This is a genomic window from Fibrobacter sp. UWB13 (genome assembly GCF_900177805.1).
Classification (GTDB): domain Bacteria; phylum Fibrobacterota; class Fibrobacteria; order Fibrobacterales; family Fibrobacteraceae; genus Fibrobacter.
In genome coordinates this window covers 346,029-461,371 of record NZ_FXAX01000002.1, presented here as the reverse complement: position 1 = coordinate 461,371, position 115,343 = coordinate 346,029, and the positions used below count along the sequence as shown (strand labels likewise).

The window sequence follows — 115,343 nt, the reverse complement described above, 5'->3', positions numbered from 1 at the left end:
TAGCGAGCATTGCTGCTGCTGCAAAGATCAATTTGAAATTCATTTTTTGCTCCTAGGAATGTTTTTGCCTTGAAACTAAATAATTATTTAGAAAAAAGGTATTTACAATTCAGAAAATGATGCTTTTTCGCCTATTTATGATGTTTTATTTAACTGCCGGAACAAAGATGAACTTCTTTTCACCCTTTTTCACGGGGACACTGCCAAAATTGAATACCTTGACCGTGCCAGCATCGCCTTCAGCAGCGACACTGACTTCATGGGAACCCGGTTCGACGGGGATACGTGTCATCTGGAACGAGTTCGGCAAGAAGAGGGCGATGCGGAGGTCCGCTTTTTCCATCTGGTCCTGCGCGATGTCCGTGCCGATGCTTGTGAAAATATTGAGGAGTGCGTTGTCCGACTTCATAGCTTTTTTGGCGGCTTGCGAGGCGATAGTGCGGAGCACGACTCGGATGGCGGTACGCGTCATGGTGGAGGCGAAGTCATCCTTGAGGTTCATTTCGAGTTCCTTGTCGAGCGCCATGACTTTTTCGGGGCGGATGCCGGACTTGCCATCGACGGAAACGTTAAAGCGTTGGACTTGGCTCCTGAAGGAGTGCGCTTCGGGGAGTGCAAAAGCGATGTGGAATGTTTCTCCGTTGCTTGCCCCTGCGACTGGGGGTGCTCCGACGGTGGTGCTTGTCACCTTGCCGGTCTTGCTGTCTTTGTAGGTGAGGTTCAGCAGCCCCCCGTTCACGTAAGTACCAGACATCCTGAGTTCGGTGAGGATGGGACCGTGACCGGCGTAACCGACGACGATGATTTCTTGGCCGAGATCGTAAGCGGCTTTAGCCTTAGGTGTTTCGAGGGCGTTGTCGAGCTTGAGCGTTTTGAGGTCGTCTTCGCGGTCAGAGCGTCTTAAATTTTCAATGATGAATTCGCGGGCTTCTTTCGGGAGGTTCAGGATGTTTTCGTCGTAAGCCTTGACCGTCTTATAGTAAGCGATGGCGGCTTCGTCCCGTTCACCTGCCATTTCGTAGACAATTGCGGTAAGGTAGCGCAAAAAGCCGTTGTCGTTCGTCTTGTCGTTGTCTTTCTGGTAAAGTTCTGTCATCGCCTTTAGAGCGCGGTTCACTTCAACCATGGCGCCATCGAGATCCTTTTGGGCGAGGTAGTTCATGATTTGCATTTCATGGAGCACGAGTACTTCGAAGGGGCGTGCCCTGTACGGGCGGATGTTGTCGTTCGTGACAATGGCGGCGGCTTCGTTTGTTACAGATCGCGTGTAGAGGTCGTCGTAAATTTTTTCGGCCTTGGCAAAGTTGTCTGCACTTTCCTTGTAGTTTCCGTTGTAGTGGTAAAGGACTCCCAAGTCAAAGTAATAGAGAAATTCGGTCTTTTCTCCGTAGAGGTCTTCTTGCTGTTTCTTGACTTCGTTAATGGCGGCTTCGAATCCATTGTGCTCAAATACGGGGGCGAGAGCCTCGTAACGCGTCATGGACTTGTTCGCACAAGCCGTAAAGAATAAAGTTGTCGCGAGGAGTAATATAATTTGTTTCATATAAGTAAATGTATATAAAAAATGCTCGCGGGTGCGAGCTTTCTTAGTTATTAGAACTTAGAGCTTAGAATACGTCATCCTGAACGAAGTGAAGACAACTCAGAAGGCGAGTGTTGCGTCCATGCTTGCATGGGCATAACCGAGCCAAGGAGTTGGGGCTTTAGCCCCATCCAGTGAAGTCTTAACTAGAAATGACTGGATTCTTCGTCTTGGCAGACTCAGAATGACGTTGTCTGATTAAGTCTAAAACTTCACGCTGCTCTTGGATACGTATTTCTTGATCTTCTTGTCACCAAGCCAAAGCTTGCGGTGGCTCTGGATATCCGTGAGCTCCATGTCAATCTGGTAGAAGACCACCTGTTCGCCGCCTTCCTGGTCGAGGACGGAGTTGATGGTTCCGGTAAGCATGAGGTCTGCACCGATTTCCATGCCGGCATCCTTGGTGGTTTCTTCGGTGGTATTGCCCTGCTGGTCGGCGAGTTCGTTGCGGAGGTCTTCGCGTTCGTTGGAGTTAGCGACGAATTCAGCCTTGCCGGAGTTGATGAGGGCGCGTTCGATATCCTTGATGAACGTTTCGACGCGGATGTGTTCGTGGCTCTTGTTGCGGACCTTGCCAATCACGATGGTCGGGACGGAACCTTTCTGAGAGGAGTACTGGCTGTACCACGGACGGCCAAGGCAGTCATTAATCATTTCTTCAGCTACGAGACGGGAGTCTGTATCGTTCCAGCTGCCTGAAAGGTCTGTTACGGAATTGGCATCGAGACGGGTGACTTTCTTGCCGCCATCGCTTGCGCAGCCGGTAAAGAGGGCAAAACTTACGCAAAGGGCGAAAAACCAAATTTTTGACATTTTTTTCTCCTAGATTAGAAACATTATGTTATAAACATATAAAAAAACACAAAAAAAAACTCCCCAAAAAGGGAGTTCTTTAAAATTTTTAATGAAAAACCGTTATTAGCGCTTTTTCTTCTTGGAACCGGTTGTTGCGTCGAGATGGACTTCAGCAGTTTCTTCGCCGACAACCTTCACGAGGGCTTCGGCGCTCTTGCGGTTGCTGCACTGGGCGCGCACAACGTGGTCACCAGCATCGAGGTTGTGGACAACGAGTTCTGCACCGTCGGTCTTGTCAGCCTGTTCGCCATCGACGAAGATGAGGCAGCGCGGCGGATTCGTCGTAACCTTGATGTGGCCCTTCGGAATCTTGGTGCTGAAGTCGAAGTCGTTGCGCTTGTCCTTGCCCGGCCAAACGTTCACGCGCTTGTTCACGAGTTCGAAGCCCTGGTCAATGACGACGAGCGTCTGGCGACCAGACTTGACTTCTCTATCCTTGATCGGACTCTTGCCGAGAGGTTCACCGCCGAGGAACACGTCACTGTTAGGCGGTTCAGTGATGATGTTGATGGTTGCTGCCTTGCCACGCGGAGGTGGATCTTCTTCGTCAGCGACGGCGGTCGTGAAGAGGAATGCCATCATCAAGGCAAAAAAGAAAAGCTTTTTCATGGGTTGTACTCCTGATTTGCATGTAAAAGAGTTAGTTCACACCTAGAATTTAATTCTTTTTTTACAAGACAAATGTTAAAGTGCCGTAAAATGTGCGTAAATAATAGGTGTAAAATTGGTCTAGATTAATTACTTTTACGTATATGAAAGCTCTTTATCAGAAAATTCGCAGTTTACAAGGGAAAAATTACGGCCTTTACAAGTCCTTGGCTGACCGTTCGTGGGACTTTGGAGACTTTGTGCTGGAATTCCTGCATGTGCAGGGAGACCCGTATGCACCGGCATCGCGTGTGATGATTAAAGCGAGTTTGTTAATGCTTGGGTTCCCGAGCGAATGGGGTGGCTCGTTTGAACGCCGCCTGGCATTGAGCGATTACCTTTATCGTAGGCTTTCGGCACTTGTTCGTGAAAAGTACCCGGATAGGGATGCGGCGGTTGTTTTTGACACTGCTGGACCTGAAATGCTAGTGCGAAATGCACTCTGGGTCGATAACGGCGAGTTGCGAGCTTGTTTGCAAGTGCGCTTGCCGGGCGACGGTCGCAAGATTCAGGCGGAAGCCGCTGCCGAGATTTTGACGATGGTTTTACCGGACTTGGTTTCGGCGGCTCTCTATAATTCGGGCGAATCGAAGAAGGATGGTGTGGAGCCGGAACTTGTCGAACATTACCGCGTGCTTGCCGAGCGCAAGGAAATTTTGTCGCAGCTCGAGGAACGTGGACTTTGTGCGTTTGTGCCGGATGGCGCTGTGCTTCCGCGTGCATCGGGACTCAGTGAACTCCCGATGGAAGGGGCTGTCCCGTTTGCAGCACCCGAAGAAATGGCGGTGACGCTTATTGCTAATGGCCGTGAAATTCGCGGCATGGGAATCCCGAAGGGAATCACGGTAATTTCGGGCGGGGCGTTCCACGGAAAATCGACTTTGTTGCAAGCTTTGACGAAATCTGTTTACCCGCATATTCCGGGAGATGGTCGCGAAGGCATTGTCGTGAGCGAATCGGCGGTGCGCGTGGGCGTCGAAGACGGCCGCAGTGTGCGAGGCACGGACCTTTCGCAGTTTGTGCGTGACCTGCCGGGCGGAATCTCGACAAAGAACTTTACGACTGCCTGTGCGTCGGGCTCGACGAGCGAGGCCGCGAACTTGATGGAGGCGATGGAAGCGGGGAGCGATGTGTTCCTGATTGACGAAGATTCCTCTGCTGTGAATTTCCTCATTCGTGATGTGCGCGTGCGTAAGCTCTTGGGCGATGACCGCGAACCGCTTATCCCTTTGACGGACCGCCTCCGTGAAATCAAGGGGCGTAGCTTTATTTTGGTGGCTGGCGCCTGTGGAGACTTTTTGGACTTGGCGGACAATATCATCGTGATGGCATCGTACAAGGCGGAATGTGCAAGAATCAATGGAAAGAATGTGGCGGCTGGACTCGGTGATGGTGCTGTAAAAGTCGCCTCGGGATTGCCCGCGTTTGTGGAACCTGAGTGCCGCGACTTTGCCGAATACGTGAAGCCTTTGCTCCCGTCACTCCGCCCTGCGTCTGCTGTGGAGCGCCAGGTGAAAGTGAAAATCTCGGGCGATACATTGCTGCAAATCGGTTTCCTCGTCTCGGATACATCCAAGGCGGGTGCGCTTGTGGATAAGCAACAGCGATTCGGTGCAGGCTTCATGTTGTTGAACCTTTGCCAGAATGCCGCAAGCAACAACGATGCTAATGGCGAGTCTGCGAAGGCGACGATCATGGAACGTATCAATGCGCTCTGCGAAAAAATCAAGAACGTCGGTTTCCGCAATTTGCCGCAAGGCTTGAGCCGTGAAATGAGCCTCCCGCGTCCGATTGATATCGCGTGCGTGCTCTATCGTCTGCGAGATAACGGAAGGTAAGGAACATCTCTCGACAAAAATGTCCACACCTGAATCAATTTTTTGAGATATTTGCCCCATAATAATTTATTTTCCGAAAAGGTATTTAAGTTTTTGGGGTGAAAATATGGAAAAACAAAAGTTTGCGCGCGTATTTTTGAATGCCGCGCTTGTTTCTGCTTTGAGTGGAACCTCCTTTGGGGCATTTGCAGCTACATCGAGTCCGAACGTGAGTCTGGGCAAGAATCTCTATGTGGCGGGGGCAGTCAATTCCAACTGGAAACCGGAAGTCTATACCGATGGAAAGCTCGACTTTAACCAGGTCTCGTCGGTGTCGGATTTTGCGTTGAACGTGGGCGAGGGTCCGACAAAGCTGTTCATCACGTGGGAGACTCGCGGTGATGAAGCCTGGGCTGGTGAAAAATACGTCCACGCGGCAAGCTGCCAGCATTCCGTGGAAGCATCGGCGAGTCTCCAGAATTTTAAGGTGATGACGTCTGCAAATTCGACGAATGGCGTAGATGGCGACTGGGAGACTGTTGCCGAGGTGGGCGAGAGCGGTGCCATGTCTCGCGGGCTTGCGATTGATTTTGCAGGCAAGTCCTGGTTCCGCATCGTGGCGGAATCTCCGGTGAAAAATCTCGAAGAAGTCGGTGCGTACGACATCAGCAATGGCGGGGACGATACGTGGTTCTTCATGGGCACAAGCATCAGCCAGATGGGCATGAAGCAGTTTACCGTCGATTCGAATTTTGCGCAGTTGATTCACGCGCGTTTTGCGGATTACTACCCGGCGATGCTTCGCGGAGGCATTGGTTGCGTCACGAGTCAGGGCGTTGTCGATGCGCTCAAGTATTACGCGGAATACGTAGGGAACGTGAAGTTCTGGGCAATTGAAATGGGAACAAACGATGCCTGGGGCGGTAGCAATACGAATGTTGAAACGTTCACGAAGAACTTGCAGACGATTATCGATACGGCAAAAGCGCATGGCATTACTCCGATTATCGCCCGCATGATTGCGACGAATCCCGAAATTGCAAAGTGGCAGGTGCATCAGGATTACCTCGATGCCATCGACAAGCTCACGAAAGATAATGAATTGCCGGCCGGCCCTGATTTCTACAATTACTTCTTGGAACATCCCGAAGAACTTTCTGCAAGCGATGGCGTACACCCGGCAGAGCCTAAGGGCGGACAGTCGATGCACCGTTTGTGGGCGGAAGCCGCAGCGCCTTTGTACAAGGATGACCCATGTGCAGGGCTACCTGATGTTGTTGGCTGTGGAGGAACTTCGCTTCCGAAAATGCACAATGTGAATTTTGCATTGCCGCGCGTGAGTGTGAATGGTCGTGAAATTTCAATTTCCGGATTGCGCGAAAAAGATCACGTGACCATCATGGACGTGATGGGACACGTTGTGTGGAACGGCTCGGCGGGAATTCCGAAAATGCACGCTGGGAATTACTTCGTGAATATTCGCGGTGCAAAAACCAATTATTCGACGAAAATTTCGATAAAATAAAAGGACTTTGTACTCCTCTCTGAAATATTCCATTCTATAAAAACCTCTATTTTGATGTTCTTTTTTTCATACTTTTAGGAGATTATCCCCATAAAAACCTATTTTACATTTTGGTGTTTGAGATGTGGGGTCGTGGAATGGAATGCTCAAAAAAATTAAATAGGCTCTGGGGCGTAGCACTTTGTGCGTTAGCATGCAGTAGTGCATTTGCTATTACGCCAAATCCCATCGTGAGTATGGGAAAACCCCTTTACGTATCTGGAATGAATAATTTCAGTTTAAATCCGCTTGCCTATACGGATGGTATCCTCAATTTTGACCAGATTGCAGAGGCGTCGGACTTTGCCTTGAACGTGGGCTTTGGTCCGAAAAAGTTGTTCATCACGTGGGATGCCCGCGGTGACGAAGCTTGGGCTAGCGGGGATTATGTGTATGCGCAGGGGTGTGTTCACAACTGGATGGAACATGCGACCTTGCAGAATTTTAAGGTGTTGACATCTGCGAATTCGACAAACGGCATAGACGGTGATTGGGAAATTGTTGCCCAGGTCGGGGAAAGCGGAGCCGCATCTCGTGGCATTGCGATTGATTTTGAGGGCAAGTCCTGGTTCCGTATTGTTGCTGCCGAGCCTGTTGCTAACTTGGAAGAAGTCAGTGCGTACGACATCAGTAATGATGGGGACGATACGTGGTTTTTCTTGGGTACTAGCATTACCCAGATGGGCATGAAACAGTTTGTGGTGGACTCAAACTTTTCGCAGTTGATCCATGCCCGTTATCCGAATCACTATCCGGCAATGGTGCGTGGCGGTATTGCCTGCGTTACGAGCCAGGGTGTTGTCGATGCCATTAAGTACTATGTGGAATATGCCGGAAATGTGAAGTTCTGGGCGATTGAATTGGGAACGAACGATACCTTTGCGGGTAACGGCGTGACTGTGGAAATGTTCGAAAAGAACTTGCAGACAATTGTCGATACGGCGATTGCTCATGGAATCACCCCGATTATTGCACGTTTGTTTGCGACGAATCTTGGCGAATCTGCATGGCAGGTGCATGAGCATTACCTGGCGGCTATTGACCGGGTGGTGGAACGCAATAACTTGCTAAAGGGACCTGACTTCTCGAGTTATTTTGCTGCCCATCCGGAAGAAATTGATGGCGACGGTATCCACCCGGCGAACCCGGCTGGGGGACAGTCGATGCATCGCTTGTGGGCGGAAGCTGTGGCGCCTTTCTACGATGGTAAGAAGTTTGAACCGGTCGTGGGCAAGGATTCATCGATGAATGCCCCCAAGATGCTGGATTTGCATGTCGCTTTGCCGCAGGTTAGCGTGGAAGGGCGAACGGTGTCGGTTGCACGAGTGAACGAACCTGTTGCTGTCGCGATTGTCGATTTGACGGGGAATATCGTTTGGCACGGACGGATTGGAAATTCTGCTGATGGTTCATCGGAATCTTCGTTCCATTTGAATGCAATCCCGGCAGGGAATTACATTGTGAGAATTCGTGGCGCAAGTACATCGTACAAGACTCGAATTTCGATAAGATAATTGGTTTGATAAATGGCGAGAGTCCGGCGGAAATCTGCCGGATTTTTTTGTTGCGCTTTATCCTTAATTTTTGCTAGATTATCGTAAATCTTTATTGTGCTATTGGCGAAATGAAACCGTGACTTTATATTACGAGTATGAGTTTAATGAGAGCTATTATTTGTATGTTGCTTGCACTTAGCCTTGTGGGTTGTGCGGTAAGCAAGAATCCGAACCCTGTAATCCGTTACGGGGCGAATACGGGTGCTACGTTGGCAGGCCCGGGCTTTGCCGCCATGTGTGTAGCAGGTGCGTTAAGCGAAGACGGTTCTTCGGATAAAGATGTAGAGCAATTAGGATTGTTTGGTATTGCGGCTGCTGCCGGAGGGTTTGTCGTTGGCGCTGTTCTTGGGGGAACGGTAGGCTTTTTCAAGTGGATGTTCAACGGCTTTGAAAATGATGATATCCCCAAAGCGGATCCTTTGCCGGAAGATATTTTACCACCGGTAAAAAGCGATACCTATGGGGAAAAGCTGTAGAATAAAGGAGATGCCCGCTCGGAGGCGGGCATTACAAATGTTGTGGCGGGCATGGTTGCCCGCTTTTTTAATGCGCGAGGTGCAACTTGCGGAGAACCTTTCCTAAGAGCTCGTTCAGGATGTCCTTCGCGTCTTTGCTGCCGAGGTAACGCTGGACAATGAGCGTGAGCGTAAAGAGTGCTACACCTGCGGCGCAAGCGTAAACGACGAGCGTTACAAAACCTGCATTGCGGACGAAATCATCAGAAATGTGATCAAGTCCAACGGCGGCTGCAATCATGATGCCGAAGGCAACGAGGGCGCGTGCCATGTTGAGGAGTGCATCCTTCATGCCGTCGGTGCCGTTCTTTTTAGCCCACATAAAAATCATCGAAATCACTTGCAAAATAGCGCCTGTAGCGCCGATAATCGGGACGCTCTTGATGCCAAGCCCCACTTCGGGGGCGCCAAGCAAAATGTAGGCGGGGATGGTTGCCGCAAAGATGCCGGTGTTCAAAAGTGTCGGGACCCACATGCGTTCGCAAGCGTAGAAGCTGCGGACGAGAACTGCCTGCAGGCAAAGCCCAAGGCTTACGGGCAAGTACCAGCGGAGAATTTCAGAGATCGCTTCGGTCGTTTCGCGGTGGAATGCGCCACGTTCAAAGAGGATGCGCACTGCCGGGAAGCTCAAAGCCCACACGGCGACGACTGCTGGAATCAAGATGCAGAACATGCGCGAGAGGCTCTTCCAGATTTTGCGGTTGAGTTGCGGGAAGTCGCCTTCCTTGACGAGACGCGCCATGTCGGGGTAGCTCGTGACGCTGACCGAGAAGCCGAATACGGCGACGAGCGTGTACATGACGCGGTAGGCGTAGTTGAGGCTCGAAATGCCACTTGTACCAAAGTTTGCACCAAAGCTGCGGATGATAAATTCAAGGCCGAACATGGAGCCCACGCCAAGAGACATCGGGAGCATCATCTTGAAGTAACGTGCGATATCCGGATGCTTCGGTTCAATGATAAATTCATAATGGACACCGCCGCGCTTGGCACCAAAAATCTGGAGTGCGAAAAATCCGATGAATGCGCCGACTGGAACGCCCCAGGCAAATCCGGCGAGACCGTAATCGTTGCCTGTGTGGTTGCTGAGTGCAATGCCTGCGGCACCGCCGCCTACAATCGCGATGTTGTAGATGAGACCCGTGAGAGATGGAATCAGGAACTGCTTGCGAGTGTGCTGGACGGCAACGAGGATGCTACCGACAAAGATGAATATCTGCCCCGGAAGAATAATGCGTCCATAGTAAGTCGCGCGTTCCAAAAGCTCAGGAGTCACTCCGTCGACGGTCAAAAGCGCGATGAGTTCCTTCATCCAGATGAACGCTGGGATCACGAGAATCAGGAGTGCAAGCCCGAACGTATTGAGCACGTTGCTGAAAAACTTCCAGCCCGCTTTTTCGTCACCTGCGACTTTGTAGCCCGTGAAAATCGGAATAAATATAATGGACAAAAATCCAGTGCTGACCACGTGATTCAGGATGTCCGGAATCATGAAGGCGAGGTCAAGGGCGTTTTTTTCGAGCGACACGCCGGCGGCGTGGGCGAGGAGCATTTCACGGAAAATCCCGAGCACGCGGCTTAGGAGCATCGAAACGGCAACAATAATAGCGGCTTTATTCATGTTGGCTGAAAATTTATATATTTCTTACCATGAAAAAGATACTTTTACTCGTTACTTTCCTCGCTCTTGCAGCTTTTGCTCAGGGCAATACCACAGAACCGGAGAGAACTCTCCAGCGTCCGGTTTACAGTTTCCAGACATCCGCCTTTGGCTTTGGTTTCTGGAGCAACTATAAGGATGAAGTGAAAAACCCGGAAAAGGATAAGGTCACGGCATTCCCGCTCATCCGCTATGGTCATATTTGGGAAATGACGACGCACGGCGCTGTTACGGCTATCAGCACGTGGAACTTTGAATTCGGCAAGACTTGGGAAGTTCACGGCAGCATGCTTTTGGGTGGCCGTTATTCCTTCCTTGAAGAAATTGTTTCTCCGTTCATCGGTGGTGGCCTTGGTCTTGGCTTGCAGTTCGACTCCCACTTTAAGGATTGGGACTTCGGTGAACGCTGGGCTATCGGTTTGAGTATGGGCGGCGAAGTCGGTTTGTCGATTTTCCACAATTCTTCGCTCCAGCTTGAAGTTGGCTTTGGCTATGACGTTGTTTGCTCCAAGGCAGACTTTGGCAAGAGCTTTGATACCTTCAATCTGTTCTTCGGTGTGAACTACTAATTTGTAGAAAGAACCTGCGTGTCGAGATGCGCGCAGGGGCTGTTGGTAAAGCGCGGGCTTGATGTCCGCGTTTTTTTTATACAGCTATTTTGAAATCGTTTAGGAGTGTGCGGCGATGGAGCTTGCCTTGCTGTTGCAAGCGCTCGACAAGGATGCTCGGGCGTACGTGGAATACGCCGGAAAAATGCTCGATGCAACGGCGTTCGTTAAAGCGACCGCAGCAGATGAGTTCGCACTCTTCGGCTTCAGAGAGGAGGAGGTCTTGTGCGAAGTGCGATGCTTCAAGTTCGAGAATGTCTTCGGGACGGGCGGCGAGCAATTCGGGTGTTTGGGCGGGTTGCAAGAGAGCTTGTTGCGAGAATGCGCCGAGTTGCAGGCATGAGGTGTGCTTGGGGTGCAAAAGCAAGTGCCCGACCGCGTGGAACAATGCTTCCAGGAATTTGGAATCTTCCATCTTGGTTGTCGGGAACTGGATGACGGGGCGTGAACCTCTCCAGTAGAATGCACAAACGGGCGTGGGAGCCGTGAGGAAAGGTTCTACTTCGACGTATTCAATGCCGCAGTTGTTTAGCACTTCGCGTGCAATTTTGCGAATGCTCTGGTTGGACAAAAATACGTTTGTTCGCAAAAATTTCAAGTTAGAGATAATTGCCTTGCGGTCCGGCGTGTAGTCCGTTGCCAAACGCTTGACTTGGAGTTCTCCGAGACGGATCCATGCGGCGTAAGTCTGCGGATTTGCAGATTGCAATGTGGCGCCGTAATAGTTTTCGAATCCGGCGATGCTTCCGATTTGCATGAACTTGAACACAGCGCGAACGAGGTCTGCATCTTTGACGTTCTCGGGAATGTGGCCCTTCTTTTGCAATGCGCGGGTGGGGAACTTACGAACCCACATTAAAATTTTTTCGAGATTTCCTTTGACGAACGTTGGTGTCTCGGAGATGCTGGAGTCGCTCCCGAATGCGAGCTGGAATGCGGCTTGCGCATCGGTAGTTGCGTGATCCATAAGCCCACTGCGGGAACAGCCAAGACGGCGCAAAAGTTCGTCTTGCGTGATATGCTCCCGTTTTTGAAGTTGCTTAATGGATTCTTTCAAGCTCATGCTTTTAAAATAAATAATTAACGTGTCAGGTGTCAAATTTATTTCAGCAATTCTTCGGGGACGCATTCTGCCATTGCTTCGTAGGCTTTAGCGCTCGGGTGCAAGTGATCGCCCGAGTCGAATCCGGCGGCAAATGCTTTCGGATCGTCGTGACCACGCACAGCCTTGTCAAAGTCTACACAACCGTCGAAATCCGGTGCGGTGCGGAGCCATTCGTTGAATGCCGTGCGGATGATATCGCGGTTTTCGTTGTAGGTGCGCCAGCCGTAAATCGGGAGGAGCGTGCCGCTATAAATCTTGAGGCCGAGCTTGCGCGCGTGCGTGATGTAGAGCGAGCGCACGCCGTTGATGAGGTCGTCTGCAGTGGGCATGTCGCTCCACGGACGGAACTTGTTGACTTCAATACCGACAGGGTGGATGATGTCGTTGATGCCGTGTTGCACGATGACCGTGCGGGCACCTGCGACATTCATTTCAATCGGGAATCGCGTGGCGCCTTTGAGACCGTAAGCGGCGTAGGTGATGCAGCTGTATTCGCGGAGGATACGTGTGCCGCTCACCGCGCGACGAATGATGGCGACATTGTTGAACCCTTCGCGTGCGCAACGGAGCGTCAGGTAATCGGGCCAATCCTGTGCCGTGATGGAATCGCCGAAGCAGACAAGTGCGAAGTTCTTTTCTTCGGTGAAAATGTCAATCGTATTGAGGAAATAAATCCAGTTCGTTTTGCGCGTGAGGTCATCGGGGAGAGTCGCGCTTTTGGCGAAATTGCCGTAGCTGTACTTGCCGCCAGAAAGCGGGCCCGTAATGGCTGTGCCGGCATTCATCTGCGTGAAATCGGCGAAGTAGAGGCTGACATCGAATGTTTCGCCTGCGGTCACGTCGAATGCGATTTCGTCGCTCAGGATTTCTTCGCCGGCAGGGATGGTGGCGGATGCGCGGCCGCCGAATGTAATTGCGCACGGAGAATATGCTGAAATGCTCGCGGGCTTTTCGGATGTCGTAGAAGACTGCGCGGTGTTTGTGGATTGCGCAGACTTTGCGACGTATGCTTCGCTAATTTGTACGGACTCTGTGCCCGTGAGGTTTGAAAAATGGAAACGCAACTTGCTCCCTGAAAAGCAGGCGCGAATCGGATAGCGGAGCGTTAAATCTTTAGCGTAAGTTGCTTCTTTGCGGTCTGTAATGGAGGTGGCGTTGCCCCAGCATGCGACCCATTTTGAAAATTTCTCTGGCATATTGACTCCGCGAATTGTTGACGATGCATCAAAAATAGCTAATTTGCCGTTGCCCTGCTAGGTAGAAAATGAGTGAGATTTCGTATAGCAAAAAGAATGACCGGATTGAATGTGTGCGTTACAAGGATTGGCGCAAGTCGTACCCGCCGCACACGCATACCGGGCACATGACTGTGGGCTATATTGAAGAAGGTCGCGTTTGCATTGTACTGAACGGCGAAGCAAAAATTTACGGCGCCGGGGAACAATTCCTGATTCCGCCGAATACGTTGCACGAAATCAAGACCATAGGCGATGAATGCTATTCGATGGTGGTACTGTGTACCGCTTTGGACTCCGACGAGATTGTTGCTGAGAACTGCGCGCGAGGTTATGAAAGTACAGTTGCGCGGTTAGATGAATTGCAAAAAAGCATTCTCGAAAATCCCGAGAACATTTACCTAATAGAGCAGATGGCGCATGACGCGTGCATCAGCCCGTTTCACATGATCCGTGAATTCAAAAAGGCCTTCGGACTTACGCCGCACCAGTTCCAAATGCAGTGCAAAGTCCGTAAGGCGCAAAAAATGCTAGAAGAAAGGCCCGCAGCTGAGGTGACGTTTGACGCCGGATTTTACGACCAAAGCCACATGGACCGTTGCTTTAAAAAAGTTGTCGGCCTTTCTCCAAAAGAATATAAACGTGCTGTGAAGACGGAAGACTAATACGTCATTGCGAGACCATAAGGCAACGCAATCTCCTAGCACAGAGCTGGCATGAACTTTGCGAACAGATAAAGCCCCTGGTCGCCTGCGTCTACTTGGTGCGGGACCTTCGCCGGCATAATCGAGATGACGCCCGGAGTGTACTCAAGCTTGGTGCCGTCATTGATGCAAATTCCGTTCCCTGTGATGACTTCGTGAGTTTCGAGCTGGGTTTCGTGAATGTGCGTTTTGATGCTCTTGTTTGGCGCGATCCTTACCAAATGATAGCTGAACGTGCCGCTGGTTTCTTTCGCGGTGATGATATGCTTGAGTTCTACGCCCTCAAAAGTCGGGTGCTTGGACCAGGCGATATCCCTGAAAGCGATCGTTTTGCCCGGAAGCCTGAGCTCGCCCTCGTTGAATTTTTTGAAAATATCGTCGCCAAGAATAGCTTTTTCCATGATTTTACTCCTATGTTAGTGTTTCGTTCGCGACTTTTGCAAACTGTGTCGCGGTTATGCCCGAAATCTATACGAAGGAGTAAATGGAAAAATTGGACAAAATTGCGGAAAATTCAGAATGTGTTAGAATTGTACTGTCAAACCGAATGCTGCTGGAAAGACGATTTCTTTGTTGCTGAGGCCACCGTCATCCATGTCGAGGTACGTGTAGTAACCGCCTTCACCTGCAAAGAATTGGAACCCGATTTCAAGGAAAACGCCCAAGTTTTTAGTGAACATGTGCTGTAGACCGAAACCGAATACAAGACGCCAGTAATTGAATCGTTCTTCCTTTACGCCACCGAGTTCTTCGTGGTATATGTGATCGTTAGTTCTACCCGTAAGCCATTCAGAAGAGTGGAAAACGTACGGACCTGTGAGACCGTTAAAACGATAGGCAATACCGATACCGCCCATGAAATCGTAGTCGGAATCGTAACCGAGCCAGTGTGCGTTTACAGATAAATGGTCGTCTAGGAATGTTTCTTCTACGCCGACTAAGCCGTGGTAACCACTGCCGAGTCCGACGAAAATGCCAGTCTTTTGTGCAAAGCTAATGCTTGCTAAAAGGCACAAAACCAAGATAATCTTTTTCATATTTGTTCCTCCTTTTTGCGTATGATGCGCTACAAATTTACAAATTCTTTTCTATGAAAAACAAGTTGTCTGTAAATATTTTGTGTGGGATGGGGGGATGAGTGTAGTTTGGTTATCTCTTTTTTACCAATATCTGGATATCAAGCAACTTTTCCCAATCGGCTTTGGTTCGCTTTTCTCGGGGGATGCTCCAGAAGTTTTTCCAAATTTTGTTGTTGAGGGAATCGATTTCGGCGGCTTCAGCATCGGTGACGGTGCCATTGGCGGTATTGTACATTATTTTCTCCTTTCTGCGTACATGCTAAAAACGCAGATGTTTTATCAAAGGTTATCTAAAGGCTATGTAGAACTTTCGTGTTGAAAGTCCGACCTTTGTTTAAAATTTTAAACGAAGTCCATTTTCGGGGGTCAGTTCGCCATTCCTTACCGGGCGACTTATCCACAACAATAAAGTGCTACATTGCCATTTGAATACTGACGATTTTAAAGCGGCCGGGATCATGGCGATTAATAATGCTGCAATCAACGAAAAAGCTGAGTTGTCTTCCTTTGCTCAGCCTGCTTTGATGGAGGTTTAGAATGCAAGTAAAGTCTTTTGTGTTGTGCGAGCAGATTCGCCAGGAAAACACGGGCAAGTTCATGCTTATTGGCGTGTTTGGTACGGATGTTATTGAAAATAACATTCCGCAGGAAAATCGATGGAATAACCCGCTGTTTTTCGGAGTCTATTTTGCGCTAAAGGTGGATCGCGCTATTGATGCGGGTTTTTATACTGTCAAGGTTGAAGTCGATAATGGCGTGGTTCACACTCCTGAATTGACTCTTGAAATAAAGAAGGACGGAGCGTCAAATTTGCAGATTCCGATGAGTATTGCTTTGATGTTGAATGGTCCGTCTGAAATTCGGCTGAACATTTATAGGAAAGATTCCATGGAGCTCGTAGCAGAACTTGGAAAATTTTCTATTGTTAATGCGGAAAAGTAATATGCCCGATTCTCTAACCAATAAACAATCCCCGGCCGATAAAGCCGCTTCCTCGGAGCAAGCCTCTGCAGCTTCGTCCCAGACTCCTTCTTCTGCGCGCATCAAGCGTATGCGTGGGTGGTTGGGCGTGAAAAGCACTTCGTCGTTGGGCGGTTATGATGATGGCGGCGGTGGTGTCGTCTACGGCGATGGGCATTCCGGTTGGAATCGTTAATAAAAAAATAGGGCTCCTTATGGAGCCCCGTTTTGTATAAAGTGCCGCGCATCTTGAGTCACGCTTGTCGCTTTTGCGTCTCGCGGCACTTGCCGGCCGCGATTCTCGCATGACACTTCTTTCGTCTGTAGCCAGCGAAGCTGGCGACCTCTCGACTAGTAGCGGTAGTGATCCGCCTTGTACGGGCCTTCGACCGGCACGCCGATGTAGTCGGCCTGAGCCTGCGTGAGGCGGGTGAGGTGAACGCCGAGCTTTTCGAGGTGGAGGCGAGCGACCTTTTCGTCGAGAATCTTCGGGAGCGTGTACACGACGCCGCTTTCGTACTTGATGCCGGCGACGGTGTCCTTGCCCTGGGCGTTGAGCCAGAGGTCGATCTGTGCGATGGTCTGGTTCGTGAAGCTTGCGCTCATCACGAAGCTCGGGTGACCAGTAGCGCAGCCGAGGTTGAGGAGGCGGCCTTCGGCGAGCACGAGGATGCTGTGACCGTCGGGGAAAATCCATTCGTCGTACTGCGGCTTGATTTCGTTACGCTTGATGCCCGGAATCTTCTTGAGGCCTGCCATGTCGATTTCGTTGTCGAAGTGGCCGATGTTACCGACGATGGCGCGGTTCTTCATCTTTTCCATCTGGGCGGCAGAGATGATGCCGGTGTTGCCGGTGGTGGTCACGAAGATGTCGGCCATGCTCACGACTTCGTCGAGGGTCTTGACTTCGTAGCCTTCCATGGCAGCCTGGAGTGCGCAAATCGGGTCGATTTCGGTGATAATCACGCGAGCGCCCTGACCGCGGAGGGACTGGGCGCAGCCCTTACCCACGTCGCCGTAGCCGCACACGACTGCGATCTTGCCTGCCATCATCACGTCGGTGGCGCGGTTGATGCCGTCGATGAGGGAGTGGCGGCAGCCGTAGAGGTTGTCGAACTTGGACTTGGTCACGGAATCGTTCACGTTGATGGCCGGGAACTTGAGGCGCTTGGCCTGTGCCATCTGGTACAAGCGATGCACGCCGGTAGTGGTTTCTTCGGAAACGCCCTTCAATGCTTCGCGGGCGCGGGTCCACTGCTTCGGATCCTTTTCGAAAATCTTGCGGCAGGTGGCGAGGAACACGCCCCATTCTTCGCTGTCGGTTTCCGGGTTAAATTCAGGCACCTTGCCGGCGTCTTCGAATTCTGCACCGCAGGTCACGAGCATGGTAGCGTCGCCACCGTCATCGACGATGAGGTCGGCGGTCTTGCCGTCCGGCCACACGAGTGCGCGGGCGGTGTTTTCCCAGTATTCTTCCAAGGATTCACCCTTCCAGGCGAAAACAGGCACGCCCTGCGGATTGCTCACGCTGCCGTTCTTGCCAACCACGACGGCGGCTGCGGCGTTGTCCTGCGTACTGAAAATGTTGCAGGAGACCCAGCGCACGTCTGCACCGAGGTCCACGAGCGTTTCGATGAGGATGGCGGTCTGCACCGTCATGTGGAGGCTACCCATGATGCGGGCGCCAGCGAGCGGCTTCTTGCCTGCATATTCCTTGCGGAGTGCCATGAGGCCCGGCATTTCGGTTTCGGCGAGGTCGAGTTCCTTGCGGCCTTCGATCGCAAGGTTGATATCCTTAATTTTGTATTCCATAATGTTTCCTTTTGGCGTGGTTTTGCGTCCGCGCAATTTTATCAATCTTATTTATGCGTAAATATAGTTATATGCATAATTGTGGTCAAGTCAAAAATTTAATCCAAGCTGTTTGGATCCCCTCCCGTTGGTCGAGGATAACGATTTACTCAGTAAACAACAGTCCCTTGATGCGGAGCGAGCGCCCTGTTTCGGACCATTGGCTCGTATGCAGTTCTTTGATTCCGATGGCGGCGTGGTCCGAGGCGATGGATTCGAGCGAATCGTTCAGCTCTTGCTTTGTCGTGAAGAAATTGTAAACCTTGCTTTTTGTTTTTGCGGAATCCGCGGCATTTTCGTCATCTTCCGAGAGCGTAATCCGGAAGGTAATCGTGTCGTCCCGGTATTCAAATTCACTTTTGTCAAAATAATGGTCCAAGATGGCGACTTCCTTGGCGCCTTTAGGAATGATGAACGAAATGATGTCGGAATTTGATATGTCCGCTTCGAAGGAGCCGAATTTTGCGGTTGTGTCTTCTTCGATCGGCGTTGTCTTGGTGTTGCTTTGTTGGGCCAGTTCGCTTTCGATTTTGCTCGGTTCTACGAGATCAGCGATGTTGTGTGCGTTTAGCGGGCTGATGGTGGTGATGAAGAACAGTGCGCAGAAAACGATGGCGATGTACCTTGATTTGTGCTGGATTTTTTCTTTCAGCAGGATGGCTATGATGATATAGAAGTAAATGTTGATTGTGATGACCCAGATGATTTCTGGCGAGAGGCTCTCTTGGATGAATATGTGCATGACGTCGATAGACATCAAGAAAACGAGCGGGATGCATGCGGCGGGGAATATTTTCAGGAGCTTCTTTTCGGTGGTCTGCTCGGCCGAGAGTCGCATCGGGTGCATGGCGGTGATGAGCACAAGCAAGTAAATGATGAATCCCGAGACGAATGCAGATACGGTTCCTTCGTCGGGCATGTCCCACAAGACGATGAACTTGATAATATAGGCGTAAAAGAGGAGGATGCCGATAGCAAGCACCGGAACGAAAAGGAATCGGATGGTGCTTGATGCGAACTTATTGAGGGCGGGCGGTTCTTCAATGCATTCGTCAATGGACGGAACGCCCGAAAAGTAAAGTATAGGGACGACAACGCTGGCACAGAAATAGAAAATGTAAAGGTAAATCATTTCGCCGGGGTCGGTGTCGAATAGTTCTGCAAAGCCGAAGACGAAACCTTCTAGGGCACCGAGTAAAATGGCAGAGACGAGGATGGCGATTATCGCTGACTTGATGTTCTTTTGCAAAAAGTTCCAGAAGCCGTTTTCGTTAGGCTGCTTCCAGAACGGTCCGAGAAAAACTGCAAAGGTGGCGATTAGGTAAACGAGGGTGACGGTACATCCAAAGTAAAAGGGATCGTCGTCAAGTGGCAAGCCTGCAACAAGTGCAATGGAAAGCAAGAACCATGTGCCGCTCGCGATAGCTTGTGGGCGCGCGTTTGCGCTTTTTCGGGATTCCTGGACGAGCGATGTCGCGAGGGCGATGAGCATGGCTGCGATGGGGTAGATGGCGAGCCATAGGAATAGCCGCGTGAAATGGTCGTTGCCGAATTGTGCAAATTCTGTGTTGGTGACCAGCGCGATAAACGTAAAGAACGCCATCGCCGATGCGAGCGGGAACCGCTTGAATGCGCTCGTGATTTGACTCGGGTATTTCTTGATTGCTGTTAAGTCCATTTTCCCTCCTCTTTTGTTTTTTCCCGTCATGTCCGCGATTCTCGCGAACTACTTTCCTTCCTCAGGTCCCTGTGGTTCGGCTGGCTCACCAACCTTATGTCGAAGGGCCTGCCGCTCTTTCTTTAACTGCTTCAACTGCGCGAGTTTTTCACCGAGCGCCTTTTCGCGTCCGTAGGGCTTGGGTTCGTAAATCGTCGTGCCGACAAGTTGCGTGGGCAGGTGCTCCTGCGCGGAGTAGCCGCCTGGGCTGTCGTGGTCGTACTCGTAGCCGTTCCCGTAGCCGAGCTGTTTCCCGACGCGGGTGACGGAATTGCGGTAGGCGCGCGGCACGGGGAGCGTGCCGGTCTGCTTCACGATAGAATCTGCTTTCATTCCTGCAAGCTCAACGCTGTTGCTCTTGGGTGCAAGCGCCAAGTAAATTGCAAGCTCGTCAAGTGCAATCAAGCCTTCCGGGATTCCCATGAAGTCGTACGCTTCGCGAGCGCTTGTCGCAAGCAAAAGTGCGTTCGGGTCTGCAAGTCCCACATCTTCCATGCTCATGCGCATGAGGCGGCGCAAAATGAATCGCGGGTCTTCGCCACCCTGCAACATTCTATGGAGCCAGTAAAGAGCCGCATCCGGGTCGGAGCCGCGCACGGACTTGTGCAATGCCGAAATGAGGTTGTAATGCTCTTCGCCGCTCTTGTCGTAGCGCAGGGGCTTCTTGTACTGGAATTCTTCGAGCAGCTTCTCGTCGATCTTCTTGTTGTCGCCGAGGTTCTTGCCAATCCATTCGAGCTGGTTCAGCAAGAATCGTGCATCGCCTTCGGACTGTGCAATGAGCTTATCTACAACGGCGTCTTCGACTTCAACGTCCTTGAGTTGTAAACCGCGCGGATGGTCACGCAATGCGCTAAAAATCAAAGTGCGCAAATCTTCTTTGCTTAATGGTGCAAAAAGGATCAGCTGGCAACGGCTGAGCAAAGCCCCGTTCACTTCGAAGCCCGGGTTCTCCGTGGTCGCGCCGATGAGCGTTACCGTACCGTCTTCCACGGCGCCGAGGAGCGCGTCCTGTTGCCCCTTGTTAAAGCGGTGGATTTCGTCGATGAAAAGGATCGTATCCATGAACGCATGCTTCATCTGGCGAGCGTCTGCGAGAACTTCCTTGACTTCCTTCACGCCGCTTGCTACTGCCGAGAGCGCGACAAAGCGCTTTTTGGTGTGCTGCTTGATAACGTGGGCGAGGCTCGTCTTTCCGCAACCCGGAGGTCCCCAGAAAATCATGCTGGGGATAGAGTCGTTTTCAAGACTCTTGCGCAACAGGCTCTGCTGTCCAAGAATCTTGTTCTGGCCGAGGAATTCGTCCAGGTTTTGCGGGCGTAGGCGTTCTGCTAAAGGGGCGTCCATGGTTATACTATATAAAAGTTAATCGCTAAAGATCTTGTCTTCGACTTTCTTGATGCATTCAGGCTTTTCGCGTGTCGGGACTCCGCCCTTCGTGAATACGTGTACGGAATAACCGGTCGTGCAGAGTTCGCCGTTCAAAGTGACTTGGTAGAGGAACTTGTATTTGCAGCGTCCTTCGTGTACGAGCTTTGTTTCGACGTCGACAAAGTCGCCAAAGCGGCACGGGCGCTTGTACTGTACGTTGAGCTCGAGAACCGGGCTTGCAAACCCTTCGCGTTCCACTTCGTCGTAGGGGGCGCCTACAGCGCGGAAAAAGTCCACGCGGGCCTGTTCAAACCAGATGGGGTAGGTGGCGTGGTGGACGACGCCCATAGCGTCAGTTTCGGCATAGCGGACTTGAATGCGGGTCTTGAAAGAAAAGTTGTTTTCCATGTGTAATTTATTAAGGGTGGATATAAGTTCTGGTGTATAAAGTAGCTAATTAGAATTTGGTCATTGGTCGCTAGTCATTGGTCAATAGTCGCAGGCTGTTTCGAGAATAAAATATAACTAATGACTAATAGCTAATGACTAAAAAATACTAAAAATAGTGCTCATTTTTTCACTTAAAAATTTATCAACACTCAACTAACATTCTTTTCCGTATTCTGTTTACCTTTTTTTTGAAAAAAATCAATTTTTTTTCAGAAAAACCGCAATTCTTGTTGACAAGACCGGGTAAATCTTATTAAATTTGCCACGCTTTAGTTCCTCAAGTGAACTGAAACAAAAAGAGTGCCAAAGTAGCTCAGCTGGTAGAGCAGCTGATTTGTAATCAGCCGGTCGTAGGTTCGATTCCTATCTTTGGCTTACATAATGGGTCGTTGCCCGAGTGGTTAAAGGGGACGGACTGTAAATCCGTTGGCTTACGCCTACCGTGGTTCGAAACCACGACGGCCCACGACAATCAGCCCTACGGTGTCAAAGGCATCGTAGGGCTTATGCCCAGGTAGCTCAGTGGTAGAGCACTTCCTTGGTAAGGAAGAGGTCTCGGGTCCGACTCCCGATCTGGGCTCTCACTAAAATGGAGATAGAATAATGGCAAAAGAACATTTTGACAGAAGTAAGCCGCACTGCAACATCGGCACCATCGGTCACGTTGACCACGGTAAAACCACTCTTACTGCAGCAATCTGCACGACTCTTGCTGCTAAGGGTCTTGCCGCTGCAAAGCGTTTCGATGAAATCGACAACGCTCCGGAAGAAAAGGCTCGTGGTATCACGATCAATACTTCTCACGTCGAATACACCACCGCTAACCGTCACTACGCACACGTCGACTGCCCGGGGCATGCTGACTATGTGAAGAACATGGTGACTGGTGCTGCTCAGATGGACGGCGCTATCCTCGTTGTCGCCGCTACTGACGGTCCGATGCCGCAGACTCGCGAACACATTCTTCTTGCTCACCAGGTTGGCGTGCCGAAGATTGTCGTGTTCATGAACAAGTGCGACATGGTTGACGATGCTGAAATTCTCGACCTCGTCGAAATGGAAGTTCGCGAACTCCTCTCCAAGTATGACTTTGACGGTGACAACACCCCGATCATCCGCGGTTCCGCACTCAAGGCCCTCGAAGGCGATCCGGAATACCAGGACAAGATCATGGAACTCATGGACGCTTGCGACACCTACATCCCGCTCCCGCAGCGCGATACCGACAAGCCGTTCCTCATGCCGATCGAAGACGTGTTCACGATTACTGGCCGCGGCACTGTCGCTACTGGTCGTATCGAACGCGGTGTCGTTCGCTTGAACGACAAGGTCGAACGTATCGGTCTCGGTGAAACCACCGAATACGTCATTACCGGTGTTGAAATGTTCCGTAAGCTCCTCGATGACGCTCAGGCCGGTGATAACGTTGGCCTCCTCCTCCGTGGCGCTGAAAAGAAGGACATCGTCCGTGGCATGGTGCTCGCAGCTCCGAAGTCTGTCACTCCGCACACCGAATTCAAGGCTGAAATTTACGTTCTCACGAAGGACGAAGGTGGCCGTCACACGCCGTTCATGAATGGCTACCGTCCGCAGTTCTACTTCCGCACCACCGACGTTACTGGTACGATCCAGCTCCCGGAAGGTGTTGAAATGGTTACTCCGGGTGACACGGTCACGATTCACGTGAACCTCATCGCTCCGATCGCTATGGAAAAGCAGCTCCGCTTCGCTATCCGTGAAGGTGGTCGTACGGTTGGTGCAGGTTCTGTAACCGAAATCATCAAGTAATCAGGATAAAAAATGCCTAGAGAACTCATCGTGCTTGAATGCACAGAATGCAATCAGCGCAACTATGATTGCGACAAGAACAAGCGTCTTCATCCTTCCCGCGTGGAATACAAGAAGTACTGCCGCTTCTGCCGCAAGCATACTGTTCACAAGGAATCCAAGTAAGGAAGTCCGAATAGGTCGATAGCTCAATTGGTAGAGTCACGGTCTCCAAAACCGTTGGTTGGGGGTTCGAGTCCCTCTCGACCTGCTCACTTCCCGGAGTAAACATGCGTAAGGTTCAGCAATATGTATCAGAATCGGTCCAAGAACTGAAACAGGTTACTTGGCCTACTTGGGAAGAACTTAAGGGTTCAACTCTTGTTGTGATGCTTTTTAGCGTTATCATGGGATTCTATATTGCAGTGCTCGACCTAGGTCTCTCTTGGATTGTCGATTTTATCATGGGTAGAGGTTAGTGTATGTCCATGCAGTGGTATGCCGTTCACACCTTTACCGGTCAAGAAAACAATATCAAGAAACGCCTTGAGCAAATGATTGAGCGCGAAGGCGTTCAAGATAAATTTGGACGTATTCTCGTACCTATGCGCGAAGTTGTTTCCAACGTTCGCGGTAAGCGCCGAGTAAGCGTCCAAAATTTGTTTCCTGCATATATTATTATTGAAATGGAGCTGGACGAGCTCACCCAGCACCTGGTGTCCACCATCAATGGTGTCACCCATTTCGGCGGAATGACTCGCGCTTCTCGAGTACCTATTCCGCTTCGTCAGAGCGAGGTCGATCGTCTTCTGGGTGTTGATCCTGAAAACTCCATCGAAGGCGAGATCCAAATTCCGTATACAATTGGCGAAAATGTCTGCATCAAGGAAGGTCCGTTCAAGGGCTTTGTGGGCGTCGTAGATGAAATTATGGAAGCCAAGATCAAGGTCATGGTTTCCGTTTTTGGTCGTTCTACGCCAGTCGAACTCGCCTTTAACCAGGTCGAATCCGCCGACGCATAATTGATTACGGTCTTTGAAACGGAGATAATACAGTGGCAAAGAAAATCACAGGTTATATTAAGCTCCAGATTCCCGGTGGTGCAGCTAACCCAGCTCCTCCGGTAGGTCCTGCCCTTGGTCAGAAGGGCGTGAACATCATGGAGTTCTGCAAACAGTTTAACGCAAAGACCCAGAATGACAAGGGCATGATTGTGCCGGTCGTCATCACGGTCTATGCTGATAAGAGCTTTACCTTCATCACGAAGGTCTCGCCGGTTCCGGCCCTCATCAAGAAGGCTACTGGCGTGCAGAGCGGCTCTGGTGAACCCAACCGTAAGAAAGTTGGCAAGATCACTCAAGCCCAGATCACGGAAATCGCCCAAAAGAAGATGCCGGATCTAAACACAATCGACCTCGAAGCCGCCAAGCGCATGGTTGCGGGCACTGCTCGTTCCATGGGTATTGAAGTGGTTGACTGAGGCAGGTAATTCACCGTTACGTATCTGACAGGAAAATTTCATGTTCAGAGGAAAAAAATACAAAAAGATTGCTGAATCTTTCGATCGCACCAAGGCGTACGATTTGAAGGAAGCAATCGAAATACTCAAAAAGTCCGAATTGAAGTTCGACCAGACGGTCGAAGTACACTTCAATCTCGGTGTGGACCCAAAACATTCCGACCAAGTGGTTCGTGGCACTGTCGTGCTTCCGCATGGTACCGGTCGTCAGGTCCGCGTCTTGGTGTTCTGCAAGGACAACAACCTTGAAGTTGCCAAAGCCGCAGGTGCTGACTACGCTGGTGGTGCCGACTTGGTTCAGAAGATTCAGGAAGGCTGGCTGGATTTCGACGCCGTCGTTGCTACTCCCGACATGATGCCGGTGATTAGTAAAGTCGCACGTGTCCTCGGTCCTCGTGGTATGATGCCGAGCCCCAAGGCTGGTACGGTGACTGTTAACGTCGCTCAGACCGTCAAGGAACTCAAGGCCGGTAAGATTTCCTACCGCGTTGACAAGGGCGCTAACGTCCACGCTCCGGTTGGCAAGCTTTCCTTCACTGCCGATCAGCTCGTTGAAAACACGAAGTCTGTTATCGACTCTGTTGTGAAGAACAAGCCTCAATCTTCTAAGGGCACTTACATCAAGAGCCTCACATTGACGGCTACGATGGCCCCGGGCATCAAACTTGATATGGCACTGACGCGCTAGGAGAAACCATGAAAGCTGTAGTTAAAAAACAACAGACCGTGGACGCGCTCGTCGAGTCCTTCAAGGGCGCTACCGCCGTCTATCTGCTCAATTTCCAGGGCATCACTGTCGATAAGGACAATGCCCTCCGCAAGGCCCTCGCTGCTAAGGGTGTCAAGTACCACGCTGTGAAGAACACTCTTCTCAAGCGCGTGCTCGAAGCTCTCAAGGTTGAAGGTCTCAACGACTCCCTCACTGGCGCAACGTCTGTGATGGTCGGTTTCGAAGAAGACCCGCTCCTGCCGGCTCGCGAAATTGAAGCATTCCACAAAGCAAACCCTGATTTCTTGGTTGCCAAGAGCATTTACCTTGATGGCAAGGCAATGCCGGGCTCCGAAGTCGTGAACCTCTCCAAGATTCCGGATCGTAAGGGCATGATCGCAATGATCGTCTCTATCGCTCTCGGACCTGGCTCCACGATCGCCGGTCAGCTCAAGACCCTCCAGGAAAAACTGGAAAAAGAATCGGGTTCCGAAGCAGCCCCTGCTGCAGCGGAAGCTTAACAACAAACCACAAACCAAAAATTTTAAACGGAATAATCGGAGAAACACATCATGGCAACTGATATCAAGGCATTGGGCGATCAAATCGTTGGTCTTACCCTTCTCGAAGCCAAGGCTTTGGCTGACTACCTTAAAGAAACCCACGGCATCGAAGCCGCTGCCGGTGGCGCTGTAGTTATGGCTGCAGCAGCTGCAGCTCCTGCTGAAGAAAAGACCGAATTCGACGTCATCCTCGCCGAAATCGATCCGGCCAAGAAGATGGCTATCCTCAAGGAAGTTCGTGCTATCACGGGTCTCGGCCTCGCTGAAGCTAAGAAGGTCGTCGAAACTGCCAACAGCGTCATCAAGGAAGCTGCACCGAAGGCTGACGCCGAAGCTCTCAAGAAGAAACTCGAAGAACTCGGAGCAAAGGTTACCCTTAAGTAATGCTTTTGCTGCATTAATTCTTCCTTACCAATTGCCTGCACAACAGTGCGGGCTTTTGGTGTTTTTTGACTATTATTAGGCTCTTCACCGGATGAGGTATTTCTAATGACGACGGAGCGAAAGTCTTATTCCTCCAACAAGTTCCACCTGGAACTCCCGTACCTGATCGAAGTCCAGAAGGCTTCGTACGAGCAATTCCTTCAAAAGGACATTCCGCAAGAAAAAAGGATGAATGTCGGGCTTGAACGCGTGTTCCGCGATATCTTCCCGATCACCGATGACAAGGATCTGTATTCCTTGAAGTATGAAGGATATTATTTCGGCATCCCGAAATACAGCATCCCCGAATGCCGTGAGCGCGGTCTCACGTATTCCATGGAACTTTTTGCTACTCTCTCCCTCCAGGTGTTCGAAAAGGACGGAGAAGAAAGCAAGCTCAAGGAAGAAATCAAGAACGATGTCTTGGTTTGCGAACTTCCTATCATGACCGAGAACGGAACGTTTATCATTAACGGCGCCGAACGCGTCGTCGTTTCGCAGTTGCACCGTTCTCCTGGTGTGAGCTTTGACGAAGAAATGCAACCCAACGGCCGCTCCGACTACAAGAGCCGTATTATTCCGCACCGCGGCGCATGGGTTGAATTCAACACCGAAGGCGACATCCTTTACCTCATCATCGACCGCAAGAAGAAGATCGCCGCTACCGCTATGCTTCGCTGCATCGGTTTCGAAACGACTCAGGACATCCTGAACCTCTTCTACAAGAAGACTGACGAAATCGTTCTCGACGATGCCGCATTCAGTGACTTTGACAAGGAAGGTGTCTGCACCCTCATCAACCGCATCATCTTCAACGATGTCGTTGACGAAGAAACGGGTGAAATCATCCTCGAAGCTAACACTGTCATCGACGACAAGAAGCTCGAACGCCTCCGCGAAAGTAGTGTCGAAAAGATCACCGTGCTTTCCAAGGAAGAAGACAACCTCCTCATCCACTACACGCTCGCTGCCGACAAGACGAAGTCCCGCGAAGACGCCCTCAAGGCTGTCTACTCCGTGACCCACCAGCAGCAGGAAGAAGCTCCGAACCTCCAGACCGCCGAACGCTACTTCGACGAACTCTTCCTCAACGACCCGCACAAGTACGATCTTGGCGAAGTCGGTCGTTACCGCTTGAACGCAAAGGTTTACACCGCTGCTATTCTTGCCAAGGTTAAGGAAGTTGCTGAACGCTTCGACCGCGTCAACGAATTCAAGATGCCGTCTGTGACCCAGATGACGATGAGCAAGACTGACTTCCTCGCTATCATCGAATACATGGTCGGCCTCTTCAACGGCGATGAAGGCTACACACTTGACGATATCGACCACTTGGGCAACCGTCGTACACGTTCCGTGGGCGAACTCCTTGCCGGTCAGATTTCCGTCGGCCTCTCCCGTATGTCTCGCGTCATCCGCGAAAACCTTTCTCTCCATTCCGAAGAAGAACAGACGACTCCGCGCGAACTCGTGAATACTCGCATGGTCTCTACTGTCGTCCAGGCATTCTTTGGCCAGAGCCAGTTGTCCCAGTTCATGGACCAGATGAACCCGCTTTCTGAACTTACTCACAAGCGTCGTCTCTCCGCTCTCGGTCCTGGTGGTCTTACCCGTGAACGTGCAGGCTTCGAAGTCCGTGACGTTCACTACACGCACTATGGCCGTCTCTGCCCGATCGAAACTCCGGAAGGTCCGAACATCGGTCTTATCAACTCCCTCGCATCTTACGCCGTGGTGAACCACTTCGGCTTCATCGAAACCCCGTACCGTATTGTGGGTCTCGTTGAATTCAAGGACGCTCAGGGCAACAAGTGCTACTTCCCGGAAGAAAAGTGGCATTTCGGCATCTTCAAGGGCTTCGTTCATGATCCGCACCTCTTCGTGGAACTTGAACTCACCCAGAAGGAAATCGACACTGTTCGCCTGAACCTCGACAACCGCCAGCGCGAATTGTTCGAAGGCTTCGTAAACAAGGTGTTCCAGCTCAAGGATGCCGACGGTAATATTTCTTATAGCAAGAACGGCTTTGCCCTCGATGATTTCGACGGCACTCCGGACTACGTGCAGGTGGGCGACGTCGTGGAACAGATTGTTTCCGACTACATCAGCTACCTCACTGCAGACGAAGAAGACTCCTTCAAGGTCGCTCCGGCTTCTACCGAACTTGACGAAAACAACCGCTTCAAGGGCGACATGGACGGCTATGTCATCGTCCGCGACAAGAGTGAATACCCGCACTTGATGAAGCAGGACTCCATCGCTATTGGCGACAACGAAACTGAACGTATCGACCTCATGGACGTTGCCCCGATGCAGATTGTGTCTGTGGCTGCTGGTCTTATTCCGTTCCTTGAACACGATGACGCTAACCGTGCATTGATGGGTTCTAACATGCAGCGCCAGGCTGTGCCTCTGCTCCGCGCCGAAGCTCCGGTCGTGGGTACTGGCCTCGAACGCCGCGCCGCTCTCGACTCGGGTACGGTTGTCCGTGCAAAGCACGACGGTAAGGTCACGTTTGTCGACGCTCGCAACATCACTGTGCAGCGCGGCAAGATGGTGAACGGCGTATTTGAACCGCTCACTGGTCTTGGCGAAAACTATGAATTCCTCGGCAAGGATCCGATTGACGAATACACGCTCCGCAAGTTTGAACGTTCCAACCAGGATTCCTGCATCAACCAGAAGCCGATTGTTAACGTTGGCGACTTCGTGAAGGTCGGCGACGTCTTGGCTGACGGTGTTTCTACTGACCACGGCGAACTCGCTCTCGGTAAGAACATCCTCATCGGCTTCCTCCCGTGGAACGGTTATAACTACGAAGACGCTGTCATTATCTCCGAAGAACTTGCCATCAAGGACACGTTCACTTCTATCCATATCGAAGAATACGAAATGGAAGTCCGCGACACCAAGCGCGGTCCGGAAGAATTGACTCGTGAAATTCCGAACGTCGGTGAAGACGCTCTCCGTAACCTCGACGAAAACGGCGTGATCCGCGTCGGTGCTGAAGTCGGTCCGGACGATATCCTCGTCGGTAAGGTTACCCCGAAGGGCGAAACCGAACTCACTCCGGAAGAACGTTTGCTCCGTGCCATCTTCGGCGAAAAGGCCGGCGATGTGCGTGACTCTTCCCTCAAGGCTCCTCCGGGAATGAAGGGCGTCGTGCTCGAAACCCGTATCTTCAGCAAGAAGGACAAGGCCGACAAGAAGAGCAAGGAAAAGGATCAGGAAACGATCGAAGAAATTCGTCAGAATTTCCAGAGCCAGATCGACCGCATCAAGGATGCATGCCGTGAACACTTGTTCGACCTCCTCGCAGGCAAGTCTGCTGGCAAGGTCATGGACAACGAAACTCACGAACTCCTCATCCGCGAAGGTCAGACTTATAACGAACAGAACCTCAGACTCATCGACGTGACGAAGGTCTCTCCGCTCTCCACATTCGTTGTGGATGACGATGACCTCCAGGACAAGGTGCTCTCTCTCGTTCTCGTCGCTCGCGACAACCTCGATACCCTTACCCGCACGATGGAAAAGGAAATCGACAAGGTCACGAAGGGTGACGAACTCAAGCCGGGCGTTCTCAAGAGCGTCAAGGTCTACATCGCAAAGAAGCGTTGCCTCTCCATCGGTGACAAGATGGCAGGTCGCCACGGTAACAAGGGTGTCGTCTCGAGAATCGTTCCGGTCGAAGACATGCCGTTCACTGAAGACGGTCGTCCGCTCCAGATTCTTCTGAACCCGCTGGGCGTGCCTTCTCGTATGAACATCGGTCAGGTGCTTGAAGTTCACTTGGGCTGGGCTGCAAAGACTCTCGGCTTCAAGGTGACGACTCCTGTGTTCGACGGTGCCAAGTTCGAAGATATCTGCAAGGAACTCGAAAAGGCTTACCAAAAGAACCCGATCGTGAACTACGAAATGGATCCGGATAACAACAAGATTATCGGTAAGGCCAAGCTTTACGACGGCAAGACCGGTGAAGCCCTCCTCAACCCGGTGACCATCGGTTACATGTACTACCTCAAGCTCGGTCACTTGGTCGACGACAAAATCCACGCACGTTCTATCGGTAGCTACGCTCTCGTGACGCAGCAGCCGCTTGGCGGTAAGAGCCAGTTCGGTGGTCAGCGCTTCGGTGAAATGGAAGTGTGGGCTATGGAAGCTTACGGCGCCGCTTATACGTTGCAGGAACTCCTCACCGTCAAGTCTGACGATGTGCAGGGCCGTTCCAAGGTCTATGACGCCATTGTCAAGGGTCAGAATACTCCGAAGCCGGGTATCCCTGAATCCTTCAATGTTATGATTCGCGAAGTTCATTCTTTGGGTCTTGATATCGAGACCACTGGAGACAAGTAATTATGGCTGAAGAAATGACTGAACAGTTTGGCGACATTTCTATTCATCTCGCCTCCCCGGACCTGATCCGTTACTGGTCCTATGGCGAAGTGACAAAGCCGGAAACGATTAACTACCGTTCCTTCAAGCCTGAAAAGGATGGTCTTTTCTGCGAAAAGATCTTTGGACCGGTTAAGAACTGGGAATGCAACTGCGGTAAGTTCAAGCGCATCCGCTACAAGGGCGTCATCTGCGACCGTTGCGGCGTTGAAGTGACTCACTCCAAGGTCCGTCGCGAACGCATGGGCCACATCGAACTTGCTATCCCTCTGACCCACACCTGGTTCGTCCGTAACCAGCCGTGCGTCATCGGTGCACTCCTCAACCTCAATACTAAGGACCTCGACCATATCATCTACTACGAAAAGTACGTGGTGATTGATCCGGGTACGACCGACCTCGAACCGAACTCCCTGATCGACGAAGCTCAGTATCAGGACCTCGTTGCCGAAGGCCGTGAATTTGAAGCCAAGATGGGCGCATCTGCTATCAAGCAGTTGCTCGACCGCGTCGACTTGACCAAGCTCTCCGAAGAACTCCGCTTGCAGGCTACTTCCAAGTCCAAGACCAAGCAGGATGACGCCGTGAAGCGCCTCAAGGTCGTCGAAGCCTTCAAGAAGTCCCAGATGGAAAGCTTCCGCAGCTACTACAAGAATCCGGATCCGGCCCGCGACGCAAGCAAGGCCTGGCTCAAGGGTCTTGCCGAAGCTGTTGCCGAATTCAAGGTAGACTACGAAGCCAAGCACTCCGACTTTGTGCTTGCCGACGCCTACGAAGAATTCCGCCACAAGTATCCGAACGAAGCTCGTTTGCTCGCTAACCAGCCGTCTTGGATGATCCTCGACGTTCTTCCGGTTATCCCGCCTGATCTTCGTCCGCTCGTACCGCTCGAAGGTGGCCGCTTTGCTACCTCCGACTTGAACGAACTCTATCGCCGTGTCATCAACCGCAACAACCGCTTGAAAAAGTTGATTGACATCCGTGCCCCTAACGTGATTCTCTGCAACGAAAAGCGTATGCTCCAGGAAGCTGTCGACCAGCTGTTCGATAGCGGCCGCCGCACCGCTCGTGCTGGTTCTGCACGTCCGCTCAAGAGCCTCGCTGAACTCCTCAAGGGTAAGCAGGGCCGCTTCCGTATGAACTTGCTCGGTAAGCGTGTTGACTACTCCGGCCGTTCCGTGATTGTCGTGGGACCGGAACTTCGCATGCACCAGTGCGGTCTCCCGAAGCGCATGGCTCTTGAACTTTACAAGCCGTTCATCATCCAGCGCTTGGAAGAAGAAGGCATTGTCTACACGCTCAAGTCTGCTAAGAAGTACGTTGACGCAGAACGTCCTGAAGTTTGGGACATTCTCGAACAGATTATTGAAGACCACCCGGTCATGTTGAACCGCGCTCCGACGCTTCACCGCTTGGGTATCCAGGCCTTCTATCCAAAGCTCATCGAAGGTAACGCGATTCGCCTCCACCCGCTCGTCTGTACAGCATTCAACGCTGACTTCGACGGTGACCAGATGGCTTGCCATCTTCCGCTTAGCTTCGAAACTCAGCTCGAATGCCGCGTGTTGATGCTTTCTTCGAACAACATTCTTCACCCGGCTTCCGGTCAGCCGATCGCTGTGCCGGGCCAGGACATCGTGCTAGGGCTCTACTACCTGACCAAGCCGCGTCCGAACCGCAAGGGTGAAGGCATGCACTTCTACGACCCGGCCGAAGCCGTTCGCGCTTACGAAAACGACGTCGTGGATTTGAACGCCAATGTTTACTTGAAGCTCCCGGCAGGTCGCAAGATCTATATGGGTGCTCTCGAAAAGGATTGCACCTGCATCCGCGAAATGGCTGATGACAATGGCAATCTCGAAGTCCAGGTCAAGGCTGGCGAAAAGATTAAGTTCCTCACCCTTAAGGAAGACAACGTCATCAAGACGACAGTCGGCCGTATCATCTTCAACGAATTTGTCCCGAACGCTCTTGGCTACGCCAACGAAACCTTCGGCAAGAAGGTGATTGCAAAGTCCATTGACGACCTCTATCGTCGTACCGGCAACCGCGTGACCGTCGACTACCTCGATGACCTCAAGGCTAACGGTTACAAGTGGGCAACGCGCGCTGGTTCTTCTGTGGCTATCGCCGAAATGGTGATCCCGAAGGAAAAGCAGGAAATGCTCGACAAGGCTGCCGAACAGGTTTCCAAGATTCGCGCCCTTTACGAAGACGGTGTCATTACTGACGGCGAACGTTATAACCAGACGATCGACGTGTGGTCCAAGACGACGTCCGACGTTGCTGCCAAGCAGTGGGACTTGCTCTCTCACGACCGTGACGGTTTCAACCCGGTCTACATGATGGCTGACTCCGGCGCTCGTGGTAGCCGTGAACAGATTAAGCAGCTGTCCGGTATGCGTGGTTTGATGCAGAAGCCGATCAAGCAGCTCGGTGGTCAGGAAGTTATTGAAAACCCGATTAAGTCCTGCTTCCGTGAAGGCTTGAACGTGATGGAATACTTCATTTCGTCTCACGGTGCTCGTAAGGGTCTTGCTGATACCGCTCTTAAGACGGCTGACGCTGGTTACCTTACCCGTCGTCTCGTGGACGTGGGTCAGGACCTCGTGATTACCGAACCGGACTGCGGCACGACGAACGGTATCGAAGTTTCCGCATTCAAGGACGGTGACGATACGGTCATTCCTCTTGAAGAACGTCTCCTCGGTCGTGCTCCGGTCGATGACATCAAGCACCCGGTGACGGGCGAAGTGATCGTGAAGGCTGGCGAACTCGTCACCGAACGTGACCTCCCGAAGATTTCTGCTACGGGTCTTGAACACATCAAGATGCGCTCCGTGCTCACTTGCGACTCCAAGACGGGTGTCTGCGCCAAGTGCTACGGCCGTATGCTTGCTTCCGGTCGTCCGGTTGACCTCGGCGAAGCTGTTGGCGTGCTTGCTGCACAGTCCATCGGTGAACCGGGTACGCAGCTTACCCTCCGTACGTTCCATATCGGTGGTGCTTCTTCCCGTTTGACGGTTGAAAGCGACAAGAAGGCTACAGTCGATGGCCACATCGAACTCGAACAGGTCGAAACAGTCGACCACGAAGGCCAGAAGGTTGTCGTCTCCCGTATGGGCGAACTCGTTATTTTCGATACGACCGGCATTAACAAGGGTCGTTACCAGATTCCGTATGGTGCAATCTTGCACGTCGAAAACAATGCTACCGTCAAGAAGGGCGAAAGCATGTTCGAATGGGATCCGTATAACAGCCCGATTATCACGAACGTGTCTGGTACGATCGCATTTAGCAATCTTATTGAAAACAGAACTTACCGTATTGAACGCGATGAAATGACCGAAGTTGAAACTTGGATCGTCATCAGCGACAAGCAGCACGGTAAGAACCAATTGCGTCCGGTTATCGTCATCAACGACGACCGTGGCGAAAAGGTTGGCCACTTCATGTTGCCTGACGGCGCTATCCTCGCCGTGCATCAGGGTGACCGCGTTACTTCCGGTCAGGTTATCGCAAAGCTTCCGCGTGCAGCTGGTAAGACCCGCGATATTACCGGTGGTCTTCCGCGCGTCGCTGAACTCTTCGAAGCTCGCGTTCCGAAGAACAAGGCATTCATCGCACCGGTTGACGGTCTCGTCAAGTACGGTAACGAAGTGCGCAACAACCAAGAAGTTATTATTCAGCAGATGGATGGCAACGAAGTGAAAGTGCTGGTTCCGCGTGGTATCCATCTGGCGGTCAATGACGGTGACCGTGTCCGTGCTGGTCAGAAGATCAGCGAAGGCAGTGTGGATCCGCACGATATCCTCGACGTTCTCGGACCCGAGGATGTGCAGCGCCACTTGGTGAACGAAATCCAGGCGGTTTACCGCTTGCAAGGTGTGGCTATTGCAGATAAGCACATCGAATGTATCGTTCGTCAGATGATGCGCAAGGTCCGCATTACAGATCCGGGTGAATCCGAATTCTTGCCTGGCGAAGAAATTTCCAAGATCCGTCTCCGTACCGAAAACGAACGTCTGCGCGCTCTCGGTAAGGCCGAAGCTAAGTATCAACCGATGCTCCTTGGTATCACTAAGGCTTCTTTGGCAACGGACAGCTTCATCTCTGCTGCTTCGTTCCAGGAAACCCAAAAAATCCTTACTCGCGCCTCCATCGAAGGCTGCGTGGATCCGCTCATGGGTCTTAAGGAAAACGTGATTATGGGTCGACTTATTCCGTGCGGTACTGGTGCCCGTCACTTGAGGAACGTCCAAGTGATCGATGCCGATGCCGACGAAATGGAAGAACGCTCTCGTTTGCAGAATGTACAGGCTGAAAATTACGACTCTGGTTCCGGAATCCAGCTCTTGGATAACGAAATCGGCTCTTCTGACGAGGAAGATTCGGATAATTAACAGCTAAGTACTTGAAATATTTGGAAATAAAACTATATTTGCACTCCAAAATCTAGGAGATTAAACAGTGCCAACTATTCAACAGCTCGTCCGTAACGGACGTGAACAGATCAGCAACAGGACCGCTTCCGTAGCTTTGAAGTCCTGCCCCCAGAAGCGCGGTGTTTGCACCCGTGTTTACACCAGCACCCCGAAGAAGCCGAACTCCGCTCTTCGTAAGATTGCCCGTGTGCGTCTTTCCAACAAGATGGAAGTGACCGCATACATCCCGGGCGAAGGCCACAACCTCCAGGAACACTCCATCGTGCTCATCCGCGGTGGTCGTGTGAAGGACGTTCCGGGTGTTCGTTATCACATCATCCGTGGTACGCTCGATACTCAGGCAGTCAACGGCCGTCAGAACGGCCGCTCCAAGTACGGTGTTAAGAAGAAAGGTGCCGCTCCGGCCAAGAAGTAAGGAAGTAATCTATGTCTAGAAGAAGAAAGGCTCTCCATCGCTCCATCCTCCCGGATCCGCGTTTCAAGTCCACCCTCGTTACCGAACTCGTCGGTGTCGTTCTCAAGCAGGGTAAGAAGACCATCGCTGAACAGATCGTCTATACCGCTCTTGACCTCCTCGACAAGAAGGTTGAAGGTAAGGAAACTCCGCTCGAAAAGTTCGAACTCTGCCTTGAAAACATCAAGCCGCGTGTCGAAGTCAAGTCCCGTCGCGTTGGTGGTGCAAACTACCAGGTCCCGATGGAAGTTGCTCCGGATCGCGCCAAGGCTCTCGCTCTCCGCTGGCTCCTCGATGCAGCTCGTAACCGCAACGAAGCCAACATGGCAGAACGTCTTGCTGCAGAACTCGTTGCCGCTAAGAACAGCGAAGGCAACGCAGTTCGTAAGAAGAACGATACGCACAAGATGGCCGAAGCCAACAAGGCTTTCGCTCACTTCCGTTTCTAATTCTTGCGCGCAAGCACAGAATTATCCTAGAGGAAGGTCCGCGACAAAATCGCGGACCTTTTCTGCATTTATGCGGAATGCCGAGTGTTGTCATCCCCGCCAGAGCCTGTCATTCGTGGCTCCGTTGTCATTGCGCTATCGCATGAATTGCCATAATGCGAATTTTGTCTTTGCTGGTTCCGAGCGGACTATGATGGGCGAAATTTTTGTATCGGCGGCACGTCCTTTTTACCAAAGTATCTCCATTATGAATTTGGATGTCATCCCCGAAGTCAAGTATTCTGAATTTATAAAGTACCACTTTGAAAAGAATGGACGAAAGATTGATGACGATTCAATTCATGAGGCTTATGCGCGATTTGGCGGTGTGACGTGGTACATCCAGAAAATCATGAATTATGTCTATTCCATTACAGAAAAAGGCTGTGCTTTTTATGTTGCCCAATTAGATGAAACAGTAGAGGATATCGTTGAGGAAAATTCTGAGATATACAAGAATATGCTGTTCCTTTTGACGCCCCCGCAAAAAACACTCCTTGTTGCAATCGGTAAAGAAGGTCGAGTTTCGCAAATTACAGGCCGTCAGTTCTTAAAGAAATACAGCCTTTCTGCAAGTAGTGTCCAAAAGGCGTTAACTGCCTTGCTCGAAAAGCAGATTGTTACGAATAACCAAGGTGTTTATGAAGTCTACGATAAGTTTATGACGATATGGCTCAGCTGGGAATAAAAAATCCCCACTCTAGCGTTACCTTTTGGGTGGCTAGAATGGGGGTTGTCCAAGGAGTTTTATGAATAAGTTTTGTTTAGCGCTTCACGGATAGTTTGTAAATGCTTTGTGCGTTTGCCTTGGGAGCGTCGATAGCGTGTACGCCCGCGGTGAAGTGCTGCACCGGGCTCTGCCACAGGACACGGCCCTGATAGTCAAACTGCACGACACTTGCCTTTAATGCTTTGCCGGTTTGCATGTAGAGCTTGCCGTCTTGCAGGCGAAAGGAACTGTTGGATGCCCTCCCGGCCGGCTTGAGTGCTGTGTTGTCGATGGCTTTCATCTTTGCAATGCCCGCCTTCCATGCATCAACTGCGGCCTGCGAGGTGTTGAGCGCCCAGTCGCCTTCGTTATCTTCTTTGCTCTGGCTGAACCACATCACTGCGAATACGCGGGAGAAGTCGGTCGCGAAGTGCTCGAACATGTCGGTAATCCATTCAGCCTTGTTGCCGCCAAGTTCGGAGCTGGAAATTTCAGCAATGAAGAGCGGCTTGTTGATGTTCGCGAGTGCGTTGTATGCCTTCTTGAATACCTGCGAGAACGTCTGCCAGCTAGACCAACTCTGGCATTTGCCCCAGTTGTAGCCGTCGATGGAGATGTAGTCGACGTATTCGTCGCCGGGGTAGTTGCCCGTAAGCGTGGAACCCTTTCCTGAGTTCGAAGCGTTCGTTGTCCAGACCCATTTGACGTTCGTAACGCCTTCTTCCTTGAAGATTTTTACGATATGGCGGAATGCTTCGGCGACGTTTGCATCGGTGTTGCCGGCGCCTGCCTTGCCTACGCCCCAGTCGTACCAGTCGCCGTTCGCTTCGTGGAGCGGCCTGAGCCAGATTTCTTCGCCGTAGCCTTTAACGCCCTTGGCGTAGTCACGGATGTATTCATCGGCCTTGCCGTCCACCAAATCTTGGGCGTTGTAGCCGTTTGCCATCCAGGTCACCACAAGCGTGGAGCCGTTGTCCTTCGCAACATTTGCGAATTCCTCGGTTGCGTTCCAGTCGTTCACGTCAAAGAGCGCGAAATAGCTGATGAGGTCGATATGCGTGCCCTGCAAATCCTGGAATGCCTGCACGTTTTCTTGGGTGGGCTGCGGGTATTGGCCGGGGCCACCGACCCAGGCGCCGACTTGGAATGCTAAAGCGGTCATAGGCAAAATCCCCAATGTGAAGAGTAGTGATTTGAACATAGTAGCCTCGATATTCAAAGATTGTATTTTGTTTCCTTACTTAAATTAGGTTACTAGGCGTTCCCTGTAGCTGAAATTTTTGTATGTTCGTGCTATAGTGTATCTAGTGTTATATTGAGGTTCACCATGACAGTCGAAGATTTTTGCAAGTGGATTGGATCGTCTAATTTCAAGGATGGGGATCGGCTCCCTTCCGTGCGCGAGGTGGCTGCATCTTCGGGGGCGTCGACGTTTACCGTTTTCCGTGCATACAAGAAGCTTGCCTCTCAAGGGAAAATTTATGCGGAACATGGCAATGGATTTTTTTGGGGGGCAAAGCCAAAAATCGAGGTGTCTGCGCATGAACTCGAAACGGAACGCGTAGAGCGATTGCTGCTGGAGGACTGGAAGTCGGGAAAGATTTCGGTTAATCGTCCGCTTCCATCAATCAAGGACATGTGTCAGTCTTATGCGACGACGTTGGGGACCATGCGGCGTACACTGGAATCATTGCATGCAAAGGGAATTTTGGAACGCAGGGGGCAAGGGCGTTATTATTTTGTCGATGCCCGGTTGGCGGTTTCTAAGACAAAAGAAATCCTCTTGATTATGCGTTGCAACCCTAAAGGGGATTTTAATTGTCTTGGCGAACGCGAACTTTTGTTTATGCGAAAAGTGTATGTGGAAGCGCATCGTAATAACTTAAACGTCAAGGCGCTTGGCTATTACGAAGAAGAGGGCGCGTTTCTGGATGCGGGCGGAAAGCGGATAATGCTGGAAGATTGCCGTGAATGTTTTGGTGCTGTCGTCTCGACGATGCTCGTATTCGATATCAATAAACTATTTGCAAAACTTGCGACGACGCGTTTCCCTGTGGCTGTGTGGTGGGAACATCCGCTGTACGACATTCCGCGTGCGCTGAAAAAAGAAAAGCGATTTGCGTTTTTCAACCTCGCCTTTGGTGAGTTCCCGGGACGCATTGTCGGGCGTTTTCTGAAGAAAAATGGCTTGATGCGGATTGCCTTTGTTTCGCCGTATCACATGAGCATGTGGTCAAGGGACCGCTTGAAAGGTCTCAAGAATGTGGGACTTGAAGTGTTCGAGGCGACTGATGCATCGCATGCGAGCCCTTATGACTTTATGCAGGAACCGCGTGCACATGCCCGTTATAGACAAATTTTAATGTCGCTCGTGAAAAAAATCCCGCCTGTGGATGCGTGGGTCGTTTCTAACGACAGGGTCGGTGTCGAGCTGATTTCGCTTGCGAACCAGGGCAAGATTCCGCACCCGCCTTACATGGTTTCGTTCGACAATTCTACGGATAGCTACCGCAACCGCCTGGATTCCTTTGAGTTCAACGTGGAAACGCTTGCTGAACAGTCTGTGTTTCACTTGGTTTCACCGGGTATTACCTTGTATAAAAAATGCGATTTCCGTGAGCTATCGGGACATGTTGTAGAGAAATAAAGTATTTTTTTATAAAGGAATTTTTAATCATGAAAACCATAAAGAAATCCATCGTACTTCTATTTTCAGCTTCGTTGCTGTTCCTTGGCGGTTGTGCCAAGAACCACAACGATATCATTCTTCATAAGACACAATCCTTTTGGACAGGAAGTCCGGCGATTGAATTGAATGTCCCGTATCCTGAACCGCTCGCTTTTGAACTCCCGTCTGCTGAATGGGTGCCTCTTAAAATTCAAAAGAAGGACGGCGTAAATACGCGAGTAGAGCTTGCGGAAGGTGCGGCTGATTCGTATGTGAAATTTGCGATTGATGGCCAGACTAAGAGCTTGTTCGAAAGTCTTGAAACGGAAAGTGGCGTGGACTTTGGTCAGTCGGATTCGCTGATTCTCATGGACCTTTTCGATCATTACAAGACGATGACTAAAGCTGAAAATTCTGATAAGCCGATTCAGTATAGCGAGACGAAATTCGAAAGGCAGGATGGCGATGCGTTTGGATGGATGGTGACTTCCAACGGCTCGTACAGCGTTGCGTACGCGGTGCTCATGACAAAGAACAAAAACTATTTCACGGTTGAAGTCAACCAGAAAAATCGCGAGACGAATATTGAGAAAATGCTTTTGGATATTGTAAAGAGCCATAAGACGTATTAGTAATTGAATGATGAAGAACGTTGCATGGCTGGGTATCATAGAATAAAATTATTTTCTTTGTTCTTCATGTTAATGTTTGCGGTATGTGTTTTTGCACAGTCGTCTATGCAGCTTGTTGACGCGAACGAGCCGATTTTGCAGGACTCGTTGGTGACTGATTCGCTTTCGAAAATATCTTTAGCGAATGATGTTGATACAAACACCATTGTCAATACGAATAAAGTTGAAAGTGTTGATGCGGGGATATCTCAAAATTTAGATTCTGTAGATGTAACTAATCCTTATTATCCATCGGGGTTTACAATTGAGGCTGCTTATGCGGGACCGACTATATTGCAACTTAGATTGTTTGGAGGAAGAGAAAATCCTCATGAGCTGTTTAAAAATAAATGGATTAGTTTTGGTTTTGCTTTTGGATATCTTGATATAGATTTTCAACGAGGCTTTATTTCAGATGATTGTTTGTTCATGCTCTTAATATCTTTAATGGGACGTACGGAGACGTTTGAATCTTTTTGGGTTGTATTGGCATCTGTTGTAAATGGTAATACGTATTTGTCATTAACGGAAAATGCTAGAATAGGATTGTTTGAAACGCATCATTTTGTGGATTACTTATTTAGTGGTTTAAGTTCGTCATATGGTTGGGAATTTGGCTGGTCGCAAGCAATGGGAGTAAGGTTTGTATTGTCAAAAAGTGCTTACCTTGATTTAGGAGGCCATGTTGAAATTACGAACCAACGCTTTTTTTTGGGAGCGTTCGTACAGTTAGGAATTTTCGGCGGTCATAAGTAAAAATCACTGGATCCTTCCTTTGGTCGTCAGGATGACGAAGAAACATTAACTAATGACTAACAACTAATGACCAATGACTAATCGCTAACAACGAAATCTTCACATTTTTTCTTCCGACTGTCTACTGCAAACTTCCTACTTTTTTATATTTAAAGCACAAGAAAATTTTCACTTTAACAGAAGGTTAATAAAATGGCTAAAATCGCTAAAGTTTGGGCTCGTCAGATTTTGGATTCCCGTGGCAATCCGTCTCTCGAAGTCGATGTCACTCTTGACAACGGTATCGTTGGTCACGCAGCTGTTCCGAGTGGTGCTTCCACCGGTGAACGCGAAGCTTGCGAACTCCGCGATGGCGACAAGAAGACCTATCTCGGCAAGGGCACTCTCACTGCCGTGAAGAACGTCAACACCAAGATCGCTAAGAAGATCGTTGGCATGGATCCGTCCAAGCAGACTGAAGTTGATGACGCTATGATCGAACTCGACGGCAACCGCATGCTCAAGAACACGCTCGGTGCAAACGCTATCCTCGGCGTTTCCATGGCTGTTTGCGTTGCTGCTGCTAAGGATGCTGGCCTTCCGCTTTACCAGTACATTGCTAAGCTCCATGGCACTGAAAAGCTCACCCTCCCGTGCCCGATGTGCAACGTGATCAACGGTGGTGCTCACTCTTCCGCTCCGATCGACTTCCAGGAATTCATGATCGCTCCGGTTGGCGCTAAGACTTTCTCCAAGGGTCTCCAGATGGTGACCGAAATCTTCCACGCTCTTAAGGCTGTCCTCAAGAAGGGTGGTTTCGATACGACGGTTGGTGACGAAGGTGGCTTTGCTCCGGGCGTTGCTATCAAGCCGGCTAAGAACAAGTTCGGTTACGAAATCAAGGACGTGATGACCCTCGAAAAGGCTCTCGCTGCTTTGAAGACCGCTACTGAAAACGCTGGTTACGTTTTCGGCAAGGACATCAAGATCGCTCTTGACGTTGCTTCTTCCGAATTCTGCGACAAGGAAACTGAAAAGGAAGGCTCCAAGGCTGTTACCTACACGTTCAAGAAGAGCACCAAGAAGACTGTCAAGTCTGCTGACATGGTCAAGCTCTATGAAAAGCTCATCGACAAGTACTCCATCTTCTCCATTGAAGACGGTCTCGATGAAGCTGACTGGGCTGGTTGGAAGGTTCTTACCGACAAGCTCGGTGGCAAGATCAACCTCGTGGGTGACGACCTGTTCGTGACCAACCCGACCATCTTCGACGAAGGCATCAAGGCTGGCATCGCTAACGCTATCCTTATCAAGGTGAACCAGGTCGGTTCTGTTTCTGAAACCCTCGCTGCTATCAAGCGCGCTCAGGTTGAAGGCTATGCTCCGATCGTTTCTCACCGTTCTGGCGAAACCGAAGACACCTTCATTGCTGACCTCGCCGTCGGTACTGCCGCTGGCCAGATCAAGACTGGTTCCCTCTCTCGTACGGACCGCGTCTGCAAGTACAACCGCCTCCTCCGCATCGAAGAAGAACTCGGCAAGGCTGCTGTCTACGCTGGCGACCCGCGCAAGAACTGCAAGGCTCCGGCTGCTAAGAAGACCGCTTGCAAGAAGGGCTGCAAGGCTAAGAAGTAATAGTCTTCTTTTAGAACAAAGTATCTAAGAAGGGCCTCGGCGAAAAGCCGGGGCTTTTTGCATTTGGTGATTTTCTTTCCCTGAAACTTGAAACGTGGATAGATTCTAACTATATTTGGCAATAACACAAAAAACAACCCTTAAATCAAGGCTAGGAAAATGTCAGATCGTTTTATCGTGACCGGCAACTTTACCGATGATCCGTTTGCCATCGACATGGCTCAGTACATCGGCCTCCGTGAAGATATCTCCGACGTGGTCTCCCTGAAGACTTTCGCCAACTCCGAATTCTGCCCCCGCTACATGCTGGATATGGACGACTTGGAACATATCGGCAAGCGCCTGGAAGGCAAGATTGTCTTGATTTGCTCTGTTTCTAACCATGAACGTAGCCGTAACGACTACGCCATGCGTAACTGCATCCTCGCTCGCGCCGCTAAGGACAATGGTGCAGAACAGGTCGTCTTGGTTGAACCGGACCTCTTCTACAGCGCCCAGGATCGCGGCCCGCACCGCATCGGTGAACTCGAAAAGGATCGCCCGGACATCGACCTCAAGAAGTTCGACGGTCAGGCATTCACGAGCCTCCTCTACGCCCAGCTTTTGAAGACTGCTGGTGTCGATGCCGTTGTCACCTGCCACAACCACAGCATCAAGGTGCAGAACCTCTTCAACGAAATTTTTGAAGGCAACTTCCACAACTTGATCCCGACGGACGTTTACGCCCACTACATCAAGAACAGCAACTTTGTGCAGACCGGCAAGGACGGCAACAACCTCGTGATCGTCTCCCCGGACAAGGGTGCACGCCCGTTCATGAACGCCGTGTTCGATGCTCTCCAGCTCCCGGAATGCAAGCGCGTCGTGATGGACAAGGTCCGTACTGGCGAACGTGAAATCAGCATGACCTTCAACCCGGAACTCTCCGACATCAGCATCGAAGAAATCGAAGGCAAGGACGTGATCGTGTTCGATGACATGGTCCGTACCGGTACGACGATCGTGCAGTGCTGCGAACACATCAAGAAGGGCAACCCGAACCGCGTCTGCTTCGGTGTTACGCACTTCCACACCAGTGCCGAAGCCCGCGAAAAGCTCAACAGCCCGGCTATCGATGAAATCCTCACGACCTCTACGCTCCCGGATATCATGAACCGTGACTGCCAGGGTCGCCTCCGCAAGAAGCTCACTGTCTTGAAGCTCGGCAAGTGGATTGCTCGCCACGTGATGCAGATGTACGGCATGGACGATGGCCGCTTCGAGAAGGACTTCTACAAGATCGATATGTCCTCGAAGAACCCGCGTTGGCCGCCTGCATTCTTCTAATAGAGTCTGTATATGGAAAAAAGTCCGGATGCCGCAAGACGTCCGGATTTTTTCGTTTTTTTTGGACTTTTTTCTGAAAAAGTGGTTTAAATGTCCGGAGAAAGTGTTGTTTTGCTTGACATAAATATTTTCACTGATTTGAAATTTTAATAATAAAACGTATTATTTTTATAAGATAGGATATGGGAAGCAATTTATGGCTGATGAACACTCGATACCGTTGACGACAAATATCTTGGACGGGGTTGGCATAGGGCTTTGGGCTGTCGAAATTGACGACGGCTGTGCTCCGCGTATGACGGCGAATCCGACTATGCTCAAGTTGCTTGGGCTTGAAGAGGGTGTTTCTGCCGAAGATATTTTCCACGCCTGGTTTGATAATATTGACCCGGAACATTTTGCCGAAGTCAAGGCGTATGTCGACAAGATGAGTGCAGGCGAGGCGCCTGAAATTCAATACCCTTGGCATGCCCCCGATGGCCGTGTCCGTTTTGTCCGTTGTGGTGGAACCCGTAATTTTGATTATAAGAAAGGTGTGAGGCTTGAAGGCTGGCACAAGGATATCACAGAGCTTGCGCTCATCCAGAAGACTACTGAAGAGGAGCTCCGCAACGAAATCAAGACGATGGATCTTGATACAAAGCGGGAACGCTTGCAGAGTGCCCTCAACGAAAAGCTTTATGGAAAGGCAATTCTCGACAAGGCGTATAGCTATTTCAAGGTCAACCTTTCTGAAGGCAAAGTTTCTCGTCCCTTTATCCAGATTATCGAAGGCAAGTCTGTCGATGTGAGTGAATCTTTTGGCGAAGATTTCCCTCATTATGATGCGATTGTCGAAAAGATTGCCGACCAGCTCGTGGATAAGGAATACCGTAAGGCTTTTGTGCAGCACCTCTCGGCAAAGTCGCTTATAGACCAGGTCAAAAAAGGCGATTCCATCCCTGAATACACCTGCCGTTTTTATTCGCCGCACATCGGCTGGCATTACAGCCGTTTTGTCTGCTACGTTTCTAAGAACGAAATCCTGAATGAATACCAGGCGATGATGGTCGCTTACAACGTCTCGGAACAGCAGAAACAGGATGCCGCGATTCGCGATTGCATCGATGTTCTCTATAAGGAAAATCGTTCCAAGGACGCTATCGAAGAACTGCTTGCAACGCTTGCTTCGTATTACGATGCCGATAGGGCGTACATCCTGGAATGCGACAAGGAAAGGGAATACCTCAGTAGCACTTATGAATGGTGCCGTAAAGGTGTGAGGCCCAACAAGGCGGGGCTCCAGCGTATTCCATTGGAGATGATCAATCCGTGGATAGAGTCCGTGGGCGACATGGACGCCGTCTATCTCGAATCGCAGGATGATGAATACGGTGTCTGGGAAAGGCTGTACAGCTCGTTGCCGGTTCTAGATATCAAGAGCATAAGCGTTTCGACGATTGCTTCGAATGAACAGCGTTACAGTTTCCTTGTTTTAGACAACCCCAAGGAATCGCAGAAGAATTTTGCTGTACTCAAGCTCGTCGCGAGTTTTGCCAAAAACGAAATCAACCGCAGAAAGCGCATGGACGAAGATGCTGCGGTGACTTCGCTCTTGGCGTCGGACTATTCGTGCATCTTCTATTGTGACCTGGAATACGACTTGGTGACGGCGCATAAGCTGAATCCGGGAATCCAGAAGATGCTTGGTGATTCTCTGGGTGAATTTACCTATAGCGGTGCGATTGATTATATCGTCAGTAAGGTTGTTGCCTCTGAATATCAGGATGCCGTGCTGAAGAAGCTTTCGGTCAAGAATCTCAAGTCGCTATTGCAGAAGAAGGGTGTCACGAGTTTTGAATTCGTGAGCTATTCGGACAAGTTCTGCGAGTGCAAGGTCGTTGCCGTCAACAGGGGGCAGAAAGCTTTCGTAATCGGTTTTGCCGACAAGGATGAGCAGATCCGTACGGCTCGCATGCACCAGAAAAAGATTGAACAGGACTTGGAAATTATCGATATCCTCGCGTCGGAATATTCGGCGGTCTATTATATCGATCTGGAAAAGGATACGATTACTCCGTATTCGATGAACAAGGAATCGGAATCTCTGTTTGGTAGCCGTTTCCGTTCGGGAATCCCGTATTCCAAAGCGTTTGATGAATACGTCGAAGGTGTGGTCTGGGAACGCGACCGTGAAAAGATGCATAAGGCGGGCGCTCTTGCCAATATCAAGAAAGAGCTTACCTTGCAGAAGACTTTCATCACGACGTACCGTGGCGATGTCGAGGGCAGACCGCACTATTGCGAAATGAAGTTTGTGAAAGTGGGCGATGAGTTCGATCGTCCGGTCGCTGTGGCGCTTGGCTTTGCCGAAAAGGATGACTTGATTCTCAAGGATTTTGTGAACGACATCCTGTACGATGACTACGTGTCCATTTACTTTGTGAATGTCGAAGACAATTCCTTCCGTACCATCAAGTCTTCGAATGTTCCGTGGGTGGAAAAGCGTCCTCTGTACAGTACGTATTCCTATGAAGTCAAGAACATCAGCACCCTCGTCATGGAAGAATTTAGGCCGGACTGGCAAAAACTTTCAAACCTGTTCTATGTGCAAAAATTCCTGCAAAATGCGGACCAGCGCGAACAGGAATTCAAGATTGAAAGTGGCGAATGGCTGCGTGCAAAGTTTACGACCATTGAGCGCAATGACCAGCATGAGGTGGTTTCGTTTGTGCTCTCGTTTATGCTATTGAGCGATGACCAGGTTGAAAAGCTGGAACTGGATGCAAAGATTGCCGAGCAGAACGACTTGCTTGAAAAACAGCAGGTGATGCTCCAGAAGGCGCTTTCGATGGCTCAGTCTTCGGACCGCGCAAAGACGACGTTCCTCTCGAACATGAGTCACGATATCCGCACTCCGATGAATGCGATTGTCGGCTTTACAGGGCTTGCGATGGCGCATATCGACGAAAAGGAACTTGTGTTGGATTACTTGCGCAAGCTTGGGCAGAGTTCCAATCATTTGCTTTCGCTCATTAACGATGTGCTGGATATGAGCCGTATCGAATCGGGCAAGATGGTACTCTCCGAAAAAGACGAGGACCTGATAGAAATTATCAATGCGCTCAAGGATATTGTCCAGGCGGATATCGATGCGAAGAATCTCACTTTTGAAGTGGAGATGAATATTTGCGAGGCGGGTATCGTTTGCGACAAGTTGCGCCTGAATCAGGTGTTGCTGAACGTGCTCTCGAATTCAATCAAGTACACGCAGGCAGGTGGCTCGATTCATGTGCAGGTGACCGAAAAGGAATCCATGAAGCGCGATTCGGCTCTGTATGAATTCCGCATCCGCGATAACGGTATGGGGATGAGCGCCGAGTTCCTGAAAACGATTTATGAACCATTTACACGTGCAAGTACTTCGACGGTAAGCGGCATTCAGGGGACTGGCCTTGGCATGTCCATTACCAAGAATATCGTCGAGATAATGGGTGGTCGCATTGAAATCTTTAGTGAAGAGAACGCAGGGACCGAAGTTGTTCTTGAGCTGGATTTCAAGTTGCACGATAGTGCCCGCATGCGTGCGCAGATGAGCGATGGCAATTTCGATTTTGCCGGCAAGAAGATTTTGCTTGTCGAAGATAATGAAATGAACCGTCAGATTGCATGCGACATCCTTGAAGATAACGGGTTTGAAGTCTTTACGGCAGAAAACGGTCAGGAAGCGGTCAAGCTTATTGAACTTTCTGTGCCGGGGCAGTACGATCTTGTGCTGATGGATGTGCAGATGCCGGTGATGGATGGTTATGCGGCAACGCGTGCTATCCGCGTGCTCCCTGCAGGGTATCAGTCGCGAATCCCGATTGTCGCAATGACGGCGAACGCCTTTGAAGAAGACCGCAAGGCTGCTCTTGATGCAGGCATGGATGAGCATATTTCCAAGCCGATAGATGTAGACAAAATGAAGTATATTTTGTCGAGATTTCTTAAGAAGTGAAGCTTAAATGTTAAAGAATGTTGATGGTGTCCACAATGAAAAGGTGATGCATAGGGATCACCTTGTTTTTGCCATTGTTCTCGTTGTCGTGACGGCTTTGGTGTTCTTGTTTATTTGCCAGAAGATTTTGAAAATCGTTGAAGACGGGTGCTTCAATAGGCTTCGTGAATATGCCGAGGTGGCGTCGAATGAATTTATCATGAGCAACCTGCACTACGGCGGAACGCTCCAGTTTGTGGCGGATGCCTTGAGTGACCGTAGCGATTACTCTGTCGACAGCTTGCGACCGAAATTGGATGAGATGCAGCCGTTCTTGCGTGACCAGAAAATCAATATCCTTTTGCCGGGCGATACGGTCGTTTTGTCGGATGGCGCCTTGACGAGTTCAAAGGGGATGGGGATCTCGTTTGAAACTGAAGCCGCAGAAGCTGCCCATGTGACGGTCCGCCTTGAAAGTGACAAGCAAGAGGAAAAACTCCTGTATCACTTTGTGCCGATTAAGAGCCACGGGAAAACGGTTGCCCTTGCGTACTGGAATTTTAGCTTGGGACTTATCCACCAGTACTTGCGAAAGGACAAGCGCTATGACCGCAAGATGTATGTATATGTCATCAATCGCGATGATGGACGCTTTATTGCGGACACCAAGCATGATTCGCTGAAGAGTATCCATGATTACATGAACGAGATGGATAACGAAAGGGGATTGTTCTCGGCGCTTGTGGATAGCATGCTTGTGGGGGCAACGGGCGAGGCTTGCGTTGAAAACTATTGGGAAGAGTCCAACTGCTTCTTCTACAAACCCTTGGCGGTAAACCACTGGAGCATTGTCATTTCGTCTCCTGAAAAGAATGCGATGGCGGCAATCCATAAGGTGCGCTTTATTCTGCTCTGTTTCGCTATTGTGTTCTTGATTTTCTTTTTTGCTTACTTTGTGTTGCTCCGTCGCGTCGCAATTCGTTGCTTTGCAAATGAAGCTGACCGGGTCAAGCAAGATGATGTGGGCAAGGTGCGCTACATGCAGATGAAGCTCTTGGGGCTTTTGTCCAAGAACTTTATCCATATTTATTACGTGAATCCGGAATCGGGATCTTACGTTGTGTACCCGAGTGCGATGAACGACTTGTACAAGGAGATCCTCAGCCGCTTTGACTGCAATGTCTCGCTGTACGACATCATGAATAATGATGAACTCACGAAAATCCACAAGGACGATTTGGAACTTTGCCATAGCGTGTTTAACAAGGAAGCGTTCCTTGAAATGATGGGTTCGAATGAATCCCGAAAAGTGGTGGACATGCGCTGGTTCATCAATGGCAACTGGGTCTGGCTGCGCCATACGCTGATTGGTCTTGCCGATGGCAAGGGTGGCGGCTATGTGCTTATTGGTGTTGAAGACGTGAACGATGAAAAGGTCGCTATCGAAGCAGAACGCGAAAGACTTTCTGTGATCAAGGGCCTTTCGGAAGACTTCACGCTCGTGAGCTTTATCAACCCGTCCACTCGCGAAGACCATCTTTATTATGTGAAGAAAAACAACTGGGCGGACAACCCGAATTGGCGGAAGGTTGGGAATTTCGAGGACCGCCTGAAGCTGATTGCAAATACGCTTGTGCACCCCGATGACCGTAAGATGTTCATGGAAATGACGACTCGCGATGTCGTGATAGAACGTCTTGCCGCGAAGGGCGCCTATTATGTCAACTACAGGATGATTATCAACGGGGCGGTTGAATATTGGCAGCTCAAGTTCGTGATGGCGGGCAAGGCGCCCGATGCCCAGGAACAGATTGTGGCGGGCTTTATCAGCGTCGATGAATCTACTCGTTTGCAACTGGAACAGAAGGAACAGCTTGAAACGCAGGCTGAGGCATTAAAGCAGGCGCTCTCGGCAGCGCAGGCGGCAAACAGCGCCAAGAAGGAATTCCTCAATAGCATAAGCCATGAAATCCGTACTCCGCTTAACGCTGTCATTGGCCTTACCTCGATTGCCTCGTCGCATGTGGGGGATGCAGAACGCGTGAAGGATTGCCTGGTGAAAATTGACCAGAGTTCTGATCGCCTGCTTTCGATTATCAACGACATTCTCGACATGAGCCGTATTGAATCGGGCAAGTTCGACCTCAAGGAAGCTCCGACGCACTTGTTCGAAGTCGTTCATGAGGTGGAACGCGATATTCGCAATGACTTGCAGGCGAAGGACCTCAAGTTTGAACTGGATTGCGTTGGCATCAATGATGACGAAGTCGTTTGCGATAAGGACCGCTTGAGCCAGGCGCTTCTCAAGGTGCTTTCGAACGCTATCAAGTTTACGAAGGAAGGCGGCACTATCTCGATGAGCGTCAAGGAAACTCCGCTTACAAAGTCGAGCTATGCGGCATACGAGTTCCGTATCAAGGATAACGGCATCGGCATGAGCGAAGAATTCCTCAAAATGGTTTATGAACCGTTTGCGAGAGAGTCTACAGTGTCGAGAGATGTCCGCGGCATGGGCCTTGGACTTGCTATCACGAAGAATTCTGTCGAGATGATGGGTGGTCAGATTGAAATTGCGAGCCGCCTGAATGTCGGTACCGAAGTTGTAATGACGTTTGAATTCAAGTTGGTGCAGTCAAAGAAAAACGACGAAAGCAATGATACTGCCAACTCCGGATTTGCGGGCAAGAGAATTCTCCTTGTCGAAGACAATATCCTCAACCGCGAAATTACGATGGAAATCCTCCAGGACAATGGCTTTATCGTGACGGCGGTGGAAGATGGCGATATTGCCGTGAAAATGCTCTCGAAGGCAAAGTCGAGACCGTTCGATGTCGTCTTGATGGACGTTCGCATGCCGGTGATGGACGGTTACGAGGCAACAAAGCGCATTCGCGCTCTCGAAAACAAGGATGTTGCCGAAATTCCGATTATAGCCATGACGGCTAACGCATTTGACGAAGACCGCAAGGCTTCTTTCGAGGCGGGCATGAACGAGCATATTGCAAAGCCGGTCAGCGTTGAAAAGCTGAAGGACATGCTTGCGATGTTCTTGTAATTTTATTCCTATTTATCTGTTACAACGGCGGTATGTCTCCAAAAAATGTAAAAAAGTTATCTATATTGAAATGCATATGTCAGCACGAGTAACAAGCAGCGATAAAATTGAAGATATGTTTCCGGAAACCCCGGTACGTAAGATTATCACCCCGATCGAGCGCCTGATGAAGGTGGAGACGACGGGCGGCATAGTGCTTATCATTATGACGCTTGCGGCTCTCATCTGGGCGAACTTGAGTCCGTCATCGTACGAGCACTTTTGGCATTTGCCGTTCGTGGTGACGATAGGCAGCTGGGTGGGGGCTGGCGACTTGCACTGGTTCATCAACGATGCGCTGATGACGATATTCTTCTTCAATATCGGGCTTGAAGTCAAGGGCGAAATGACCTATGGCGAACTCCGCGATCCGAAGGCGGCGAGCCTCCCGATTATTGCGGCTGCTGGCGGTATGCTTTTCCCGGCGCTGATTTACTTGGCTCTTTGCCCTCCGGGTACGTCACATGGCTGGGGAATCCCGACGGCAACGGATATCGCGTTTGTGGTGGGCTGCATGGCGATTTTGGGCAAGAAGGTGCCGCATGCGCTCCGCGTGATGATTTTGACTTTGGCCATTGCGGACGATATCGGCGCGATTCTCGTGATTGCAATTGGCTACCCGAGCGGTGACGGCATCAACTTTAGCGCTCTTGGCATGGCCTTTGTGCTTCTTGCCTTGTTCAACGTGTTCTTCCGCATTGGCGTGCGCAACATGCTGCTGCTCCATTTCACGGGTATTGCCGTGTGGGCGTTCTTTGTCAAGTCCGGTGTGCACCCGACGATTGCGGGCGTGCTCCTTGGCCTCTCCGTGCCCGCAAAGGCCGTGGTGGCGAAAGGCGTGGTGGCCCAGTTTGCAAGTGGCGTAGGCAACGTGCTTTCGGGCGAGACGAAGGACCGCAATGAACAGTATGAAGTATTTACGATGCTCAAGCGCGGGGCAAGCGAAAGCGTTTCGTTGCAGGAACGCTTGTACAAGATGCTTGTGCCTTGGGTGAACTTTGGCATCATGCCGATTTTTGCGCTTGCAAATGCCGGTGTCGAAATCAAGCTCGGTGGCCTTGACGTGCCTGTGCTTGGTGCCGTGGCGCTCGCCCTCATTTTCGGTAAGCCGATTGGCATTTTCCTCTTCAGCCTCTTGTCCGTAAAGATTGGCGTTTCCAAGAAGCCGAGCTACTCCTGGAAGGTCCTTTGGGGCGGTGGCATGCTTGCCGGTATCGGATTTACGATGGCCCTCTTTGTGTCTGGACTTGCGTTTGAAGACGGTGCAAACAAGGACTCTGCAAAGCTTGGCATCCTCCTCGGAAGCTTTAGCGCTGCCATCCTCGGTACCATCTACATGAGCATAGTATCGAAAGAGCATAAGCAGTAGGAAGTCGCGGCATGCCGCACTTCGTCTACATGCTCCGTTGCAAGGGTGACCGCATTTACACGGGCTATGCCGTGGATGTCGATGCCCGCTATGAAGAACATTGCAGTGGGCGTGGCGCGAGGTTTACCAAAGCGTTCCCGCCGGAATGTATTTTACGCACATTTGAACTCGAAACTCGCGAAGAAGCGCTCCGCCTGGAAGCGCGTGTTAAAAAGCTCAAACGCCCGCAAAAGGAACTCCTTGCTGCGGGTGATTCTGCATTAGAAGGTGAACTGCGAGCAGGCCTTGGCGAACGCCTAAAGCCGAAAAAGAAACGCCGGAAACGCCTATTGTTTTAATCGGTAAATGAATGTACATTATTTATGTATGTTATCTATCGAAGACGCCAAAAATCAGGAAGACCTCTTCCAAATAAAGTCCGCCATCATGAGCAAGAAACTCGAAGATGTTGGCGGTCGAAAAGGCGTGATGGAAATTTTGAGTTTGTCCCTAGATGCGTACAAGAATAAGGATTACGAAAAGTCTCTCAAAATTCTTGAACCGCTGATGCAGGTACTTAAGGAACATCCTTTTGTGACTAGCGATGATGTCCGCTATGTCGCCATCTCGGATGAAATGGAATGGGTGCTTTATCAGCATTTTTGCCAGAATCCGTCGCAACAGGTAAAGAATGTCAGCGTCGTCTGCCCGATGGACTGGATTTACCGCCAATATGCGCTTGCTGCATTGGATTTGGGCGACTACTCTACGGCGTTGAAAGGCGTGACCGAAGCCGTCCAGTGGAACCCGACCTCTGCAAAATGCAGAATCTTGTATGCGATGCTCTGCAGTGCTGAAGGTCATTGGGAGAACTTGCTCAAAGAAATTGTTTCTGCCATGAAGTACACGTATCGTTCTAGCGATATGATCCATTGCTTCCGCTTTTTGAAGGATTATTTTATATACAAAAAGATGTACGATGTGGCTGTATATTGCAGCTTTTTACGCTCGCGCTTTTCGTCTTCTGAAAATGTAATGCTTGAAATCGTGGGCGATATGGTCATGCTCCTTAAACGCACGAATTTTGACTACAGCAGTATAAACGATGACGATATGATTGCTGCTTGTAAAAAGTATGGGTTTATGCCCAACTTTAATCCAGAAGTAATTGCAGTAGCTCAAGACGGTTACGAAGACGCCTTCCTTGCAAAAGATACAGGGCGCGCCGCTTATTTCGCACAAATCATGGAAGACCTCAAAACGGAACAAGAAAAAAGAGATGCCGTCAACCTACGGCAACTCTTCGAAAGTCATAGAAATCCGGTAAGCTAGGCTTATTTCATCACCAGGTCCACAACAAGCGCGATTGCCATGCCGATGCTGCAAATGCTGATGAACCGCTGGATGAACTTGTTGCCTTTTTTGCGTTGCGTGAAGCTACCGAGGTAGCCACCGAGCCATGCGCCTGCGGCCATGATAATCGCTATTGGCCAGTCAATTTTCCCTGCGATGCCGAGTGCAACTGTGCTTACGATCAGGAACACGTTCGTAAGTGCATTCTTGACGGCGTTCACGTGAATCGGGTCAAGACCGGTGTAACGCGTGAGGCTGAAAATCTGTACAAAGCCGACGCCCACTTGCACAATGCATCCGTAAACGGCAATCAAGAAAAATCCGATGGCGCCTTTGACGGTGAGCTTTTCGGGCGGTGTCTCAGGAGGCTTTCCGAGAATATCCTTGCGCAAGTTGCTCATGATGACCACAAGGCAAATGACAACCGCGAGAATCGCTTGGAAGAGCTTGTCTCCAATGCGGACCAAGAAGCATGCGCCAAGGAGTGCGCCGAAGAATGTCGGCAGCAGTAGCTGGAAGAATATCTTCTTGTTCAGGTAGCCGTGACGCGCAAGATTATAGGCGCTGCTGAAATTCCCGATGATGAGCCCGATGCGGTTCGTGCCGTTTGCGATAGTGGCGGGAAGCCCGAGGAAAATCATGATGGGGAGGCTAAGTGTAGATCCGCCGCCTGCGATGCTGTTGATAAGGCTTACGACTGCACCCAAAATAAAGAACGCCGGGTACTGGGCGTAATTCCACCAGTCTGTCACTTGGCGAGTTCCTTTTCAATAAACTTTCTGTTGCTTTCGACTTTTTCGCGCTGCGTTGTTTCCGGGAATTCCGCAAGGCACTTGTCGAGTGGTGCGATGGCGTCGTTCAGCAATTTCTTTTTCTTAGCTTCGTCCGTTTGCTTCAATGACTTGGCGAAAATCTGCGATGTGGTTTTTCGCTGTTTGTTGCAGTAGGCATCTGCAAGAGCGATGTACTTTTCGTTTGCTTCTTTGCGGAGCTTACTGGACTTGAGCTTGTTGAGCAAATCTTTTGCCTTATCGAACTTTTCGTTTGCGATGAGTGTGTCGGCTTGGGCGAGCGCCTTTTCGGGGTCTTGCTTTTCCCACATTTTGGCGGTCTCTGAATCGGTAGCCTTTTCGAGCTCGTCAACGTGATTCAAGAAAGCTTGCACATGGAGCGTGTCTTCGAAATCGCGGTAGCGGATGCGGAAAGTTTCGGTCTGCTTGCGGGCTTCGGCGAATTGCGCCTTTTCATCGGCGAGAACCTTGATTTCGTCAAATTCTTTCGAAGCCTTTTTGAGTGTGTTCGTATAAGCGATTTTCTTCTGGTCTTTAGCCCAGTTCGCGAGCGAGTCACCCGGAGCGAGCTGCGCAATCAAACTGTCTGCGGTTTCGGCGACCATGCTGTATGAGGCTTGCACACGGTTCATGTTCTGAATCTGGAGCGCCATCGATTCGAATTCTTTTGCCTTTTCTTCACGACGCTTGCCGAAAGCTTCGCGGAGCGTATCCGAATGCGCTTGCCATTTTTCCCACATCGGAGCCATAGTCGAGAAGCTGTTCAAGATGACGGAGGCGGAGTCCGTTTGACCGGCGCGGCTGAGAGTGTCGGCGTAGCTAAAGACGTAATTGGCGAGTGCCGGGAATGCCTTGTACGGGTCCATCGTCGTTTCGAGCGTGCAATGCGAAAAGTGCGTCTTGTCGCACGGCGGCAACATCATCAAAACCGTATCGACTCGAGTTTGTACGAGAATAGTCGGCGTTTGTTCTGGAGTCAAAATCTGGTCGGGCGTAGAGAGCTTGAACTGGTCGAGAATCTGCGAAGCGCTATCGCCGGTGACGACCTGCATCTCGGAATACTTGCCGGTCTGCGTTTCTGCAGACTGGACTGTATCTTGCCCGATGATTTTCGTGAACGGAGTTTCTGTGGGCTTTACGTCTGGAGATGGGCATTGACTTGTCCCGATGCATGCGGTGAGCGAGAACGCTGCGGCGAATGTGGCTGCCTGAACGAAAACCGTTGATTTAGACATGAAACACTCCGAAAAAGTTCAATATTCCTGCGTTATCAAAGATAATAATTAGAATGTGTAAAACCTAGTGCAGTCAATAGTCATTGGTCATTAGTTGTTAGAAGCCGTGATGGCTTCAGCTGCTTAAGCTATTGACTAATGACCAACAGCTGATAACTAATTGTTACTCAGCATCGGCTTCGATGGGCACGAATGCATTTTTGCTGCTGAAGTTTTCGGGCAAATCCCAGTCATCATCCTTGGGCATGGCGGCCTGCGGTTTTGGCGGCTTAACAGGCGTGAATGTCTGCTGCGGATCAAGTGGAATCTGTTTTGCGGCTTCCGTTGCCTTCTTGATGGAATCAGCCTTCATGACTTCTGAAACAGGTCTTGCGTCAGCAGGGATGACTTGCTGCGGCTTCGGCGCAGTCCCAGCTTGCGCAGTAGCGGGCTGTGCGACACTGGGTGCGGCTTCTTGTGCCTTAACCGTCGCGGAATCTGTTGCGTTTCCGGTTTGCGGTGGCGTGCTTGTCTGCGGCATCGGCAAGCTCACGACAATTCCAGATTTTGCAATTGTTTCGGCGGCTATCTTCTGTACTTGCGGCGGTGTGAATCCTGGCACATCGAGCCACGGGAGCGGGCGGCCTTTTTCGCCGTTCACCAAAGCTTCACCGGTCATCGGGTCTACCGTGAGTTCTCCACGTTCGTTTGTCAGCATCAACGGCACTTCGCCCGTGGCGATCATCGAAATGTCGAGGAAGTCGATTTGCTTCGGAATGCCGAGAATGTCTATTTCTTCCTTCGCAAACGAAGCCCACTGCGGCAAACCACCCGAGGCGCCTGCAATACGCGTGCGTCCCGATTTCAAAGGCTTGTTGTCGTCAAAGCCCACATAGCTACCAATGGCAATCACGGAATCCAGCGCGATGCCATTCTTTTCCTTGACGTATGTCGGGAGCGCACCAAGGAATGCCACGTTGCGGTAATCGTTTGTCGTACCCGTCTTGCCCATCACCGGGTAACGGAGCTTCGAAGCTCCTTCAGGATTCTTGACGCTAAGCGCGGTGAGCTGGCTGTGTGCCGTACCGTTCGTGAACACGGAGCGCAACATCACGCCCATCTGCGTTGTCACGGTATCGTCAAGCACCGTCATCGATTCCATCTTGTTCCTGAAAATCGTACGGCCATCGCGGTTCCTGATTTCTTTGATAAAGCAGGCTTCGGTCCAGTTCGCGTCCTTGCACTTGAAAATCTTGCCTGTGAGGAGTGTCTGGTAGGCGGTCGTGATTTCGGCAAGCGTAATGTCGTTCACGCCGAGCGGCATACTGAACACTTTCTGCAATTTCTGGTGGATGCCGATTTCGTTTGCAAAGCGGGCGTAGTCGGCCATCGCAAGCGCACGGCGGTAATCCGGCCAGTAACGTAGATGAGCCATGTCGAAGTAATCTGCATCGCTATCGACCGGTTCAATCATGGCGTTCAAACGTTTAAAGTCGGCAAGCGTAAAGTTTTCGATCAGCTGTACGGAATCGAGCGGCAGAAGCTTTGTCGATTCATCCGGGTCGAGCTCCTGTATTTCGCGGGCGCGCCAGATTTCAGAGTAACGCTTAAAGTTGTGGTTTACGTACTTCGTGATTTTCGGGTCGCGCTTCGCTTGTTTCAAACCGATGTCCGTAAACGTGCCGTAGCGCAAGTTCTGCACGGCACGGGCCTGCAATACCTTGCCGTCGTTCATATAACGTTCCACGAGCGCATCGCGTGCCTTCGTGAATTCGATTTCGCGCTTGACTTCCTCCTTCATCATGAGGCCGAACTTGTCGCGCAAACGTTCCACGAACTTGATGCGTTCTTCATCCGGATTGCGGGCAAAGCCGTTTTCGCGGGCAACGTCTTCGAATTCCTTGTCCGAGAGCTTGTCCAACAGGTGTTCCAAAAGCCAAATACTTGCGATGTTTTCGGAACGCGTAGCGGCCCATGCAATGCTGACAACGTCACCCTTGTTCTTGTGGTCCGGGCGCGGGAAGTAGAATTGGTTCCCGTACTGGAAGGCGTTGAATTCGTTTTCGAGATTGTCAAGGTAGTTCCAGTGGTATTTGAGGGCGAGAGCGTAAAGAATCGGCTTCCAGCTAGAACCGAGTTGGCGGAGTGCCTTGAAGCTACGGTCAAATCCAGTGTTGTGGAAACCGCCTTGGCTCGCGAGCACCTTGCCGTTCTGGATGGCGACGAGTGCGCCTTGCAGCACCGGTTCCGTTTCAATTTTGCACTGTGCGTAACCGTCAATCGGGGTTTCGTCGATGATGCTCACGAGGAGGATGGCTCCCGGCTTGAGCTGAGTTGCAAGAATCTTGTTCACATCGCCACCGGCGAGTTTGGCAAAGTCGTTCACGGACTGCTCCGTGACAATGCCCTTGAGCTGCCCGAAGTTCAACTTGAGCGATTGCAGTCTGCCGGTCGTATCGTAGAAAACGCTATCCACGGCGCCGTAGAGGTAATCGCCCTTGCGAGCGTTGCGGGCGCGGTTTGCAAATTGAGCCTTCGGGAGTACAAAACCGCCGAGCTGTAATTGCAAGTTACTGATGTTTGTCTGCAATGCGCGTTTGGCGGCATCCTGCGATTTGGCGTTCAAAGTTGTTGTGATTTCGAGTTGAGCCTTGCGCCAGTCTTCGATGCCTTCCTTTTGGAAAAGTTCGTGGAAAAAGTCGCTGTCGAGGCGTTCTTCCAAGCGTTCAAGTGTCGTGCTCATCGTGAAACGGAAATTGCCGTGGTTGAATTCCAAGGGCTTTGCGATGGCGGCATCCATGTCGGCCTGCTCGATGTAGCCTTCTTCGACCATGCGTCCGAGTACGTAGCGGAGTCGCGTCTCGCCGCGTTCGATTGCCTTTTGCCTGCGTTCTTCGGTGCGCTGGATGAACGGGTCGTAGTTGAACGGTCCCTTCACCGAGCCTGCGATAAATGCGCATTCGGCAAGCGTCAAATCCTTGAGTTCCTTGTTAAAGAAGTACTGTGCCGCGATTGCCACACCCTTACCCGTACCTGAAACGTGGAACTGGTTCAGGTAAAATTCCAGGATGTCTTCCTTGGTAAAGTGCTTCTCCATGCGGAGCGCATTCAAAAATTCCTTGAGCTTTTCCTTGACGCTACGTTCTTCGCGACCAAAAATGTTCTTGACGGCCTGCTGCGTGAGTGAGGATCCGCCCTGGCTGACACGCCCTGATTTGATGTTATTGACCATGGCGCGCATGAAACCCTTGAGGTCGTAACCGTTGTGGGTCCAGTAACGGGAGTCTTCGGCGGCGATAAGGGCGTTGATCAGGTTGACCGGGATATCACCATAAGGCACGTACACGCGGTGGTTCGCGTCAAAGAATGCGCCGAGCAGGTTTTCGCCGTCTTCGTAGAAGACGCGGGTCTCGCCGGAGAGCACCTGTAGGATATTGGTGCGGTTGAATTGGTTATCCGGGTCGCGTTCGGGGAGGATCTTGAACACGACAATGTAAAAGGGGATGTAGCAAATCAAGGCTACGAGGAAAATAGCGACGATGATTTTGACAAACTTGTTCATGTTACCGTAAATTATTGACTATTAACGAGTTACAAGATATAAAAGTTTTGAAGGGGTGACTTGCCCAGAGACCTGTAATATGTAAAAAATACGCCCTTTTTTGAGGAAAATCAATGAATTTGGCTGTTACCCCTTGAATTTTCGTTAGAATTTTGTTAAAATTTGGGTCCCCAAGATGGGAAGATGGCCGAGTTGGCCGAAGGCGCGTCCCTGCTAAGGACGTATAGGACTAAATCCTATCGCGAGTTCGAATCTCGCTCTTCCCGCTGAAAAGCCCCGAGTCGAAAGACCCGGGGTTTTTTGTGTCTTCTCCCCGCGTTGGCGGAGAGTTCCCTGCACAAATCCGCTAGCTCTTGATTTTACCCTTATCTATATACATGAACGTGTCGGCTCTCTTGAGCACGTCCTTAACGCATTCGTCAATTTTGCTGCTGTAATCCGCCATGCCTGCTGCAAACGAAATGCTCTCCTTCGGGGCGTCTGGCTTGCGGTTCACGGATGATTTCAGCTTTTCAAAAAGTTCTGCGCGTTTTTCGTACTGTTCGCCGAAAAGGATGATGACAAATTCATCACCGCCGATGCGGAAAACCGGGCTGTGGCTGAAAACATTGCAGAAAACCTTGCTGCAGTTCTTGAGATATTCATCGCCCATGTCGTGCCCGAACGTATCGTTGATAACCTTCAGGTCGTTGACGTCGCATTCTACAAGCGCGAATTTTATTTTGTCCTTGGCTTTGATTTCGTTGTCGATTAGTTCGCATTTCGCCTTGTACGCGGCGGCGCTCCCGACTCCTGTGAGCGGGTCTTTGTTCGCAATGAGCTTTGTATGCTGGAGATCCTTTCTCAAGCGTTGTGCGGTTTCTTCTAGACGATGTTCCTCTTCGACGTTGATAATGCCGATAATGAACCCCTGGGCGTTGCTTTTGTCGCTTGCGATTTTCAGGCGGTAATGCTCAATCTGTCCGTTGATGCTTGCGAGGAATGGGATGGTATAATAGGGGGCACTCTGTAAAAGTTCGATGCACTTGTCGATGGTTGATTTTTCGATAAAATCGCTAAATTCGTTAGGGACGTAAATGCGCTTCATGAAATTGTCGAAATCCTTGGGGTTGGTGGAATTGCGACCTTCCCACAGGAGCGGGGTGAACTTTTCGCTGATCTGGTAGAACTTGGCGTGGTTCTTGGGAATATTGACGTACACGACCACGTCGTAGTCCGAAGAAAGCCCTGCGATGATGACCGCCTTTTGCGACAAGTCCCTGTTGCGGCTAATTTTCGAGATGAAAAATGCATAGATGGTGCAGCAGCCGAGCATGGATCCGATGGAATCACACGGAGAAAATGGAAATGCCCTTTGCAGAAAACCGCACAGGACCGGTGCCGAAATAAACAGGAACCCTGCGGCATAGTGTTTGCGGGCGCTTGTCTTTTTTGCGCTCGCTGTTTTGTAAACCAGAAAAATTGCAATGACGAAGAATGTGAAATATTGGCTGTAATATAGTAGGTTTCTCCCGTTCATGACGATGTAGGTGCCCTCGTCGCTGATGCCGAAAAGAAAACTTGACCTGAAATTCATCAAAAGAAGGATTAGCTGGAATATGACTAGCGCTAGGGACAACATCTTGGCGGGAATAGCCTTTTCGCGCTCGATGTTGATGAAATTCAATATGTAGTTGAGCCAGATAAAGGCCATGACAGCGGCTGCCGCATGGAAAAACGAGGATGACAGGAAAAGCAGGAAGTTGTTCTTGATAGCTCCGCAGCCGAAAATCCCCCAGATACCGTCCTGGAGGCAAAATACAATCACCCAGTTGGCAAGGTACAAGAAATCCTTGTCTGTTTTTTCGCTTTTGTCCAATACGATTCTAAACTGATTCTTGAAAATCAGCAAGACGAACGCACAGGTAAAAGCTAGCACGGAATAAAGAGGATCAACCATATACACCTTGAAGTATTTTAAATTAATATAAGATTTTTGTACTGATTTTGCAAGCTTTCTTCTCGTCTGTCATTCCCGCCTACCTGTCCTCGCTTGACGGGGACGAGCGGAAATCTCCTTTTTTCTAAAAAAATCTTGACTTTCCCGTTTTTTTAATGGATATTATTAGGTGGATTTGATTACAAGGAGTTTGACTATGAAGACGAATAGCTTTTTAGTCGGTGCCATTCTCGGTGCCGCAGCGACTGTTGCCATTACGAAGAAATTTTTTAAGTGCTGCTCTTGCAATGAAAACGAAACTTGCGATAACCCGGTCTTGAAAGATGCCGACGATGCCGTCGAAAAGCTCCGCAATTCCGTGGATAGCCTCCGCAAGGAACTGAACAGCCGCATTGAATCCGAACAGACCTTTGCTGCAAAGTGCGAAGACCTCAAGGACCAGGTGGCCAAGCAGAACGCAGAAATCAACAACCTCAAGAACATCTGCGAAATGCAGGACAGCCGCAACAAGAAACTCGAAGAGGAACTCGCTAGCAAGAAGTAACCGGTGAACGCTCCTCGCGCTTGTCACCACGGATCCCATTCCGGGGTCACCTTTTTTAGTGTCATTCCGGCCAGAGCCTGTGCTGAGCGGAGTCGAAGTAAGCCGGAATCTCCATACACAATCCTCAAACGCATAAAAAAGTCGGCGTCCGCCGACTTTTTTGCAATTTTTCATGCAATTCACTTTTTCGTTGTCATGCCGGACACCGTTCTCTTTGACCACTTAGAGCTTTAGCTCTTACGTGGTCATGATCCGCGTATGGGGACGGCATCGCCTTCTCGTAAAATAAACTACGCTTTCCCCAAATCCTTCGCAATTTCCACAGCAAGTTCTTCAAGCTTTGCGGCGGAAGTCTCGTCGAGGGCGGACTTGAGTGTGACCGTTGTTTCGCAGAATGTCACGTTCTTGAGCGTGTCAAGAATCTCGTGCATTTTCTTTGCGGCCATAGGTGCCCAAGTGCCGTTTTCGACAATGCCGACTTTGCGGTTGCAGAAGTTTTTCGCCTTGAGATGCGTGAGGAATTTTTCGGCAGCGGGGAAGAGTCCTGCGTCAAGCGTTGTCGCGCATACGGCGAGATGGCTGTAACGGAATGCCTGTGCGACCGTTTCCGAAGAATATGTGCGGGCCAAATCCATAATCGTCACGTCAACGCCTTTTTCGCGGAGCGATTCGGCGAGCTTTTTCGCGGCTTCTGCCGTGTGGCCGTAAACGCCTGCGTAGGCGACAAACACGCCTTGCGTTTCTGGAGCGTAGCTACTCCAGGTGTTGTACTTGTCAATGTAGAAACTTAAATTGTCTGTAAGAACCGGGCCGTGCAACGGGCAAATCGTCTTGACCTCGATTCCGGCGAGCTTTTTCAAAACGCTCTGCACCTGCATGCCATATTTCCCGACGATGTTGATGTAGTAGCGTCTCGCTTCGCTCACCCAATCTTCGCCGAGCTTGCCAGAAAGTCCGAATGTGCCGAACGCATCGGCGGAGAACAGAATCTTTTCGGATTCGTCATAGCTGAGCAAGACTTCGGGCCAGTGGACCATCGGGGCTGCGATGAACTTTAGCGTGTGCTTGCCGAGCGAAAGCGTGTCGCCATCCTTGAGCGTGAGCGTCTTTGTGCCTTCCGGGAGCTTGACGAACTGCGGAATGAACGTAAGCGCCTTTGCAGATGCGGCGATAGTTGCGTCCGGGTACTTCTTGATGAATTCGAGAAAGCCGCCGGCGTGGTCGGGTTCCAAATGGTGGACAATCAGGTAGTCGGGCTTTTTGCCCTGCAATGTATTTTCAACATTTGTCAACCATTCACTTACTTTGTGTGCGTCTACGGAATCCGTGACGGCAATCTTCTCGTCGAAAATCACGTAGGAATTGTACGAAACTCCATCAGGAACCTTGTACTGCCCTTCAAATAAATCAATCTCGCGGTCATCCACTCCAACGAACTTAATGCTTTCGCTAAAATCTGAAACAATCATTTTATTCCTCTTTTTTTAATCCTAAACTTGTCATGCCCGACTTGTTCGGACATCTCCTTTTTCGGAGTTTTATACATAGTTAAAACCTTAATAATATATAACAAAAAATTACTTCTTGTTTTCGCGTTTCTTGAAGTCCGTGCCAAGGATGCGCAAAATAGTTTTTTTCTATATTGCAGTTCGTTTAAAAAACGATTAAAACAAAAAAGGAATATCATGCCAGCTTTTGATCCAAATGCGAAAAAGATGCTGATTTCGGGCAACGAAGCCATTTCCCTTTCCATGCGTCATTGCAATGTGCAGCTTGCCGCAGGTTATCCGGGAACTCCTTCCACCGAAATCTTGGAAGATTACTCTGAACTGGGTGGCTATGCCCAGTGGGCTCCGAACGAAAAGGTCGCTGCCGAAGTCGCTCTCGGTGCCGCTTTTGGTCACGCCCGCAGTGTTGTCACCATGAAGATGGTTGGCTTGAATGTGGCAAGTGATGTTCTCTATACCGCAACTTACACGGGTGTCGATGGCGGCATGGTGTGGATCGTTGCCGATGACCCGGGTCAGGGCAGCTCCCAGAACGAACAGGATACGCGTAACCACGCGAAGGCATCCGTTTGCCCGATGTTCGAACCGTCCAACTCCCAGGAAGCCTATGATTTCTTCCGCATCGCCATGCAGACGAGCGAAAAGTTCAAGATTCCTGTCATCCTCCGCATGACCACCCGCGTGGACCATTCCAAGTCTATCGTCGTGCCGAAGGAAGAACTCCCGGCAATGGTGCCGAACTTTGAACGCAATATCGCCCAGCATGTGATGGTGCCTGGCTTCTCGAAGCCGGCTGGCCGTCGCCTCCGCGCCAAGATGGACGAAATGGAAGCCTGGAACGTTGCCGAAGGCCCGAACAAGGTCGAAATGCGCAGCGAAGATTTCGGTATCATCGTGAGCGGCATCAGCTACCACCACGTCCGCGAAGCCGCCCCGGAAGCAAGCATCCTCAAACTCGGTATGACCTACCCGCTGCCGATGCAGCTCATCAAGGATTTCGCCAAGAAGTTCGAAGGCAAGCGCCTCATGGTCATCGAAGAAAACGACCCGTGGCTTGCTGAAAACATCAAGGCCGCAGGCATCCAGTGCGAAAGCAAGTTTGATCCGATTTTCCGCTTTGGTGAACTCGATGTGAACCGTGTGCGCCGCATTATCGCTGGCGACAAGAACCCGGATCCAGTTCCGGTCAAGGGCAAGCCGCCTATGCTCTGCCCGGGCTGCCCGCACCGCAGCTCCTTTGCAGTTCTCAAGGAACTCGACTGCATCGTCTCCGGTGACATCGGCTGCTACACGCTCGCCGCTCTCCCGCCGATCAGCGCCATGGACTACATGATTGACATGGGTGCCGCAATCGGTATGGGTATCGGTCTCCGTAACGTGCTCCCGCGCGAACAGGCAAAGCGCGTTGTCTCCGTGATTGGCGACTCTACGTTTGTTCACAGTGGCATCACTGGCCTTGTGGAAGCAGGTTACAACCGCCCGGAAACTGGCCACGTTGTCATCATTTTGGACAATAGCATCACCGCTATGACCGGTCAGCAGGAACACCCGGGTACGGGCCGTCACCTCGACCACTCTCCGGCATATAAGATTGACTACAAGGAAGTCGCAAAGGTCGCCGGTTTCGACAACGTCTATGAAGTGAACCAGGTCAAGGAACCGGAAGAATTCAAGCGTCTCGTGAAGGAATCCCTCGAAAAGGACGAACTCACGCTTATCGTTGCAAAGAGCCCCTGCATTCTCGCCCTCAAGAGCATCCTTGCCTGGGACAAGGCAAACAAGGAAAAGGCCGAAAAGGCACTTGCCGAAGCAGAAGCCGCTGCCAAGAAGAACAATAACTTTTAATAGAGAGGTTGAATAATTATGAGCGTAATGAACGTTAAATTTGCAGGCCTCGGTGGCACAGGTGTTATCAAGGCTAGTGACGTGATGGCCGAACTCGTTTTCGAACAAGGTTACGATGTGAAGAAGGCCGAAGTCCATGGCATGAGCCAGCGCGGCGGTTCCATCGCTTCTGATGTGCGTTTTGCAAAAGATGAAGAAGTGCAGTCCCCGATGATTCCGTGCGGCGAAGCCGACTACCTCGTCGTCTTTGACGAAACGCAGGTTGTCGTGAACGAAGCCTACATGAAGCAGGGCGGCGTGCTCCTCACGCCGGCTGACATCGATGTTTCCAAGCTCGAAAACGTGAAGGCTTTGAACGTCGCCATGCTCGGCAAGCTCTCCAAGCACTTCGACTTCACCGTGGATCAGTGGCTCGTCGCTTTGAACAAGCTCTTTGCCGAAAAGTTCCACGAAGGCAACAAGAAGGCATTTATGCTCGGCCGCGAAGGCTAATTGCTTACCGTCATCCCGCACTTGTTGCGGGATCACCTTTACAATGTCACCCCGGCCACTGTGCCGGGGGCTCTTTTTTTATTGCGTTAGTTTTTTATTTGTGTGTCGGATTGTACAACCCTTGCGCCCTTCTCCCCAAGAAATCCGCCCAAATTCCCTCAAATTTCCGTGAAAACCTTAAATAACGTGCTTTTATATTTGTAATTTGTGTTTGTGGCACAATTTTTGCAGAACATTCAAAATATGCTTACACCGGCTTCTCGCTTGTGGGGCGTTTTCGCGTGTGCCATTTTAGCTGCATTTTTGCTTGGTTGCGAAGAAATCGAAGAACCCAAGCCTTGGATTCGCGTCGAGCGCCCGCAGATGCTCTTTACGGATACGACTCTTCTCGACAGCTACGATAAGGGCGTGCTCAACTGGCGCCTGAAAACCGCTTATCTGGAACGCTGGGCCGACAAGGAAATCGTGACGGTGCGTCCGGTGTTCGTGGACATTTACGATTCCATCGGCGAGCGCGTGGCGTTCTTGCGTGCGGACTCCGGCAGTCTCGACATGACGTTCACGTACGTTTACGCTTATGGTCACGTTTATGCGCTGACTCCGAAGGGCGCCTCGGTTCGTGCCGATTCGCTCCTTTGGAACAAGAAGGATAATTTGGTCAGAACCGCAAGCTATGTGCGCGTTGTGTCCGAAGACGGCGACGTGTTGCAGGGCGTTGGTTTTGAAAGCGATGCGCAGTTCGACAACTGGAAAATCCTTTCGAACGTGACGGGCATTTTCCAGGATGCGGCAAAGCGCATGAAGGATGAAGACAAACGACAGGCTGAGGCGGAACGTCTAAGCAATCCACCGTCCTCGTCATCGCAGGCTCCAAAGCCTGCATCTTCACCATCCAGGAAGGCTCCGCCACGCGGTCTCCCGCTCAAGCCAAAGGCAGGGAAACCGTGATGAATTTCCGCGCATTCCTCTTCATCGCAACAACCTTTCTTGCGTCTACTCTCGCATTTGCGCAGTCCTCTCCGCTGATCATGTACCACGCCGACAACCTCGACGTGTCCCGCAAGCGCGGAACTCTCCTCTTGACCGGCAACGTTCATTTTGTGCATGATAGCGTTGCCTTCAAGACGCAGCGCGCCTCCTGGAACCGCAACAGCGAAACAGTTGAATGTGGCGGCGGGTTCCTCTTCACGCACCCGTCCGGATTCGTGCGCGCAAGGAACGGCTCTTACCAAAGAAAGAGCGAAATTGCAATTGCCTCCGGCGAAGTGAGCGCAGGCGATTCTGCGGGCAATTACCTCATGACCGGTCAATACCTCAAGTACGACCGCAAAGAAGACATCGTGACAATTCCGATGTCGCCAAGACTTTATCAGTACGAAAAGCAGAAGGACGGAAAAATCGATACTGTAAAGATTGAATCCAAGTTCCTCGTTTTCGACAAGAAGAACAGCTTTGCGCAAGCCTTTCAAGATGTAAAGCTCACGCAGAAAGATCTCGTGGTCACTTGTGATACGGGTTACTTTAATCGCAAAGATAACTGGCTCAGCATGAAGGGCCACCCGACTTGCGATATGAAAAATTACCACCTCACGGGCGATTCCATTTTTCTCGTGCTCGATGAAACGGGCAAAATGCTCAAGTCCGCACTCGTGATTCGCAACGCGCACGGCGTCCAGAACGAAGCCCCGAAGCGTGGCAATCCCGGCAACGTGACCGAAGCCTTCGGCGACACGCTCTACTGCGAATTCAAGAAAGGGAAAATTGAACGCCTTTACGTGAACGTGAACGCTAAGGGTTTTTTCTACGAAACGGATTTGAAGGAATACCGCAATTTGATGGATGGTGACCGCCTCGATTTGTATTTTAAAAAAGGTCGCATGGACCGCGCAGTTGTTTCGGGTAAAGCGCAGAGCACTTACTTCTACGTAAAAAAGGATAGAACGGTCTCCGGCAAGAACGAGGCAACGGGCGACACGATTCACATCTTGTTCGATGCTCAGAAGAACGCGGTGAAGTCGCTCAAGCTCATGGGCAGAAAGACAAATGCCAGTGGGCGATTTATCGACTTGGAAAAGGCGAACCGTATCAAGGAAAACGCCAAGAAGGATTCGCTCGCAAGGCTTGATTCGCTTGCCGCAAAAGAAAAAAGTTCAAAGAAAAACTTGACAGAAAGCGATTCAACGACGATAAAGAAATCAGCGAATGATAAAAGGTTGAGAAGTCTTTTAAACCGTCGGAGAGAAAAAGGAAAGCCGACGGACGAATCTGCGAAAACGGAGGACGCACAGTGAAAAATTTGGTTAGCACGATACGCACCGACAAGCTGCGCAAGATTTATGGCCACCGTCAGGTGGTGAGCGATGTCTCCATTCAAGTTTCGCAGGGCGAAATCGTCGGGCTCCTCGGTCCGAATGGTGCCGGCAAGACGACCACGTTCTACATGATTGTGGGTATGGTCCGCCCGGATGCAGGCCACATCTTTTTGGACGATATCGAGATGACGGACAAGCCAATGTACAAGCGCGCCCGCCTCGGCGTGGGCTACCTCCCGCAAGAAGCGTCCATCTTCCGCAAGCTCTCTGTTGAAGACAACATCATGGCGATTCTCGAAACGCAAGACATGAAGCGTGCCGAGCGCAAAAAGAAGTTGGAACAGCTCCTCGAAGAATTCAAGATTACGCACATCCGTAAGACGAAATCCATGAGCTGCTCTGGTGGCGAACGCCGCCGCTTGGAAATTGCACGAGCACTTGCAAGCGACCCCTCGTTCCTCTTGCTCGACGAACCGTTTGCGGGCATTGACCCGATTGCCGTTGCCGATATCCAGTCCATTATTTCGGAACTCAAGGACCGCGGCATGGGCGTGCTCATCACGGACCACAACGTGCGCGAAACGCTTTCGATTACGGACCGCGCTTACATCATGTATAAGAGCCAGGTGCTCACGGAAGGTTCTTCGCAACACCTCGCTGAAGACCCGGAAGCACGTCGTATTTATCTCGGAGATTCTTTCCGTTTGGATTAGGAGTTATTATGAATCTTGGAATGCAGGCAAATATCGGACAGACGCAGGAGCAAACACTATCTCCTGCGCTTCTCCAGTCTGTGAAGATGCTTCAGAAAACTTCGCAGGAACTGGAAACCGCCATCAAGGAAGAAGTCGAAGTCAACCCGCTCTTGGAAGTGGACGATGGCGACTTTGACGATCAGGAAGTTCCCGTCGACAAGGACCCGGAAGAACTCGATCCGCGTGCAGATTCGGATGAATTCCCTGATGATATCGAGGACATGGCTCGCGGTTCTTTGGACGATACCGCCGATGTCGATAGCAGCTACCTCGATGGCGAATCTTCGGATGTGAACTGGGATAGCTATTTGGGTGATGGCACATCGTACGATGACGCTCCTTTTAACGATTTGAATTCTGGCGGGAAGGACCCGGACGAAGATTGGGACCGCCCGATCAAGGACGTGGGCAAGAGCTTGCAGGAACAGCTCGAAGACCAGCTCCGCCTTTGGAACGGCACCCGCGAATTGCAGGAGCAGCTCCAAGAAAATGGCGTTACTGAAGAACATTTCCGCAAGTTGGTCCAGTACCTCATCAACTCCATAAACGATGATGGATTCCTTTGCGATGCAAACCGCGACAATGAATCCGAAGCGATGGTTGTCCAGTCGGACGACAAGTACATTGACGAGATTGAACGCGTGCTCCGTGGGGAACTCAAGCTCGAAGACGCAAGCCTCCCGGTGCGCGAAGCGGTTCACGTTTTGCAGTCCTTCAAGCCGAGCGGCATTGGTGCCCGCGACCAGCGTGAATGCTTCTTGATCCAGGCATACGCAATTCCGAATTTCCCGAGCCTTGCTATCCGCATTCTCGAAGAAGAATACGAGAATCTTTTGCAGCTCCGCTATGCAAAAATTGCAAAGGCGTTGAACGTTTCCGCCGACGAAGTCAAGACGGCTGTTGCAAGCCTCTCGCGTTTGCGCCCGCACCCGGGCTTCCAGCTTTCGCATTCGTATTCGCACATTATCAATGCGGATTTGAAGGTTGTCGAAAAGAAAGGCAATTACGAAGTTGTCTGCTTCAAGACCAAGATGCAGAAGTCGCTCCGCATCAACCAGACGTACAAGGCGATTCTCACGGACCCGTCTGCATCGAAGCAGGACAAGGAATATGTGAAGGCGCAGCTCGCGAAGGCGACGGACCTCATCAAGGCGGTTGATAACCGCTTCTCGACGATTGAGCTTGTGATGCGCGCGATTGTCAAGCGTCAGCGCGGGTTCTTCGAAAACGGCCCCGCATTCCTTAAGCCGATGATTCTCCAGGATGTCGCTGACGACGTTCATTTGGCTGTGAGCACGGTGCAGCGCGCGACTGACCAGAAGTACGTGGAAACGCCTTACGGCATGTATGAACTTAAACAATTCTTTACGTCTGGTGTGAAGCAGGGCACAGCCCCGGATGCCGAAGAAGTGGGTTCTGCGCAGATTATCGACGCCATCAAGACGCTCATTGACGAAGAAGACAAGTCATCTCCGCTCTCTGACCAGGACATCAGCGACGAGCTTTTGAAGCAGGGAATCAAGGTGGCACGCCGTACAGTCGCCAAATATCGCGAAAAAGAACTCAAGATTTTGCCAAAGAACCAAAGAAAGCGCTAAAAAAAAAGCGAAATTTCGGCAATTCGCTATAGCAAATATTCCAAGATGGAACGAATTTTTTTGCAAAATCCAATTTAGTTGTGGACTTTTGAAAAAAAAAGATGTATATACTTTAATTGCGGAACGCAAGTTCCAAAATGTTTTAAACGTAAATAAATCGTAACATTAACATACGGAGGTTTATCATGGATATTCAGTTTTCTGCTCGTCATTTTAACGCATCGGCAGGTCTTCAGGACCGTATTCAGGAAGAAATGGATAAGTTGGCCAAATTTTACCCGAATATCACTAGCGCCTCTGTAATTCTCGATCACGAAGTTGAACACCAGCGTCATTGCGAAATTTCTGTCAACATCACAGGTTCCGTCATTGTCGCTTCTGCCGACGAAGAAAACATGGGCAAGGCAGTTGACGTAACGCTTGAACGTATCAAGGTCCAGCTCAAGAAGGCCAACGACAAGCAGAACGATCACAGATCTCAGCCGGTTTCCGAACTCACGTAATGGCTGATAGATTAAATGACATCAAGATCCTGCACCGGGAACGCTACCCGGTGCGGGACTTTTTTATCCGCTACGGCAAAGATTTGCAGATGGTGCAACATTGCCCCGATGAGGACATGAACTCCTGCATCGAAGAAAGCGGAATTCACCGCCCTGGCCTTGCCATGGCTGGTTATACTAAAGTTTATAGTTCGCAGCAGATTCAGGTGATTGGCCATACGGAATGGAATTACCTGGAATCGGTTGGACCAGAAGCGCGAACGAAGATCTTTGAAAATTTGTCTGTATTCCGTGCGCCGATGTGGGTCGTGACGCATGCGCAGACTCCGCATGATGAACTCAAGGCAATGTGCAACCGCTTGCATATTCCGCTGTTCTCGACAACGCTTCACACGTTTGAATTTTTCAAGATGGGCCAGAGAATTCTCGATGAATTCTTTGCTCCGCATGCCGTGATTCACGGAAGCCTCGTGGACGTCTATGGCGTGGGCATGCTCTACGTGGGCGATAGTAACGTCGGTAAGTCCGAATGTGTACTTGACCTTGTCGAAAGCGGGCACCGCATGGTGGCAGACGATGTGGTTCACATTAGCCATGTCGGAAACTCCATTATTGGACGCCCGGATCCGCTGATCCGTCATCACATGGAAATTCGCGGTGTGGGCATTTTGGACATTCGTTCGATGTTCGGTATTCATGCCATTCGTAAAGTCAAGAAAATCGAAATGATTGTCGAACTCCAGCAGTGGCGTCAAGATGTTTCGTACGAACGCACCGGCCTCAACGAAATGGAAGAGAACGTCATGGGCGTGAATATCCCGAAAGTGGTATTGCCTGTGGCACCCGGCAAGAACATGACCGTGATTTCTGAAGTGATAGCCATGAATGTCCTCATGAAAATGAGCGGGCAAAACGTGGCTCGGGACTTCAATGAGTCCTTGATGCAGAAGATTAAGGCGAAGGCGAAGGGTGAATATACGGATGATTTGCTAGATTTTAATCCGCAGAACTGGTCTTTCTATGAATAGTTTGCTGTTTAAAATCAAGAAAAATTTTGTAGCAAGTCTTATTTTTCTCGTTATCGTGGTCTCGTGTGGGCTGGCGGCTTATTATTTCCATCCGTCTAGCCCGTACCACAAGCGTTATACGTTTGTCGTAAAATACGAAACGATCGGTACGCTTTCTCCTGGAAACCTTGTGCGCGTCCGTGGCATTGCGATGGGCGAGATTGTCGATGTAAAGCTTACGGACGAAGCCGTTTATGTTTCTGCTCGCGTGCTTGCCGATGCGAAAATTCCTGTGAACTCTGAATTCCGTCTCGTGACTGCAGGCCTCATGGGCGAGCGCGAAATGAGCATCATCACCGGTAACTCTAGCAAGCTTGTGGCCGATGGCGATACTGTCAGCGGTCTTTACGACGAGGGTACTTCCGGGATTTCGAAAAACTTGACCGCCGTGTTCAAGGATATTGGCGATATCAAGCAGATGGTTACTGAATTTGCAGATTCGTTGACTGAAGGTGAAACCGGTAAGCGTATGGAGCGTGTCGGCAAGAAAGCCAAGAAACTCATCCGTGTGACGAATGCCGATATCCGCAAGTGGAAATCCATGGTGGATGAACTGCTCGACGCTTATCACGAAGCGGGCGAAAAGCTTGAACGCTCGTTGCAGGAACTTTCGGACCGCGGTGGCGAAACCGCGACAAAGGCAAACGAAGCTATGGACCGCGTGCGTGCACTGTTGGACCGTGTTGATGCTTCAAAGAACGAGGCGCTTGCCATTGTCACCAAGTTTGACGAAAGTGAAGGCTCGGCAAGAATGTTCCTCGATAAGTCTTCTAAGTTCCACAAAGACTTCGATTTGCTGCAAAAAGACTTCGATGCGTTGCTCAGTGGCGTCAAAAAAGACGGCCTCAAGCTCAACGTAGATATCTTTTAGTAGGCAGTAGAAAGTAGACAGTCGGCAGTTTGTTATTAGTTAATTGCTTTTTGCCTTTCTAAGCGTTGTCATGCCCGACTTGATCTCTTTGACTACTTGCAGCTTTGCTGCTTAGTAGTCATGATCCGCGTATGGGGAGGGCATCTCCTTTTAAATTATTTTGTAATTTATATTTAGTTTGCAAAACGTTGTATGTTTGCAATAAAGGAGAAAATATGCTTGGATTGAGGATTACTTTTCTGTTTGTCGTATTGCTCTTGGCTGCTTGTGGAGACGATCCTGCGTCAGTGAATGAAGGTGCTGGTAAAAATACAGGAGCTGAAGCTAAACCTGAAACTAAGCCTGAAACCAAGTCTAATCCTTCGATTTTTGAAGTGTGCAGCGATGACACGACTTCTGTGAAATATTATCAGGAACCAGATCCTGGAACTCCACCAACAGAAACGGCAGTACATCTTGCCGGTTATGTGACTGATACGGCTGGCATTCGCGTTCCGCATGCACATCTCTATCTTGCCGAAGTCGATTCTGTTACCCACCACACTTACGCTGTGGATTCCGCAGAAACGGATTGTGATGGTCACTATTCATTTGGCTTTGTCGATAGTGGCAAAAAGGACAGGACATTTAGAGTCTTGGCAAAGGTCTATTCGATTTCAGGAACGCCGGATTCCATGCTTGGGTATATGGAAAAATTTAATTGGTGGCGAGAGAAATCCTCTTTGACGTTCAATATACAAGTTGGCGCTCCGGCTTCAATGCGGCTTTACACAAACTATGTGACTCGCACTGATGATTTGGATTCAATCTGTTTCCATGGAACATTTATTTGTGGGCGGTTGACCAAGGAAGACTGGGAACGTGGCTATACGGTGATTACGGGACTCCCGATGGGCAAAATCGGGGACCATTACGCATGGCATGGGGATGAACACACAGATGCGTCTACGACAATTGAACTTGAACCAGGCGACACTCTCTATGTCAGTGATTACGCTGCTGGGTATCCTATAGATTCCGTTGAGGTTTCTTTGCCTAAAGCGGCGACGCAAATTCTTGAATCTGCGGGCTTGGAAGCTTCGCTTGAAAAATTGTTTGTTCCGATGATCCGTTTTACAAATCCCGGGTCTTACGATCCCCATTCCTTGATTGATGAAATGGGAAACTACGTTATGTTTGAAAGTGCCGAAAATGAATCGGTCGAAAACCGTAATTGGTTTACGTTCCCTGTAATGAAAAAGGATCCTGTTGTGGCGCACTGGTTGCTCTGGGGCTGGATAACGGATGCTGACCAGTCTAGGAATGGAAGTATAAAGCATTTGTTGGCAACTGTTGAACCGGAAAAGGTGTTCGATGACACGCTTTTCAACTTTCACCACGATGTTTTTGAAATGTGTGCTGTTTATAAAAGCCATCAAGAAGATTTGTCAGGAGTGACGGCTTTGGGGAATGGTTGTAAAGTTATTGATGAATACAATTGGCAAGAAAATGGCTTTGCGGTGAGTTTTTGGGCACAGGCTGATGGGTCGGCGAAGGACGGAACAGTGCTTTCTATCGGTAATGATACTCTTGGGATAAAAATGGCTCGGTGCGAAAGCGATTCAAAGTCGATATGCTTCAATTCTAGTGAAGGAAAATCGACGGACAAAAATTATGGAAAAGCGGAATTTTTTGATGGAAAACGCCATCATGTCTCGTTTGCCATTTATGAAAGACATGTCATTGTAATGGTAGATGGCGAAGTCGCTTATGAAGCGGATATGGATTTTGATGAATTATTTGAGGGTAAAATTTCTGGAATTCGCGTTGGTGCGTATGCGCTGAACGATTTTGTGATATTCCGACCGGGCACTTATGTCCACAAGACGGATGACAAGGATTGGAGTCGTTTTAGGGCATGGCTCACGGCGTTCTATGAATTGCAAAAGTAAAATGAGTCTTTTTTACCGACTTATCAACAATTTTTTTTGAAAAATAATATTTTAATTGTTCTTTTTTGTAAAAAAAAGATAATTTAAAGCGGTGCTTATCACAGTGTAACTCACAAAGAAGGAGTTTAATATGGCTGAGAAGAAACCCGTAAAGATGAGCGATGCTGATCTTAAGTTCTTTGAAGAAATGCTTTTGGAAAAGAGACGCGAGCTTGTGACCGCCCAGAGCGATTCCGAAAAGGCTAACGTGTTCTTGGACCAGAAGAATCAGTCCGGTGACGGTGGCGATTCCGAAGGTGCAGATTCTGCAACGGATATCAACTCGCTCGAAACCAACCTTTCATTGGCAGCCCGCGAAGGCAAGTACCTTGTTTATTTGGAAGAAGCTCTTAAGCGCATCAAGAATGGAACTTTTGGCGTTTGCAAAATCTGCGGACAGCTGATTCCGAAGGCGAGACTCATGGCTGTGCCGACGGCTACCAAGTGCGTGAACTGCAAGGAAGAAACCAAGAAAAAGGAAATCCTTGACAACCGCATGGAAATGGCTAAGATGTTCGCTGAAGCCCAGCGCAAGGAAATGCTCCGCAAGGCCGCTGGCCGCTAATTTGTCATTCCTGCCCCTGAGCGGGAATCCCCTTTAAAAAAACGACCCGTACCGCGGGCCGTTTTTGCTTTATTCCGAAATAGCGCCGAAGAACGCGTCCGCAAGCGTGGCGCGGAATGCGTGAATCCTGTCGGCGTTCGGTTCGCGATGCGGGTAGGTGAAGTTGCTGAGGAGAATGATGGCGCCTCCCTTGTCTGGGTCGGCAACGATGCTTGCACCCGTGAATCCCGTCTTGCCGAATGCCTGCGGCGAGACCTTTGTACCCATGAACTTGCTTGCGTTCAGTTCCCAGCCGAGGGCGGTCTCTGCTCCGACGTTATCGGCGAGGGCGTTGTGGCTCACGATGTCGAGGATTCCGGCAGGGGCAATTTGCTTGTCTTCGAACTTGCCGTCCATCAAAATCATTTTCACGAACTTTAGAAGGTCGGGTACGCAGCTGAACATGCCGGCGCTTCCGACGGGGAAAAGCTTTTGCAGAACCCAGGCGCTTTCGTCGTGGACTTCACCCTGGATTTCGCGATGGCGGAACTCGCAAAGCTCGGTCGCCGCAATTTCTGATTTCGGGACTCGCGTGAGCGGGTTGTAGCCCGAGCGCGTCATGCCGAGCGGCGTAAAGAATCGTTCGTTACCTTGTTCCTGCAAGTTCTTGCCGGTAAGTCTCTGCAACAAAATACCAAGCAGCACGCTTGCGGGGTTCCCGTAATTAAAGATGGTACCCGGAGCGGCGGCGAACTGGTACGTGTAAAGGGCGTTGAGGATCCCTTCGGGCGAGAGCGTTCGCAATGTCTTCATCGGCACTCGGTAATCGAGACTGTGCGTGAGCAGGTGCGAAACGTAAATCTCGTCACGGTAGTTTGTCTTGAGTTCCGGAATAAAGTCGATGACTTTGGCATCAATGGAGAGCTTGCCTTCGAGAATGTACGAGAGCGCAAGCGTCGAGGTGGGGCAGACTTTCGTGAGCGACGCTATGTCGAAAACTGTATCTTCGGGGGTGTTGAGCGTAACGGTGTGGCTTGAGCCGTCTGGGAGCAAATAACCAACGACGGCCTTGTCAAAAATATCTTCGGATTCTGCTTTCTCTAAAAGTTCGGATAGTTTTTCGGAGATCTCCATTTTCGCCCCAGTAAATTTTGCCACAATAAAAAAAGGGCATCTCCTACGGTACGAACACTCGAAACTACTATTTTACAATGATAGCAGCGCCTCGGGGATTTGTTTTTCGCGTCGATGCGCGCCTAAACTGAACCACAAGAGCAACGAGCTGATTTATTCCTGTTAGATCGGGTGTAAAATCCGTGGGATGCCCACGTATAATATATGTTTCTTGAGGACCAAAAACAAGGGAAAAACACAAAAAAATCTCGGCAAAAATACCGAGATTTCGTAAGTGTATTAAATGTATCCGGATTGGCTTAAACTTGGTTGTCGGCTTTAGGGAGTCCCTCGTCCAACTGGAGCGAAAGTTCCCTAAGGTCCTTGTCCATCAGGTCGTGGTATGTTTTGGCCTTGCGCAATTGCTTACGCAGCTCGACAATCTCGGAAGTGAGTTCCACAGCCAGTAGGCACAGCTGCTTTTTCAGTTCCAGTTTAAATTTCGAGGAATTATCGAGACGACTTTCGATGAAATCGACGATTTCCTTCAAGTCCGTATCGGGCAAGTCTGTGCGGATGTGGATGCGTTCTTGAGCGACGTTAATGCTGACTGATCTAAGTGTCTCGTTTGCCATATTATTTCATTCCTACGCCGAATGGATCGTTATCCAACAACCACCTTAGCCGAAAAAACCGGGTTGCGAGCCTCCATTGCTCGCGAACAGGTCAGGGTTTTCTTCTTGAGGTTTATTTTCAGCCTGCTGTTCTGGTGCTTGTTCTGCAGCCGGCTCGTTGATATTGATTTCGGTGCCGAGTTCGCTTTCGATCGTAGAAAGGAGCTGTTGGAACTTGCTCTGGGCTTCGGAAATTTCGTTGCCCTGGTTCTGGACCTGGTTGTTAAGGTTGTCAATGATGTCGTTTTTTTCAGCGATCTGACCGTTGAGGCAATCAATGATGTTGTTCTTTTCGTCCATCTGGCCGTTGAGGGAATCAATGATTCCGTTCTTTTCGGCGACTTGACCGTTGAGGGCATCGATGATGCCATTCTTTTCGGCGACCTGACCGTTGAGAGCGTCGATGATTCCGTTCTTTTCGGCGACCTGACCGTTGAGAGCGTCAATGATACCGTTCTTTTCGTTGATCTGTCCGTTGAGGCTGTCGATAATGCCATTCTTTTCGTTAACTTGTCCGTTCAAGGAATTGATGGCGTTGTCCTTTTCAGCGACCTGACCGTTGAGAGCGTCGATGATTCCGTTCTTTTCGGCGACCTGACCGTTAAGGGCGTCAATGATACCATTCTTTTCATTGATTTGAGCGTTCAAGTTGTCGATAATGCAATTCTTTTCGTTGATGGCTTCGTCCTGTGCGGCAGCCTGGTTGGCTCTTGCATTGAGGGCGGCTTCGTAGTCGGCGATCTTTGCGTTAGCAGAGTCCAACAAGTTTTTCTGGTCTTCTGCCTGGGCGTCTTTGCCTTCGAGAAGCTGTTTGAGTTTGGCGTTTTCTTCACGCAGGGCGCGTACTGTTCCGAGGACGCTTTCAACCTTCTGCGACAACAAGTTCATGTTTTCGAAATTCATTATTTCTCCATATTTGGCGGGGTGCGAAACTTACTACGTAAGATATATAAAATTTTCTTGTAACTAGAGTATTATAAAATGTAAAATGACCTTTGTATTTTCGTTTTTTTGAGGCTTTGCGATCTCCTGTCTTTTATGCTGTCATCCCCGATTTATTCGGGGATCACCATTTCATAAATGAGAAAAGGTAAGGGGTTGATTTTATTGGGGCGCGACAATATAAAAAATTAAATAGATTTGAATTTACATGATTCCTGTAAGTGAACACATTGAGCGACGACTGGCGGAACTCCCTCTGCTACCTGGGGTGTACATCATGAAGAATGCCCAGGGGAAGATCATATATATAGGGAAGGCGAAGGTCCTGAAAAACCGCGTGTCTAGCTACTTTGACGGCAGCGACCATGCCGGTCACCGCGCGGCCACCTTGATGCTCCCGTATATCCGCGACATCGAGTGGATCATCACGGAAAGCGAAACAGAAGCGCTTATTTTGGAAGCAAATCTCATCCGAAAGCATACGCCTAAGTACAACGTATTGCTCAAGGACGACAAGCATTTTCCGTATTTGGCGTTCTCTGTGAACGAGCCGTTCCCGAGGCTGTTTTTGAGCCGTTCGGTCAAGAAGGATGGCTGCCTGTATTATGGTCCTTATATGAGTTCGCGCATGATCCGCCAGCTGCAAGATATTGCGGCGAGGCTGTTCCAGATTCGTGAATGCAAACTGAAGTTGCCACTCAATCGGCCGGTGCGTCCTTGCCTTAATTATCACATCGGGCGTTGTGGTGCTCCGTGTGCAGGGCTCGTGACGCGTGAAGAATACCAAAAGAAAGTTGCACAGACGCAGATGCTTTTGGGTGGCAAACGCGATGACTTGATTGCACTTTGGGAACGCGAAATGCTCGAGGCGAGCGAACGAATGGATTTCGAGACGGCGGCGAAAAAGCGTGATGCGATTCAGGCGCTCAAGGCGACGAGTGCGCACCAGAAAACAGATGTGTCCGATGCGAGCCTCTGTGTGGATGTGCTTTCGCTCAAGCGGAATGGCACGATGGCTGCCGCCGTGATTTTCGAGTACCGCAACGGCGTGCTTTGTGGGCGCCGCCACTACCGTTTGGAATGCAAGCTTGAAGATGACGAAACGGAAATTTTCCGCCAGATGGTGGTGCAATGGTACATGGACGTAGAATTTATTCCGGGCGAAATTGCAACGGATGTGCCCCTCCCGACGGACATGGCGGAGCGAGAATCTATTGAACAGGCGCTTGCGTCCAAGACGACGCACAAGGTCGTGCTCACGAATCCGCAGCGCGGCGAGAAGCTCGGGTTCCTGAAACTCGCCTCGGCGAATGCCGACATGATTCTCGTGGAAATGCGCGCCGAAGTGCAGAAGTACAGCGAAATCGACAGCAGCGTTTTTGAATTGCAAAAAGTTCTTGGCTTAAAGAAGACGCCGTTCCGCATTGAGTGCGTGGATATTTCCCATTTGTCCGGTACGAACACGGTCGCAAGCCTTGTGGCGTTCAAGAACGGGCGCCCTGACAAGAGCAATTACCGCAAGTTTATCATCAAGACTGTAACGGGTGTCGATGACTTTGCGAGCATGTGTGAAGTGATGACCCGACGCATCCGCCGTCTGGAAGAAGAAGGGATTCCGATGCCCGATTTGTGGGTGTGCGATGGCGGTAAAGGCCAGGTCGATGCCACGATGCAGATTTTAAAGGAGCTCGGTCACGATAAGGACTTGCCGCTGATTGGGCTTGCAAAGCGCCTCGAAGAAATCGTGTTCCCCGATGACCGTAAAAGCATTGTGCTGCACCGTACAAGCCCCGCGCTAAAGCTTTTGCAGAACGCCCGCGACGAGGCGCACCGATTCGCCATCACGTATCAGCGCTGCAAACGCAAAAAAGATCTCGAAGTCGAATGGCTCAAAATGCCGGGCGTCGGTCACGAAACCCGCATCAAGATTTTGAGCAAGTACAAGAGCGCTGAAGCGTTTATGGATGCCCCGCTCGAAGACATCATCGATTTGCTTGGAAAAGTCCGTGGCACAAAACTCCGCGAGCAAGTCGCTGAATATTGCGCTGGCCCCACTGAAGAATCGTAGCTCTTTCAGCTGTTATCCAATAACTAATGGCCAATGACTGTTGACCAACAACTACTTTGTAAACATTTCTAAATGTAAAATTTTGTTAGTCCGTTTTGAGAAATCATCAAGGGATTTTTACCAAGTTCAAAAATAATTTTGAATTGGAATAATCTATATTAGATTTGAATTTTCAATTAAAAGGGGCCCCGCAAAGGCCCTATTCTAAGAGGACTCAAATGATTGGATTGAAATCGATTGCTAGAACGGCCTTGGTGCTTTCGGCAACTGGCGCACTTTTTGGGTGCGGTAGCTCATCGCAAGACGAGCTTGCCAGCGGTTCCTTGCCGCGTCAGGAAACGCTCTATTTGTCTGGGCAGCAGAATGATGCTCCTGGTACGTTCAACCCCCTTGCAGAAAGCTGGATGACAACCTGGCCTGTGAGTGGTCGTTTCAACTTGATGTACGAACCGCTTCTCACCTACAACTCTTTGACGGGTGAAATCGAATCCCTCCTTGGCTCGCTCGTGAGCAAGAACAACGACTCTATCGTCGTTGACTTGAACCCGGCTGCAAAGTGGAGCGATGGTGAAAAGGTTACTTCCCGTGACGTGAAGTTCATCTACACGATGGGTTCCATCAACACTAGCGAACAGATTTCCGCAATCCACGTTGATACCGTTAAATCCGAACCGGCAGGTGCGGTGGAACGCGTTGCTTTCCTTATCAACAAGAAGCAGCGTAACAACCCGCTTTCTGTGATGGACTTGTTGCAGGCCATCCGTATCGTTCCGGCTCACGTGTTTGAACCGCTCATCGAAAAGCTCGGCTCCAAGGACGAAGTCAAGAAGCTCCCGATGGACCAGAACCCGGTCGTTTCCGGTCCGTACGCTCTCCGCAGCGCCGACCCGAACAAGATTATTCTTGAACGCCGCGACGACTACTGGGGCAATGCCGCTCTCCACAACGGTCAGCTCCCTGCTCCGAAGTATATCGTTCATCCGATTTACAAGAACAACGAACACAACACCATCGCTATGCGTAGCGGCAACCTCGACGCATCCCAGAGCTACATCCCGCGTATCAACCGCAAGGCTGGTGCCGGCGTGCACACCTGGTTGAATGAACCGCCTTACTTCTTGCCGGGTGCAATGCCGATGCTCATCATCAACACGATGAAGGAACCGCTTAACGACAAGCGCTTCCGCCGTGCTCTTGCAACCGCTATTGACTACATGGCTCTCCGCAAGTTTGCTGTGTCCGACTACACGGACCAGATCAAGCCGGGCCTCATCATGCCGACCAACCTCGAAGGCAAGTACATCAGCGACGAAGACCTCGCTAAGTATGGTGTCAAGCTCACCATCACGGACGAAAAGGAACGCGTCGAAACGGTGAAGCAGATGCTTTCTGAAGCTGGCTACAAGTCTGTCTGGAATGACGACGGCACGCTCGACCACATGGAAAACGCCAAGGGCGAAAAGATCCCGACGATGTACATCACGAGCCCGAACGGCTGGACCGACTGGGAAGCTATGGTGACCATCGCTGTTGAAGGTATGCGCAAGGCTGGTATCGATATTCGTGAAGGCTTCGTGGATGGCGGTTCTTACTGGCCGGCCATGGGTCTCGGTAACTTCGACCTCATCATGCACAAGCCTGTTGCTGACGTGACTCCGTCTCTCCCGTGGAGCCGCTTCAACGAAATCATGGCAAGCCGCGACTGGCAGCCGCTTGGCGCCTGGGCTGGCGTGAACATTGGTCGTTACAACCAGCCGGGTACCGAAGGTTTCCGTCCGGAAGTCGACAAGCTCCTCAACGCTATCCCGCTCATGAAGAATGCTGATTCTATCGCAACCGCTTACCGCGAACTCAACAAGATCTTCATGGAAGACCAGCCGTCTATTCCGCTGGTTTACCTGCCGGAACAGTTCTACGAATTCAGCGACCGCGTCTGGACGAACTGGCCGACCGAAAAGAACCCGTACGCTCCTGCTCAGCTTCCGTGGGTAGCTTCGGGTACCAAGACCCTTTGGAATTTGAAGCTTGCTAAATAAAGGATAAAGGACTACCAATGCTTAAACAATATCCTATGCTACGTTATGTCCTGCAGAAGGCGTTCTGGTACTTGTTGACCTTCGTCTGCGCAGTGGCACTCAACTTCGCGTTGCCGCGTCTCGGCGACAACAACCCGGTTGACATCATCATGGGTCAAGCCGGTAAGGGCCTTTCTCCGACTGAAGCTCAGAAGAAAAAGGCAGAACTCCTCGTCTCTTTCGGCATGGCTGAATTGGACAAAAACGGTAACGTTATCTATGAACCGGAAACTGACGCCAACGGCAATGTCGTGATGCAGAAGGTTCCGCAGCTTGACGAAAATGGCCAGCCGGTCGTGAACGTCGTGAAGGTTGTTGACGAAGCCGGCAATCCGGTGATGGTCGAACGCCAGAAGCTCGACGAAGCTGGCAATCCGGTCTTTGTTGAAAAGTCTCCTGCTGCCGAAAAAGGCAAGAAGGGCAAGAAGGCTAAGAAAGCAAAGAAGGTGAAGAAGGCTAAGAAGGGCAAGAAGGGTGCCAAGGCTGCTGAAGTTGCAGCTGTCGAAAAGGTTCCTGTCATGGAAACCGTCCAGGCCGAACGCATCGATACCGTCATGGTCGATCAGCCGGTCATGAAGACGGATCCGAAGCTCTCTTCCGCTGTTTCTCAGTTCTTTAGCTATATCGGCAAGGTGTTCCACGGTGACCTCGGTCTCTCTTACCAGAACAACGAACCGGTGACGAACGTTATCAAGAAGTCCCTCCCGTGGACGCTCGCTATCCAGGCTCCGACGATTCTTCTCGGCTGGATTGTGGGTAACCTTCTCGGTGCTTTCGCTGCTTACAAGCGCGGCATTTTCGACAAGGTATTCTTCCCGTGCGCCATGTTCCTCAACGGTGTGCCGTTCTTCGTGTTCGGTATGCTCTTGGTCGCATTCTTCTCCATCACGCTCGGCTGGTTCCCGGCTATGGGCGCTTACAGCCCGGACATTCCGGAACTCACATTCAGCTGGTCTTGCTTCAAGAGCGTCAGCTGGTACTACGTGCTCCCGTTCTTCTCTGTGTTCCCGATTCTTCTCTCTGGTCAGGCAACGGGTATGCGTTCCATGTCCATTTACGAACTCGGTACAGACTACATGAAGTATGCTAAGTGGCTTGGTCTCCGCGAAGGCAAGATTATTAGCTATGTGTTCCGCAACGCTATGCTCCCGCAGCTCACTGGTCTTGCCCAGAGCCTCGGTGCCATGGTGGGTGGCGCTCTCATTACCGAAATGATCTTCTCTTATCCGGGTCTCGGTATGGCAATGCTCAATGCCATTCAGAAGAACGACTACGCAACGATCCAGGGTTGCACCTTGATGATTTCTACTTGCGTTCTCGTTGCAAACTTTGCAGTTGACGTTTTGATCGCTGTCTTTGACCCGCGTGTCAAGGCCGGTCTCCAGATGGGAGGTAAGTAATCATGGGTAAGCTTTTAAGAAACCTTCTCAAGTCCCCGATGTTCGTGATTGGCGTGTCCATCTTTGTGCTCACGCTCCTCATCGCCATCTTTGGACCTCTTTTCTACAACGTAGACACTCACGCTCGTGACATCGTCGCTGGCCCGTATGCAGGTTCTAGCTCTGCTCACTGGCTCGGCACGGACCACCTCGGCCGTGACTACGTGTCCCTCTTGATCGCTGGCCTTCGCAGCTCTCTCTATGTGGGCTTCGTTGCAGGTATCATTGCTACGACTATCGGTGTTCTTATCGGTCTGTTCGGCGGTTTCCGCGGTGGCTGGGTTGATGAAGTATTGAACATGCTCACCAACATCTTCATCGTTATCCCGCAGTTCGTGATTCTCGTTCTTATCAGCTCCGCTGTTAAGGATGGCCGTTCCCTCACCTTGATTGGTCTCATCATAGGTCTTACCGCTTGGAGCTGGTCTGCCCGTGCCGTTCGTGCCCAGGCATCTTCTCTCCGTAGCCGCGACCACATCGCCCTTGCCCGCCTCAACGGTGCATCGACTCTCACGATTGTGATCAAGCATGTGCTTCCGTACTTGCTCTCGTACGTGTTCATGGTGTTCATCATGCAGGTGTCTTCCGGTATTCTTTCCGAAGCTTCCATCTCCATGATCGGTCTTGGCCCTGTCGATTCCACCAGCCTCGGCATCATCTTGAACCAGGCTAAGGATAACGGTGCTCTTTCCGACTCCATCTGGATTGCATTCATCCCGGCAACGATCGTCGTTACCCTCACGGTGTTTGCTCTCTACCTGATCAACACTTCCATGGAAGGCGTCTTCAACCCGCGCCTGCGCAAGTAAGAGGTAAAAAATGTCTGAAAATGTTTTTGAAGTTGACCACTTGGGTCTTTATTACCTCGGCCGTTTTGGAGACAAGACTCACGCTGTAACAGACGTGTCCTTCTCCATGAAGCAGGGGGAAATTCTCGGTATCGCCGGTGAATCTGGTTGCGGTAAGTCTACGCTCGTTTCTGGTCTCATGGGCATGTGCATCCCGCCGCTTTACCCGGAAACGGGTGACGTTCGCGTCAAGAACGGCGACAAGATGGAATCCCTCATGAACCGCTCCATCGAAGATGTTCGTGCGAACGTCCTCGCTCAGCAGGTTTCCATGATTCCGCAGGGCGCATTCAACGCATTGAACCCGGTTCGCAAGATCAAGGATATCGCAGCCGACGTGCTCAAGGCTCACTTGAAGCCGGGTGAGAAGCTCGATTCCAAGCAGATCTACGATCGCGTCTATGCTCACTTCGACCGTATCGGTATGGACACCAAGCGCGTGCTCAATTCCTTCCCGATCAACCTTACTGCAGGTGAACGCCAGCGTTGCGTGATTGCAATCTCTACGATTCTTCTCCCGAAGATGGTGATTGCTGACGAACCGACTTCTGCTTTGGACGTTTCCACGCAGAAGGAAGTGATCAAGATGATCTTCGACTTGCTCGACAAGGGCATCTTCCAATCGATGATCTTCATTACCCACGAGCTTCCACTCCTCTACCACGTGGCAGATAACATCGCCATCATGTACGCAGGCGAAATCGTGGAAAAGGGTACTGCAGAACAGGTCGTCAAGGACCCGCGTCATCCGTATACGCAGGCTTTGATGGGCGCTATGCTCAGTACCGAGGCAAGCCAGCGTGGCCGTCATCCGGTGGCTATCGAAGGTGCTCCTCCTAGCCTCAAGAACAAGATTGTGGGCTGCCGCTTCGCTCCGCGTTGCAGCAAGGCATGCCCGGACTGCAAGAAGAATACCCAGAATCTCCGCATTGTCGGCGATCGTGACGTGAGGTGCGATTATGCAAAGTGATAAGCCCATTGTTTTTTCTGCCAAGCGCATCAGCAAGGATTTCGGTGCCGGCAAGAGCTTGAAGACTGCTGTTAAGGATGTTTCCTTTGACATCTATGACGAAGAATTCATCTCCATCGTGGGTGGTTCTGGTTGCGGTAAGTCCGTGCTTGCTAAGATCATGCTCGGTCTTTACCAGCCGACTCGCGGTCAGTTCCTCTATCGCGACAAGCCGATCAAGAACCTGAAGGACCACTGGAACGAAGTCCAGTCCGTTTTCCAGGACCCGTTTGGCTGCTTCAACCAGTTCTTCACAATCCGTAGCCAGCTCGAAGACGCTCTCAACATCCTCAAGGACAAGCCGTCCAAGGAAGAAGTCCGTCGCCGCGTTGACGAAGGTCTCATGGCTGTGAACGTCGCTCCGGCAGATATCGAAGGCAAGTATCCGTTCGAACTCTCCGGTGGTCAGATGCAGCGTATGCTTCTCGCCCGTATCTTCGCACTCCGTCCGAAGGTCCTCATTGCTGACGAAGCTACCTCCATGGTGGACGCCTGCGTTCGTGCCAACATCCTCGATTACCTCCGCAAGTTGAAAGACGAGCTGAAGATGACCGTGGTGTTCGTGACCCACGATATCGGTCTTGCAAACTACGTTTCTGACCGTATCTTCATCATGCACGACGGTAAGATCGTGAACCAGGGTACTCCTGCTGAAGTGCTCGACAACACGAACGAACCGCATACGCTTCGCTTGCTCGATGACATCCCGGAAGTCCACAAGACTGAATGGATCAAGAACAGCCATCGTTCTAAGAAGTAATGCAAATGTCACCCCGGACGCCGTTCCGGGGGCGCCTTTTGTGCAATTCGAAAAGCCGCAGCAACCGCTGCGGTTTTTCTTTTGCTTTAAAAATCCTCTGCTTGCTATCTACGGTCTACTTCTTGATTCTAACTTCCGGCGAATTATATATATTCATTCTATGAAATTACTTTCTACACATTTTTGGCGTTTGAGGGGTGCCGCGCATTTTGCGCGTTCTGCACTTGTTGTTATGTCGCTTGCTTTTTTGCAGTCGCCGGTTTTGGCAGCGGGCCTTGTGAAACAGAATATTGATACGACCGATGCCATGCGGACTCTCGCGAATTACGACCGCGGTTTTTACACGCCGCAGGTGTTGCATATAAAGCCCTCGGGCGGTAAACCGATTGAAAAGCCGTACAGCAGGCTTTTGCATTTGCGTGCCGAGATTTCGGAATTCAGCAGTCGAGCTTGGCTCGGGATCGATACGACGGGCGGCAAGAAAGATACGACTTGGGGCAAGAGCCAGGACCTGACTGAAGACGCACTGAATGTATTGCAACAGACGTTTGACTATATCCGCATGAATGGTGGGTATGTGATTGTGCGCATCTGTTATGATCCGTGGTACAATGGCCGTAGCAATGTGACGCCGGAACACAAGTGGGTGTTACGCCATGTGGAACAGCTTGCGCCTGTGCTTTCGAAAAATACCGATGTTATTGTCGCGCTCGAAATGGGCATGCACGGCGCCTATGGCGAAATGCATTCCGACACGAGTATTACTTATGACCGCGTTGCCGAAGCGACAAACTTGATGCTCCGCAATACGCCTCCTGAGCTCAAAATTTTAACGCGTACAGGGAACTATTCGGCAAAGGTGCTCGGCTTTGACAACTGGGGTGTGGACTTCCATATTGACGGCGAAAAGTTTGCAGAAATTGCAGAAGCCAAAGGCGATACGATGTACCGCGTGGGAATGTTCAATGACGGCTACTTGGGAACGCAATACGATTACGGTACCTGGGGTGCAGACTGCAAAACGTCCATTTGCCGCGAAGAAGGCGTGGCATGGCTTGAAAAGTACGGCATTAATACACCTTATGGCGGTGAAGCTCTCACGACGGCGAACGGCTATCAGGTCATCAATACGCCCGAATTTCTCGCGTACGAGGGTTTCCGCACGCATACGAGCTATTTAAATATCCAGTGGAACAACAACCTGATTAACAGTTGGAAAAAGACGCTGTTCAAGCAGAAAGACTTTGATTACGACCCGGCGCTGTACGATTCGCTTACGGGTTTCAAGTACATCAATGACCACCTGGGCTACCGCTTTGTGCTGCGAGAATCGTGGTTGAGCGATACGGTGGGCTCTGACCGTGTGCTCCGTGCAAAGTTCCGCGTGCAGAATGTGGGCTTTGGTAACCTCACTTGGAAAGCTCCGGTAAGGCTTGTCGTTTTGGAAGACCTGGAAGGTAGCGATTTGGGTGTGTGTCCTTCGACGGCTTATTATGATCTGCCAGAAATTGATTCCCGCGATATCCATAGCCGCACTATTTCGGTTGCAGGCGGCGATACTGTGATGACGTTTGACGGAAACAACGAAATGGAGGTTGCTGTCAAGTTGAATAAGCTCTCCAGGGAACGTTACCAAGTGTATTTGAAGGTGGGCGAAATTGAGTTCGCTAACAGCTCGATTGGAGGGAGGGGGACTTGCGGCATGGAACAGCCTGCCGCTTATATGGGCAAGTTCTATTATGATGAAAATGCTGTGTCCATTGCGCCGCGCGCTTCCCGCAGCTTCGTGCAAAAATCCCAGACGCCATACATCCTGCGTAAACGCAATAACGTGATTATTCGTAACGGCGAATGTTCTTACAAGTCAAACGGCTCTCGTCATTCGTCATTCTGAGTGGCTCGAAACAGTAATATGTCATGCTCGCTGGAGCCTGTATTGAGCGAAGTCGAAGTAAGCGAGCATCTCCTTTTCAAAAACTTCGCATAAAAAAACTCCAGCCATTTGGCAGGAGTTTTTCATATCTGTTTTGCGGGCGTGCCCGTCATTATCTACTGCTTACTTGTTCGTCCAGCGGAGCGAAGCCTTGTGGCTGCCCTGACGGATAACCAGCGTGTAGGAGCCGTTCGGGAGACCCTTGAGGTCGATAGCGTGGCTGCCCTTGCCGTAGATGTCGGACATCTGCTTTACGCTTGCACCGAGAGCATCATAGATGTCCACCTTCACGAGACCGGTATTCTTGGTCGTGAACTGGAGCATCGAGCCGTTCATGCTAGCTTTGAGGCTGTTCTGGACATTGCGAATCGGCTTCATGGCAATGGTTGTACCATTGATGTAGCTGTAGTATTCGTCCTTGTTCATTGCCAAAGTACTGTCGCCACCGATAATGAACGTGACAGTCTTGGTCATGGCTAAATAGTTGTCGCTTTCAGGAATGTTTGCCGTGACAGCGATGATTGCCGGGTAGGAGCTTGTTGCAAAGCCTTCGCCGAGCTTGACCATGTAGGCAGAGGATTCCTTTCCGTTGAACGTGTAGGTAATCGGAGTTTTGCCGCTAAGGCTTGCGCTCGGAAGACCCGTTGCTGATTCGAAGTTGACAGCGACCTTTTGGTCCTTGTACTTTTCAGTAATACGGTCATTGCCCTTGGTGAACTTGATTTCGAAGGTGTCCTGCATGGCGCGGAAGCCTGTAATTGCTGCTGCGCTTGCGACGACCTTTGCGGTGCCGTAGCTCTTGAAGTGCAACATCCAAACTTGCTTATTCTTTTGAGAGTTGGCGCAACTGTTGTTTGTGCAAGTGGTCTTGCTTACGGTTACGATGCTCGGATCAAGCGATGTAAGCGTGAACTTGGAACCTTCATTCGTCTTGTCGTCCATGGTGAGGAGATAGTCGAGGGAACCATCACCGTCAAAGTCAATGGCGCGGCCGGTCTTGGAGGTGGACTTGCAAGTGTTGGTGTAGTTGCAAGTGATATCTTCGAGGTTTGCGATGGTCTGACCTGCAACCTGAGTGATGGTCACAACAGATTCGGATCCGTCGTTACCCTTGAGGGTAACAAAGCCATAGTCGTTAATGACGATGTCGCTACCAGAAACAGAGGCAATCTTATCGTTGCTAGAGGTGTAGGTACAACCAGACTTGAGAACGCCAGAAATCTTGCCATCGGTCTGCTTTGCCGTTGTTGCCTTGAATGCGCAGGAGCCGGTGTTCTTGCCCTTTACGAGGGAGTCTGCCCAGGAGCGTGCATTCTTGGTGAGGTAGCTCTTGATGATGTTGCCGGAAGAAGTGTAGGTGGCTGCATCGAGGGCGGCTGCCGTGATGAGGGACTTGTCGCCTGCGAAAATAGCGGACTTTTCGCTCTTCTGGTCGACGTCACTCGTCTGCTGACGCAAACTCCAGTTGCAGTTCGGAATCATGTTCTGGTCCATGAAAGAGGTCCATTCGCTTGTGGCGCTGGCATTCGGTTCACCGTCACCATCTGCGTTTGTGGTACCCCATTCAGAGATGAACACCGGATAGCCTGCGCTGAGCGCGCTGGAAACGTTTCCGCCGAAGCTACCCTTGGAATGGGTGGAGGCGTAGAAGTGCAAAACGTAAGCGATGTTGGTCGATGCAATAGGATCTCTTGCGCCCTGTTCCGGATGCTGGGACCAGTTCGGCGTACCGACGATAACCAAGTTTTGCGTATTGTTACGGATTGCCGGAACAATCTGGTTGGCGTAATTCTTGATTGCGCCCCAGTCGCCACCGCTACCGCTGACCGGTTCGTTGTAAATTTCATAAATGACGTTCGGAACGTCCTTGTACTTCTTGGAAACCGTCTCGAAGAACGTCTTGGCGATAGATGTTTCGAGGTGGGCTCTGTGGCTGTGCCAGTCGATGATGATGTAGACGTCGTTTTCGATAGCGGCTTTGACCATCTTATCGATCATGGAAAGCTGTCCTTCCGGAGCGCCTGCGTAAGAGTTGCCCTTGTCTACTTCGTTCTTGGTGCCGCCATTGCTATCATAGTATTGAATTGCCATGGCGTAGCGGAACACGTCGATCTTGAGGTTGTCTACAGCCCATGAAATGACCGTCGGGTTGTAATAAGAAGCACCCGTTGCGTCAGACCAGAAAAGGCTCACGCCGCGAAGCATTGCTTGCTGGTTGTTCTTTGCGCCAATAATCTTACTGCCGCTAGTGTGGAGGGCGCCGTAATAGGATACCGGACCTGCTTTTCTCGGGATTGCTGTTGATGCATCGGCTGCAAAAGCGGATATTGCCGCTCCAGCCAAGACGCCTGTCAGTAGCTTTGTCAATTTCATGAGTGTTTTCCTTTTGTTTTGACAAAAATTATCTAATTAAAACCAAGATAGTAAACAATTTAGGCTAATTTTTTGTTTACTATTGAACACAAGGCTATTTGCTTTGTGTCTGTTGTACACCTTTGTCCCGTTTTTCACCCCCGAGTGATTTGGCTTTGCGATGCTTGCCGCTCACATTAACGGGCGATTGTATTACCATATAATGTAGCTTTCTGTGTGCTAGAATGAAATACCTTGTATCGTAATAAAAAAGTTGCGTTCCTTTGGATGTGATGAATTACACAGAAGTAATTTGTAATAAAATTTGTATGTACTCTGACACCTCCCAATGTGCTATATTACTAGAGAAAGGGCTTTTTGATGACGGTATTGTAAATTTTTTTTTCAAAGGGCTGTAGGTATGGCATTTTTGAAGAAAAAAAAATATATTGTTGTCCAAATCGCCCATTTTGGGTAAAACAGTTAAAAAAAGAGAGAGAATTATGAATAAGAAACTTACAATTGCATCGGCTCTTCTCGCAGCCTCTAGTGCATTTGCATTCGTAACCTGGAACGGTGCTGACGGCGTTTACAAGGTTGACACTGAAATCGGCAACGACACTGAAACTGCCGGTTACTGGTTCAGCTACGACGACAGCGGTGACAAGGGTGCTTCCTCTGTTACTTGGCCGGTCGAACGCGGTAACGAATACTCTGCCGACGCTATGGACCCGATCATTGACTACTGCCAGGGCGTTTGCGGTACTGCAGTTCTCGATAAGGGCCAGTTGACCTATAACCCGTTCGTTGGTATCGGTTTCAACGTTGTTGGTGAAACCTCTGCTACCGACAACACTCCGGCTGCTGGCGACGCCTCTTCTTGGGGTGGCATCTGCATCACTTACACTTCCGCTGCTGCTCCGTCTCTCGAACTCGGTCTCGGTGACGCTGTTGACGCAACGATCGGTTATGCAAACCCGGCTGCTTCCCTCGCTAAGGCTACTTCTGCTCCTGTTACCAAGACCATCGCATGGTCTGGCTTTGCTCAGCCGTCTTGGTACAAGGGTGCAACGAAGATGGACGGTGTAACTGCTGCTTCTCAGCTCGTTGCTATCAAGTTCAAGCTCCAGGCTGCTCCGGGTTCCTATGAATTCAACATCAAGTCCGTTGGTCCGTATGCTGGTACCTGCGGTTCTATTGGAATCAAGGCTGCTCGTGGCGCTTCCGCTGCTAAGGCAATCCTCTCTGGCCGTACCCTCAGCGTTGCTGGCGTGAACACCGCTGCTAACGTTGAAGTTCTCAACCTCCAGGGCCAGGTTGTTGCTAAGGGCAACACCGCTTCTGCTCTCAGCCTCGCAAACCTCGACGCTGGTGTCTACATGGTTCGCGTTGCTGGCAAGTCCGTCAACTTCTCCAACAAGATCGTGTTGAAGTAATTTCGGATTCGCAAGAATTTAGAGAAGGGTCGCGCATGCGGCCCTTTTCTTGTATGTAATTTTTTTAGTGCGTGTGCTCACAGGTAAACTTGATTTTTACTTTCAAGTTTTCGCTAATAGCTATATTTATATATATTACTTTGGCATTTACCAGACCCGTTTGAGGGTTGATTTTGAGAGGCCTTATGATTTCCAAAAAAATCCTGTTGCCTGCTTTGGTAGGCTCGGCTTTTTTCCTTGGCGCTTGCGGTGGCGATACTTCGCCGAGCGCTCCTGTTAATAACCCGGTTTACAGCTCGACTGTTCTCCCGACAAGTTCTTCTGCGTATATTCCGGGTCCGACGTCTTCGACTCCAGTGCCTGTCAGCAGTTCTGCTGTTGTTCCGACAAGCTCCACTCCTGCCCCGAGTCCTACCGCATATCCTGCTCTTGCACCTTCGGCAAACGTGACCTACGGTACGGGTGATTATGCTCTGTGGAAGAGTTTCCACTTTACCACTTACGAACAGGAAATCACGACTTATCCGAATCTTGCTGCGGAATTCAACGTTGTGTTCCCGACTGCCGATCTTTTGCCTGCTGGTCGTGTAGTTTGGTCTAGCCAGACGGGCTATTACAAGAGCTACTGCTCTGATAATACGACGCCAGTCCCTGCCATGAAGACCCGTGCTTGCACCGTGTCTGAAGGTGTTGGCTATGGTATGCTCCTTGCCTATTTCAATGGCGATGATGACACGTTTATCCGCTTGTGGAACTACACTAGAGGCTTTAGAGCTTATAGCAATACAAAGCTCATGCCGTGGATCACCCAGTCGTTCCACTGGACGGAAGTGGATAATTCCAGCGCTACTGACGCTGACGAAGATATCGCAACGGCTTTGATCCTCATGTACTACAAGACGGGTAATGCCGCATTCTTGCAGGATGCCTTGACGTTTGTGAATGCCATTTGGGACTTGGAAGTCAACAAGACGACGTTGCTTATCTACTCTGGCGATACGGACTTGTGGAAGGGCTCCAACCCGGTTTACAACTTGAGCTACTTCTCTCCGGTGGCAATCAGGCTCTTTGCTATGGTGGACAAGAATCACAACTGGCAGGGCGTGCTTGATGCAATGTACACCTACATGCAGTTGGTGCAGTCGATGGGTACGGGCGTGTTCCCGGACTGGAGCGATGCAACGGGTAATGCCGCCAATCCGCCTAACGGAGCCGCAGGTTCTGGTGAAGGTAGCTGGACTTGGTACACGTTCAACAAGGAATCTGTGCGTATTCCGTGGCGCCTTGCATGGGATTACTACTGGTTCCAGGAAACGCGTGCAGCAGCTATCTTGAATCAGCTGAACGCCTTTATCTCGGTAAAATCTACGAACAACCCGGATGATAAGGCTTTGGCAGTCAATTACTCCTGGAATTTGTCTGTAGGTCCGGATAACACCAGAAACAACGTCGTTTCGAGCCAGTGGTACGCTGCATGGTGCGCAACGGGTCTCTCTGGCAATCCGACTTGGCTTGAAAAGTGCACGAAGGGCTTGAATGCTAAGGACCCGTCGAACACGAACAGCAGCTACTTCTCGGATATCTTGCTCACGATGTATTCGGGCTTGCTGAACGGCTTGTTTGTGCGTCCGTTCTAATTTAGCCGAAATAATTTCAGTTGTCGTGCCCGCCGCTATGGCGGGCACTCTCTTTTTTACGGGAGTCTTTTTTGTATATTCTTGGCGTATGAAAGAAAAAACTGTGAATTCTAAGACTGCAAAGGTTAAGTCTAAAAAGTCGAAGACGAAGGCGGCAGAAAGCGCTGCCGTAAAGAATGATGCTCCAGCTGAAAGTGCAGCGTTGGCCAAGGTGAGTGCTGCGGACACGGCACTTGTGGTGCCTGCCGATAGCTTGAATGCGCCGGGCGATTTGGATGCAAGTTCTGTTGACGGAGATTCCGTTGGAAATGATGCGGGTATGCCTGCGCTCCCGACGGCTGAACAGCTCGGGATTACGATTACTGCAGGAAACGCAGGGAATGCTGGGAGCGCCTCCGGAAATGCTGCCGGAAATGTGCCGCTTTCGGCAACTGTGGGCGATACGATCAACTTCCCGGTGACGGTCTCGTGGAGTGTGAACGGGAGCGCGATTCTCGTGGTGCCGACGAGTTCAGCAAATGCAAAGGGCATTTTGCAGTTGGGCGTGTCGCAGGAATCTAGCCGCTCGGTAAAAGACGGCAAGGAAATGGCGCAGATCACGTTCAACTACAAGCTCGTTATGCAGGATACGGGTAACCTGAACATCCCCGCGATGCGTTTTGAAATCCCGACGCCGATGGGTCAGTCGCTCGATTTGCGTAGTGATAGTGAGCCTATACGTGTCGATGCTCCGTTCAATGCGATGCCGTTTATTGCAGGCGGAGCGGTTGGCGTTTGTGTGCTGCTTGCGGCGCTGTGGCGCATGCGTAAGCGTGCTAATGCGCGAGCTGCGGCTGCAGCGAAGAATGCGTTTGAAAATGCTATGCGCGAGAAGATGGTGGTCTTGAAGCAGCGCGTGATGGTTGCCGATAGCCGCGAATGGCTCTTGGAACTCGAAGGCATTTGCAAGGAATATGCGTTTAAAAAGTTCGGAGCTGCCGAAGGAATTGCCGCCGCCTCCGCTTCTGCTGTGAACTTGGATGCTCTCGTGGCTGATGGCAAACTGGACGGCTGGAAGCCCTTGCTTGAAGAATTTGTGCATGCCCGCTACGGCGGTGGCAAACGCGATAGTTTCGAAAACAAGGAAACTTGGAAACTCGCCATGCAACTCATGGGTATTAAAGAAGACGAGTAAAAACGTCTATCGGAGGGCTGTTTCAAGGACGAGGGCGAGCGCTGCTAGCGTAAGCCCGTTTTTTGGACGGTATCTTTGGCTGATGGGCAAGAATGCGTTCACGATAAATGTTATCGAGAAAAAGAGAACCCCTGCGGCTATCATATAGGCGGGCCTTCCTGAGCAACTGCGGTAGATTCCGCTGTATGTTCCTGTGATGAATGTGATGACTGCATTTACGGCGAGAAATGATGCGATGCTGAGTGCTAATTTAAGATGGTTTAGCCAGTAGTCTCGGATTCTTTCCTTTGCTGTTATGCAGTTGACAATAAAGATAGTGGTTATAGGAACATATTTGAGAAACGGCAAAAAAGTTGTTATTTTAAAATTGTGATAACTTGGGTGTTGGTTTTCATTTATCGAGATGATGATTAGAGGCAAAAGGACCATACCTAAACCGATTGCCATTAAGAAGAGGAATGAGATGAGTCCGTTAGTATCAGGTACCGGTTGCGTGTTGTTGTATTTGTCTATTTCTTCTTGCGTTATTTTGTGATTTGATGAGTCGTCGCTTTCGGTGTCTGCTTGATCAGAGCCTGGAATTGAGATTTGGTCGTCGTTTAAGCTAGGATATGGTTCAAAAGTTTGCTCGATGGAACGTTCGGTTTCGTCTTGGAATTGCTCGGAAAATGTCGCGCTGGGTGCGAAATATGATTCTATTTCTTCTTTATTTTCTAGTTCTTCGATGCGCGCTTTGACAATGTTCTGTCGTTCTGGAGAATCGTCTTTGCTGATGATATCTAAAACTTCATAGAGTTCGTCAAGCGGCAACTTGCGAATTTGTTCTTTATAGTCCTTGAGATATTCTTCAGTGAATTTTGTTGTCATGCGGCATATAATATACAACAAATTATGCAAATAGGATTGTTTAAGTGCCGAAATTTGAGGGTGTGTGCATATAAAAAAGCTCAAAGGACATTTTTTATATGTATAATTTGCTTCTCTGCTAACCTTTTTCGGAAAAAAATTGTGTGCGATGCATATAAAATTGGCTAAATGGAAAGTTTTATATGTATGAAAACTAGCTGGAATTATAAAAATGTTTTGGATAAAGTAGAAAAATACATATAAAAAGATGGAAAATGAATTTTTATATGCACGACTGCTAAAAATGGATGCTGAAATAATGTATTATTAGCAGTAAACGATTTGGAAGGAGTTTTTTATGAAATTTTTAGGTCTTGCTGGTCTGCTTTGTTGTGCTATGATGCTTGCTTGCAGTGAAAGTAACGAGTCTAACCCGGTCTCCAATAATTCAAGGGAAAATTTTGTGGGGATTAAGTACCCGCTGATTTTGGACGAAGCGAATCGGAAGTTTTCGACTTATGAAGTTCATAGTTATGATGTTTGTAAAGTTGACGATGATAAATATGAATTTGTGACGATGGTGGATACACAACATATTGAAAGGGTGTATGATTTTAGAGGCGATACGCTTGTTATTTTCTATAGCGATGAAGATGTTAGAACGTATGGTCAAATATTTGTTGGTGGTAAAAATGGACAGATTAAGAACAAATGGAAAATGATAAACTGTAAGTATGTTCAAGAAAGCAATTCTCTTGATTGCCGTGATGCAAGCGAACTGAACGGCTGGCTAAAAAATACAATCACATACTTTGATTTTACGCAGGATACTCTTTTTGCGTCAGTGACTGATTTGAACGGAAATGCGATTGATATATATGCCCCGACAGAAGATGAATATGATGATTATACGGGGTCTTCTTTTATGGAAGATATCTTTGATGTGATTATTACATCGCAATATGAAGTTTTCCCGTGGACGGCATTCTGGAAAAGTGAAAATTTTGAAGCCCATGCACAAAAAAGGAATGTTGTTATTAACAGTAAAGATAAAACGCATATTTCTTTTGTGATTCGTGGGCAGAATTTTGAAGTCGAGTTTACCAAGGCGAAGCGTTTGCAGTATAACCGTGGTAGTTATGTAGAAGTTGGTGCGACTTTGAAATCTGACAATGGGGTTTGCGTTTTGGATTATATGTCTGATTCCAAAATGACTCCAGAAATTTGTAAGGCAGAAAACGCGGGTCTGATGGATCTTGCTTCCACCTACAATAGCAAGGATTCGCTTTTGTATTATGGTGCGGATAGCTACTATATTGGTAATGCTGGTGAATTTAGAGACTGTATCGTTAATTTGGTGAAGAATAAAAATGCCGAGTTCTGAAAAGTTCCGTGATTATGTCTTGGCTCAGTTCAAGGGGGAGCTGCGCGTGACCACCCGCAAGATGATGGGCGAGTATATCCTTTATGCTGATGGAAAAATTTTTGGCGGGATTTACGATGATCGCTTGCTCGTGAAGCCTGTGGCTGCAGCGAAGGCTGTGCTCCCGGATGCAAAATTGCAGTTGCCCTACGATGGCGCAAAGCCGATGTTGCGTGTCACTGCCGAACAAATTGCAGATAAAGGCTTGCTTGTGCGTTTGCTCGACGCCATGATTCCAGAACTGCCCGCTGCGAAAAAGAAAAAGTAAACGGCAAATCGCCTGATGGGCGGTTGAAATTAGCCGATAGATTACGTTGAAACTTTTTGAATTAAAGCTATTTTATACGTGATGAATCGGTTGGCTTGTTTATTTGTTTTGTTTGTGACGATGATGCTTGCGGGGTGCAGTTCGCATGCTCCGTCGGCAGCGCGTTTTATGAGTGCCAAACCGAATTCTATTAGTATTGGCGTTGGCGGTGGAGGCTTTTGGGGCGATGATAATTCGCATCGTGAAGAAAAAAGTGCTCAAGAAGCATACCGATATAAGGAACCGCATTTTTTACTAGACGGGGTGCTCTTTTTTAGAAATGACCATTTTTTATTTGGTTTAAGTTTAGGAGAGCATTCTCTTGTTCGTTTGAATTTGGGTTTTGTTAGTGATTATTTTGGTGTTCAGGGATGGGGCGATATTATTGTACTTAATGATGATAGCTCGACGAATTGGAAGCGACCCTTTGGAATTATGATAATTGAACAGCTCCCTATTACCTCGAAATTAAAAGTGGGCGTGAATCAGTTTTTTGCTTACAATTCTTATTCAGGAGTTTTGGATGAATGCTGCTCGATAAATCTTGATTATTATATGAAATTTTATGGGGAATTAGGTGCTGGGGCGTATGTCAGTTATGATGGTTATTCTTTAGAATTCCGTTACGGGAATGAACTTGGTTCTGATAACCAGCGTTTTTATCTTGATTTTAGCGTGGTGTTTGATACTCAATCGCACTGATGAATTTTTGAAATTTAAGTGGTTTTATACGCGATGAATCGGTTGGCTTGTTTATTTATTTTGTTTGTGTCGGCGATGCTTGCGGGGTGCAGCGTTGCCATTATTCATCCGCCATCCGCTGCTACATTTATGGAAAAGAGTGATGGCAATTTTGTGACAGATGCATCGGTCTCGGCGTTTTTCGGAGATCTTGTTGATGATGAACCGCATGTTAATTATGTTGCCGATGGCGTTAAGGAAGTGGAATTGTCAGATGATTGGTATTATAAAAACAAGGAATGGCCTGTAGGAGCAAACTTCTCCATTCAGAAAAATAAAGGGTATTTCAAGTACGGCTTTGGATTTGACTTTTTGACGCCCTATGTGCAGGCGGGCTTTGCCTCTGATTATTTCGGCGTAATGGGTTGGAGTAATTTATGGCTGTGGCAATTGGAAAAAGTGGAGCACAAGTATTTTCAGTGGGGTGGAGGTGTGTCCATTATTGAACAGTTGCCGATTGGGGATAATTTCCGCATAGGCTTGACTCAGCATTTGTCTAGAAATGGGCGCGAAGCCAATACGGCGCAACATGGGGCTATGGTTATTGGAATGGGTCGGTCGGCTCCGGTCTTTTATGATGAAATTGGCTGCGGTGGATATATTTCCTTTATACCGAATGAATCGCTAAGGGTTGGTATAGAATTCCGTTACGGAAGAGACTTGACATATAAACGCAGGGAGTATAGTTCCTATCCGGTAGAGTACGAAAAAATTTCAAAAATGGACAGGTTTGCTGTAACGGTAAGTATTATAAGTACGTCGGAATCTATTGTTACTTCAAGTGAAAAACATGAAAAAATGCAAAGGGAAAGAAAGGCTGCAGAAGAACGGCAAAAAGTTCGTGATTTGGAATCTTTGGAAGAATATGAGAGCAGACGGAGCAATGAAGAAGACTAATCTCATTTGTTTTTTTTGAAAGATTTTAGTATCTTAAAGCATGAAAAACTTAGAGGTAAAATAAATGGATATTCAGGAACTTTCGGAAAAGGTGAAACAGCAGAGTTCTTTTTGCATGAACTTGCTGCGTGAAGTTGAAGATACGGTGATTGGTCAGAAGGCTATGGTCGAAAGCATTCTGACGGGTATTTTGGCAGATGGCCACGTGCTTTTGGAAGGCCTCCCGGGCTTGGCCAAGACGACTGCGGTGAAGGCTTTTGCCGATGCTGTTTCGCTCGACTTCAAGCGCATCCAGTTTACTCCTGATTTGCTGCCGGCAGATTTGCTCGGTACAACGATTTATAACGCCCGCGAAGCGAAGTTCGAAACGCGCAAGGGCCCGCTTTTTACGAACCTTGTACTTGCTGATGAAATTAACCGTGCTCCGTCGAAGGTGCAGAGTGCCTTGCTCGAAGCCATGCAGGAACGCCACATCACGATTGGCGACGAAACGTTCAAACTGGACGAACCGTTCTTGGTACTTGCCACGCAAAACCCGATTGAACAGGAAGGTACGTATCCGCTGCCGGAAGCTCAGGTGGACCGTTTCCTCTTGAAGGTGAAGGTTAGCTATCCGAATAAGGCTGACGAAATGAAGATTCTCGATGCGGTTTCGGGTGCGGGGCTGCGTCAGCCGAATGCGGTCGCGACGAAGGAAGATATCTTGAAGGCTCGTGAGCTTGTGAAGCAGGTTTATGTGGACGAACGTGTGCGCGAATACATCGTGAACTTGGTCTTGGCTACGCGTGATCCAGGTAGCTTCAAGCGTAGTGACTTGGTGGGCTTTGTGGAAGTTGGCGCTTCTCCGCGTGCTTCTATCGGTCTTGCACAGGCTTCGAAGGCTCATGCGTTTATCCAGGGCCGTGCCTACGTGACGCCGGAAGATGTGAAGGCTGTTGCGATGGAAGTGCTTCGCCACCGTGTGATTCTGAGCTACGAAGCTGAAGCGGAAGAAGTCACTGCCGAAACCGTCGTGCAGAAGATTTTGGACTCTGTTGAGGTGCCGTAAAAATGAAGAGCATGTGCCCTCTTCTTGTTTTGGCGCTTTTCTTGACGTCTTGCGCAATGATCATTCCGGTGACTAAGCCTGATGTATCGAAGGCTGAGTACAATAAGATGCTGGAATCAAATGATCCCAAAGCAAGCTGTTATAGAAGAGGCGTTAGAGGGTGGGCTATTGCAGGCGATGCGATGTTCTTTTTCCCATTGTTTGTGGATGGTTTGCTAGGTAATTTTACCTACTACTATTACGATCATCAGTATTGCGATGTTAAGCAAACTAACAAGACGATGTTATACGTAGAATAAAAAACAATGCGGTATTGAATTCGTTATTAAAGCCGGGCTTAAGCTCGGCTTTAATTGTGTTTTGGAATTTTGACATTAACAAAAAACAACGCCTTGCGGGGCGTTGTTTTGCTATTAAGAACTATAGCACATTTCCTAAAATTGTTGCAGTGAGTATTGTTAGAACTATACTTCCGATGATAATCCAAGTTTTGTTTTTGTTTTGAATTTCATACGATCCATTTTCTTGCCAAACTGCCGTGTGAGTGTCGTCTCCTTTGCTTCCGAAGTCTACTTTTGTAATAGGTTCGAATTTTTGATTGCTACTGGATCCAAACTGTCCGAAATCCACTTTGGAAAGAGGAGCGCTGGTTGTTGCTGATGCTTCGCTTGAAGAGGTACATTCACAACTTTGCTTTATCTCAAGGCATACTTCTGAAGAATCTTCTTGACATTTTAAACAGAGTTTTTGGCAGGTGTCGTCTTGAGCAAATAAAGCGATTGCGCAAAATAAGATGATGAAAAAAAATTTCATAGAATTTAATTGTTCTCCACTATTGTAATAACGAGCGCCGCAGTTCCGATAATTCCGCCGATGAGTCCAATAATCCAAGAAGATGATTCGGTGGCTTCTATTTTTTCTTTTGTTGCTGCATAGTCAGGGCGAGGGTGAACTTGAATAATCTTATCTTGATAAACAACAATGCCAACATATTCTGTGCGGTCGTTCCACAAGTCTACACGGTCTTTGTTGTTTGGCTTGAACATTCTGTTGTCTTCGACGCTTTTGTATAGGTGTGGCTTGTAGTTGTAGATGAATTCTGCTGTATCTTGTCTAATTTCTGTGAATACGGGGGTGCCGAACTGCTTTGACCACTTGTTGATATCGGGAGCGCTAACGATGGATATTAAGTCGTCATCATCTACCCAGTTTTCTTTTAATGCGTATTGATGAGTGCATCCTGAAAAGAGGAACGTGGTGACAAAGATTAATGTTGCCAAAAAGGCTTGCTTCATTTTTTTCTCCATTGATTAAAAAATATTTTTACAAATATAAAAAAGGACTTGCTATTCTTCAATTTCTTTCTGGGGAATGCTTTGATGCTGAATATATGAAAAAGCCCCCGGGAGGGGGCTTTGAAGCTTTTGCTGTTTGAATAGATTAGTAGGTGCGCAGGAATCCGTCGTCTAATGCCATGACTGGGATGACTGTGGTTTCTTCATCAGGACCAGTGATGATGGCGATGCCCGTTAGGTAGTTTATCCAATAGTTGAAGTCGTTTTCGTGCTTGTGGAATTGTAGCGTGTAGTTGTTTTCGTCGTGAATTTGTTTATTGCTGATGGCGATGACGAAAGGCACGAGGAATTGGTCGTGCGAGATGGCAATGGTCATTTTGTGCATTTTATCGTATGTGAAGTATGTGTTGATGAATTCCTGAGTTCTGTTTTTGATGTTGTATAAGGCGGCTTCGCATGCGTCTTTGTTTTTGCTGTCGTCGTTATTTTCTTTGTCGTATTCTTCATAGGCTGCTTTTGAATAGATGCTCCATCCCCAGCTATTTTTGCCTTGGCAGGCGTTTTTTTTGCTTTCGTCTTTTATGTACCAAGATTCAAGAAGGTCCATGTTCTCTATGTGGTAGTCATCGGCTATGTTGTCTTTCCATTCGTTTTCGCTGCCGGTTGTTTGACCTTTGTTGTTAGAAATGATCATTGCTGTTTCTACGGTGCGAACTACGTTTGTGTGCATGTAGAAGAAATCGCCGATGTTGAGTTCTTTGAGCTTTTTGCCGACTTGTGCAGATTGTTCTTTGCCGATGTCATTGAGGCTGCCGCTTGTACCATAGTTATTTCTATCGCGGGCGGCGTGGCGGAGAATGAATGCAACTTTTTCGTTGGAGCGGAGGCAATAGAAAACGTCGTACATTGAAGAGAACTTGTCTGTTGTGGAGCGCAGAGTATTGCAAGCGTTGCTCAAAGTTTCGATAGGTTTTGCGTCTTCGCCGTCCTTGCCGTTGTGGAGTTCACCAACTTTTTCGTTGCCGCAGATAACATCGTAACCATTGATATCGTCGTTTACTACGACTGTGCAAGATGAACCGTCGTTGCCATCTTTACCGTTTTCACCGTTCTTGCCATCAGCACCTTTGGCGCCATTGCGGAGCTCGCCGACCTTTTCATCTCCGCAGATGACATCGTAACCGTTGATGCCGTCATTTACTACGACCGTGCAAGAAGAACCGTCGTTACCATCCTTACCGTTTTCACCGTTCTTTCCGTCAGCGCCTTTGGCGCCGTTTCGGAGTTCGCCGACCTTTTCATCTCCGCAGATGACATCGTAACCGTTGATGTCGTCATTTACTACGACCGTGCAGGAGGAACCGTCGTTACCATCCTTACCGTTTTCACCGTTCTTTCCGTCAGCGCCTTTGGCGCCGTTTCGGAGTTCGCCGACCTTTTCATCTCCGCAGATAACATCGTAACCATTGATATCGTCGTTTACTACGACTGTGCAGGAGGAACCATCGTTACCGTCTTTACCATTTTCACCGTTCTTTCCGTCAGCGCCTTTGGCGCCGTTTCGGAGTTCGCCGACCTTTTCATCTCCGCAGATGACATCGTAACCGTTGATGTCGTCATTTACTACGACCGTGCAGGAGGAACCATCGTTACCGTCTTTACCATTTTCACCGTTCTTACCGTCAGCACCTTTGGCGCCGTTGCGGAGTTCGCCGACCTTTTCGTTGCTGCAGATGACATCGTAGCCATCGATGTCATCGTTCACGACGACGGTGCAGGAGGAACCATCGTTACCGTCTTTACCGTTTTCACCGTTCTTACCGTCAGCACCTTTGGCGCCATTGCGAAGTTCGCCGACCTTTTCGCCGCCGCATACGACATCGTAGCCATCGATGTCATCGTTCACGACGACGGTGCAAGAACCTACAGCCGCGCCGTCTTTACCGTCGTTACCATCCTTACCGTCTTTGCCGTTGCGCAATTCGCCGATTTTCTCGCCAGCGCAAATAACGTCGTAGCCGTTTATTTCTGTGTTTTCTTTAACAATGCAGGACGTTCCATCCTTACCATCTTTGCCGTCATCACCGTTGTCGCCTTTATCGCCATCCTTACCGTCTTTACCGTCTTTTCCATCGGCACCGTCCTTGCCGTTTACGATGGAGCCGATCTTTTCGTCACCACAGAACACATCGTAGCCATTTATTTCTTCGTTTTCAGTGACGTAGCAGGAAGTTCCATCTTTTCCGTTTGTTCCATCCTTGCCATTTTTACCGTCGGTACCAGATTTTCCATCCTTACCTTTTTCACCGTCTTTACCATCGGTACCATCTTTACCGTCTTTGCCGTTCAAAACGACACCCACGGAATCGCCTCCGCAAATAATCTTGAGTCCGCTGTCATCGTCTAGGGGTTCCGTTTTGCAGGCGAGTTCGGACAAGTCCGGAGCGCTCGTTTCGGTCACTTCGTCGAGACAGCCGTTGAGTGTGAAGATTGCGAAAATTGACGTTGTTAAGAGTAATTTGGATTTCATACATTGCTCCCAAATAAGATTTTCGCGCCAAATTTAAAAATTTTGACATTGCTGCCGGGCGCATTGGGGGCGTTTTTCGGTGACTAATTGTCCATTTATGACTTCTTTTGTATATTAAAATCATGAAATTTGTTTTAATTGCCTTTTCTTTGTTTGTTTTAGGTTGTGCGTGCGATAATCCGAGGGGTTGCCCTGCTGTAATAGGTGTTGGAAATAACCCGGATGAAATGCAGTTGAAAAAGGATGGTCGCGATGATCAGACTGTCCAAATGACGAAAATGCCTGCGCCGCCGTCGAATTCTGGAACGCCCGAACCGGTAGATGTCAATGTCCAGAATTTGGATGAGCCGATTCCGGTTGATGACAGGCTTGATTTTAGTAAAGTGAAGTAAATCCTAGCATCTATATTCCAATGTATAGCGCCTAAAATGTGCGTTTTTTCACCACTCGCGTGCACGAGATGGGGTTATACATTATATTTATGATATTAGGGTATTAGCAATGATAAATTTTCTGGATTACGCAAATCATGTCTTCTTTTTTCCGTCGCTGTTGGCGAGCGGTTTTTTGCTTTTTACGTTGGTGGCGCTTGGTGAAAAACAGAACCTGAAGAAAGTGCTTTTTTGGGGTGCTGTTTTTTCGCTGACCCCCTACATGATTTATTCGGACTGGATTTATCACGGGATGATGCATTTGCTTACGTGCATGATGGGCGAGGTTCCGTTATTGCTCGACGTGATAGTGGACTACATGAGCCGCGTCATTCTGATTCCTGTGGCGATTTTTGTTTTTGGGAAGGTGCTTTCGATTCACTGGTCGCCATCGCTGTTCATGCTTTCTGCGTCTGTCGGTGTGGGTTACCTCGGCATGGTGGTTGGCAAGACGCAGGTTGGCGCAGCCCTGGTAAACTTGGTTGCAATTTTCATTTGGTGGAAACTCCTTTGGAACGAGCTTTTATTTGTCCGTAACACGCAAATCTTTGCGCGCTTTGGGTTCTTGGGTTTTGTCACGTTATTTAGTATGCTAGTGAACCTCGCCATGTATGTGTGCGTGCGCATGATCGAGGTAACTCCTGAATTTTTGAATTACCTTGTCTTTGTATCGTGGTTCTTCTGGCTTACGCTTACGATTGCGGTGAAGCTTATTTTCAGGACGGTGCGCTTGACGCAGCAGGCGGAGATTGCGCGTAACCATGACAAGTTGACTGGACTCCCGAATGAACTTTTGTTTTCGAACTACGTGCAGGATTTGCTCTTTAGAAATCGCAAGAAACGTTATGCGTTTGTCGTTTTTGATTTGGACAACTTCAAGGCGTTTAACGAAAGGCTTGGTTTTGAAGAGGGCGATAATGCGTTGAAGTTCATGGCGGATACGTTTAGGTCGCTGTTCGGGGAGCGCTATGTGACGCATGTGTCGTGCGATACGTTCCGCGTGATATGTGATGCTGCCGAGGTGGAATCCAAGATCAAAGAAGCTCATGATAAAATTCGTAGCTCCTCGACTCAGGGCGTGCTCGAAATCAAGGCGGGTGTGTATGTGCAACGCGTTGAAAATGAAAATGTTGAACGTTGTTTTATGCGTGCGCGCCTTGCAGAGGCGACAACCAAGGGCGTTTACGATGAATATTTCGCAGTTTATGCCGATGAGATGGGCGCTCGCGAACGCCTGAAAATGTACCTGATTGCGCACATTGACGAGGCTGTGAAAAACGAATACATCAAGGTGTATTATCAGCCTGTCGTGGATATCAATACGAATAAGCTTTGTGGCTTTGAGGCGCTTGCCCGTTGGGATGACCCGGAACACGGATTTTTGCCGCCGTTAGATTTTGTCGGCATTCTCGAAGATGCGCATTTGATCCAGAAACTGGACTTGTTCGTGCTCAAGAAAATTTGCGAAAAGTATCGTGAGGAAACGAATCTTGGACACAAGTGCGTCCCGATTTCGTTTAACCTCTCGCGCTTGGACTTTAAGCTGAGTGATATTTACAAGGAACTCACGCGATTGACCAAGGAATATAATGTGCCGCATGAGATGATTCACGTTGAAATTACGGAATCGGTGCTTGATGGCGATGAGGACGGCTATATCCACGAACAGGTAGCGCGTTTCCAGAAGGATGGTTATGAGGTCTGGATGGATGACTTTGGCTCGGGCTTCTCGTCGTTGAACGTGCTGAAAGACTATGACTTTGACTTTTTGAAAATCGACATGATGTTCTTGCGAAACTTCACGGAAAAGTCCAAGGTGATTATCCGCGCCATTGTGGAAATGGCCAAGCTATTGCATATTGGAACGCTTTCGGAAGGCGTGGAAACGAAGGAACATTCGGACTTCTTGAAGTCGGTTGGATGCGACCGCGTGCAGGGTTATTATTTCTCGAAGCCGCTCCCGTATGATGAGGTGATGGCGGTGCTTAAAGAGAAAGGCGTGGGGATTTAGGAACCCGCAAATTTGAATACAAAAAAAAGCCGCAGCGGAGTGCTGCGACTTTTTGCTTTTTAGTTTTTCAGGCAGCGGACGGAGAATCCGTAACCTTTCAAGTCTGTACCGGGGCGGGCGTTAGTTTGCGTATCGATTGAAACGCGGTATGCTCCTCCGCTTGCGTCTTCGGTGCTGGTCCAGAAATTGGCGATTTGGTTGACATAGTAAAAACCGCCTTGGTTGTATCGGTAGCCTGCAGGGAGTACGGAAAAACCGTAAGCGTTTATGCCTTCGCCGCCTGCGGGCCACCCGTTACTTTGTGTTTTGAGCATGTTGCCGGCTATGGCTTCACCGCCCACAGATTTAAGCAACAGGTCGAACTCCTGTTTTGTGGGAAGGTGCCAGCCTTTAGGACATGCCTTGTTCGCTGCATCCCACGCATAAAGGCGACCATACTTGTGGTTGCCGAATTGGGCACAATTCTTTTCGGCGTTGTCGTAACACCAGCTGTTTTTCATCATTAGGGTGCTTTGATCTGTGTAATTGAGGTTTTCAGCCATCCATATTTGTTTGCCGATGGTTGTTGTGACGTATTGTTGCTTGTCTCGGGAATCTGTCATGGTACCCAAGGTTACAACGGGGATGACTATGGGCGTCGGAGTCGTGTTTGCATTTTGGCATACAGGATTGCCGACTTGTACCCAGTTGTTGCCGGAACAAACGAAGTTTGTTGTGCAGTTGTTGTTTGTGAGAGCCGTTGTGGAGCCTTCATAGCAAATTAATATAGGGGTCGGGGTGTTAGGAACGTCGGCGGTTGGGGCAGTAAAAGCGCTACCCCATTTATTTTCCCAGTCGGATTGATAGTCAGTGCAGGCGCAAAGTAAAATTGCTGAGATTGCAAATAAGTATTTCATGTCAACCTCCTAGAAAATGAATGTGATTCCGAATGCGACTAGACCTGCGGCGGCTAGCCCGATGGAAATGTTTCTGTATGTTTGGTTTTTGCCCGCATCGTCGTATCCTTTTTGGTATTCGGCAGCGTTGGCTGGCGGGTTGGCTGTTGCGTCTTTTGCCTTTTTGTTGAAGTAGTAGGCGAGTCCGCCTCCGGCGAGAGCTGCGCTTACACTGACGACTTGTTGCCATTTGACTTTTTTGAACAGGTCTCCAATGTTGTATGCGGATTCCGCTGCTTCGGTTGCTTGCTCCTGCTTTTGTTCTGGCTCGACAGTTGCCGTGGATGCTGGAACAGTTACTTCAGTTGCTACTGTAGCTTGTGCTGTGGCAGATGTGGAAGCTGCGGGCTCTGTAGCAACAACTTTTGTCGGAGCTGTGGATACTGGCGTTGCTGTTGTGGGTGCGCTTGCTGTGGTGACTGCAGCATTGTTTGTTGTTGCGGTGCGGGCTTCTTGAGCGGGTGTGGGTGCAGACTGGGTTTGGACGGGAGCGGGGGCTGGTGCAGGTTTTGCTCCTTGTACGCAACGAACGTTGTAATACATGTATTTTATTTCATCGTTGTTGTCTTTTATTTTTCTTTGAATATCTTTAATTACTTTGTTTGTGTATTCGATATTGCGTTTTCTTTCTCTTATGTCGTTTTCTGCTTTTAAAATTGTGTTGTTTGTTGTGAATCTAGTCTCTTTAAGTTTCTCTTTTTCGTCTTCAATGATTTTTTCGAGCTTTTTGATTTCGTTTTCTTCATTGGATATGTTTGCCGCGGCATTGTTTAGGGCGTTGTCATAACGCTTGTATGTTTCAAAATCTATTCCTTTTTCAAGATGATATTTGTCGTAGTCGTCTATACGACCGATATTTCCATTGGCTAACCAATAATAAACCATATTTTGGAAGGATTTGTGCTTTTGATTAAAGCTGAACTTTCGTAAATTGAATTTCCATTTTGAATTTAACGTTGAAGCGGATTGTGTTGTTTGTGCCAATTCATTAAATTGTTCTTCTGTGGGGAGCGTCCAACCATCTGGGCAAATGTTTTGTGCTTGTTCAAAAGAGTGTGCAAATCCGAGATAATGAAAGAAATCAAATATTTCTTTTGAAAATGGATTTGCATTATTGGTACAAAGAGACTTTCTGAGAGGGTCTCTGTCTATCTTGCTGCAAGGAATAGGATACTTTCGTAATGCGCTGTTTCTTCCTTCGGTTTTAGCGGTTTCTGTTAGATTTCGGTACCAGTTGGCAATGGGATCAATTAATGCTCCTGATCCTTTTATTTTTACATCTTGTGTTGCCCAGATTGTATTCCCGATTTTGATGCCGTTGGGTTGCCAAGACCAAATGTTGTCCTTGTTTTCACATTTAAAAATTCTTGGATCTTCGTTTAATGTGTATGTTTCATTGGCGTTAGCGGAAGAGCATTTTTTTGAATATGTGTCCAAAATTTCTGAACAATTGAGAATGTTAAAACCATTTTCAGCTTCTATTTTTTTATCAATGTCGGGGTGGGCTGAACAGAAAAATAATGCTGTTATATTGGAAATTTCAGAATTGTTGACAAAAGCTTTTGTTAGTTTTTTGGCGGAGCAACTTTCATCAGCGTAGCATTCAGGAGATTTTGGCGAGTTACCTAAAGATATTACCTTTAGTTTTTGACTTAGAGCTGTTTTTTGTGGATATAAAGGGTCTTGATCAATTTTATCGTATAGCCTAGAATAACCTTCGTGAATTTCTATTCCGAGGTGGACAGAGGGGTGTTTGTGTACATCTTTTTCAATTATTTGGTCAAGCATAGGCTCCCATTTTTCAATAGGACTTGTCATTAGCATATACTTGCATAATTCAATATTATTGTAATTTGCACAAGATAGAGGACGGATTTTATCAAGAAATCCTTCTGAACAATTGCTTATGATTTCGTAAGGTTTATTTCTCAGTTCCTCTCTGTATAATTTGACTGCTGAGGCAGGCGACATTGTCTCTGGACAGTAAATGTCTTTGATTCCAGCTTTTTTGAGGCTTATGGCTGTTTTGATGTCGCCGTTGTTGATTGCTTTTCTAAAACCAGCATGCTCTTGAGCCATCGCAAACTCGCTGATGACCGTTACAAGAATTAAATACAAAGCTAATTTTCTCATTTCAGTTTTTTCCTTGTATCAAGAGTTTTTTCATTCAAAAATGTTTTTAGGTCGGTTGCGCAGTTTGAAACTGCAGGAACATTCCAAGAAACATTGTCTATTTCAAAACCGTCTTTCTTTTTGCAGGTGTTCCAAAAATCACATTCATCTTCTACAATGTCTTGGAATCCTTTTTTCAGCGTGACTTCAAGAGTTGCTGTCATCTTTTGAGTACAACTACCTTTAGTTAATGGCGCAGTAAGGTAAATTTCTATTCCATATCCTTTTTTGGGGTTCCTTAAAGCGAGTATTCCTGCGTCTTCTTTGCCGTTAGCTGATTTTAGAATGTCTGCTGTTATGCCTAGATTTTCAATAGTTGGTTTGTCTCCGTTTACAAGGTAATCGTTCAATATGTCGATATAGCGGTTTGCCGCTGTGAATAGACGTTCTGCAAGATTTTTTGCAGAATATTTGTCGGAGTCTTTTTGAAGTTCCTTTTCTCGTTTTTCGTTCTCTTGTTGCTGCTGTTTTTTCCAGGCGTCAATTTCTCTTTGTGTACGTTCTTTTTCAGCCTTTTCCTTTGCTAGAACGTCTTTGCAATTGGGTTTTAATACGAAAAGTTTTTTTGATCCCTTGCAGGCATATTGATTCGGCTGATTTGTTACTCCGTGAACAGATCTGTTGACTCCGTCTTCGCATTCGTAATCGCAATATGGGGTTTCTAGTATGGGATTTATAGCGCATCTGCTAAATACGCATTTTACTACTTGAGAGAATCCTTGAGACGCCGTAATCATAATGATTATAGATCCCAGTAGAAAGAGTCTTTTAAAATTTGGACTAGTCATTTTGCTCCTTTTGTACTAGAGAGAATACGCTACAACGACCTGATTTTGATTTCAGGTTTTTATAAATTAATGGGGAAATAATTTGTTGTAAATTAAACTTTACGAACGGGGGGGTAATTGGTTTATGACCAACAATTGAGGTCTGCTGGAGGTTTGTGTACTATTACCCGTGCTTTCCATGAAGGAAAATGTAGAAAAAGTTACAAGAATGACAGATTTTTGCAACTTGTTTATGGAAGTTTGCAATGTGTGATATATGCGAAAATGCAAAAAAAGCCGCAGCGGAGTGCTGCGACTTTTTCTAATGCCTGGATCCTTCGACTTCGCTTACGCTTCGCTCAGGATGACAAAATTGCGCGGGGCTTTGCCCCGCTTCTTTCGTCTAATTAAGCCTGGTGAGCCTTATACCACTTGATCAGTCCGTTGGTGGAGCTGTCGTGGTGGAGTTCGGCGTCAGCCTTTGCAAGTTCCGGGAGGATCTTCTTGGCGAGCTGCTTACCAAGTTCAACACCCCACTGGTCGTAGCTGTTGATGTTCCAGATAACGCCCTGCGTGAAGATCTTGTGTTCGTACATGGCGATGAGTGCGCCAAGGCGTTCCGGGCTCACGTAGTCCATCATGATGGAGTTCGTCGGCTTGTTGCCTTCGAATACCTTGTGTGGAGCGAGGAATGCGATTTCTTCTTCGGACTTGCCGGCGGCGCGGAGTTCTTCCTGAGCCTGGGCGAGAGTCTTGCCGTTCATCAAAGCTTCCGGCTGAGCGAAGAAGTTGGAGAGCAACTTCTGGTGGTGATCGCCAATCTTGTTGTGGCTGTTTGCCGGGGCGATGAAGTCGCACGGAATCATCTTGGTGCCCTGGTGGATGAGCTGGTAGAAGGCGTGCTGGCCGTTCGTACCCGGTTCGCCCCAAAGGATCGGACCCGTCTGGTAGTTCACGCGCTTGGAATCGCGATCAACAGTCTTACCGTTGGATTCCATGTCTGCCTGCTGGAAGTAGGCAGCGAGGCGGTGGAGGTACTGGTCGTACGGGAGCATGGCGTAGCTGGATGCGCCGAAAAAGTTGTTGTACCAGACGCCGATGAGGGCGAGGATGACCGGGAGGTTCTTGTCGGCCGGAGCGGTCTTGAAATGCTGATCCATTTCGTATGCGCCCTGGTGGAGCTTCATGTAGTTTTCGAAGCCGATGCGGAGAGCGATGGAGAGACCGATTGCAGACCACAGAGAATAGCGGCCGCCAACCCAGTTCCAGAATTCGAACATGTTTGCAGTGTCGATGCCGAATTCAGAAACAGCTTCGGTGTTGGTGGAGAGTGCGACGAAGTGCTTTGCGATAGCGGACTTGTCACCGTTGAATGCCTTGAGGACGGCTGCCTTTGCGGTTTCGGCGTTCGTCATGGTTTCAAGAGTCGTGAACGTCTTGGAAGCAACGATGAAGAGCGTTTCTTCGATGTTCACCTTCTTGAGGGTTTCGGCCATGTGGGTGCCGTCGATGTTAGAAACAAAGTAGACTTCCGGAGAGTATTCGCCAGCGATCGGCTTTTCTGCATACGGCTTGAGGGCTTCGGTGACCATCACCGGACCGAGGTCGGAACCGCCGATACCGATGTTGACAACGTACTTGATGGACTTGCCGCTCTGGCCTTTCCACTTGCCGCTACGGACGAGGTGAGTGAAGTCTTCCATGTGCTTGAGCACGGCGCGAACTTCAGGCATGACATCCTTGCCATCGACGCAAATCGGATCGTTGCCCTTGTAGCGAAGTGCTGTGTGGAGCACGGCGCGCTTTTCGGTGGTGTTAATCTTTTCGCCAGCAAAGTACTTGGCGCGCATGTCTTCGAAGTTGGCAGACTTCAGGAGGTCCTGGAGCTTTGCCATGGTTTCGTCGGTGATGATGTTCTTGGAGTAGTCGAGGAAGAGTCCGCAGGCTTCAGCGCTGAACTTGTCGGCGCGAGTCGGGTCCTTCGCGAAGAGTTCCTTCATCTGCCAAGTCTTGGCGACTTCGGCATGGGCCTCGAGGGCCTTCCATTCCTTAGAATCAGTCAGTTTAGACATAGATTATCCTTTCCGCACTCGCGGGTTTTTGTTACGGGGGAAAATATAGAAATTAGAATGTGGTCTTTAGTCATTAGTTCTTGGTCATTAGATGTATAATCATGCTGTTGTCTTGGGTAAAAACCAACGATTAATGACCATTGACCAGTGACTACTAACTACTCAAGATTGTATATTAAACTTATAGCCGTGGGTGTTTTGCGGCGAAGGAGAAATATATGTCTAGAGTTAAAGAAGCTTTATTGTTGGCTATTGGTATTCTCGGGCTTGGCGCGTTCCTCTATTGCGCAATGATCCATACGAAAGATCGCGACCGTGTTGTGTCAGTCCGTGGGCTCTCGGAGCGCGAGGTCAAGGCGGATTTTGTGATTTGGCCGATTGTGTACAAAGAAGTCGGTAATGACCTTTCGTTGATTCATGATGCTGTGCAGACGAAGAATGCGACGCTTGCAAAGTTCTTGCGCGACAATGGTGTGGATACTGCTGAAATTAGTTGGTCTGCTCCAGAAATTGAAGATGCCCAAGGTGAACGTTATGGCGATAACCGCCGCCCGTTCCGCTACATTGCAACCGTGGTAACGACCGTTGCATCGAAGAATGTGGACCGCGTTCGTGAAATCATGGGCAAGCAAGGCGACCTTTTAAAACAAGGTATTGCTTTTGCTGGTGATGATTACCGCTACCGTAAAATTTACAGTTTCAATGGCTTGAACGAGATCAAGCCCACGATGATTGACGAAGCGAACAAGAATGCCCGTGCCGCTGCTGAAAAGTTTGCGACGGATTCCGAAAGCAAACTCGGTAAAATCAAGACGGCAACGCAGGGCCAGTTCTCCATTAGCGACCGCGATGAAAATACGCCGTTTATTAAGAACGTACGCGTCGTGACCAATGTCCAGTATTTCTTGGAGGACTAAGGATGGATACATCAGTTCTCGACAAGGCTATTGTTTTTGCGGTCAAGGCGCATGCCGGTACGGGTCGCCGCGGGAAAGGGTTCCCGTACATTGTCCACCCGATGGAAGCTGTGGAAATTGTAGCGACCATGACGGATGACCAGGAATTGATGGCGGCTGCGGCTTTGCACGATACCGTTGAAGATACGTCTGTTACGTTGGATGATATCAGTCGTGAGTTTGGGCCGCGCGTGGCAAAACTTGTGGAAGAAGAATCGGACGTATTCATGGAAGGCGTGAGCGAATCGGATTCTTGGCATTCCCGCAAGCAGGCGGCGATTGACCGCTTGGCACGAGCCAGTCGCGATGCAAAGATTGTGGCGCTTGGCGATAAGCTCAGCAATGCAAGAATTATTTACCGTGATTTTGTCCAAAAAGGCGATGAACTCTGGAAAATTTTCCACGTGACCGATATTAAGGAACACGAATGGCATTATCGCGGTTTGGCGGCATCGTTGAAAGAACTTGAAGGAACTTTTGCGTATGCGGAATTTACGGACTTGATTGAAAAGATATTTGGCGGTAGAAAATAATGAGCGAAGACTCTGTTGAAAAATATGGGTTGAATCCTGCTGAAACGATGATCCTTGAGGATTATCGCGAAAAGATGCCGATTTATGAACGGTTGAGAGATTTTGTTTGCGACTTGCTCAAGAAAAAAGTGGCAGAGAATAACATCTATGTGACTGCTGTTGAAGCGCGAATCAAGGCCGAAGCAAGCCTTGCCGAAAAACTTGAACGTAAAAATGGCAAGTACAAGTCTTTGACTGATTTGACCGATATTTTGGGTGCCCGCGTGATTGCGTTCTATAACGACGATGTGGATAAAATCGCAGCGCTTGTCGAGAGCTTGTTTGAAATTGACTGGAAAAATAGCGTTGACAAACGCAAAATGCACGAGCTCGACAGTTTTGGCTATAACTCGTTACACTTTATATGTACCATTCCGAAAGCATTGTTCGAAGATCCGGAGTGCCCTGAGCTCAATGAAATTCGATTTGAAATCCAGATGCGTACGGCTTTGCAACATGTGTGGGCAACGCTGGACCACGATACGGGTTACAAGTCGGGCTTTGAAATTCCGCATGAATACTTGCGCAATTTGAATCGCCTTGCGGGCATGCTTGAACTTGTCGATGAACAGTTCTGCAAGATTCGAACGGAAATTAACAATTACAGATATCATGTGCAGTCGCTTGTGCATTCGGGACGCTTTGATGAAGTGGCGTTGAATGGCGACTCGTTTACGAATTACCTGAAATTGCGACCATTTGACAAGCTGAACCAGCGCATTGCCGCAATCAACCAGGCTGAAATTCACGAGTCGTCGATGATGCCTTTTTTGAAGGCGCTGAAGTTCTTACGCTTTGAAACGCTTGCAGATGTAGATAAACTCATCAAGGAGGATTCCGATGATGCGTACCACTTGGCCGCATTCCAGCTTGCGAATACGGACTTGGACATTATCAATTCGTCGCTGGGTGTGATTAGCCTGCTTGTGGTGTACATCTTGAAAAAAGGTGGCGGTGTGGCGGGAATCCGGACGATTCTGGATGACCTTTATGGCGAATCTGCAAGCCACGAAGCTTGGGCAAATCGACTCTACAAGAATGCGCTGAAACTCTCGTTCATGAACCGGTAAAAATGTATCTTTGGGCTTATGAAACAGCCGATTCGAAATATTGCCATTCTCGCCCACGTTGATGCGGGCAAGACGACACTTTCTGAGAGAATCCTTTTCGCAGCGGGCGAAATTCACCGCCCGGGGCGCGTGGAAGATGGCTTAGCCACGATGGACTACATGCCCGAAGAAAAGGAACGCGGCATCACGATTGAAAGTGGCGTGGCGCATTTCGAATGGAAAAATACATGGTTCAATTTTATTGATACGCCGGGGCATGTCGACTTTGGTGCCGAAGTTGATATGGCGCTTACGGCTGTGGAAGGCGCAGTGCTTGTGGTAAGTGCCGCAAGTGGCGTTGAAACGCAGACGCTTGCGTCGTTCCGCAAGTTGCGCGAATCTCGCGTGCGTACAATTTTGTTCGTAAATAAGCTCGATAATCCCGATTACTCGCTGGATGAAACGCTCATCAACATTGAAGAAACGCTTGGCGTGCGCCCGGTGCTCATGTCTGTGCCGCAGTTTAAAAATGGCAAGATGTGTGCGATGCTCGATGTGCTGAGCCAGAGCCGTTTGGTGCATTCGGAATCGGGTGCGGAAGTTCTCGATGACGGTTGGGAATCGGATGCGGGTGCGGCGGAAGAGCGTGCGCTTTTAAAAAAGTATTACGACGAGGCTGTGGAATTTGCAAGCAACTTTGACGATGAAATTTTGTCGCTTGCACTAGAAAATAAGCCGGTGCCGCCGAAGATGCTTTTGCGCGGGCTCAAGGCTCTTGC

General features: G+C 49.5%; 96 protein-coding genes and 5 tRNA genes (2 of these 101 cut by a window edge). 69 read left to right on the top strand and 32 right to left on the bottom strand.

Annotation, left to right across the window (positions count from 1 at the left end):
• The 4 genes from B9Y77_RS11655 to B9Y77_RS11640 form a co-directional block, all read right to left on the bottom strand.
• Positions 1-43, bottom strand: the beginning of a protein-coding gene (locus B9Y77_RS11655) for a hypothetical protein (RefSeq protein ID WP_073442787.1). It extends 743 nt beyond the left edge of the window; only the first 43 of its 786 coding nucleotides appear in the window; its start codon is at positions 41-43; the stop codon falls past the left edge of the window.
• 102 nt (positions 44-145) lie between these two features.
• A complete protein-coding gene (locus tag B9Y77_RS11650; protein ID WP_139260852.1) occupies positions 146-1,543 on the bottom strand; it encodes a COG3014 family protein in 1,398 nt (465 codons plus the stop codon).
• A gap of 243 nt (positions 1,544-1,786) precedes the next feature.
• Positions 1,787-2,395, bottom strand: a complete 609-nt coding sequence (locus tag B9Y77_RS11645; protein WP_073442791.1) for a penicillin-binding protein activator LpoB — start codon at positions 2,393-2,395, stop codon at positions 1,787-1,789.
• Between the two features lie 105 nt (positions 2,396-2,500).
• A complete protein-coding gene (locus B9Y77_RS11640) occupies positions 2,501-3,046 on the bottom strand; it encodes a PEGA domain-containing protein (RefSeq protein WP_073442793.1) in 546 nt (181 codons plus the stop codon).
• Between the two features lie 143 nt (positions 3,047-3,189).
• Between B9Y77_RS11640 and B9Y77_RS11635 the strand changes: the two genes are divergently transcribed.
• From B9Y77_RS11635 to B9Y77_RS11620, 4 genes are all read left to right on the top strand, one after another.
• A complete protein-coding gene (locus tag B9Y77_RS11635; RefSeq protein ID WP_085491751.1) occupies positions 3,190-4,923 on the top strand; it encodes an ABC-ATPase domain-containing protein in 1,734 nt (577 codons plus the stop codon).
• 106 nt (positions 4,924-5,029) lie between these two features.
• On the top strand, positions 5,030-6,427 hold the full coding sequence (locus B9Y77_RS11630; RefSeq protein ID WP_254900020.1) for a hypothetical protein: 1,398 nt from the start codon (positions 5,030-5,032) through the stop codon (positions 6,425-6,427).
• 263 nt (positions 6,428-6,690) lie between these two features.
• Positions 6,691-7,980 carry an SGNH/GDSL hydrolase family protein gene (locus B9Y77_RS11625; protein ID WP_254900019.1) on the top strand — a complete coding sequence of 430 codons (1,290 nt, stop codon included), beginning with the start codon at positions 6,691-6,693 and terminating at the stop codon, positions 7,978-7,980.
• A 164-nt stretch (positions 7,981-8,144) separates the two neighbouring features.
• A complete protein-coding gene (locus tag B9Y77_RS11620) occupies positions 8,145-8,498 on the top strand; it encodes a hypothetical protein (protein WP_254900018.1) in 354 nt (117 codons plus the stop codon).
• A 67-nt stretch (positions 8,499-8,565) separates the two neighbouring features.
• Here B9Y77_RS11620 and murJ read toward each other — a convergent pair whose 3' ends face one another.
• Positions 8,566-10,158 (bottom strand): murein biosynthesis integral membrane protein MurJ, encoded by a 1,593-nt coding sequence (gene murJ, locus B9Y77_RS11615; protein ID WP_073442804.1) that lies wholly within the window; start codon positions 10,156-10,158, stop codon positions 8,566-8,568.
• Between the two features lie 29 nt (positions 10,159-10,187).
• Here murJ and B9Y77_RS11610 point away from each other — a divergent pair, with 29 nt between their 5' ends.
• Positions 10,188-10,766, top strand: a complete 579-nt coding sequence (locus tag B9Y77_RS11610) for a hypothetical protein (RefSeq protein ID WP_085491748.1) — start codon at positions 10,188-10,190, stop codon at positions 10,764-10,766.
• 76 nt (positions 10,767-10,842) lie between these two features.
• On the opposite strand, the gene B9Y77_RS11605 is transcribed toward B9Y77_RS11610, so the two are convergent.
• Both B9Y77_RS11605 and B9Y77_RS11600 read right to left on the bottom strand, forming a co-directional pair.
• On the bottom strand, positions 10,843-11,868 hold the full coding sequence (locus B9Y77_RS11605) for a hypothetical protein (protein WP_085491747.1): 1,026 nt from the start codon (positions 11,866-11,868) through the stop codon (positions 10,843-10,845).
• 38 nt (positions 11,869-11,906) lie between these two features.
• Positions 11,907-13,106 carry an SGNH/GDSL hydrolase family protein gene (locus B9Y77_RS11600; protein WP_085491746.1) on the bottom strand — a complete coding sequence of 400 codons (1,200 nt, stop codon included), beginning with the start codon at positions 13,104-13,106 and terminating at the stop codon, positions 11,907-11,909.
• 68 nt (positions 13,107-13,174) lie between these two features.
• Between B9Y77_RS11600 and B9Y77_RS11595 the strand changes: the two genes are divergently transcribed.
• Positions 13,175-13,810, top strand: a complete 636-nt coding sequence (locus B9Y77_RS11595; RefSeq protein WP_085491745.1) for a helix-turn-helix domain-containing protein — start codon at positions 13,175-13,177, stop codon at positions 13,808-13,810.
• A 35-nt stretch (positions 13,811-13,845) separates the two neighbouring features.
• Here the strand turns inward: B9Y77_RS11595 and B9Y77_RS11590 are convergent, their stop codons facing one another.
• The 3 genes from B9Y77_RS11590 to B9Y77_RS16020 all read right to left on the bottom strand — a co-directional run bounded on the left by B9Y77_RS11590 (position 13,846) and on the right by B9Y77_RS16020 (position 15,163).
• Positions 13,846-14,250 (bottom strand): cupin domain-containing protein, encoded by a 405-nt coding sequence (locus B9Y77_RS11590; protein WP_085491744.1) that lies wholly within the window; start codon positions 14,248-14,250, stop codon positions 13,846-13,848.
• 123 nt (positions 14,251-14,373) lie between these two features.
• Positions 14,374-14,886, bottom strand: coding sequence for a hypothetical protein (locus B9Y77_RS11585; RefSeq protein WP_085491743.1), 513 nt, complete (start codon positions 14,884-14,886; stop codon positions 14,374-14,376).
• A 112-nt stretch (positions 14,887-14,998) separates the two neighbouring features.
• On the bottom strand, positions 14,999-15,163 hold the full coding sequence (locus tag B9Y77_RS16020; protein WP_176221757.1) for a hypothetical protein: 165 nt from the start codon (positions 15,161-15,163) through the stop codon (positions 14,999-15,001).
• 302 nt (positions 15,164-15,465) lie between these two features.
• On the opposite strand from B9Y77_RS16020, the gene B9Y77_RS11580 reads away from it, so the two are divergent.
• Together B9Y77_RS11580 and B9Y77_RS11575 are read left to right on the top strand one after the other, a co-directional pair.
• Positions 15,466-15,870 carry a hypothetical protein gene (locus B9Y77_RS11580; protein WP_085491742.1) on the top strand — a complete coding sequence of 135 codons (405 nt, stop codon included), beginning with the start codon at positions 15,466-15,468 and terminating at the stop codon, positions 15,868-15,870.
• Between the two features lies 1 nt (position 15,871).
• Positions 15,872-16,084, top strand: a complete 213-nt coding sequence (locus B9Y77_RS11575) for a hypothetical protein (protein WP_085491741.1) — start codon at positions 15,872-15,874, stop codon at positions 16,082-16,084.
• 155 nt (positions 16,085-16,239) lie between these two features.
• Here B9Y77_RS11575 and ahcY read toward each other — a convergent pair whose 3' ends face one another.
• From ahcY to B9Y77_RS11555, 4 genes are all read right to left on the bottom strand, one after another.
• Complete coding sequence (gene ahcY, locus B9Y77_RS11570; RefSeq protein WP_085491740.1) at positions 16,240-17,700, bottom strand: adenosylhomocysteinase; 1,461 nt, start codon at positions 17,698-17,700, stop codon at positions 16,240-16,242.
• A 145-nt stretch (positions 17,701-17,845) separates the two neighbouring features.
• On the bottom strand, positions 17,846-19,417 hold the full coding sequence (locus tag B9Y77_RS11565; RefSeq protein ID WP_176221756.1) for a DUF4153 domain-containing protein: 1,572 nt from the start codon (positions 19,415-19,417) through the stop codon (positions 17,846-17,848).
• Positions 19,418-19,465: 48 nt separating this feature from the next.
• Positions 19,466-20,803: a replication-associated recombination protein A gene (locus tag B9Y77_RS11560; protein WP_085491738.1), complete on the bottom strand. Its 1,338-nt coding sequence runs from the start codon at positions 20,801-20,803 to the stop codon at positions 19,466-19,468.
• A gap of 18 nt (positions 20,804-20,821) precedes the next feature.
• Positions 20,822-21,235, bottom strand: coding sequence for an acyl-CoA thioesterase (locus tag B9Y77_RS11555; RefSeq protein WP_073442843.1), 414 nt, complete (start codon positions 21,233-21,235; stop codon positions 20,822-20,824).
• Positions 21,236-21,579: 344 nt separating this feature from the next.
• Here B9Y77_RS11555 and B9Y77_RS11550 point away from each other — a divergent pair.
• The 17 genes from B9Y77_RS11550 to B9Y77_RS11470 all read left to right on the top strand — a co-directional run bounded on the left by B9Y77_RS11550 (position 21,580) and on the right by B9Y77_RS11470 (position 36,728).
• Positions 21,580-21,652: transfer RNA gene (locus B9Y77_RS11550), tRNA-Thr, on the top strand.
• A gap of 8 nt (positions 21,653-21,660) precedes the next feature.
• Positions 21,661-21,743, top strand: a tRNA-Tyr gene (locus tag B9Y77_RS11545).
• A 42-nt stretch (positions 21,744-21,785) separates the two neighbouring features.
• Positions 21,786-21,857 (top strand) — tRNA-Thr (locus B9Y77_RS11540).
• A 23-nt stretch (positions 21,858-21,880) separates the two neighbouring features.
• Complete coding sequence (tuf, locus tag B9Y77_RS11535; protein ID WP_085491737.1) at positions 21,881-23,065, top strand: elongation factor Tu; 1,185 nt, start codon at positions 21,881-21,883, stop codon at positions 23,063-23,065.
• A 12-nt stretch (positions 23,066-23,077) separates the two neighbouring features.
• The gene (gene rpmG, locus B9Y77_RS11530) at positions 23,078-23,230 is read left to right on the top strand and encodes a 50S ribosomal protein L33 (RefSeq protein WP_014545993.1); all 153 of its coding nucleotides are present in this window, start codon (positions 23,078-23,080) and stop codon (positions 23,228-23,230) included.
• 12 nt (positions 23,231-23,242) lie between these two features.
• Positions 23,243-23,315 (top strand) — tRNA-Trp (locus tag B9Y77_RS11525).
• A gap of 19 nt (positions 23,316-23,334) precedes the next feature.
• On the top strand, positions 23,335-23,523 hold the full coding sequence (gene secE, locus B9Y77_RS11520) for a preprotein translocase subunit SecE (RefSeq protein ID WP_073424716.1): 189 nt from the start codon (positions 23,335-23,337) through the stop codon (positions 23,521-23,523).
• A gap of 3 nt (positions 23,524-23,526) precedes the next feature.
• Positions 23,527-24,066, top strand: coding sequence for a transcription termination/antitermination protein NusG (nusG, locus tag B9Y77_RS11515; protein ID WP_073424717.1), 540 nt, complete (start codon positions 23,527-23,529; stop codon positions 24,064-24,066).
• 32 nt (positions 24,067-24,098) lie between these two features.
• On the top strand, positions 24,099-24,524 hold the full coding sequence (gene rplK / locus B9Y77_RS11510) for a 50S ribosomal protein L11 (RefSeq protein ID WP_014545990.1): 426 nt from the start codon (positions 24,099-24,101) through the stop codon (positions 24,522-24,524).
• A gap of 40 nt (positions 24,525-24,564) precedes the next feature.
• Complete coding sequence (rplA, locus tag B9Y77_RS11505; RefSeq protein ID WP_014545989.1) at positions 24,565-25,251, top strand: 50S ribosomal protein L1; 687 nt, start codon at positions 24,565-24,567, stop codon at positions 25,249-25,251.
• An 8-nt stretch (positions 25,252-25,259) separates the two neighbouring features.
• Positions 25,260-25,793, top strand: a complete 534-nt coding sequence (gene rplJ, locus B9Y77_RS11500; protein WP_014545988.1) for a 50S ribosomal protein L10 — start codon at positions 25,260-25,262, stop codon at positions 25,791-25,793.
• A 51-nt stretch (positions 25,794-25,844) separates the two neighbouring features.
• A complete protein-coding gene (rplL, locus tag B9Y77_RS11495; RefSeq protein ID WP_015731969.1) occupies positions 25,845-26,219 on the top strand; it encodes a 50S ribosomal protein L7/L12 in 375 nt (124 codons plus the stop codon).
• A gap of 105 nt (positions 26,220-26,324) precedes the next feature.
• Positions 26,325-30,614: a DNA-directed RNA polymerase subunit beta gene (gene rpoB / locus B9Y77_RS11490; RefSeq protein WP_085491736.1), complete on the top strand. Its 4,290-nt coding sequence runs from the start codon at positions 26,325-26,327 to the stop codon at positions 30,612-30,614.
• Between the two features lie 2 nt (positions 30,615-30,616).
• A complete protein-coding gene (gene rpoC / locus B9Y77_RS11485; protein WP_073424719.1) occupies positions 30,617-35,056 on the top strand; it encodes a DNA-directed RNA polymerase subunit beta' in 4,440 nt (1,479 codons plus the stop codon).
• Between the two features lie 67 nt (positions 35,057-35,123).
• A complete protein-coding gene (rpsL, locus tag B9Y77_RS11480; protein WP_015731968.1) occupies positions 35,124-35,513 on the top strand; it encodes a 30S ribosomal protein S12 in 390 nt (129 codons plus the stop codon).
• An 11-nt stretch (positions 35,514-35,524) separates the two neighbouring features.
• Entirely contained in the window at positions 35,525-36,001 is a 477-nt protein-coding gene (gene rpsG, locus B9Y77_RS11475) for a 30S ribosomal protein S7 (RefSeq protein ID WP_073424720.1), read from the top strand.
• Between the two features lie 247 nt (positions 36,002-36,248).
• The gene (locus B9Y77_RS11470; RefSeq protein ID WP_139829310.1) at positions 36,249-36,728 is read left to right on the top strand and encodes an ATP-binding protein; all 480 of its coding nucleotides are present in this window, start codon (positions 36,249-36,251) and stop codon (positions 36,726-36,728) included.
• 76 nt (positions 36,729-36,804) lie between these two features.
• Here the strand turns inward: B9Y77_RS11470 and B9Y77_RS11465 are convergent, their stop codons facing one another.
• Entirely contained in the window at positions 36,805-37,950 is a 1,146-nt protein-coding gene (locus B9Y77_RS11465; protein WP_085491734.1) for a glycoside hydrolase family 26 protein, read from the bottom strand.
• Between the two features lie 126 nt (positions 37,951-38,076).
• Between B9Y77_RS11465 and B9Y77_RS11460 the strand changes: the two genes are divergently transcribed.
• The 10 genes from B9Y77_RS11460 to B9Y77_RS11415 all read left to right on the top strand — a co-directional run bounded on the left by B9Y77_RS11460 (position 38,077) and on the right by B9Y77_RS11415 (position 53,516).
• On the top strand, positions 38,077-39,396 hold the full coding sequence (locus B9Y77_RS11460; RefSeq protein WP_085491733.1) for a GntR family transcriptional regulator: 1,320 nt from the start codon (positions 38,077-38,079) through the stop codon (positions 39,394-39,396).
• Between the two features lie 29 nt (positions 39,397-39,425).
• Entirely contained in the window at positions 39,426-40,049 is a 624-nt protein-coding gene (locus tag B9Y77_RS11455) for a hypothetical protein (RefSeq protein WP_085491732.1), read from the top strand.
• 3 nt (positions 40,050-40,052) lie between these two features.
• The gene (locus B9Y77_RS11450) at positions 40,053-40,844 is read left to right on the top strand and encodes a hypothetical protein (RefSeq protein WP_254900017.1); all 792 of its coding nucleotides are present in this window, start codon (positions 40,053-40,055) and stop codon (positions 40,842-40,844) included.
• 192 nt (positions 40,845-41,036) lie between these two features.
• A complete protein-coding gene (gene eno, locus B9Y77_RS11445) occupies positions 41,037-42,458 on the top strand; it encodes a phosphopyruvate hydratase (protein WP_073424724.1) in 1,422 nt (473 codons plus the stop codon).
• Positions 42,459-42,617: 159 nt separating this feature from the next.
• The gene (locus B9Y77_RS11440) at positions 42,618-43,784 is read left to right on the top strand and encodes a ribose-phosphate diphosphokinase (RefSeq protein WP_014545977.1); all 1,167 of its coding nucleotides are present in this window, start codon (positions 42,618-42,620) and stop codon (positions 43,782-43,784) included.
• 196 nt (positions 43,785-43,980) lie between these two features.
• A complete protein-coding gene (locus tag B9Y77_RS11435) occupies positions 43,981-47,763 on the top strand; it encodes a PAS domain-containing hybrid sensor histidine kinase/response regulator (protein ID WP_085491731.1) in 3,783 nt (1,260 codons plus the stop codon).
• A gap of 7 nt (positions 47,764-47,770) precedes the next feature.
• Positions 47,771-50,797 carry a response regulator gene (locus B9Y77_RS11430; RefSeq protein WP_085491730.1) on the top strand — a complete coding sequence of 1,009 codons (3,027 nt, stop codon included), beginning with the start codon at positions 47,771-47,773 and terminating at the stop codon, positions 50,795-50,797.
• Between the two features lie 115 nt (positions 50,798-50,912).
• Positions 50,913-52,205 (top strand): Na+/H+ antiporter NhaA, encoded by a 1,293-nt coding sequence (gene nhaA / locus B9Y77_RS11425; RefSeq protein ID WP_254900016.1) that lies wholly within the window; start codon positions 50,913-50,915, stop codon positions 52,203-52,205.
• Between the two features lie 11 nt (positions 52,206-52,216).
• On the top strand, positions 52,217-52,543 hold the full coding sequence (locus B9Y77_RS11420) for a GIY-YIG nuclease family protein (RefSeq protein WP_085491728.1): 327 nt from the start codon (positions 52,217-52,219) through the stop codon (positions 52,541-52,543).
• Positions 52,544-52,571: 28 nt separating this feature from the next.
• Positions 52,572-53,516, top strand: a complete 945-nt coding sequence (locus B9Y77_RS11415) for a hypothetical protein (protein WP_085491727.1) — start codon at positions 52,572-52,574, stop codon at positions 53,514-53,516.
• Positions 53,517-53,518: 2 nt separating this feature from the next.
• On the opposite strand, the gene B9Y77_RS11410 is transcribed toward B9Y77_RS11415, so the two are convergent.
• The 3 genes from B9Y77_RS11410 to B9Y77_RS11400 form a co-directional block, all read right to left on the bottom strand.
• A complete protein-coding gene (locus B9Y77_RS11410; protein WP_085491726.1) occupies positions 53,519-54,289 on the bottom strand; it encodes a sulfite exporter TauE/SafE family protein in 771 nt (256 codons plus the stop codon).
• A complete protein-coding gene (locus B9Y77_RS11405) occupies positions 54,286-55,563 on the bottom strand; it encodes a hypothetical protein (protein WP_085491725.1) in 1,278 nt (425 codons plus the stop codon). The genes B9Y77_RS11410 and B9Y77_RS11405 overlap by 4 nt, the downstream gene beginning before the upstream one ends.
• Positions 55,564-55,726: 163 nt before the next feature.
• Complete coding sequence (locus B9Y77_RS11400) at positions 55,727-59,104, bottom strand: transglycosylase domain-containing protein (RefSeq protein ID WP_085491724.1); 3,378 nt, start codon at positions 59,102-59,104, stop codon at positions 55,727-55,729.
• 177 nt (positions 59,105-59,281) lie between these two features.
• Here B9Y77_RS11400 and B9Y77_RS11395 point away from each other — a divergent pair.
• Positions 59,282-59,370: transfer RNA gene (locus B9Y77_RS11395), tRNA-Ser, on the top strand.
• 80 nt (positions 59,371-59,450) lie between these two features.
• Here the strand turns inward: B9Y77_RS11395 and B9Y77_RS11390 are convergent.
• Positions 59,451-61,043, bottom strand: a complete 1,593-nt coding sequence (locus B9Y77_RS11390) for a GGDEF domain-containing protein (RefSeq protein WP_085491723.1) — start codon at positions 61,041-61,043, stop codon at positions 59,451-59,453.
• Between the two features lie 196 nt (positions 61,044-61,239).
• Between B9Y77_RS11390 and B9Y77_RS11385 the strand changes: the two genes are divergently transcribed.
• On the top strand, positions 61,240-61,587 hold the full coding sequence (locus B9Y77_RS11385; RefSeq protein ID WP_085491722.1) for a hypothetical protein: 348 nt from the start codon (positions 61,240-61,242) through the stop codon (positions 61,585-61,587).
• 290 nt (positions 61,588-61,877) lie between these two features.
• Here the strand turns inward: B9Y77_RS11385 and B9Y77_RS11380 are convergent, their stop codons facing one another.
• Entirely contained in the window at positions 61,878-63,056 is a 1,179-nt protein-coding gene (locus B9Y77_RS11380) for an FprA family A-type flavoprotein (RefSeq protein ID WP_085491721.1), read from the bottom strand.
• Positions 63,057-63,272: 216 nt separating this feature from the next.
• Here B9Y77_RS11380 and B9Y77_RS11370 point away from each other — a divergent pair, with 216 nt between their 5' ends.
• The 11 genes from B9Y77_RS11370 (at position 63,273) to B9Y77_RS11320 (ending at position 75,073) form a co-directional block, all read left to right on the top strand.
• Positions 63,273-64,940, top strand: a complete 1,668-nt coding sequence (locus B9Y77_RS11370) for a thiamine pyrophosphate-dependent enzyme (protein WP_085491719.1) — start codon at positions 63,273-63,275, stop codon at positions 64,938-64,940.
• A gap of 18 nt (positions 64,941-64,958) precedes the next feature.
• The gene (locus B9Y77_RS11365; RefSeq protein ID WP_073424737.1) at positions 64,959-65,432 is read left to right on the top strand and encodes a 2-oxoacid:acceptor oxidoreductase family protein; all 474 of its coding nucleotides are present in this window, start codon (positions 64,959-64,961) and stop codon (positions 65,430-65,432) included.
• Positions 65,433-65,675: 243 nt separating this feature from the next.
• Positions 65,676-66,380 carry an LPS export ABC transporter periplasmic protein LptC gene (gene lptC / locus B9Y77_RS11360; RefSeq protein ID WP_254900015.1) on the top strand — a complete coding sequence of 235 codons (705 nt, stop codon included), beginning with the start codon at positions 65,676-65,678 and terminating at the stop codon, positions 66,378-66,380.
• Positions 66,380-67,723 carry a hypothetical protein gene (locus B9Y77_RS11355; RefSeq protein ID WP_085491717.1) on the top strand — a complete coding sequence of 448 codons (1,344 nt, stop codon included), beginning with the start codon at positions 66,380-66,382 and terminating at the stop codon, positions 67,721-67,723. Before lptC ends, B9Y77_RS11355 begins: the two co-directional genes overlap by 1 nt.
• Positions 67,720-68,457, top strand: a complete 738-nt coding sequence (gene lptB, locus B9Y77_RS11350; protein WP_015731958.1) for an LPS export ABC transporter ATP-binding protein — start codon at positions 67,720-67,722, stop codon at positions 68,455-68,457. Before B9Y77_RS11355 ends, lptB begins: the two co-directional genes overlap by 4 nt.
• 8 nt (positions 68,458-68,465) lie before the next feature.
• Complete coding sequence (rpoN, locus tag B9Y77_RS11345) at positions 68,466-70,097, top strand: RNA polymerase factor sigma-54 (RefSeq protein ID WP_085491716.1); 1,632 nt, start codon at positions 68,466-68,468, stop codon at positions 70,095-70,097.
• Positions 70,098-70,282: 185 nt separating this feature from the next.
• Positions 70,283-70,600, top strand: a complete 318-nt coding sequence (gene raiA, locus B9Y77_RS11340) for a ribosome hibernation-promoting factor, HPF/YfiA family (RefSeq protein WP_014545957.1) — start codon at positions 70,283-70,285, stop codon at positions 70,598-70,600.
• Positions 70,600-71,628 carry an HPr(Ser) kinase/phosphatase gene (gene hprK, locus B9Y77_RS11335; RefSeq protein ID WP_073424744.1) on the top strand — a complete coding sequence of 343 codons (1,029 nt, stop codon included), beginning with the start codon at positions 70,600-70,602 and terminating at the stop codon, positions 71,626-71,628. Before raiA ends, hprK begins: the two co-directional genes overlap by 1 nt.
• Entirely contained in the window at positions 71,621-72,538 is a 918-nt protein-coding gene (locus B9Y77_RS11330; protein ID WP_085491715.1) for an MlaD family protein, read from the top strand. The genes hprK and B9Y77_RS11330 overlap by 8 nt, the downstream gene beginning before the upstream one ends.
• A gap of 215 nt (positions 72,539-72,753) precedes the next feature.
• Positions 72,754-74,469, top strand: a complete 1,716-nt coding sequence (locus tag B9Y77_RS11325; RefSeq protein ID WP_085491714.1) for a carboxypeptidase-like regulatory domain-containing protein — start codon at positions 72,754-72,756, stop codon at positions 74,467-74,469.
• A gap of 130 nt (positions 74,470-74,599) precedes the next feature.
• Positions 74,600-75,073 carry a TraR/DksA family transcriptional regulator gene (locus B9Y77_RS11320; RefSeq protein ID WP_014545954.1) on the top strand — a complete coding sequence of 158 codons (474 nt, stop codon included), beginning with the start codon at positions 74,600-74,602 and terminating at the stop codon, positions 75,071-75,073.
• Positions 75,074-75,142: 69 nt separating this feature from the next.
• On the opposite strand, the gene B9Y77_RS11315 is transcribed toward B9Y77_RS11320, so the two are convergent.
• From B9Y77_RS11315 to B9Y77_RS11305, 3 genes are all read right to left on the bottom strand, one after another.
• On the bottom strand, positions 75,143-76,186 hold the full coding sequence (locus B9Y77_RS11315) for a serine hydrolase domain-containing protein (protein ID WP_085491713.1): 1,044 nt from the start codon (positions 76,184-76,186) through the stop codon (positions 75,143-75,145).
• Between the two features lie 299 nt (positions 76,187-76,485).
• Positions 76,486-76,800, bottom strand: a complete 315-nt coding sequence (locus B9Y77_RS11310; protein WP_014545952.1) for a hypothetical protein — start codon at positions 76,798-76,800, stop codon at positions 76,486-76,488.
• 45 nt (positions 76,801-76,845) lie between these two features.
• Positions 76,846-77,742 (bottom strand): coiled-coil domain-containing protein, encoded by an 897-nt coding sequence (locus B9Y77_RS11305; protein ID WP_085491712.1) that lies wholly within the window; start codon positions 77,740-77,742, stop codon positions 76,846-76,848.
• A gap of 247 nt (positions 77,743-77,989) precedes the next feature.
• Between B9Y77_RS11305 and uvrC the strand changes: the two genes are divergently transcribed.
• The 7 genes from uvrC to B9Y77_RS11270 all read left to right on the top strand — a co-directional run bounded on the left by uvrC (position 77,990) and on the right by B9Y77_RS11270 (position 87,874).
• On the top strand, positions 77,990-79,849 hold the full coding sequence (gene uvrC, locus B9Y77_RS11300; protein WP_085491711.1) for an excinuclease ABC subunit UvrC: 1,860 nt from the start codon (positions 77,990-77,992) through the stop codon (positions 79,847-79,849).
• Positions 79,850-80,067: 218 nt separating this feature from the next.
• Positions 80,068-81,885, top strand: coding sequence for an ABC transporter substrate-binding protein (locus B9Y77_RS11295; protein WP_085491710.1), 1,818 nt, complete (start codon positions 80,068-80,070; stop codon positions 81,883-81,885).
• Between the two features lie 17 nt (positions 81,886-81,902).
• A complete protein-coding gene (locus B9Y77_RS11290) occupies positions 81,903-83,324 on the top strand; it encodes an ABC transporter permease (RefSeq protein WP_085491709.1) in 1,422 nt (473 codons plus the stop codon).
• 2 nt (positions 83,325-83,326) lie between these two features.
• Complete coding sequence (locus B9Y77_RS11285; protein ID WP_073424752.1) at positions 83,327-84,172, top strand: ABC transporter permease; 846 nt, start codon at positions 83,327-83,329, stop codon at positions 84,170-84,172.
• A 10-nt stretch (positions 84,173-84,182) separates the two neighbouring features.
• Positions 84,183-85,181, top strand: coding sequence for an ABC transporter ATP-binding protein (locus B9Y77_RS11280; protein ID WP_085491708.1), 999 nt, complete (start codon positions 84,183-84,185; stop codon positions 85,179-85,181).
• The gene (locus B9Y77_RS11275) at positions 85,171-85,980 is read left to right on the top strand and encodes an ABC transporter ATP-binding protein (protein ID WP_085491707.1); all 810 of its coding nucleotides are present in this window, start codon (positions 85,171-85,173) and stop codon (positions 85,978-85,980) included. The genes B9Y77_RS11280 and B9Y77_RS11275 overlap by 11 nt, the downstream gene beginning before the upstream one ends.
• Positions 85,981-86,140: 160 nt before the next feature.
• On the top strand, positions 86,141-87,874 hold the full coding sequence (locus B9Y77_RS11270; protein ID WP_085491706.1) for a DUF4832 domain-containing protein: 1,734 nt from the start codon (positions 86,141-86,143) through the stop codon (positions 87,872-87,874).
• A 162-nt stretch (positions 87,875-88,036) separates the two neighbouring features.
• On the opposite strand, the gene B9Y77_RS11265 is transcribed toward B9Y77_RS11270, so the two are convergent.
• Complete coding sequence (locus tag B9Y77_RS11265) at positions 88,037-90,286, bottom strand: cellulase family glycosylhydrolase (RefSeq protein WP_085491705.1); 2,250 nt, start codon at positions 90,284-90,286, stop codon at positions 88,037-88,039.
• A gap of 482 nt (positions 90,287-90,768) precedes the next feature.
• Here B9Y77_RS11265 and B9Y77_RS11260 point away from each other — a divergent pair, with 482 nt between their 5' ends.
• From B9Y77_RS11260 to B9Y77_RS11250, 3 genes are all read left to right on the top strand, one after another.
• Positions 90,769-91,701 (top strand): T9SS type A sorting domain-containing protein, encoded by a 933-nt coding sequence (locus tag B9Y77_RS11260; protein ID WP_073424756.1) that lies wholly within the window; start codon positions 90,769-90,771, stop codon positions 91,699-91,701.
• A 185-nt stretch (positions 91,702-91,886) separates the two neighbouring features.
• Entirely contained in the window at positions 91,887-93,338 is a 1,452-nt protein-coding gene (locus tag B9Y77_RS11255) for a glycosyl hydrolase family 8 (RefSeq protein ID WP_085491704.1), read from the top strand.
• Between the two features lie 88 nt (positions 93,339-93,426).
• The gene (locus B9Y77_RS11250) at positions 93,427-94,512 is read left to right on the top strand and encodes a BatD family protein (RefSeq protein ID WP_085491703.1); all 1,086 of its coding nucleotides are present in this window, start codon (positions 93,427-93,429) and stop codon (positions 94,510-94,512) included.
• A gap of 6 nt (positions 94,513-94,518) precedes the next feature.
• Here B9Y77_RS11250 and B9Y77_RS11245 read toward each other — a convergent pair whose 3' ends face one another.
• Positions 94,519-95,379 (bottom strand): hypothetical protein, encoded by an 861-nt coding sequence (locus B9Y77_RS11245; RefSeq protein WP_085491702.1) that lies wholly within the window; start codon positions 95,377-95,379, stop codon positions 94,519-94,521.
• Positions 95,380-95,716: 337 nt separating this feature from the next.
• On the opposite strand from B9Y77_RS11245, the gene B9Y77_RS11240 reads away from it, so the two are divergent.
• The 5 genes from B9Y77_RS11240 (at position 95,717) to B9Y77_RS11220 (ending at position 99,774) form a co-directional block, all read left to right on the top strand.
• On the top strand, positions 95,717-96,742 hold the full coding sequence (locus tag B9Y77_RS11240; protein WP_085491701.1) for a hypothetical protein: 1,026 nt from the start codon (positions 95,717-95,719) through the stop codon (positions 96,740-96,742).
• Positions 96,729-97,049 (top strand): TfoX/Sxy family protein, encoded by a 321-nt coding sequence (locus B9Y77_RS11235; RefSeq protein WP_085491700.1) that lies wholly within the window; start codon positions 96,729-96,731, stop codon positions 97,047-97,049. The genes B9Y77_RS11240 and B9Y77_RS11235 overlap by 14 nt, the downstream gene beginning before the upstream one ends.
• Positions 97,050-97,130: 81 nt before the next feature.
• Positions 97,131-97,790 carry a hypothetical protein gene (locus tag B9Y77_RS11230; RefSeq protein WP_085491699.1) on the top strand — a complete coding sequence of 220 codons (660 nt, stop codon included), beginning with the start codon at positions 97,131-97,133 and terminating at the stop codon, positions 97,788-97,790.
• 33 nt (positions 97,791-97,823) lie between these two features.
• Positions 97,824-98,726 carry a hypothetical protein gene (locus tag B9Y77_RS11225; protein WP_176221755.1) on the top strand — a complete coding sequence of 301 codons (903 nt, stop codon included), beginning with the start codon at positions 97,824-97,826 and terminating at the stop codon, positions 98,724-98,726.
• 64 nt (positions 98,727-98,790) lie between these two features.
• Complete coding sequence (locus tag B9Y77_RS11220) at positions 98,791-99,774, top strand: AAA family ATPase (protein WP_085491698.1); 984 nt, start codon at positions 98,791-98,793, stop codon at positions 99,772-99,774.
• Positions 99,775-100,194: 420 nt separating this feature from the next.
• Here the strand turns inward: B9Y77_RS11220 and B9Y77_RS11210 are convergent, their stop codons facing one another.
• From B9Y77_RS11210 to B9Y77_RS11200, 3 genes are all read right to left on the bottom strand, one after another.
• Entirely contained in the window at positions 100,195-100,587 is a 393-nt protein-coding gene (locus tag B9Y77_RS11210) for a hypothetical protein (protein ID WP_073424765.1), read from the bottom strand.
• A gap of 5 nt (positions 100,588-100,592) precedes the next feature.
• Positions 100,593-101,081, bottom strand: coding sequence for a hypothetical protein (locus B9Y77_RS11205; protein ID WP_139829309.1), 489 nt, complete (start codon positions 101,079-101,081; stop codon positions 100,593-100,595).
• A 133-nt stretch (positions 101,082-101,214) separates the two neighbouring features.
• Positions 101,215-103,599, bottom strand: coding sequence for a histidine phosphatase family protein (locus B9Y77_RS11200; RefSeq protein WP_085491696.1), 2,385 nt, complete (start codon positions 103,597-103,599; stop codon positions 101,215-101,217).
• Between the two features lie 122 nt (positions 103,600-103,721).
• Between B9Y77_RS11200 and B9Y77_RS15795 the strand changes: the two genes are divergently transcribed.
• On the top strand, positions 103,722-103,991 hold the full coding sequence (locus B9Y77_RS15795) for a hypothetical protein (protein WP_139829308.1): 270 nt from the start codon (positions 103,722-103,724) through the stop codon (positions 103,989-103,991).
• A gap of 109 nt (positions 103,992-104,100) precedes the next feature.
• Complete coding sequence (locus tag B9Y77_RS11195; protein ID WP_085491695.1) at positions 104,101-106,041, top strand: GGDEF domain-containing phosphodiesterase; 1,941 nt, start codon at positions 104,101-104,103, stop codon at positions 106,039-106,041.
• 59 nt (positions 106,042-106,100) lie between these two features.
• Here B9Y77_RS11195 and B9Y77_RS11190 read toward each other — a convergent pair whose 3' ends face one another.
• The 4 genes from B9Y77_RS11190 to pgi all read right to left on the bottom strand — a co-directional run bounded on the left by B9Y77_RS11190 (position 106,101) and on the right by pgi (position 111,987).
• On the bottom strand, positions 106,101-106,937 hold the full coding sequence (locus tag B9Y77_RS11190) for a fibrobacter succinogenes major paralogous domain-containing protein (RefSeq protein ID WP_073424770.1): 837 nt from the start codon (positions 106,935-106,937) through the stop codon (positions 106,101-106,103).
• 9 nt (positions 106,938-106,946) lie between these two features.
• Positions 106,947-109,109 (bottom strand): fibrobacter succinogenes major paralogous domain-containing protein, encoded by a 2,163-nt coding sequence (locus B9Y77_RS11185; RefSeq protein ID WP_085491694.1) that lies wholly within the window; start codon positions 109,107-109,109, stop codon positions 106,947-106,949.
• On the bottom strand, positions 109,106-109,885 hold the full coding sequence (locus B9Y77_RS11180; protein ID WP_139829307.1) for a hypothetical protein: 780 nt from the start codon (positions 109,883-109,885) through the stop codon (positions 109,106-109,108). The genes B9Y77_RS11185 and B9Y77_RS11180 overlap by 4 nt, the downstream gene beginning before the upstream one ends.
• A gap of 437 nt (positions 109,886-110,322) precedes the next feature.
• Positions 110,323-111,987, bottom strand: coding sequence for a glucose-6-phosphate isomerase (gene pgi, locus B9Y77_RS11170; RefSeq protein ID WP_085491691.1), 1,665 nt, complete (start codon positions 111,985-111,987; stop codon positions 110,323-110,325).
• 218 nt (positions 111,988-112,205) lie between these two features.
• Between pgi and B9Y77_RS11165 the strand changes: the two genes are divergently transcribed.
• The 4 genes in view from B9Y77_RS11165 to B9Y77_RS11150 are tightly spaced (at most 18 nt apart) and all read left to right on the top strand, a layout consistent with a single transcriptional unit that may run on beyond the window.
• A complete protein-coding gene (locus B9Y77_RS11165) occupies positions 112,206-112,904 on the top strand; it encodes an SIMPL domain-containing protein (protein ID WP_085491690.1) in 699 nt (232 codons plus the stop codon).
• A gap of 2 nt (positions 112,905-112,906) precedes the next feature.
• A complete protein-coding gene (locus B9Y77_RS11160; protein ID WP_073424775.1) occupies positions 112,907-113,476 on the top strand; it encodes an HD domain-containing protein in 570 nt (189 codons plus the stop codon).
• A complete protein-coding gene (locus B9Y77_RS11155) occupies positions 113,476-114,585 on the top strand; it encodes a GTP pyrophosphokinase (RefSeq protein WP_073424776.1) in 1,110 nt (369 codons plus the stop codon). Before B9Y77_RS11160 ends, B9Y77_RS11155 begins: the two co-directional genes overlap by 1 nt.
• An 18-nt stretch (positions 114,586-114,603) precedes the next feature.
• Positions 114,604-115,343 carry the start of a GTP-binding protein gene (locus tag B9Y77_RS11150; protein WP_085491689.1) on the top strand. 1,261 nt of this gene lie beyond the right edge of the window, so 740 of the gene's 2,001 nt are visible here — the first part of the coding sequence; the start codon lies at positions 114,604-114,606; its stop codon lies beyond the right edge, outside the window.

What these genes read in the sequence shown, in the direction of transcription:
- B9Y77_RS11650 (WP_139260852.1), bottom strand. Translation starts at nt 1,543, where the DNA reads ATGAAACAAATTATATTACTCCTCGCGACAACTTTATTCTTTACGGCT.
- B9Y77_RS11645 (WP_073442791.1), bottom strand. Translation starts at nt 2,395, where the DNA reads ATGTCAAAAATTTGGTTTTTCGCCCTTTGCGTAAGTTTTGCCCTCTTT.
- B9Y77_RS11640 (WP_073442793.1), bottom strand. Translation starts at nt 3,046, where the DNA reads ATGAAAAAGCTTTTCTTTTTTGCCTTGATGATGGCATTCCTCTTCACG.
- B9Y77_RS11635 (WP_085491751.1), top strand. Translation starts at nt 3,190, where the DNA reads ATGAAAGCTCTTTATCAGAAAATTCGCAGTTTACAAGGGAAAAATTAC.
- B9Y77_RS11630 (WP_254900020.1), top strand. Translation starts at nt 5,030, where the DNA reads ATGGAAAAACAAAAGTTTGCGCGCGTATTTTTGAATGCCGCGCTTGTT.
- B9Y77_RS11625 (WP_254900019.1), top strand. Translation starts at nt 6,691, where the DNA reads ATGAATAATTTCAGTTTAAATCCGCTTGCCTATACGGATGGTATCCTC.
- B9Y77_RS11620 (WP_254900018.1), top strand. Translation starts at nt 8,145, where the DNA reads ATGTTGCTTGCACTTAGCCTTGTGGGTTGTGCGGTAAGCAAGAATCCG.
- murJ (WP_073442804.1), bottom strand. Translation starts at nt 10,158, where the DNA reads ATGAATAAAGCCGCTATTATTGTTGCCGTTTCGATGCTCCTAAGCCGC.
- B9Y77_RS11610 (WP_085491748.1), top strand. Translation starts at nt 10,188, where the DNA reads ATGAAAAAGATACTTTTACTCGTTACTTTCCTCGCTCTTGCAGCTTTT.
- B9Y77_RS11605 (WP_085491747.1), bottom strand. Translation starts at nt 11,868, where the DNA reads ATGAGCTTGAAAGAATCCATTAAGCAACTTCAAAAACGGGAGCATATC.
- B9Y77_RS11600 (WP_085491746.1), bottom strand. Translation starts at nt 13,106, where the DNA reads ATGCCAGAGAAATTTTCAAAATGGGTCGCATGCTGGGGCAACGCCACC.
- B9Y77_RS11595 (WP_085491745.1), top strand. Translation starts at nt 13,175, where the DNA reads ATGAGTGAGATTTCGTATAGCAAAAAGAATGACCGGATTGAATGTGTG.
- B9Y77_RS11590 (WP_085491744.1), bottom strand. Translation starts at nt 14,250, where the DNA reads ATGGAAAAAGCTATTCTTGGCGACGATATTTTCAAAAAATTCAACGAG.
- B9Y77_RS11585 (WP_085491743.1), bottom strand. Translation starts at nt 14,886, where the DNA reads ATGAAAAAGATTATCTTGGTTTTGTGCCTTTTAGCAAGCATTAGCTTT.
- B9Y77_RS16020 (WP_176221757.1), bottom strand. Translation starts at nt 15,163, where the DNA reads ATGTACAATACCGCCAATGGCACCGTCACCGATGCTGAAGCCGCCGAA.
- B9Y77_RS11580 (WP_085491742.1), top strand. Translation starts at nt 15,466, where the DNA reads ATGCAAGTAAAGTCTTTTGTGTTGTGCGAGCAGATTCGCCAGGAAAAC.
- B9Y77_RS11575 (WP_085491741.1), top strand. Translation starts at nt 15,872, where the DNA reads ATGCCCGATTCTCTAACCAATAAACAATCCCCGGCCGATAAAGCCGCT.
- ahcY (WP_085491740.1), bottom strand. Translation starts at nt 17,700, where the DNA reads ATGGAATACAAAATTAAGGATATCAACCTTGCGATCGAAGGCCGCAAG.
- B9Y77_RS11565 (WP_176221756.1), bottom strand. Translation starts at nt 19,417, where the DNA reads ATGGACTTAACAGCAATCAAGAAATACCCGAGTCAAATCACGAGCGCA.
- B9Y77_RS11560 (WP_085491738.1), bottom strand. Translation starts at nt 20,803, where the DNA reads ATGGACGCCCCTTTAGCAGAACGCCTACGCCCGCAAAACCTGGACGAA.
- B9Y77_RS11555 (WP_073442843.1), bottom strand. Translation starts at nt 21,235, where the DNA reads ATGGAAAACAACTTTTCTTTCAAGACCCGCATTCAAGTCCGCTATGCC.
- tuf (WP_085491737.1), top strand. Translation starts at nt 21,881, where the DNA reads ATGGCAAAAGAACATTTTGACAGAAGTAAGCCGCACTGCAACATCGGC.
- rpmG (WP_014545993.1), top strand. Translation starts at nt 23,078, where the DNA reads ATGCCTAGAGAACTCATCGTGCTTGAATGCACAGAATGCAATCAGCGC.
- secE (WP_073424716.1), top strand. Translation starts at nt 23,335, where the DNA reads ATGCGTAAGGTTCAGCAATATGTATCAGAATCGGTCCAAGAACTGAAA.
- nusG (WP_073424717.1), top strand. Translation starts at nt 23,527, where the DNA reads ATGTCCATGCAGTGGTATGCCGTTCACACCTTTACCGGTCAAGAAAAC.
- rplA (WP_014545989.1), top strand. Translation starts at nt 24,565, where the DNA reads ATGTTCAGAGGAAAAAAATACAAAAAGATTGCTGAATCTTTCGATCGC.
- rplJ (WP_014545988.1), top strand. Translation starts at nt 25,260, where the DNA reads ATGAAAGCTGTAGTTAAAAAACAACAGACCGTGGACGCGCTCGTCGAG.
- rplL (WP_015731969.1), top strand. Translation starts at nt 25,845, where the DNA reads ATGGCAACTGATATCAAGGCATTGGGCGATCAAATCGTTGGTCTTACC.
- rpoB (WP_085491736.1), top strand. Translation starts at nt 26,325, where the DNA reads ATGACGACGGAGCGAAAGTCTTATTCCTCCAACAAGTTCCACCTGGAA.
- rpoC (WP_073424719.1), top strand. Translation starts at nt 30,617, where the DNA reads ATGGCTGAAGAAATGACTGAACAGTTTGGCGACATTTCTATTCATCTC.
- rpsG (WP_073424720.1), top strand. Translation starts at nt 35,525, where the DNA reads ATGTCTAGAAGAAGAAAGGCTCTCCATCGCTCCATCCTCCCGGATCCG.
- B9Y77_RS11470 (WP_139829310.1), top strand. Translation starts at nt 36,249, where the DNA reads ATGAATTTGGATGTCATCCCCGAAGTCAAGTATTCTGAATTTATAAAG.
- B9Y77_RS11465 (WP_085491734.1), bottom strand. Translation starts at nt 37,950, where the DNA reads ATGTTCAAATCACTACTCTTCACATTGGGGATTTTGCCTATGACCGCT.
- B9Y77_RS11460 (WP_085491733.1), top strand. Translation starts at nt 38,077, where the DNA reads ATGACAGTCGAAGATTTTTGCAAGTGGATTGGATCGTCTAATTTCAAG.
- B9Y77_RS11455 (WP_085491732.1), top strand. Translation starts at nt 39,426, where the DNA reads ATGAAAACCATAAAGAAATCCATCGTACTTCTATTTTCAGCTTCGTTG.
- eno (WP_073424724.1), top strand. Translation starts at nt 41,037, where the DNA reads ATGGCTAAAATCGCTAAAGTTTGGGCTCGTCAGATTTTGGATTCCCGT.
- B9Y77_RS11440 (WP_014545977.1), top strand. Translation starts at nt 42,618, where the DNA reads ATGTCAGATCGTTTTATCGTGACCGGCAACTTTACCGATGATCCGTTT.
- B9Y77_RS11435 (WP_085491731.1), top strand. Translation starts at nt 43,981, where the DNA reads ATGGCTGATGAACACTCGATACCGTTGACGACAAATATCTTGGACGGG.
- B9Y77_RS11430 (WP_085491730.1), top strand. Translation starts at nt 47,771, where the DNA reads ATGTTAAAGAATGTTGATGGTGTCCACAATGAAAAGGTGATGCATAGG.
- nhaA (WP_254900016.1), top strand. Translation starts at nt 50,913, where the DNA reads ATGTTTCCGGAAACCCCGGTACGTAAGATTATCACCCCGATCGAGCGC.
- B9Y77_RS11420 (WP_085491728.1), top strand. Translation starts at nt 52,217, where the DNA reads ATGCCGCACTTCGTCTACATGCTCCGTTGCAAGGGTGACCGCATTTAC.
- B9Y77_RS11415 (WP_085491727.1), top strand. Translation starts at nt 52,572, where the DNA reads ATGTTATCTATCGAAGACGCCAAAAATCAGGAAGACCTCTTCCAAATA.
- B9Y77_RS11405 (WP_085491725.1), bottom strand. Translation starts at nt 55,563, where the DNA reads ATGTCTAAATCAACGGTTTTCGTTCAGGCAGCCACATTCGCCGCAGCG.
- B9Y77_RS11400 (WP_085491724.1), bottom strand. Translation starts at nt 59,104, where the DNA reads ATGAACAAGTTTGTCAAAATCATCGTCGCTATTTTCCTCGTAGCCTTG.
- B9Y77_RS11390 (WP_085491723.1), bottom strand. Translation starts at nt 61,043, where the DNA reads ATGGTTGATCCTCTTTATTCCGTGCTAGCTTTTACCTGTGCGTTCGTC.
- B9Y77_RS11385 (WP_085491722.1), top strand. Translation starts at nt 61,240, where the DNA reads ATGAAGACGAATAGCTTTTTAGTCGGTGCCATTCTCGGTGCCGCAGCG.
- B9Y77_RS11380 (WP_085491721.1), bottom strand. Translation starts at nt 63,056, where the DNA reads ATGATTGTTTCAGATTTTAGCGAAAGCATTAAGTTCGTTGGAGTGGAT.
- B9Y77_RS11370 (WP_085491719.1), top strand. Translation starts at nt 63,273, where the DNA reads ATGCCAGCTTTTGATCCAAATGCGAAAAAGATGCTGATTTCGGGCAAC.
- B9Y77_RS11365 (WP_073424737.1), top strand. Translation starts at nt 64,959, where the DNA reads ATGAGCGTAATGAACGTTAAATTTGCAGGCCTCGGTGGCACAGGTGTT.
- lptC (WP_254900015.1), top strand. Translation starts at nt 65,676, where the DNA reads ATGCTTACACCGGCTTCTCGCTTGTGGGGCGTTTTCGCGTGTGCCATT.
- B9Y77_RS11355 (WP_085491717.1), top strand. Translation starts at nt 66,380, where the DNA reads ATGAATTTCCGCGCATTCCTCTTCATCGCAACAACCTTTCTTGCGTCT.
- rpoN (WP_085491716.1), top strand. Translation starts at nt 68,466, where the DNA reads ATGAATCTTGGAATGCAGGCAAATATCGGACAGACGCAGGAGCAAACA.
- raiA (WP_014545957.1), top strand. Translation starts at nt 70,283, where the DNA reads ATGGATATTCAGTTTTCTGCTCGTCATTTTAACGCATCGGCAGGTCTT.
- hprK (WP_073424744.1), top strand. Translation starts at nt 70,600, where the DNA reads ATGGCTGATAGATTAAATGACATCAAGATCCTGCACCGGGAACGCTAC.
- B9Y77_RS11330 (WP_085491715.1), top strand. Translation starts at nt 71,621, where the DNA reads ATGAATAGTTTGCTGTTTAAAATCAAGAAAAATTTTGTAGCAAGTCTT.
- B9Y77_RS11325 (WP_085491714.1), top strand. Translation starts at nt 72,754, where the DNA reads ATGCTTGGATTGAGGATTACTTTTCTGTTTGTCGTATTGCTCTTGGCT.
- B9Y77_RS11320 (WP_014545954.1), top strand. Translation starts at nt 74,600, where the DNA reads ATGGCTGAGAAGAAACCCGTAAAGATGAGCGATGCTGATCTTAAGTTC.
- B9Y77_RS11315 (WP_085491713.1), bottom strand. Translation starts at nt 76,186, where the DNA reads ATGGAGATCTCCGAAAAACTATCCGAACTTTTAGAGAAAGCAGAATCC.
- B9Y77_RS11310 (WP_014545952.1), bottom strand. Translation starts at nt 76,800, where the DNA reads ATGGCAAACGAGACACTTAGATCAGTCAGCATTAACGTCGCTCAAGAA.
- B9Y77_RS11305 (WP_085491712.1), bottom strand. Translation starts at nt 77,742, where the DNA reads ATGAATTTCGAAAACATGAACTTGTTGTCGCAGAAGGTTGAAAGCGTC.
- uvrC (WP_085491711.1), top strand. Translation starts at nt 77,990, where the DNA reads ATGATTCCTGTAAGTGAACACATTGAGCGACGACTGGCGGAACTCCCT.
- B9Y77_RS11295 (WP_085491710.1), top strand. Translation starts at nt 80,068, where the DNA reads ATGATTGGATTGAAATCGATTGCTAGAACGGCCTTGGTGCTTTCGGCA.
- B9Y77_RS11290 (WP_085491709.1), top strand. Translation starts at nt 81,903, where the DNA reads ATGCTTAAACAATATCCTATGCTACGTTATGTCCTGCAGAAGGCGTTC.
- B9Y77_RS11285 (WP_073424752.1), top strand. Translation starts at nt 83,327, where the DNA reads ATGGGTAAGCTTTTAAGAAACCTTCTCAAGTCCCCGATGTTCGTGATT.
- B9Y77_RS11280 (WP_085491708.1), top strand. Translation starts at nt 84,183, where the DNA reads ATGTCTGAAAATGTTTTTGAAGTTGACCACTTGGGTCTTTATTACCTC.
- B9Y77_RS11275 (WP_085491707.1), top strand. Translation starts at nt 85,171, where the DNA reads ATGCAAAGTGATAAGCCCATTGTTTTTTCTGCCAAGCGCATCAGCAAG.
- B9Y77_RS11270 (WP_085491706.1), top strand. Translation starts at nt 86,141, where the DNA reads ATGAAATTACTTTCTACACATTTTTGGCGTTTGAGGGGTGCCGCGCAT.
- B9Y77_RS11265 (WP_085491705.1), bottom strand. Translation starts at nt 90,286, where the DNA reads ATGAAATTGACAAAGCTACTGACAGGCGTCTTGGCTGGAGCGGCAATA.
- B9Y77_RS11260 (WP_073424756.1), top strand. Translation starts at nt 90,769, where the DNA reads ATGAATAAGAAACTTACAATTGCATCGGCTCTTCTCGCAGCCTCTAGT.
- B9Y77_RS11255 (WP_085491704.1), top strand. Translation starts at nt 91,887, where the DNA reads ATGATTTCCAAAAAAATCCTGTTGCCTGCTTTGGTAGGCTCGGCTTTT.
- B9Y77_RS11250 (WP_085491703.1), top strand. Translation starts at nt 93,427, where the DNA reads ATGAAAGAAAAAACTGTGAATTCTAAGACTGCAAAGGTTAAGTCTAAA.
- B9Y77_RS11245 (WP_085491702.1), bottom strand. Translation starts at nt 95,379, where the DNA reads ATGACAACAAAATTCACTGAAGAATATCTCAAGGACTATAAAGAACAA.
- B9Y77_RS11240 (WP_085491701.1), top strand. Translation starts at nt 95,717, where the DNA reads ATGAAATTTTTAGGTCTTGCTGGTCTGCTTTGTTGTGCTATGATGCTT.
- B9Y77_RS11235 (WP_085491700.1), top strand. Translation starts at nt 96,729, where the DNA reads ATGCCGAGTTCTGAAAAGTTCCGTGATTATGTCTTGGCTCAGTTCAAG.
- B9Y77_RS11230 (WP_085491699.1), top strand. Translation starts at nt 97,131, where the DNA reads ATGAATCGGTTGGCTTGTTTATTTGTTTTGTTTGTGACGATGATGCTT.
- B9Y77_RS11225 (WP_176221755.1), top strand. Translation starts at nt 97,824, where the DNA reads ATGAATCGGTTGGCTTGTTTATTTATTTTGTTTGTGTCGGCGATGCTT.
- B9Y77_RS11220 (WP_085491698.1), top strand. Translation starts at nt 98,791, where the DNA reads ATGGATATTCAGGAACTTTCGGAAAAGGTGAAACAGCAGAGTTCTTTT.
- B9Y77_RS11210 (WP_073424765.1), bottom strand. Translation starts at nt 100,587, where the DNA reads ATGAAATTTTTTTTCATCATCTTATTTTGCGCAATCGCTTTATTTGCT.
- B9Y77_RS11205 (WP_139829309.1), bottom strand. Translation starts at nt 101,081, where the DNA reads ATGGAGAAAAAAATGAAGCAAGCCTTTTTGGCAACATTAATCTTTGTC.
- B9Y77_RS11200 (WP_085491696.1), bottom strand. Translation starts at nt 103,599, where the DNA reads ATGAAATCCAAATTACTCTTAACAACGTCAATTTTCGCAATCTTCACA.
- B9Y77_RS15795 (WP_139829308.1), top strand. Translation starts at nt 103,722, where the DNA reads ATGAAATTTGTTTTAATTGCCTTTTCTTTGTTTGTTTTAGGTTGTGCG.
- B9Y77_RS11195 (WP_085491695.1), top strand. Translation starts at nt 104,101, where the DNA reads ATGATAAATTTTCTGGATTACGCAAATCATGTCTTCTTTTTTCCGTCG.
- B9Y77_RS11190 (WP_073424770.1), bottom strand. Translation starts at nt 106,937, where the DNA reads ATGAAATACTTATTTGCAATCTCAGCAATTTTACTTTGCGCCTGCACT.
- B9Y77_RS11185 (WP_085491694.1), bottom strand. Translation starts at nt 109,109, where the DNA reads ATGAGAAAATTAGCTTTGTATTTAATTCTTGTAACGGTCATCAGCGAG.
- B9Y77_RS11180 (WP_139829307.1), bottom strand. Translation starts at nt 109,885, where the DNA reads ATGATTACGGCGTCTCAAGGATTCTCTCAAGTAGTAAAATGCGTATTT.
- pgi (WP_085491691.1), bottom strand. Translation starts at nt 111,987, where the DNA reads ATGTCTAAACTGACTGATTCTAAGGAATGGAAGGCCCTCGAGGCCCAT.
- B9Y77_RS11165 (WP_085491690.1), top strand. Translation starts at nt 112,206, where the DNA reads ATGTCTAGAGTTAAAGAAGCTTTATTGTTGGCTATTGGTATTCTCGGG.
- B9Y77_RS11160 (WP_073424775.1), top strand. Translation starts at nt 112,907, where the DNA reads ATGGATACATCAGTTCTCGACAAGGCTATTGTTTTTGCGGTCAAGGCG.
- B9Y77_RS11155 (WP_073424776.1), top strand. Translation starts at nt 113,476, where the DNA reads ATGAGCGAAGACTCTGTTGAAAAATATGGGTTGAATCCTGCTGAAACG.